Raw genomic sequence first — 112407 nt, forward strand, 5'->3', positions numbered from 1 at the left:
ACGAATATCAAACTGACATCCATGAATTGATCCAAAAAGACCCCCACCAACCAGAAAACTGGTCGACAGAGAAAAAATTGGCATTTGACAAGTGCACGCTGTTGAGTTCTCAAAGATCGGACGCACCCACGCTCCGGCATCTCAACCATCACCGTGGGGCAACTTCACTATCTTACACATCCGTCTCACGCTGTCAACCCAGCACAGTCAGGCACGACGCCAGACCACAGCCGAGGAATCAGCAATCACAGAAGTGGAAGAAACCCATCCTAAACCGGAACCCGGCCCACTCGCCAGGAGCAGATCAGATGGGACGGTCCGCTACTTGAGGGGAGCCAGACCCAGAGGCCTTCCGCTCTACCCTTTGGGGCGAACAACAAGAACATTACGCCGCATCCACCCCACCGTCGAATCCAGCACGCACCCCGGGCGTGTCGCTGTGCGTTCCGCGCGGAAACACGCGGGAACCGGCCCGGGCCGTCCGCGCTAGCGTTGTTCGCATGACCGAAGAACGATGGGTGTGGGGCGTCGGCCTCGCGACGACCGCCGAAGACGGAACCGTGCTCGACACGTGGTTCCCCTCCCCCGCTGCCGGACGCATCCCGCTCGGCTACGACCCTCAGATGCCGCCCGACGAGCTCGACCGCCTCGCAGTCGCCGATGCGCGCCGAGCAGTGACCGTCGATGTCGTCGCGATCGAGGCCGACCTCGATGGCGCCCCCACCTCGACGCCGGACGCCTATCTGCGCCTGCACGCCCTGTCGCACCTGCTCGTGCGCCCCAACGAGGTGAACCTCGACGGGATCTTCGCGCATCTGCCGAACGTGGCCTGGACCAACGCCGGCCCCATCCACCCCGACGCACTCACGCGCCTGCGCCCGTTCCTCGCCCGCGAAGGCATCCAGGTGCAGGGGCTCGACAAGTTCCCGCGCCTGCTCGACTACGTCACCCCCGCAGGCGTGCGCATCGCCGACGCGTCCCGCGTGCGGCTCGGCGCATACCTGTCGCCCGGTACGACGGTCATGCATGAGGGCTTCGTGAACTTCAACGCCGGCACCCTGGGCCAGAGCATGGTCGAAGGCCGCATCTCGCAAGGCGTGGTCGTGGGCGACGGCAGCGACATCGGCGGCGGCGCCTCGATCATGGGCACGCTTTCCGGCGGCGGTACCCACAAGGTGTCCGTCGGCGCCCGCACCTTGCTCGGGGCGAACGCCGGCATCGGCATCTCGCTCGGCGACGACTGCGTCGTCGAAGCCGGACTCTACGTCACCGCCGGCACCAAGGTCGTCCTCGCGGACCAGCCTCGTCGAGCCGACGGATCACTTCCGACAGCCAAGGGCGCAGACCTCTCCGGCAGTGCCGGCCTGCTCTTCCGCCGGAACTCTCTCACCGGTGCGGTCGAGGCCGTGCGCCGTGCCGGAGTGGGCGTCACGCTCAACGACGCGCTCCACGCCTGAGCCCGGCTCGCACTGAGACCGCTCCGTCAACCGTGACGGGGCGGTCTCGTCTTTTCGCCCGCAGACTCTCGATCGTCCGATGCCGCCTGCTCAGCGGCGGATGGCGTTGATCGCCAGGTTGAGCACACGCTGTCGCTGCGCTTCGTCGTCGAACGAGGCGACGGCGGCCACTCCCGACACCAGCTTCACCACGTCGCCGATCGAGATGTCGGGGTCCACGTCGCCTGCAGCCTGGGCTCGTTCGAGCAGCGGCTCACCCGCGGAGAGCATGATCGTCCGGCACTCCGCCAGCACCGGGGAGCGACGGTTCAGCCCGTCGAGCAGCGCGTGCTTCGTCCCCACGTACGCGACGAACCGGTCCAGCCATGCGCGCAGCGCCTCCCAGGGCTCGAGGTCGGCGACCTCGTCTGCCGCGCGCGCGAGCGCGTCGACCTCCCCCAGGTACAGCGTCTCGATGAGGTCGTCGCGCGTGGGGAAGTTGCGGTAGAGCGTCCCGATCCCGACGCCGGCACGGCGGGCGATGTCCTCGAGAGAAGCGCTCGATCCGTCCTCCGCGAACGCTGCGCGGCCTGCGGCGACGAGCGCGTCGAAGTTCCGCGCGGCATCAGCCCGCTGCGGGCGACGCGCGTCCAGTGCGGATGTCCGCTCGACGACCGCCATGACCGCCCCTCCCATATGACCCGAGCCGAGCCCTCCGGCATCGGCGAAACCTGTGCTTGCGAAACGGAGGCACCCTCCGCTAATCTCAAAGCGGAGGCATCCTCCGTTCGGAGTATCCCCTCCACTTTATCCCGCATTCACCGGATCCGCACCCATCGGAAGGCCCGTCGATGCCCACTGTCCCGTTCACACCCCGCGCTGCGTTCGTGGCGATCGCTCTCAGCGTCGCCTCGCTCGCACTGCTTCAGAACCTCGTCATCCCCGTCATCCCCCTCATCGCCGCGGACTTCGGGGTCACGGCGGACGCGGCATCCTGGACCAACACGTCGTGGCTGATCGCCGCGGCCGTCGCGACCCCCCTGCTCGGTCGGATCGGCGACCTCCGCGGCCGCCGCAACACGTTCCTCGCCGTGCTCGCCGTCGTTGCGATCGGCGACGTCGTCGCATCGTTCGCGCCGAACCTCGAGGTGCTCATCCTCGCCCGCGTACTGCAGGGCGTCGGCGGCGCGCTCTTCCCGCTGGCGTTCGGTCTGCTCCGCGACGTCATGCCCCGCCACCAGCTCACCGGGGCGATCGGCGCCACCAGCGCCATCATCGGCATCGGCGGCGCCGCGGGCAGCGTGCTCGCAGGTCCCCTCGCTGAGCTCCTCGGCTGGCACGGGATCTTCGCCGTGCCGTTCGTTGCCGCCGTCGCGGGCATCGTGCTCACGATGATGCTCGTGCCGCCGGCCGGCCTGCGGGCAATCGGGCACGTGAACGTGCTCTCGGCCGTGCTCCTGTCCGGCTGGCTCATCGCGCTGCTCGTTCCGCTCAGCTCCGGTGCGCGCTGGGGCTGGGCATCGCCCCTCACCCTCACGCTGTTCGCCGCCGCGGTGCTCCTCATGATCGCGTGGGTCGTCTCCGAACTCCGCTCGCCCGAGCCGCTCGTGGACCTCCGCCTGATGGCATCCCGGGCGATCTGGCCGGTGAATGCGGCTGCGCTGCTCATCGGAGCCGCCGCGTTCGGGTTCTGGGGATACCTCCCGCAGTTCCTCGAGACACCGGTAACGTCGGGGTGGGGTCTCGGCCTCGGCGTCCAGGCGGCCGGGCTGGCGCTGCTCCCCCTCCTCATCGGGATGTCGAGTGTCGGCTTCGCGACCGGCGCGATCGCCCGGGTCATCCCGCTGCGGCTCATGATGGCACTGGGCGCGCTGCTCATGGCGGGCGGTGTCGTGTTCGCGGTGCTCGACCACGAGACGATCGTCACCCTGGCGATCGCGGGCGGCGTGTTCGGACTCGGCATCGGCCTCGCGTACGCGTCGACGGCGAGCATCATCGTGGAGAGCGTGCCGGCCGACCGCACCGGCATCGCCACCGGAGTCAACGCCAACCTGCGCACGATCGGGTCGGCGGTCGGCTCGGCGTTCACGACGGCCGTCGTCTTCGGCGTCGTCGAGCCCGGCGGCACCCCCGCGCTCGACGGCTACGCCGTCGCGTGGCTGACGCTCGCGGCGGGGGCGGTCATCGCCGCGATCCTCGTGCTCACCGTGCGGCCACGCGGACGGACGGATGCTGCATCCCCGGCCGCACTCGAGAACGCCGACGAAGCGACGCTGGCCGAGGTGGGCTGACACCGCGACAGCGACCCGTTCGACGACGATGCCGCGCTCCCACTCGGGGGCGCGGCATCCGTCATCCGTTCCGGATCAGGACAGACCGGGGTAGCTGCGCTCCTCAGCGCCGATGTACAGCTGCTGCGGGCGGCCGATCTTGGTCTGCGGGTCGCTCGCAGCCTCGCGCCACTGCGCGAGCCAGCCGGGAAGCCGCCCGATGGCGAACAGCACCGTGAACATGCGGGTCGGGAAGCCCATCGCCTTGTAGATCACGCCCGTGTAGAAGTCGACGTTCGGGTAGAGGCGGCGGTCCTGGAAGTACGCGTCGTTGAGCGCGATCTCTTCGAGCTCCTTGGCGAGATCGAGCAGCGGGTCGCTCACTCCGAGGGCCGACAGCACCTCGTCGGCCGACTCCTTCACCAGCTTCGCGCGCGGGTCGTAGTTCTTGTAGACACGGTGCCCGAAGCCCATGAGCTTCACGCCGTCTTCCTTGTTCTTGACCCGCTCGACGAAACGCTGCACGCTCTCGCCGGAGTCGCGGATGCGCGCCAGCATGTCGAGCACGGCCTCGTTCGCGCCGCCGTGCAGCGGGCCGTAGAGCGCATTGATGCCGGCCGAGATCGACGAGAACTGGTTCGCGCCGGTCGAGCCCACGAGGCGGACGGTCGAGGTGGACGCGTTCTGCTCGTGATCCTCGTGGAGGATGAGCAGCCGCTCGAGGGCCCGCGACATGACGGGATCCACCTGATAGACCTCCGACAGCACGCCGAAGTTGAGCTTGAGGAAGTTGTCGACGAACCCGAGCGAGTTGTCGGGGTACAGGAATGCCTGGCCGATGCTCTTCTTGTGCGCGTAGGCCGCGATCACCGGGAGCTTCGCGAGCATGCGGATGGTGTTGAGCTCGACGTGCTCGGGATTGTTGGGATCGGACTGGTGCTCGTAATACGTCGAGAGCGCCGACACGGCCGACGACAGCACCGACATCGGGTGCGCGGTGTGCGGCAGGGCGGAGAAGAAGCGCTTGAGGTCCTCGTGCAGCAGCGTGTGCCGACGGATCTTCTCATCGAACTCCGCCAGCTCGTCTGCGCTCGGCAGCTCGCCGTAGATGAGCAGCCACGCGACCTCGAGGTACGTGCTGTTCTTCGCGAGCTGCTCGATCGGGTAGCCGCGGTAGCGCAGCACGCCCTGGTCGCCGTCGATGTAGGTGATCGCGGACTTGGTCGCCGCGGTGTTCACGAAGCCGTAGTCGAGAGCCGTGTAGCCGGTCTGGCGGGTGAGGGTGGAGAGGTCCACGCTCGGTGTGCCATCGGTGCCCCGCAGAAGCGGGAACTCGGCGGTGCTGTCACCGATCGTGAGGGTGGCCTTCTCGTGCTGGGTGCCCGCGTCGCTCACGGCGCCTCCTCGCGATTTCTGGTCGTACCGGGGGTGTCGTCCAGTCCTGTACGGCACCGGGAACGGGCTGCATCAGGATGGAGGGGCGGGACGAGGGATGCCGCGTCGCCGCGCTTTTTACAGCCTAGTGCGCCGCCACGCCTACTGTTGACACGGCCAAAGGCCCGCAGCATCCGATAGAGGAATCCTCAGATCGCGATGTCTGATTCCTCGCGCAGGCGAGCGGCGGCCGCAGCGATGCGCTCGTCCGTCGCGGTGAGCGACAGCCGGACGTGCTGCGGGAAGTGGGTGCCGTAGAAGTGGCCGGGGCCGGCGAGGATGCCGAGATCAGCGAGACGGCCGAGGCTCTCCCAGGCGTCTCGCCCCTCGGTCGCCCACAGGTAGAGGCCCGCCTCGCTGGCATCGATGCGGAATCCCGCGGCCTCGACGGCCGGGCGCAGCACGTCGCGCCGGCGGCGGTAGAGCTCCTTCTGGGCGGCGACGTGCGCGTCGTCCTCGAGTGCTGCGGTCATCGCCGCCTGGACCGGAAGCGGGAGCATGAGTCCGAGGTGCTTTCGCGCAGTCAGCAGGCGGGCGATCACGGCAGGATCGCCGGCGAGGAACGCGGCGCGGTAGCCGGCCAGGTTGGACTGCTTGCTCAGCGAGTAGACCGAGAGGACGCCGCGCAGGTCGCCTCCGGTCACGCGGGGATCGAGCGCCGAGGGCACCGGCTCGGTGTCCCACGGGGCATCCCATCCCAGTTCGGCGTAGCACTCGTCGGACGCCAGCACGGCGCCGAGCTCACGGGCGCGTCCGACGGCGCCGCGCAGGGCTCGGACGTCGAGCACGCGGCCGTCGGGGTTGCCCGGCGAGTTCACCCAGACGAGGCGCGTCCTGTCAGGCCACTCGGCGGGATCGTCGGCGGCGATGGGTGTCGCGCCGACCAGGCGAGCCCCGACCTCGTACGTCGGATACGCGGCACGGGGATGGACCACGACATCGCCGGGGCCGAGGCCCAGCAGCAGCGGGAGGAGTGCGACCAGCTCCTTCGACCCGACGGTCGGGAGCACGTTCTCGGCATTCAGCCCCGGAACGCCACGGCGCCGGTCGTACCAGCGCGCGATGGCCGCGCGCAGGCTGGCGGTGCCGACGGTCTGCGGGTACGCGTGCGCGTCGGTCGCGGCGCGGAGCGCATCGGCGACGACGGCCGGCGTGGCGTCCACGGGCGAGCCGATCGACAGATCGACGAGGCCGTCGGGGTGGGAGCGTGCGCGTGCGGCGTACGGCGCGACGGCGTCCCAGGGGTAGTCGGCGAGGTCGGCGACCCCCACGTCAGTGTTCCTGCGGCGGGAGCGCCTCGATGATCGGGTGATCCTTGTGGATGACGCCGACCTTGGCGGCACCGCCGGGAGAGCCGATGTCGTCGAAGAACTCGACGTTGGCCTTGTAGTAGTCCTGCCACTCGTCGGGCAGGTCGTCTTCGTAGTAGATCGCCTCGACCGGGCAGACCGGCTCGCAGGCGCCGCAGTCGACGCACTCGTCGGGGTGGATGTACAGCGACCGATCGCCCTCGTAGATGCAGTCCACGGGACACTCGTCGATGCAGGCGCGGTCCTTGACGTCCACGCAGGGAAGGGCGATCACGTACGTCACCCGGCCAGTCTAGCCGCGACCTCCGATGGCGATCCGCAGTCCGACGCGCTCAGTCCATCCGCGGGAGGCGATCCGGCCAGGCGACTGCCAGTGCCACGAGGATCGGCACGGCGATGGTCCACACCACCCCGAGCTCGGACTGGGGCACGACGACCGAGCCTCCCGGGCCGCTGCCCGAGAACACGAGGGTCGACACCATCATCCCGACGCCTGTCGCGAGGGTCGCCCAGCGATCGGAGGTGAGCAGTCGCACGGCCAGGAGCAGGGCGGCGGAGCCCATCACGGCGAGGATCAAGCCCAGCGGGAACCAGCCGATCGCGTAGGCGTGGGCCACCGTTCCGGCGACGCCGTACACGAGTCCCACCAGCAGGGCGATGATCCAGCTGCCGATGCGGGCGGGGACGGATGGGCGCATGCCTCGATCGTACCGAGGGGAGCTCTGCGCTCGTTCCGCGCCCCTCTGTGCGGATGCGCGGGCGGGTTACGCCGCCCACCCCCACAGCCGAAGGAGCGCGGCCACGAGCGCCGCCGCGACGACCACGACGAGGAACGGGGCGCGCAGCATCAGCAGACCCGCCGCGACGAGCACGGCGGGTACCCGTGCGTCTACCACCACGGCCTGGCCGGCGCCGAGGGTCTGCACGGCGACGAGGGCGGCCAGCAGCGCCACGGTGAGGAGGTCCGCGATGCGCATCGGCGTGGGCGCCTCGACCCACTTGCCGGGGATGAGATATCCGACCGTCTTCAGCGCGACGCACACGATCGAGGCCACGAGGATGGCCGTCCACATGGTCACGGCAGCCCCTCCCTCTCGGCGATGTCATCGGGCTCGGGGTGTATCCGCTCGTCCTCGCCGAGCCAGTTCACCCAGCCGACCACGATCGCGACGAGCGCGGCGATGATGACGGGAAGACCGGGCATGAGGACCGGCGTCAGGGCGGTCGCGACGACGGCCGCGGCCACGCCGACCACGATGGGCTGCCGCGCACGCAGGCGCGGCCACAGCAGCGCGAGGAATGCGGCAGCGGCCGCGGCGTCGAGCCCGTATGCTCGGACATCGCCGAGGACGTCGCCGAGCAGCGCACCCGCGAGCGTCGACAGGTTCCAGCCGACGTAGATCCCGATGCCGGTCACCCAGAAGCCCAGCGCCCGCGCGTGCGGTGAGCGCTGAGCGAGCGCCACAGCGGTGGACTCGTCGATCGTGAACTGCGCCGCAGCCGCGCGACGCCAGAAGCCGGCGCCGACGACGGGAGACATGCGGATGCCGTAGGCCACGTTGCGCACCCCCAAGAGCGCCGCCGACGCGATCGCGGCCGGCACCGCGGCCAGTCCCCCGGCGCCGACGATTCCGACGAAGGCGAACTGCGAGCCGCCGGTGAACATCACGAGGCTCAGCACGCAGGTCTGCCAGACGTCGAGCCCCGCTGCGACCGCGAGAGCGCCGAACGAGATGCCGTACGCGCTGGTCGCCAGGGCGACGCCGAGGCCCTCGCGCACGGCCCTGCCGCCTTCGCCGGCGCTGTGCGCATCGTCGAAGTGCGGGTCGAGGGTCACCTCGTCATGCTACCGACGGGCCCGACACCGGGCGCCGGGCCGCGCGTCGACCGGTGGCCTCTTCTGAGACGACGGATGCCGCGACTCCGTGCCCGTTCGCAGGGCGCAGGGTCGCGGCATCCGTTCGAGGATTACGCGTTGGCGTCCTGGCGCTTGAGGCGCGACGCCGCGCGACCGCGCTCGGTGGCGTCGAGGATCACCTTGCGGATGCGCACCTTCTCGGGCGTCACCTCGACGCATTCGTCGTCGCGGGCGAACTCGAGGCTCTCTTCGAGGGAGAGCTGCCGGGGCGGAGTGAGACGCTCGAGCTCGTCGGCGGTCGACGAGCGCATGTTGGTGAGCTTCTTCTCCTTGGTGATGTTGACGTCCATGTCGTCGGCGCGCGTGTTCTCGCCGACGACCATGCCCTCGTACACCTCTTCGGTCGGCTGCACGAAGAAGCTCATGCGCTCCTGCAGCGCCATCATGGCGAACGGGGTGACGACGCCGGCACGGTCGGCCACGATGGAGCCGTTCTGACGGGCCTGGATGTGGCCGGCCCAGTCGTCGTAGCCGTGCGAGATCGCGTTGGCGATGCCGGTGCCGCGGGTGATCGAGAGGAACTCGGTGCGGAACCCGATGAGGCCGCGCGAGGGCACGACGAACTCCATGCGCACCCACCCGGTGCCGTGGTTGACCATCGTCTCCATGCGGCCCTTGCGCGCCGCCATAAGCTGCGTGATCGCGCCGAGGTACTCCTCCGGCGCGTCGATGGTGAGGTGCTCGAACGGCTCCTTGACCTTGCCGTCCTCGCCCTTGCGCGTGACCACCTGGGGCTTGCCGACCGTGAGCTCGAAGCCCTCGCGGCGCATGTTCTCGACGAGGATCGCGAGCGCGAGCTCGCCGCGGCCCTGCACCTCCCACGCGTCGGGGCGGCCGATGTCGACGACCTTGAGCGAGACGTTGCCGATGAGCTCGCGGTCGAGGCGGTCCTTCACCATGCGGGCGGTGACCTTGTGCCCCTTCACCTTGCCGACGAGCGGCGAGGTGTTCGTGCCGATGGTCATCGAGATCGCGGGGTCGTCGACGGTGATCGCGGGCAGCGGCCGGACGTCCTCCGGGTCGGCGATCGTCTCGCCGATCGTGATCTCCTCGATGCCGGCGATGGCGACGATGTCGCCGGGACCGGCCTCCTCGGCCGGGTAACGCTCGAGGGCGCGGGTCTTCAGCAGCTCGGTGATGCGGGCGTTGGAATGCGAGCCGTCGTGGCGCACCCAGGCGACGGTCTGGCCCTTCTTGAGCGTGCCGTTGAAGACGCGCAGCAGGGCCAGGCGACCGAGGAACGGGCTGGAGTCGAGGTTCGTGACCCAGGCCTGCAGCGGCGCCTCGTCGTCGTATGCCGGGGCGGGCACGTGCTCGAGGATCGCCTCGAACAGCGGCTCGAGGTCGGCGTTGTCGGGCAGCTCGCCGTTGGCGGGACGGTTGCGGGATGCTGCGCCCGCGCGTCCTGACGCGTAGACCACCGGCACGTCGAGGAGGGCGTCGACATCGAGGTCGGGCACGTCCTCGTGGAGGTCGGACGCGAGGCCCAGGAGCAGGTCGTGCGCCTCTTCCTCGACCTCGGCGATGCGCGCGTCCGGGCGGTCGGTCTTGTTGACGAGGAGGATGACGGGCAGCTTCGCCTCGAGCGCCTTGCGCAGGACGAAGCGGGTCTGCGGGAGCGGACCTTCGCTCGCGTCGACGAGCAGCACCACGCCGTCGACCATCGAGAGGCCGCGTTCGACCTCGCCGCCGAAGTCGGCGTGACCCGGGGTGTCGATGACGTTGATCGTGACCGGGACGTCGGTGTGGGCGCCGTTGTAGGTGATCGCGGTGTTCTTCGCGAGGATCGTGATGCCCTTTTCGCGCTCGAGGTCGTTCGAGTCCATCGCGCGCTCTTCGACGTGAGCGTGCTCACCGAACGAGCCGGTCTGGCGGAGCATCGCGTCGACGAGGGTGGTCTTGCCGTGGTCGACGTGAGCGACGATAGCCACGTTGCGGAGGTCCGGACGGAGGGCGCGCGCCATGAGGGAATCCTTGAAAGAGAATGGGGATGCCGGAATGCCGGCATCCCCATTCTATTGGGCACTGCTGTGTGTCGCCTTTCGGCGGTGGATCAGCCCTCCAGGCCTGCTTCGAGCAGGGCCGCACGCGCTTCACGCCGCACGCGCTGCTCCTCGGGGTCGGGCACCGGGATGGCGGCGATCAGGCGCCGCGTGTAGTCCTCCTGCGGCGCGCGCAGGATCTGGCCCGTCGCCCCCTGCTCCACGATCTTCCCGTGGTGCATCACGATGATGCGGTCGGCGAGCGAGTCGACGACGGCGAGGTCGTGGCTGATGAAGAGGCACGCGAAGCCCATGTCCGCCTGCAGCTGACGCAGCAGCTGAAGGACGGTAGCCTGCACCGACACGTCGAGCGCGGACGTCGGCTCGTCCGCGATGAGCAGCTTGGGCTGCAGCGACAGGGCCCGGGCGATGCCGACGCGCTGCTTCTGACCGCCCGAGAGCTCGTGCGGGTAGCGGTTGCGGTACGAGCGGGGCAGCTCCACGGCATCCAGCAGCTCCTGCACCTTCACGTCCAGCTCGCGGCCCTTCGCGATGTTCGCCAGGAGCATCGGCTCGCCGATCGACTGACCGATCGGCAGACGGGGGTTCAGCGACGACGACGGGTCCTGGAAGACGATGCCGACGTCCTTGTGCACCTTGTGCAGAAGGCGTCGGTCCGCCTTCGAGATGTCGTGGCCCACCACCTCGGCCTTGCCGTCCGCGATCGGAAGGAGACCGATGGCGGCGCGACCCACCGTGGTCTTGCCCGAGCCGGACTCGCCCACGAGCCCGGTGACCTCGCCCGGGTAGATGGTGAAGTTGGCGTGCTCGACCGCACGGAACGCGGGCACGCGCCCCTTCTTCGGGTAGTCGATCGCGACGTCCGTGAAATCGAGCACCGGTGCGCCCAAACCCTTCCGGCGCTCCTCGTCCTCACGAGCGGCGACGTCGGCCAGGCGGATCACGGAGGTGTCACCGGCGAGGGCCGCCGTGGTGTCGATCGACTCGCCCTGCGCGTCGCCGATGCGCGGGACCGCGGCGAGGAGCTGCTGCGTGTACGGGTGCGTCGGCCGGTTGAACACCGCGTCGACACTGCCGCGCTCGACGATCTCGCCCTTTCGCATCACCACGATGTCGTCGGCGATGTCGGCCACCACGCCCATGTCGTGCGTGATGATGAGGATCGCCGAGTCGAGGCGGTGGCGGAGGTCGCGCATGAGGTCGAGGATCTCGGCCTGCACCGTCACGTCGAGCGCGGTGGTCGGCTCGTCGGCGATGAGCAGCTGCGGGTCGCACGAGATGGACTGCGCGATCATGGCGCGCTGGCGCTGGCCGCCCGACAGCTGGTGCGGGTACGAGTTGAACGCCTTGAGCGGATCGGGAAGCTCCACCATCTCGAGCAGCTCGAGGGCGCGCGTGCGCGCCGCGCTCGGCGTCATGCCCTGGTGGATGCGCAGCGTCTCGATGATCTGGAAGCCGACCGTGAACACCGGGTTCAGGGCGGTCATCGGCTCCTGGAAGATCACCGCGATCTCGCGGCCCCGCACGCGCCGCAGATCGTCCTTGCGGAGGCCGAGGATCTCGCGGCCACCGAGCTTGACGCTGCCGGTGACGCGGGCGTTGGACGGAAGGAGTCCGAGCATCGCCATGGAGCTCGCACTCTTGCCCGAGCCGGACTCGCCGACGATCGCGAGGGCCTTGCCCGACTCGACGGAGTAGTTCAGCTTCTTCGCTGCCGGCACCCAGAAGTTGTCGACAGCGAAGTCCACGGACAGACCGCTCACTTCCAGCAGCGGACTGCCGGTGGAGACGGGGGTGGGGGACGCGTTCATTTCATGGTCCTTGTGGGATCGATTGAGAGAATGAGGGGGTGACCGACCGTGCGATCCGCATCGACTCCCGCTTCAACCGCATTGCTGCCGTCATCGTCTGGAGTCTTGCGGCGCTCGCAGTGATCACCGCCGTATGGAGCGCGGATCCGAGGCTGGCGTGGGTCTACGCCGCAGCCCCGCTGGCCGCCCTCCTGGGCTGGATGGCGCTGTGGCGCGCCAGCGTCGTCGTGTCGGATCGCGGTGTGCGCATCGAGAACGTGAGCCACGACGTCGAGGTGCCCTGGGAGGCCCTCGTGCACGTCGACACGGCCCGCGCGCTGACGCTGCACACGCCGTCCGGCAGCTTCACGGCCTGGTCGGCGCCGGCGCCGGGCTTCTTCACGACGATGATGGGCAACGCGAAGGCCCGCCGCGAGGCGAGCGCCGCCGGTGGCGACGCCCGCCCGAGCGACCGTATGGGCACCGATTCGGGCAACGCGGCCCTTGTGGTGCGAGAGACGTGGCGCCGCCGTCTCGATGCCGGTCAGGTCGAGCTCGGCGTGGCGGACGAGACGCCCGTCACGCGCCACTGGCACGTGACGTTCCTCATCGCGTCCGTCGTGCTCGCTGCGGCGTCGATCGCGCTGATCATCGCCACCGGCTGAGACCCTCGGGCGCATCATCCGCGACGATCCGGGTCGGGCGCGATCTCGTCGTCCAGGACGTCGTCCGGACGATCGCTCGTGACGCCCTCCACGACCGCTGCACCGCCCGCCGTGACGAGCGCACCCTCGGGCACGTCCGCCGTGGTGCCGGCCACGACGACCGCGTCCTCGGGCAGCTCCTTGACCTTGCGGAAGACGATGCGCTTCTGACGCGGGTCGAAGGCATCGCGCAGACCGTCGCCGACGAAGTTGACGAGCAACGACAGGATGACGATGAAGGCTGCGGGCCACCAGAACAGCCACGGACGGGTCTGGAACGCCGACTCGTTCGCCGAGATCAAGAGACCCAGCGACACGTCAGGCGCACGCACGCCGTAGCCCAGGAACGACAGCGAGGTCTCCAGGATGATCGCTGCGGCGATGAGCAGGGTCGTGGCCACGATCACCACGCCGATCGCGTTCGGCAGGATGTGCTTGAAGATGATGCGGGCATCCGACGCACCGGCCACTCGCGCCGCCTCGACGAACTCGCGCTCGCGAAGCGAGAGGAACTCGGCACGCACCAGGCGCGCGATGCCGGTCCAGACGAAGAAGCCGAGGAAGAGTGCCAGCAGCAGCGGACCGAGGTTTCCGACCGCCGATCCGACGACCGCGCCGATCACGATGACCGGGATGACGATCACGATGTCGGTCAGGCGCATCAGCACCGAGTCCACCCACCCGCGGTAGTACCCCGCGAGAGCGCCGACGATGACTCCGAGGAAGGCACCGATGAGGCCGATGATGAACATCATGTAGGACGAATTCACAAGGCCGCGCATGACCATCGCGAAGTAGTCCTTGCCCACCGTGTTCTGGCCGAACGGGTGCTCGCCGAGCGAGAAGGGCCAGAGCGTCAGGGTCGGCTTGCCCCCGTTCGTGATGGGGAGGAGCTGCTCGTAGTTCCAGATCCACCATCCGGGGATCGGACCGATGCCCGTCGCCGAGACCGCGAAGCCCACGATCAGGATGAACAGGACCGCGCTGACCACCGCGGGCTTGTGGGCGAGGAAGCGTCGGAGCGTGAGACGCCCCTGGCTGATGCCGCGCTCATCGGCGGTCTGGACGTGCGCCCCGCCGTCGGAAGGTGCGGTGGGGGGCTCGAGGGCCGGATCGATGGGGATCGACATTACTTGACCCTCACTCTCGGGTCGATCGCCGAGTACGCGAGGTCGGCGAGGAAGTTGAACGTGATGGCGAACACCGCGATGACCACGAAGTAGGCCATGACCGGGTTCGGGTCGGCGTGCTGCAGACCCTGGTTGAAGAGGGCGCCCATACCGCTGAACGCGAAGATGCGCTCGGTGATGATGGCGCCACCGATGAGGGCGCCCACGTCCGCCGCCACGATCGTCGTGATCGGGATGAGCGAGTTGCGGAACGCGTGACGCACCACGACCGTGCGCTCGGGAAGACCCTTCGCGCGGGCGGTGCGGATGTAGTCCTGGTTCAGCGTCTCGAGCATGCCGCCGCGCGCGTAGCGCGTGTACGCCGCGAACGAGATCAGCATGAGGCTGATGGTCGGCAGCAGCAGGTGGGTGAAGGTGTCGATGCTCTGGATCCACCAGTCGCCCTGCAGGTTGGGCGTCTCCGAGCCGATGGTCGCGATCGGGCGTCCGTTCACCTTCGGGTTGTTGACATAGGAGTTCCAGTTCTGCATGAACTGATCGAGGACGATCACGCCCATGCCCAGCACACCCGTGAGCACGCCGATGCGGATCGCCTGCCCCTTGTCGTACTCGCCGAGGAACCATCCCGCCACGGCGCCGACCAGCCCGGCTGCGACGAAGAGGGCGAACACACCCCAGCCGTTGAACGACTTGAGGAACGGCTGCAGTACGAAGTAGGCGGCGACGAGGACGATCACCGTCACTCCGGCGGTGCGCCACGCATAGCGTGCGCGCGCGCCGGCGATGATGAGCACCATGCCCGCGCCGAACGCGGCGATGAGCAGCGGGGTCAGGATCGGGCCGAGCGACGGGTTGAGGAACCACGCCGTCACGCTCATGCCGTACAGCATCGCTCCGGTGGTCACCACGGAGGCGGCGAAGACGATCAGGCGACGCTGCCTGGGCCCGCCGATGATCGCCTGCCAGAAGATGCCGGAGACCAGACTCAGCACGATGATCCACGGCCATGTGAACACCGGGCTGTCGAGCCAGTCGTTGAAGCCGAGGGCGAAGAAGACCTTGAGCAGAACACCCATCACGAACGACGGCAGCGAGTAGAAGAGGAAGCTGGCGAACGTGAAGGAGTAGTCGATCGCGCTGTACTGACGCAGGGCCGAGACGATGCCGACCAGGACGCCGAGGACGATGGCGAGGATCGTCGATGCCGTGACGAGCTGGAGCGTCGCCCCCATGGCACGAGCCAGGACGATCGTCACCGGCTGGTTCTGGATGGTGACACCGAGGTCGCAGCCGCCGAACGGGATGACGCAGCGCGCGGCACCGAGGAGCCAGTTGAACCAGCGGACGGGAATGGGCTGGTCGAGGTTGAGCCACGCGATGCGCTGTGCGATCAGCGCGTCGCGGTTCGGGCTGTTGGAGGCGTACAGGTCCTCGAGCGGGTCTCTTGCCAGAGCGACGAGGGTGTACATCAGGAAGGATGCGGCGATGAGGATCAGGATCGAGACCCCGATGCGCCGCAGAACGAAGCTAAGCACTGGGCTGGCCCTTCATGCAGAAAAGGTAGCAGGCGGGCGACGGCGGCAGCAGAGGCCGGGCGTCGGGTTCGCCGGCTGTGGACGGGAAGACACACGCACGGGGCGCCGGGCTGCAAGCACCCGACGCCCCATGGCGTGGTGTTTCAGTGAGTCACCGAATTACTCGGCGACCGTCCACTCCCAGAAGTTCCAGAACACACCGGTCTGGTTGCCCATGAAGGTGATGCCCTCGATGTTGTCGGCGTGCGCCTCGAGGCCGGGGCCCTGGAAGAGCGGCAGACCGTAGGCGTCCGCGAACAGCTCGCCGTCCGCCTCGATCGTCAGCTCGTCGATCGTGTCGAGGTCGAGCGTCGTCGGGATCTCCCGAGCGATCTCGTCGACACGCTCGTTGGCGTACTTGTTGAAGTTGCTGCCACCGAAGCTCGCGAAGATCTGCGGGATGGTGCCGTTGCCGACACCGGGCGAGATCCACCCGAAGATGACTGCGTCGTAGATGTCGGAACCGAGCTGGGCGCTCCAGTCCTCGCGGCCCACATCCTCGATCACGAAGCCGGCCTCAGCAGCCGAGGCCTGGATGGCCTCGAACGCGGCGACGCGGTTCGGGTTGTTGATGTTGTACATCAGGCGGATGGTCGGCGTCGCACCGGCCAGGAGCTCCTTGGCGCCCTCGATGTCGACCTCGGCGTATGCGTCGGAGCCGTTGCTGGCGACGGCGTCCTCGTACGGAGCCTGAGCCGGGATGAATAGCTGCGAGTTGAGGACCTCGGCCTCGGGGTTGACCGGCTTGATCAGCGTGTCGACGAGCTGCTGACGCGGGATCGTCTTGAGGAACGCCTCACGGACGTTCTGCTCGGCGAACGGGCCGGCGAACGTCAGGTCGAGGTGGTCGTAGTTCAGCGCGTCGCCCTGGAGGACCTCGACGCCGTCGATCGCCTGCAGCGCGGTGAGCGTGTCGCCGCTCGCCTGCGGGGCGATGATGTCCACTTCGCCGTTCTGGAGGGCCGTCACCTGCGCCTGAGCGTCACCGATGAAGCGGATGACCAGCTCGGAGAACTGCGGCTTGAGGTCACCGGTGTACTTGTCGTTGAGCTTCAGCGTCATCGACTGGGTCGGCTCGTACGAGTCGATGATCCACGGGCCGCTCGAGAGGTACAGCGACGGGTCGTCCGGCAGCGACGTCATGTCGAAGCCCGAGTTCCAGAAGTCGGCGGCAGCCTTGAGCGTCTCGTTGACCGGAGCCGGGGCCGCAACGTCGCCGCGGGGGCTGGTCAGGATGGTGTCGATGAGCTCGGCCTGGTCGACGCCGGCCTTCTCAGCGACGACGTGGACCGGCTGGTCCATGAGGTCCTGGATGTTCCAGTCGACGAAGGGCTCGTCGTACTCGAGGACGAGAGAGAGCTTGTCTTCGGCGACCTCGGTGATCGTCGAGGTCTTGAGGCCCTCGGTGCTGCCCGCGTACGCGAAGTACTTGGTGCCGCTGGTGGGCTCGCCCGTCTCGGGGTCGAGGGTCGCGTCGTCGAAGACGCCGGAGGTGGCGGCCCAGCCGAACACCAGGTCGTCGGTCGTGATGGGCTCGCCGTCAGACCACACCAGCCCGTCGTTGAGCGTGTACTTGACCTGGAGGGGGTCTTCGCTGACGACCTCCATCGTGCCGAACGACTCGTCGGGAACGACCTCGTAGCTGTCGCTGACGTAGTAGAACGTCGACTTGGTGAGGTAGTCGATCTTGCCGTTGATGTCGAGGTTGCCGTTGTCGCTGTTCGAGTTCGTGCCCGTGAACTCGTTCGTTTCGGCAACCGTCACCGCGGTGTCGGTGGCCGTCGGCTCCTCCGCCTCCGGCGGGGTCGTCGAGCAGCCGGCGAGGACCAATGCGGTCACGCCGACGCCCGCCGCGACTCCGAGTGCGCGCATGCGCCACGTCGTCTTGTCAGACACTTGTGTCTCCTCTGTGCAGGGTAATGCGCGCGAATCCGGCCGGAAGCCGGACCTGCGCGCGGATGGGAAAACGATAAGCACCGGTTGTGAGATGGTCAAAACGATCGGCGAAAACGTTACAGAGCCTTAACTCAATCGACGCGGAGTGTGACAATCTGACAAGATGACGCCGCCGAACCGGCCCACGGGGCAGAGGGATTCCACTAGTCTTTCACCCCTCACGCCGTATGATCGCGGACGCCTCACGTGGGAGATCTGGATCGTGCTCGCGATCACCGTCGGGCAGTCGGCTGTCTACTCGGTTCTGTCGCTCGTCCGCAAGCTCCTCGCACCCGTTCCGCTCGGCCAGCAGCAGACCCAGGTGAATCCACCGCGGGATGCGCAGGCGCTATGGGACGTCGTGTACCAGCTCCTCGCCATCTTCTTCGCCCTCGCCCTCGTCGCGCTCGTGGTCTACCTGCTCTGGAAGCCGGGGAGCAGCGCGCTGCGACGCATCGGACTCGACTTCTCGAGGTTCGGCGGAGACCTCGGCCGCGGCATCCTTCTCGCCGCCGTCATCGGAGTGCCGGGCCTGGCGCTCTATGCCGCCGGCCGCGCTCTCGGGGTCACCGTCGTGGTGGTCGCGTCTCCGCTCGATGCGGCGTGGTGGACCGTGCCGCTGCTGGTGCTGTCTGCGCTGCGGGCGGGGTTGACCGAGGAGGTCATCTTCATCGGCTACCTGTTCGACCGGCTGCGCCGGTTCGGCTGGAACGAATGGGCCATCATCCTGACCTCTGCCGGTCTGCGCGGCGCCTACCACGCGTATCAGGGCATCGGCGCGATCGTCGGCAACGTCGTCATGGGTGTGGTGTTCGGCTGGTGCTACCGGCGCTGGGGTCGCGTCATGCCGCTGGTCATCGCCCACACGCTCCTCGACGTCGTCGCGTTCGTCGGATATCCCCTCGCCGCCGCGCTGTGGCCCGGCGTCTTCGCCCCCATCCCCACCCCGACGCCCTCCCCCACACCGACGCCGTCCGCCTGACTCGCGCCGCAGCATCCGTCGCCCTCGTCCGTCGTTCCCCCGTGCCCGATTCCGCGAGACTGCGCCGGGCGGACGAGACAGCGACGGGATGCTGCGGGGGCGCAGCATCCCGTCGCTCAGGGTTCGTCAGGCGAAGGCCTCGATGGGCGGGCAGGCGCATACGAGGTTGCGGTCGCCGTAGGCCTGGTCGATGCGGCGGACCGGGGGCCAGTACTTGGTGCGGACCAGCGTGTGCACCGGATACACCGCCGTCTCGCGCGAGTAGGGGTGCTCCCACGAACCCGACACCACGGACTCGGCGGTGTGCGGGGCGTTCACGAGCGGGTTGTCGGCGGCCGGCCACTCCCCCGCGGCGACGCGATCGGCCTCAGCCTTGATCGCGATCATCGCCTCGATGAAGCGCTCGATCTCGGCGAGGTCTTCTGACTCCGTCGGCTCGACCATGAGCGTTCCCGCGACCGGGAACGACATCGTCGGGGCGTGGAAGCCGTAGTCGATGAGGCGCTTGGCGACGTCGTCGACCGAGACGCCCGTCGCCTCTTTCAGCGGACGCAGGTCGAGGATGCACTCGTGGGCGACCAGTCCGTCCTCGCCGGTGTACAGCACCGGGTAGTGGTCGCGCAGGCGCACTGCGATGTAGTTGGCCGCGAGCACGGCGGCAGCAGTCGCGCTGCGCAGGCCCTCGGCCCCCATCATGCGCACGTACGCCCACGAGATCGGCAGGATGCCGGCCGATCCGTGCGGTGCGGCAGAGACGGGTCCGCCGTCGAAGACTCCGCCGGCGTGGTCCCTGCGCTGCGACAGCGGATGCGAAGGCAGGTACGGCGCCAGGTGCGCCTTCGCCGCCACCGGTCCGACGCCCGGGCCTCCGCCGCCGTGCGGGATCGCGAACGTCTTGTGGAGGTTCAGGTGCGAGACGTCGCCGCCCAGGTCGCCGAAGCGCGCGTAGCCGAGGAGCGCGTTGAGGTTCGCGCCGTCGACGTAGACCTGGCCGCCCGCGTCGTGCACGGCCTGTGTGATGTCGAGCACGTCGTGCTCGTAGACGCCGTGCGTCGACGGGTAGGTGATCATGAGCGCGGCGAGCTCGTCGGCGTGCGCCGCGATCTTCGCGCGCAGGTCGTCGAGGTCGACGTTGCCGGCCTCGTCACACGCCACCACCACGACCCGCATGCCGGCCAGCACCGCCGAGGCGGCGTTCGTGCCGTGCGCGGACGACGGGATGAGGCATACGGTGCGGCCGTGGTCGTCGTTGGCCCGGTGGTAGCCGCGGATCGCCATGAGGCCCGCGAGCTCGCCCTGGGAGCCCGCGTTGGGCTGCAGCGACACCGCGTCGTACCCGGTCACCTCGGCGAGCCACACCTCGAGCTGCTCGATCATGGCGAGGTAGCCGTGCACGTCGTCCTCGGGAGCGAACGGGTGCACGCGCGAGAACTCGGGCCACGATACGGCGGCCATCTCGGTCGCCGCGTTCAGCTTCATCGTGCACGAGCCCAGCGGGATCATGCCGCGGTCCAGCGCGTAGTCCCGGTCGGACAGCTGCTTGAGGTAGCGCATCATCGCCGTCTCGGACCGGTGCGTGTTGAACACCGGGTGCGTGAGGAACTCCTCGACCCGCTGCAGCGCAGACGGCACGCCGGACAGGGGTGCGGCATCCGTGAAGCTGAGCACCCGCTCGCCCTGCTCCCCCGCGCCGAGGAACTCGTTCTCGGGCAGCCCGAACGCCCATGCGACGGCGGCGAGGTCGTCCTGGGTCGTCGTCTCGTCGACCGAGACGCCGACCGTGGCGTCGTCGGCCCAGAACAGCTGGTAGCCGCGCTCCCGCGCACGCTCGATCACACGCCGCGACGCGCCCGGCGTCGCCACGCGGATGGTGTCGAAGAACGAGTCCGAGCGCAGCGACAGGCCGTACGAGCGCAGGCGGGCCGCGAGCGCCTCGGCCTTCTTCGCGACGTCCGTCGCGATCGCGCGCAACCCGTCGGGACCGTGGTAGACCGCGTACATCGACGCCATGACGGCGAGCAGCACCTGCGAGGTGCAGATGTTGGATGTCGCCTTCTCACGCCGGATGTGCTGCTCACGGGTCTGCAGCGCAAGGCGGTAGGCGGGGTGGCCGGCGGCGTCCTGCGAGACGCCGACGAGGCGTCCCGGCAGCTGCCGTTCGAGACCCTGACGCACCGCCATGTAGCCGGCGTGCGGGCCGCCGAAGCCGAGCGGCACGCCGAAGCGCTGCGTCGTGCCCACCGCCACATCGGCGCCGAGCGAGCCGGGCGAGCGCAGCAGCGTCAGCGCGAGCAGGTCGGCCGCGACGACGACCAGGGCCCCCGCCACGTGCGCCGCGTCGACGACGCCTGACGGATCCCACACGTTGCCCGACGCGCCGGGGTATTGCACGAGCACGCCGAACAGCTCGTCCGGCAGAGTCGCGCCCCGGCCGAGGTCCAGCTCCACGAGCTCGATCCCCACGGCCGCCGCGCGGTGAGCCAGCAGCGCCTTCGTCTGCGGGAGCGCGTCGGCGTCGACCACGAACACGTTCGACCCCGCCTTCGAAGCGCGGCGGGCCACCAGCATGCCCTCCACGACGGCGGTGGACTCGTCGAGCATCGAGGCGTTCGCCGTCGCGAGCCCGGTGAGGTCGGTCACCATGGTCTGGAAGTTGATCAGCGCCTCGAGGCGCCCCTGCGAGATCTCCGGCTGGTACGGCGTGTACGCCGTGTACCAGGAGGGGTTCTCGAGCACGTTACGGGCGATCACCGACGGCGTCAGCGTGTCGTAGTACCCCAGCCCGATCATCGGCCGCGCGGTGCGGTTCTGCGATGCCAGCACGCGCAGCTCCGCCAGTGCCTCAGCCTCGGTCGCCGCGGGCGGGATGTCGCTCGTGGCCCGGGGCTTGACATGGATGGATGCCGGGACCGCCGCCTCGACGATCGCGTCGACGCTGTCGTATCCCAGCGCGTCGAGCATGGTGCGCTGGGCCGCGGCATCCGTTCCGATGTGACGGTCGGCGAAGAGGCCCGTCATTCGGCGCCGCCCGTGAGCGAGACGTACGCGTCGCGGTCGAGGAGATCCGCGACCGCTGCGGGGTCGACCGTGATCTTGACGAGCCAGCCGGCGCCGAACGGATCGGCGTTGACGAGCGACGGGTCGTCGACCACGGCCTCGTTGACCTCGACGACCTCGCCACTGAGCGGGGCGTAGAGTTCGCCGACCGACTTCGTGGACTCGATCTCGCCGACGACAGTCGCCGCGGCCACCTGGCTTCCGACGGCGGGCAGCTCGACGAACACGACGTCACCGAGCTTGTCGGCGGCGTAGGAGGTGATGCCGACGGTCGCGAGGTCGCCGTCGAGGGCGACCCACTCGTGCTCGGCGGTGTACTTGAGGGCGGTGAGGTCGGTCATTTGTTCCTCCGGTAGAAGGGCAGGTCGGTCACGGTCGCGGGGATGCGGGTGCCCCGCACGTCGATGAAGAGCTCGGTTCCGGGCGCGCTCGCGGCCGGCGAGACGAACGCCATGGCGATGGGATGCCCCAGGGTCGGGCTGAGCGCACCGCTCGTGACCTCGCCGACCGGCAACGCGGCGTCGGCGGCGTCGAACACGGCGTAGCCGGCACGGCCGGCGCGGCGGCCCTCGCCCGAGAGGCCCACCAGCACCGGGGCGTCGGACGCGACCACCGCGCCGAGCCCCGCCTTGCCGACGAAGTCGTCCTTGTCGCCCGCGACGACACGGCCGAGGCCGGCCTGCGCGGGGACGATGTCGAGCGACAGCTCGTGGCCGTAGAGGGGCATGCCGGCCTCCAGGCGCAGCGTGTCGCGCGCGGCGAGACCCGCGGGCACCAGCCCGAGCGGCGCGCCCGCCGCCAGCAGGGCGTCCCACAGGGCTGTCGCGGCGCGGTTCGGCACGAGCAGCTCGAAGCCGTCCTCGCCGGTATAGCCCGTGCGGGCGATGAACAGAGGCTCCCCGTTGAACGTTCCGGCCGACCACGCGTAGTAGCCGAGTTCGGCGAGCTCAGGCGCGACGTCGGTGATTCCCGTGGCCGCCTCGACGATCTCGCGGGCGGCAGGGCCCTGCACGGCGATCAGCGACATGGCGTCGGTCTGGTCCTCGAGCTCGGTCTCGAAGCCGCCGATGCGCTGGGCGAACGCCGCGGCGACAGCATCCCGATTCCCGGCATTCGCGATCACGAGGAAGCGGTCGTCCGCGAGGCGATAGACGATGACGTCGTCGATGATGCCGCCGGACTCGGCGAGCACCAGCGAGTACTTCGCCTTGCCGACGCGCATCGGCGAGATCGCGCCGGCGAGCGCGTAGTCGAGGAACGCCGCCGCGCCTACCCCTGTAACGAGGAACTCGGCCATGTGCGAGATGTCGAACAGACCGGCGCCGGAGCGTACGGCGTGGTGCTCGGCGAGGTCGGAGCTGTAGCGCACCGGCATGAGCCAGCCGCCGAAGTCGGTGAAGGAGGCGCCGAGCGCCTCGTGGCGGTCGTGCAGGGCAGTCGTACGGAGTTCTGTCATGAGTTCTCCCGGTCGCGGACGGGCAGACGCCGGAAGGCGCCTGTGAACTCCCCCTCTGTCATGGGCCTGAGAGTTTCGCCCGCGAGGAGCGGGTTTTCACCGTCGGCGGATTGCGAGCTGCGCTCGAATCGCTTTCCAGAGTCGGCCTGCCCGGACGGTACGCGTACCTGAGAGATTGGCGGGGAGGCTTGCTCCTTCGGTGCTCGGCGATAACGCTGCCGAGGCTCTCCCGCCCGGGTGATGGGCCGTTATTGACTTGCGCAGCAAGCATACCGGTCGGTGCCGTCAGCCGACGCAGGAGCCTGTCGACACGGGGTCGGTGAGGGAAGGCGCGCGATCGGCCACCGGGGTGAGCTCTGCCATCGTCATCGCGTAGCCGACGTTCTCGTCGTTCTCGGCGCGCGCGAACACCACGCCCGCGACCTCGCCGTCGCCGGTCAGGAGCGGTCCGCCCGAGTTGCCCGGGCGCACGACGGCTTGCAGCGAGTAGATCTCGCGCGGACTCCACGAGCCGTCGTACACGTCGGGCACGTTGGCCGTGCCCACCGACTGCACGCTCGCCGGCACCATCGTGAACGGGCCCCCATAGGGGTAGCCCTGCACGGCCGCTGCGGCGCCGGCCTCGAGCGTCGGCGAGAACGGCAGTGCGCTCGCACCCAGGTCGTCGACGGCGATCACCGCGAGGTCGTCGATCGGATCGAAGTAGACGATGCGGCCCTCGCGCGCCGCCACGCCGGGCAGCTCGACGATGGGCGTGTCGACGCCGGCGACGACGTGCGCGTTCGTGACGACCCGGTCCTCCGCCACGACGAACCCGGTGCCCGACGATCCGCGCCCGCAGGCGTATGCATTGCCGGAGACACGGGCGACGGATGCTGCGGCCTGCTGCAGTTCGGGATCGTCCAGTGCGACCGGGGGCTCGGGGTCGGCTGTCCCCGGTCCGAGCAGGATCCCGAGCCCGGGCAGCCCGTCGTCGAGCACAGCGCCGCGCAGCTGCGCGAGCGCGGTGGCGACGGGGTCGGGCGTCGCAGCCTCGATGCCTCGCAGGATGGCCGAGGAAGCGACGGCCGATGAGATGACCGGGATGCCGGCGACGGCGATGGCCGGCGCGACGAGCGCCAGTGCGAGGATGGCCGCGACGACCGAGGCGATGCCGCCGAGGAAGCGCTCGATCGCCCGGAGCCTCAGCCGGTCTGCGCCGGAGCGCAGGGCCGAGCCGATCGCGGAGCCGACCGCCGCACCGGCGAACACGAGCCCGAGCGCGGTGAGCAGCACCGCGGGCCCGCGCCAGACCGGCGACGGCACCCACGCGCTCACCAGCGGAGTCAGCCAGAAGGCCGCGAAGGCACCTGCCGCGAGCCCCGCGAGCGTGCCGATGCTCGCGAAGAAGCCGCGCTGGACGCCCGCGACACAGGCGGCGACGAGCAGGAGGACGACGATCACATCGACGACGATCATCTCGCCCCTCCCCGCCCGTCGGACCCCGTCTCGTCAGGCTACGCATCGAGGCTGGGAGACGACCTCCATCGGGCGCCCGGGCGTGTCGGGCCGAGGCCCGGGCGGGGATCGGTCACGTGCGCTCGGCGGCCGGCTCCCTCTGTTACAGCATCCGTTTGGCTTCTGGTCAAAGTGACACTATGATCGTCTCGACAGTTAGAGTCACCATGACCAGAACAGCTCCTGAAACCCGCTCCCCCGGCGCTCCCGCCGACACCGACGCGATCCGCGTGGCGGTGTCGACGGTGATCTTCACGCTTCGGCGCCTTCCCGGAAGCGATGCCCTCCAGGTCGTGCTCCCGCTCGTGCGCCGCACGCGGGATCCGCACGAAGGCCAGTGGGCCCTTCCCGGCGGATGGCTGGACGTGACGGAGGGACTGGATACCGCGGCATCCCGCACCCTCGCCGAGACGACCGGGCTGGCACCGAGCTATCTCGAGCAGCTGTACGCGTTCGGGGCCGTCGACCGCTCCCCCACCCGTGTCGTCTCGATCGTGTACTGGGCGCTCCTGCGCGCCGACGAGATCACCGACGCCACGGTGGAGAACGTCCAGTGGTTCGATGCGGCCGCCCTCCCCGCGCTCGCCTTCGACCACAATGAGATCGTCGGCTATGCGCTGTGGCGCCTGCGCAACAAGGTCGGCTACAGCCGCATCGCCCACGGGCTGCTCGCCGACGAATTCACCCTCGCCGATCTGCGCGAGGTGTACGAGGCGATCCTCGCGCGACGCCTGGACCCGGCGAACTTCCGCCGTCAGGTCGAGAACTCCGGCACCCTCATCCCCACCGACCGCTTCCGCACCGGAAGCCACCGCCCCGCGCGGCTCTACCGCTACAACCAGGACGTCGAGCTGGCCGATCGCGGCCCGCTCGACGCCGGCCACTGACCCCCGAACGGAGCACCCGACATGCCTGCCGTGAACCTCACCCTCCAGCCCCGCCCCCAACTCGATGCCTCGGTCGACCACGCCATCCAGGCCATCGTCGCCGGCGCCACGGTCGGCGAGACGTGCAACACCGACCTTGCCGCAGGACCGTGGGATTTCGACTCGCGCCCGGGCTACGGGCCGGGCTCATCGATGGGTGACGTGATCCCCACCGGGTCGCCGCGCCAGGGCGAGCTCCCCCGCGAGTACCGAGAGGCCTCCGAAGCCGAGCTCGACCAGCGCATCCGGGCCGCGAAGGCGACCCTGGGCGACCGGGTGGTCGTCCTCGGGCACTTCTACCAGCGCGAAGAGGTGGTGGTCCACGCGGATTACGTGGGCGACTCGTTCCAGTTGGCGAACGCGGCGCTCGAGCACCCCGACGCCGAGGCCATCGTGTTCTGCGGCGTCCACTTCATGGCCGAGACCGCCGACCTGCTGTCGCGCCCCGAGCAGGCCGTGATCCTCCCCAATCTGGCGGCCGGATGCTCGATGGCCGACATGGCCGACATCGACCAGGTCGAGGAGTGCTGGGAGCAGCTGGCCGAGGTCTACGGAGACATGGACGAGACGGATGCCGACGGCCTCGTGCCTGTGATCCCCGTGACCTACATGAACTCCTCCGCCGCGATCAAGGGATTCGTCGGACGCCACGGCGGCATCGTGTGCACCTCCTCCAACGCGCGGACGGTGCTCGAATGGGCGTTCCAGCGCGGACGCCGCGTGCTGTTCTTCCCCGACCAGCACCTCGGTCGCAACACCGCGAAGGCGATGGGGGTGCCGCTCGAGCAGATGCCGATGTGGAATCCGCGCAAGCCCCTGGGCGGAGCATCCGTCGGCCAGCTCGCCGATGCGCGCGTCATCCTGTGGCACGGCTTCTGCTCGGTGCACCGCCGCTTCACGGTCGATCAGATCGAAAAGGCCCGCGCCGAGCACCCGGGCGTGCGGGTGATCGTGCACCCCGAATGCCCGATGGAGGTCGTCGACGCCGCGGACGAGGCGGGCTCGACCGACTACATCCGCAAGGCGATCGAGGCCGCGTCCGAGCCGACGACATTCGCGATCGGCACCGAGGTGAACCTCGTGCAGCGGCTCGCGGCCGACCACCCGCAGCACACGATCTTCTGCCTGGACCCGGTCGTCTGCCCGTGCTCGACGATGTACCGCATCCACCCGGGCTATCTCGCGTGGGTGCTCGAGGGGCTCGTCGCGGGCGAGGTGCGAAACCGCATCACGGTGCCGGACGCGGTCGCGGAGCCGGCACGCGCGGCGCTGGAACGCATGCTCGCGGCCAAGCCCCCGGCAGCGCCCGCGGCCGCGTGGGAGAACGCCTCATGACCAGCGCCATCGTGGTCGGCTCCGGCATCGCGGGCCTGCTCACGGCGCTGCACGCCGTCGAGCACGGCTGCCGTGTCACCCTGGTGACGAAGGACGTGCTGGAGCACGCCAACACCCGTTTCGCGCAGGGCGGCATCGCCGGCGTGATGTTCGACGACGACCGCGCCGACGACCACGTGCGCGACACGCTGGTCGCCGGCTCCGGCCTCAATGACCCGGACGCGGTGCGCGTTCTGGTCCACGAGGGGCCAGAACGCATCCGCGAGCTCATCGCACTCGGTGTCGCGTTCGACCGCGACGACGCCGGCGGCTTCGTGAAGGGCCTCGAGGCCGCGCACTCGTACCCGCGCATCCTGCACGCCGGCGGCGACGCCACCGGCACGGCGATCGAGAAGGCCCTCGTCGCGCGTCTTCGCGCGAGCGATGTCGCGGTCGTCGAGCACGCGTTCCTCGTCGACCTGCTCCTCACGGACGGTCGCGTCACGGGCGTCGAGCTGATCGTCGGGGAGACGGATGCTGCCGCCGGCCGCCGCGAGAGCCTCGAGGCCGACGCGGTGGTGCTCGCGACCGGGGGCGCGGGTGAACTGTATGCGCACTCGACCAACCCCGAGGTGGCCACCGGCGACGGGATCGCCGCGGCGATCCGCGCGGGCGCCGCGGTCGCCGACCTCGAGTTCTTCCAGTTCCATCCGACCGTGCTCGCGGTGGGCGACTCGTTCCTCGTCTCTGAGGCCGTGCGCGGCGAGGGCGCCGCCCTGATCGACGAGCACGGCCGCCGGTTCGCGTTCGATGCGCACCCCGACGGCGAGCTCGCCCCCCGCGATGTGGTCGCCCGTGCGATCGCACGGCAGATGGAGGCGCAGGGCGGCCGTCCGGTCCAGCTGGACGCGACGCGCATCCACTCCGAGGACGCCGAGGAACGCGCGGCATTCCTCGCGCGCCGCTTCCCCACCATCGACCGTGCCGTGCGCGAGCGCGGCCTGGACTGGGCGCGCGAGCCCATCCCGGTGACGCCGGCCGCGCATTACCTGATGGGCGGCGTGAGCACCGACCTCTTCGGCCGCACGACCCTGCCCGGGCTGTACGCCGTCGGCGAGGTCGCGCGCACCGGAGTGCACGGCGCCAACCGCCTCGCGTCGAACTCGCTGCTCGAGGGCGCCGTGTTCGGCGCACGTGCCGGCGACGTCATCGCCGAGGACGCGGCATCCGGTTCCTGGCCGACCTCCGCCTCCCCCGCGTCGCCTGCGCCCGAGCAGCGCTCACCCGTCACGAAGCGCGGTTCCGCCCGCCAGATCGCGACGGGCGAGCGGGCGAACCCGGGCGAGGTGCCGGCGTTCTCGCGCGCCGCGCTGCAGGACCTGCTCTGGGATGACGCCGCACTCGTGCGGGACGACGCGGGCCTCGGGCACGCGGCATCCGTCATCGCCGGCTGGCGCGCCCAGGAGCGCACGCGGGACTCCGAGCACGACTTCGAGGACGAGAACCTCCTTCTCGTCGCCGAGCACCTCGTCGCCGCGGCGCTCGCTCGACGGGAGTCGGTGGGCGCACACTTCCGCTCCGATGACACCGCCGAGAGCGCCGAGACTCCGCGGAGTCGCGATGCGATCGCGCTTCACGCCGCGCCCGCTGCGGCGTCGGCTCCGGATCCCTGGAGTGCGGCCGCCGACCCCTCCAAGGAGCCCGTCGCATGCTGACCCGCGCCGTGATCGACCGCGCCGTCGCCGCCGCCCTCGAGGAGGACGCGCCGTGGGGCGACCTCACGAGCGAGGCGCTGATCCCCGAGAACGCCATCGCCCGGGCCGATCTCGTCGCGCGCGAGCGGGGAGTCTTCTCGGGCGGCGAGGTGTTCGAGGCAGCGTTCCGGCTCACCGACCCGCGCATCGACGTCGAGCTCGTCGTGGAGGACGCCGAGTGGTTCGAGCCCGGTGCGGTGCTCGCGGTCGTCACCGGCCCGGCGCGCGGCGTGCTCACGGCCGAGCGCATCGGCCTCAACTTCGTGCAGCGGATGTCGGGGATCGCGACGCTCACCGGGACCTACGTGGCGGAGGTCGCGCATACTGGCGCCCGCATCGCCGACACCCGCAAGACGACCCCCGGACTCCGGGCCTTCGAGCGCAAGGCCGTGCGCGACGGCGGCGGCCGCAATCACCGCCACTCGCTGTCGGACGCCGTGATGGCCAAGGACAACCACCTCGCGGTGCTCGCGCAGAAGGGCGTCTCGCCCACGGCCGCGCTCGTGGCCGCCAAGGACCTTCTCCCCCACACGACCCACATCGAGGTCGAGGTCGACCGGCTCGACCAGATCGAGCCGGTGCTCGCGGCCGGCATCGGAACGATCATGCTCGACAACTTCTCGCTCGACGACCTTCGCGCCGGTGTCGCCCAGGTCGCGGGGCGGGCGACGGTCGAGGCGTCCGGCGGCGTCTCGCTCGAGACCGTGCGGGCGATCGCCGAGACGGGCGTCGACGTCATCTCGGTAGGCGCCCTCACCCACTCCGCACGCGCTCTCGACCTCGGCCTCGACGTGCGGATCGACGCGGCCTGAGCCGCCCGGAGGCCCCGATGAGCATGCTGTACCTCGACAACGCGGCGACCACCCGGGTCCGGCCGGAGGTCCTCGATGCGATGATGCCGTACCTGACCCGCTGGTACGGCAACCCGTCGAGCCACCACACCGTGGGCGAGGCGGCGGCCGACGCGCTCGCCGACGCGCGCCGGCGCGTGGCCCGCGTGCTCGCCCTGCGCGCCGGCGACATCGTCTTCACGTCGGGGGGCACCGAGGCCGACAACCTCGCCATCAAAGGCATCGCGATCGCCGCGGCGATGCGCCGCGAAGACCGTCGTGCGCATGTCGTGACCACGCCGATCGAGCACGAGTCGGTGCTCGAGTCCGTCGATTACCTCGAGCGCGTTCACGGGTTCGCCGCGACGCGGGTGCCCGTCGACGAGCACGCCCGGGTGACGACGGATGCTGTCGCCCTGAGCCTCCGCGACGACACGGCGCTCGTGAGCATCGGCTACGCGAACAACGAGGTCGGAACGGTTCAGGATGCTGCGGCACTTGCCGCCGTCGTCCGTGATCGGCGCATCCCGTTCCACCTCGACGCGGTGCAGGCCGCCGGCTGGCTCACGCTGTCGGCCGACGAGCTCGGATATGACGCGATCTCGCTCGCGGGACACAAGCTGGGCGCGCCGAAGGGCACGGGCGTGCTCGGCGTCCGGGGCCGGATCCCCCTCGAGCCCCTGCTGCACGGCGGCGGTCAGGAGCGCGGCCGACGAAGCGGCACCGAGGACGTCGCGGGCGCCGTCGGCTTCGCCACCGCACTGGAGTTGGCCGAGGCGGAGCGGGACGAGGCATCCGCTCGCGTGTCGGTCATCCGCGATCGCTTCATCGCCCGCGTGCTCGAGCGCGTGCCCTCGGCGCGCCTCACCGGCGACCCTGTGCACCGACTCGCGGGCACGGCCAGCTTCACGTTCGCCGGCACCAGCGGCGAGGCCGTGCTCCTCGAGCTCGAGCGCCGCGGCATCGTGTCGTCGAGCGGTTCGGCGTGCGCCGCAGGCAGCGACGAGCCTTCGCACGTGCTGGTCGCCATGGGCATCACGCCGGAGGTCGCGCAGACCGCGGTGCGCTTCACCTTCCCGCGCCGGCTGGACGCACCGCTGGACGCGGTCGCCGACGCGGTCGAGGCATCCGTCGCGGCCGTATGCGAGCCGGGCCGCTGAACCTCGCGGCGTGACCGTGCGTCACGCGAGCCATCTGGGAAGCCGTGCGCCAGCGGGCGACCGTAGGATCAGGACGTGCCCCCCGCCGTCACCGTCATCGTCCCTGGCTACGACGTGGCCCTCTACGCGGCTGAGGCGCTCGACTCGCTGCGCGCGCAGACCCGCGGCGACTGGGTCGCGATCCTGGTCGACGACGCCTCGACGGATGAGACCGGCGCGCTGTTCGATGCCGCCGCCTCCGCCGACGAGCGGTTCCAGGTCGTGCATCACCGGGAGCAGAGCGGGCTCGGCGCGGCGCGCAACACGGCCCTCGAGCTGGTCCGCACCCCGTTCGTCGGGTTCCTCGACGCCGACGACCGGCTGACCCCGACGGCGCTCGAGCGACTCGTCGGCACCGTGGCCGCCAGCGGCAGCGACTTCGCCGTCGGCGCGTACGTGCGGCTGCGCCCCGACAGCGCCGGCGGGTACGAGGCCGGCAGCGTTCAGCCCTGGGTCGCCGCCGCGACCGATCCCGCGCGGGTCGGCACCACCCTCGAGCAGCACCCGGATGCATCAGGCAACATCGTCGCGTGGTCGAAGGTGAGTCGCGCCGACCTGTGGCGGCGCACCGGACTTCGGTTCCCGGTCGGCAAGGCGTACGAGGACCAGATCGTCGCGCAGCAGATGTACACCCGCGCCCGGGCTTTCGACGTCATCCCCGACGTCGTCGTCCAGTGGCGCGAGCGCGCCGACGGCTCCTCCATCACACAGCACAAGGGGGAGCTCCCTGTGCTCCGCGACTACCTCGAGGCTCTCGCCGGAGGCATCGAGGTGCTGGATGCCGCGGGCCAGCCGCGGGCCGCGGCATCCCGCGTCCGTCTCATCCTCGCGATGGACCTGCCGCCGCTCGTCGACCTCGCCCGCGACCACGTCGACGACGCCTACCGGCGGGAGCTCGGCGCATTCGCGCGCACGCTGTGGTCGCGCAGCGACGGGCTCCGTCTGTCGGACCCTGCCGCCACGGCTCTCGCCGCCGCACGCCTCTGGTGACGACAGCACGAGGCGGTGCAGGCCTCAGTCCGCGCGCCACTTCGGATCGCCGACACTGCCGCGGCCCGCGGCGAGCACCTCTTCAGGGGTGACGACGGGGGTGTCGGGGGGTGTGTCGGCGCGGCGATCGGGGTGATCGGCGGGCGGCTCTGCGTCCTCCGCCTCCAGGATCCTGGTGGTCGCGAGCTGCTGCGCGGCGAGTTCGGAGTAGAGCCCGCCCGCCGCCAGGAGAGAGGCGTGCGTGCCGGATTCGACGATGCGCCCCGCCTCGACGACGTGGATGACATCCGCCGCGATCACCGTGGACAGGCGGTGCGCGATCGACAGCGTCGTGCGGCCCCGCGCCGCGGCGTCGAGCGCCTCCTGCACGACGCGCTCCGACACGGTGTCGAGAGCCGACGTCGCCTCGTCGAGCAGCAGCACGGGAGGGTCCTTGAGGAGCACCCGGGCGATCGCGATGCGCTGCTTCTCGCCGCCGGACAGCCGGTACCCGCGTTCGCCGACGACCGTGTCGTAGCCCTTCTCGAACCGCTCGATCACGTGATGGATGTTCGCGGCGCGGCAGGCTGCCTCGACCTCGGCGTCGGTCGCGTCCGGCTTCGCGTAGCGCAGGTTCTCGCGGATCGTGGCGTGGAAGAGATAGGTCTCCTGCGAGACGATGCCCACGTTGTCGACGATCGACTCCTGGGTCAGGCGGCGCACGTCCTCGCCGGCGAAGAGGACCGAGCCGCCGGATGCCTCGTACAGACGCGGCGTCAGGTAGAGGACGGTCGTCTTGCCGGCGCCGGAGGGCCCGACGAACGCGACGTGCTGGCCGGGCTCGGCCGTGAACGAGACGCCCTGAAGCGTCGCGCGCGCGTCGGCGGCGGCATCCGGGTACCGGAACCGGACATCGCGGAACTCGATGCGCCCGAGCGGGCCCGGGGCGTCGGCGACGTCGATGGCGTCGGGGGCGTCGCGGATGGCCGGCACAAGATCGAGGTACTCGAAGATGCGGGCGAACAGCGCCGACGACGTCTGCAGGTCGAGCGAGACGCGCATGAGGCCCATGAGCGGCATCAAGAGGCGCGCCTGCACCGTCGTGAAGGCGACGATCGTGCCCGCCGTGATGGCGTCGGTGCCGCCGCCGATGAGGTAGCCCGACACGAGGTAGATGATCGCGGGGACGCTCGCCATGATCACCTGGACCACGGCGAAGAAGCCCTGACCGCTCATCGCGCGCCGCACCTGCAGGCGCACCTGGTTGATGTTCTCGTCGGCGTAGCGCGCCGACTCGGTGCGCTGACGGTTGAACGACTTCGACAGCAGGATGCCCGAGACGCTCAGGGTCTCCTGCGTGATGGCGGTTAGCTCCGAGAGCGATTCCTGCGTCTCGCCCGCGATGCGCGCGCGCACCTGGCCGACCCGGCGCTGCACCAGGATCAGGAACGGCATGAGCACGACCGCGATGATCGTGAGCCGCCAGTCGATGAGGATCATCGCCACGAGCGAGGCCACGACGGTGACCGTGTTGCCGAGGATGCTCGTCACCGTGTTCGTCAGCACGCCCGAGACGCCGCCCACGTCGTTCTGGAGACGCGATTGGATGACGCCGGTCTTGGTGCGCGTGAAGAAGCCGAGCTCCATCGACTGCAGGTGGTCGAACAGCTTCACCCGCAGGTCGCCGGTGACCCGGTTCCCGACGGTCGACGTGAGCCACGTCTGCACGACGCCGACGGCCGCCGACAGCAGGAAGAGCGCGATCATCGCGAGCACGAGCTTCCACAGCAGAGAGAGGTCGGGCGCCGAGCCGTCGACGGGGAACAGCGCGTCGTCGAACACGCGCTGCACCAGCAGCGGGGGGATGACGGCGATGCCCGCGCCGGCGACGACGAGCACGCCCGTGATGAGGATCGACCACTTGTAGGGCCGGAAGAGAGCGACCACGCGTCGCCCGAGGTTCGGGATCTCGGGCGCCTCGGCGTTGGCGCGCCGCTGCGCCTCGGTGTCGACCGGACGGAAGCCGGGGTGCCCTCCCCCGCCGCCACCGCCGCGCATGCTCACGTGGCCAGCCTAATGAGCCCCGCCGACGCTAGGCTCGTGCCATGACCTCGACGCCCGACCTCCCCGAACACGACGGCAGCGATCTCGCGGAACTGCGCGAAGAGATCGACGCCCTCAAGGCCATCCCGCACGAGGAGATCGTGAACCCCCTGCCGAAGAACCTCGAGGACCGCGAGCCCGAGGCCGAGCCGACCGACGCGATCGGCTCCGAGAAGTGGGACGACGCGGAGCCCGGCCGCTCGGACAGCTGACCCGGCGCGTCGCCTGATCGCCGACATCCCATCCCCCGGAGCGGGAATGGGATGTCGGAACCTGTGGTTATCCTGAGGGCTTGCCATCCTCGGGTGGCATATCGCTGTCCATCCGAGCCTCGAGGAGACCCATGGCCGCCATCGAAACGACACCCGGAACCGGCAGCATCCCCGCTGCTCCGAGCAGCGCCGCCGGCGGGGCGCCGAAGCTACGCCCCGAAGAGAGCCGCGTCATCTGGCTGCTGCTCGCCGCGGCGTTCGTCGCCATCCTCAACGAGACGACGATGGGCGTCGCGATCCCGCACCTCATCACCGACCTCGGGATCACGGCGCTCTCCGCGCAGTGGCTGACGACCGCGTTCATGCTCACGATGGCCGTGATCATCCCGATCACGGGCTTCCTGCTGCGCCGCTTCACGACGCGCACCATGTTCGTCGCCGCGATGAGCCTGTTCTCGACAGGAACGCTCATCGCCTTCCTGGCGCCCGGCTTCCCCGTGCTCCTGATCGCGCGTGTGGTGCAGGCGTCCGGCACCGCCATCATGATGCCGCTGCTCATGACGACTCTCATGACCGTGGTCCCGGCCGCAATCCGCGGGCGCATGATGGGCCGCGTCAGCATCGTGATCTCGCTCGCCCCCGCCATCGGTCCGACCCTCGCGGGAGCGATCCTCAACAACTTCGAGTGGCGCTGGATCTTCGGCATCGTGCTGCCGATCGCGATCGTCGCGCTCGTCGTCGGCGCCCGCTGGATCCACAATCTCGGCGAGACGACCCACGCCCCGATCGATGTGCTCTCGGTGATCCTGTCCGCGCTCGGCTTCGGCGGTCTGGTCTTCGGCCTCAGCCAGCTGGGCGCCGGCGGGCACGGCGGCGGGGCCGATGCCGCGGCTGCGGCCGCCGCGTCGACCACGACGCTCATCGTGTCGCTCGCCGTCGGTGTCGTGGCGCTCGGCCTGTTCGGCTGGCGTCAGGTCGTTCTGCAGCGCAAGGACGACGCGCTGCTCGACCTGCGCGTGTTCCGCAGCGCCAACTTCTCGCTGTCGATGGGACAGATGGTGATCATGTCGATGGCGTTCTTCGGCGCGATCACGGTCGTCCCGCTCTACCTGCAGGACGTCCTCGGCGTCGACCCGCTCACGACCGGTCTCGTCGTGCTGCCCGGCGCCCTCGCGATGGGTCTCGCCGGTCCGATCATCGGCCGCATCTACGACCGCTGGGGCACGACCGTGCTGCTCGTCCCCGGCGCCGTGATCACCAGCGCGATGCTGTGGTTCTACACGACGTTCGGCATCGAGACGCCGGTGTGGCTCGTCGCTGTCACGCAGACGGTCCTGTCCCTCGGTCTCGCGCTGTCCTTCACGCCCCTGTTCACCGCTTCTCTCGCGTCTCTCCAGCCGAAGTTCTACTCGTACGGCTCGGCGGTCGTGGGCACCGCGCAGCAAGTCGCGGGCGCCGCCGGCATCGCGCTCATGTTCGGCGTGATGGCTTCGGCGTCGGCCGGCGCCACGGCGGCGGGCGCCGACGACGTCGCGGCGGGCGCCGCCGGGACGCACGCCGCGTTCCTCACCGCCGCTTTCCTCTCGCTGCCGCTGCTGGTCGGGGCGTTCCTCATCCGCAAGCCTGCTGACGCGCCGATGGGAGCGCCGGCCGCTCACTGACCCGGCTATCACGCGGATGCCCTACCCCTCGACAAGGGGTGGGGCATCCGCGATTCTGGATGCGCCCGAAGCCCGAGGGGAAGGCAGCACCATGATCGTGACCACTCCGGACCTCGACGGGGCCACCGGCCACGTCGCCGAGATGTACGACGGCGACCTCAGCGGAGACGGCTTCGTCTTCGGTCACACGCGCGCGATGGCGGTCAACCCCGAGGCTCACCAGGCCTTCGAGGCGCTCATCCGGGCCATCGTGCCGTCGATCGGCCTGCGCAACTACGAGCTCGCGACGCTCGGCGCCGCACGCGCCATCGGGTCGGATCACTGCCTCCTCGCCCACGGCCGCAAGAGCCTGCGGGCAGGCATCCTCGATGAGGACCAGCTCGTCCGCCTCGCCCGCGAGGGCGCGGCAGCCGATCTCGACGAGAAGGACATGGCGGTGATCGCGTACTCCGAGAGGCTCTCGACGGATGCCGCCACCATGACCGACGCCGACACCCGGCGCCTGCGCGACCTCGGCTTCACGGACCGGCAGATCGTCGACCTCACCCTCGCCGCGGCCGTGCGCAACTACTTCAGCCGCGCGCTTCTGGCCCTGGCGGTGCCGGTCGACGATGTGCCGGGGCTCAGCCCGGCGGTGGTCGCGGCGCTGCTCGCGCCGGCGCAGGCCGCGCGCCGCGACGTCAGTGGTGGATGACGGCTTTCAGCAGGATGAGCACGCCACCGAAAGCGGCGGTGATGAGCGCGCTCAGAATGCGTGGAAGCCAGTGCGTGCTCCAGCGTGCGACCGCGATCCAGCCGAGTGCGCCGAGCATGACCGTGTTGGCGATGAGCGCCACCCAGAGGGCGGTGGTGTCTTCGATGACCCGCGTCGCACCGAGCAGCAGGATGATCATGGGCGGCACCGACGCGAGGAGCATGCCCCCGGATTGGTGCGCCGAGGCCCGCAGGCTCGCCCGCAGCCCAGCGTGGCCGTCCGTGGCAGCCAAGCGACCCAGTGTGCCGGCGAACACGTGGGCGGCGAAGAACACGATCACGGTGACGGCGACGGTGACGAGCGCCTCCAACGACGTGCCGTGCGCCGAGACGACGATCATGCCCGAAACGAGGATGAGGCCGTAGATCGCCTCCTCCGACATGAGGATGCGCGCGACTCGCGGGGTGATGTGAAGCTGCTCGTCGGTCATCGCCGGCGGATCGTGGTGTTGACGAGAGGAGGCGTCAGTCGATGCTGCAGCTGCCGCCGCCGCAGCACGAACCGGCGGACTCGACCACGGTGAGGAGGTTCTTCTCGTCCGAGACCGGGGCGAGGGTGATCGGGGCAGACTGCGGCGAAGTCGTCATAACGACCATGCTACCCACGGGAACGCCGACCTCGGTCGCCTGGGCACGGGGACGGACCGTCGCTCAGAGCGGGACTCCGCCGTTCTGACAGGTCGGGCAGTACTGCGCCGACGTTCCCGAGAACGTCAAGTCGCGGATCGTGTCACCGCACACCGGGCAGGCTTCGCCCGCGCGTCCGTGCACGCGCATCGAAGCCACCTTGCGGGCCTTCAGCTGGTCGATGGGCACCCCGAGCTGGGCATCGATCGCCCCGCGCACCGTCGTCAGCATGGCGTGGAACACTCGGTCCGCCTCCCCCTCGTCCAGCGCGGACGCGTGGGTCACGGGAGAGACCCGGGCGAGGTGCAGGATCTCGTCGGAGTAGGCGTTGCCGATGCCGGCGAGCGATTCCTGCTCCTGCAGGATCGCCTTGATCTGTTTGCGTCGCCTGCCCAGCGCGGCATCGAACTGGTCGCGTGTGAAAGCCGGGTCGGCGGGATCCGGTCCGAGCTTCGCGATCGCAGGCACCTCACCCGCGTCGCCGACCACGAACAGCCCCAGTGAGACCCAACCGCCGGCGTCCGTCACCTCGAGGTCGCGGTTCCCCGACAACTCGAAGGTCGCCAGCGCCGGCGCGGCGTCCTCGGCGGGCGCGGCAGGCCCGGAGTCAGGCTCGGCGGCGAGCCATCGCATCCATCCGTGGCGACCGAGCGACACCACGAGGCTCGCCTCGTCGAGCACGAGCTCCACGTGCTTGCCGTGGCGTCGCGCGCCCGCGATCGTGCGGCCGGTGATGCTCGCCGGCGGTGTGGAACGCGTCTTGACGGTGCGGAATTCGAGCACATCGACTCCGCGGATCTCTCGGCCGGATGCCTCGTCAGCGAGGAACCGCGCGAGAGCCTCGACCTCCGGCGACTCAGGCATGGCCCCATCCTGCCACCGGGCCCCGACACGCGGTCGGGCTCAGGCGTGGGCCGGCGGGCGGTGAGGGATCGGCGCCGGCTTGAGCGCGCCAAGGCTGCGCGACTGATCGAGCTTCTCGACCGCGGCACGGAACAGTCCCTCCAGCGTCGGGAACCGTGCGGAGCCCAGCCCGACGGCCACCCAGACCGCCTCGTACGCACCCGAGTCGAGCAGTTCGACGTAGGCGATGACGCTCGCCACCTCGTTGCGTGCGACGTCACGGTCACACAGGCGCCACGCGCGGTCCGCGAGGGGCGTCAGGACCAGTTGGCGGATGTCATCGTGTTCCATGCCTGCGAGGGTGAGGCATGCGGCCGGACCCGCGAAGGGGCTTGACACCGCCACGCCGAACGCTCCCGCAGGCGCCCGGCCACAACGAAGCCGACCTGGCTGGGGTTCCTTCGCCAGGAGTGTCAACCCCCTCGGTCGCGCCCGCTCCCCCGCGTACCGTCGCCCGCGACCGGAACGCCGGACGAAATCACCGGCGACCGGCACACCGGAAGGAGAGGAACGATGACCACTGCCAGAGACATCATGACCACCGCCCCGCGGTGCGTCGGCGAGAACGAGACCCTCGTCGACGCCGCTCGTCTCATGGCGTCGCTCGACGTCGGAGCCCTGCCGATCTGCGGCGACGACAAGAAGCTCAAGGGCATGCTCACCGATCGCGACATCGTGGTGAAGTGCCTCGCCGAGGGAGGAGATCCCGCATCGGCCACCGCGGGCAGCCTCGGTCAGGGCAAGCCCGTGACCGTGAGTGTCGACGATGACATCGAGGACGTGCTCGAGGTGATGAAGCGTCATCAGATCCGCCGCGTACCCGTCATCGAGGATCACGAGCTGGTGGGGATCATCAGCCAGGCCGACGTCGCGCTCTCTCTCGCCCCCGAGGAAGCCGGCGAGACGGTCGCCGAGATCTCGTCCTGAGTCTCGCCCGCGCCGCCGAGTTCGCCCTCGTGCGGGCGGGTCATGCTCGCCTCCTCACCGCGGCGAGCAGTCCGTCCCGCGCGCGGGCGAGGAACTCGCCCTGATCCTTACCGACCCCGTGGAGGAACAGCTCGTCGGCACCGGCAGCGGCCAGTGCCGCGAGGTGCTCCGCGGTCTTCTCCTGGTCGGACGAGATGAGCACGCCGCGTTCGAGCGCGTCGACATCGCCGGGATCGGCGAGGCGGTCGAAGTCCTCCGGCTGCATGAGATCCCACATGAGCTCAGCAGGCACGGTCGCCTGGCGCCACTGGTCGGCAGCGATGCGCCGGGCCTCTGCGTCCGAGTCGGCCAGGCTGACATGCACCTGCACGGCGCACGGGCCGCGCCCGCCGGCATCCCGATACGCGGCGATGATCGTTCGGATCTCGTCAGGGTCGTGCCCCACGGTGATGAGCCCGTCGGCCCATGCAGCGGCCCACGCGGCCGTACGCTCGGACGCCGCCGCGGCGCGCAGGCGCGGCGGATCGGCGGGACGCGACCACACCCGGGCGTCGTGCACCCTCACGAGCCCGTCATGGTCGACCCGCTCACCCGCGTGCAGACGGCGGATGACGCCGACGACCTCCTCGAGGCGTTCCTCGCGTTCCCGCTTCGGCGGCCATGCGTCGCCCGTCACGTGCTCATTCAGTGCCTCCCCGCTGCCGAGCGCGCACCAGAACCGGCCCGGAAACATCTCGGCGAGGCTCGCCATGGCCTGCGCCGAGATCGCCGGGTGATACCGCTGGCCGGGCGCCGTCACCACGCCCATCGGAAGCGCTGTGGTCGCCATCGCGGCGCCGAGCCACGTCCAGGCGTGAGCCGACTCGCCTTGGGCCAGGCCCCACGGCGCGAAGTGGTCGGAGCACATCGCACCGTCGAAGCCGGAGCGTTCGGCCTCCTGCACCGCGGCCAGCAGGCGCGACGGCGGGAGCTGTTCGTGTGAGGCGTGATAACCGAGGAAGACCATGCACTCCAGCCTGGGCGGCGGCCGGCGAACCGCCCACGTCGTTGCGGGTGCAGGATCGACGTGGTAACGGATGCTGCTCCTGGGCCGGTTCGATTCGCCGGCGTCCTCACGCGGCGGGTTGAGCCCCTTGCTTCACGGACTTCTGGGGTGCACGGGACGGAGTCACCGCCGGCGCCAGGAGGTGGATCTCATCGAGGTCGAGGATGAGACCGGCGTTGGAGTTCGCCCCGGCGGCCAGTCGAGCCAGGAGCGCACGGTCCATGCGCGGTTCGTCGACGTTCTCGAAGACGAAGCGGAGCGGGATGGACGGTTCCAGCCACACCGACGAGCATCCTGAGCCGTCGGCGTGGTGCCACGACAACATGAAGCTCTCGTGGCGGCGCAGCTTCGTCGTGACGACCAGCTTCACGTGCGCGAGGAGGTGCTCCGGTATGCGGATGGGGGTGCCCTCGGCACCGTAGACGAGTTCGCCCATGGGAACTGCTCCTTCCGGAGGCATGTGCTCATGGTAGTTCGAGTTCGCACTTTTCGATAGTGAGAATCACATCATCTAATGTTCTGGACATGAACTTTCTCTTACTGAAGGTTTCATGTCCGAGAGATTTGTGGTCGAATGAAACGGATCCCCTCCCATCGACGGAGAGGGGCAGACGAGGGAGGGTACTCGTGGCCAAGAGCACGATGCCGCCCACGGCGCCGGCCGATGGGCATCGGCCCGACGTGGCAGGCCTTCTCGAGCGCCTGCGGCTCGCCGAGGCGAAGCTCGCCCGTCGTCGCGAGCAGCAGACCGGTATGAACGAGACGGACCGCGCAGCGATGCGCTACCTGCTCGAGCGTGTCGATTCGGAGGAGATCACGCCTTCCATGATCGTCAGGGCGCTGCACCTGTCGCCCGCCTCCGGCACCGCCCTCATCGACCGCCTCGTGGCACGAGGACTCGTGGTCGTCGGGGGGCATCCGCACGACCGGCGCAAGAAGATCATCCGTCCCTTCGACCGGAACATCGACCCGGATCATCTCGACCCGCTCACCATGCAGCTGCGTGGCCTCGCGTCGGAACTGCCCGCGAGCGACGCCCGCGTGGTCGCCAGCTTCCTCGAGGATGTCCTCGCGATGGTGTCGAAGACCGCTGTCCCCGTAGGCTGACGCTGGTCAGAGCGCGACGGGCGCGAGTCGTTGCGCGATCCGGTCGAGGGCGTCGCGGATCGATCCGAACTCGCACACGCCGGCGGATCCGGTGACCCACAGGACGTAGACGCGATCGTCCTTGCATTCGAGGTACGCCACCACGCGTCGCGGATCCGTGGCATCGAGCGACGGGTCGCAGGCGACCCAGCCTCCCGATCCCACCCACAGCAGCTCGGGGCGACGGGGCTGGACGGCGGGCATCGATGTCTCGAGCATGGCGACCTCCGAAGTAGCTGCTGTTCGCGGCATCGCGCGTCAGCATCAAAGATCCTCGGCGAAGGGTGCCGTGCAGAGGGGCTTGACGGCCGCCCGGCCATCTGCGTGTGCGATCCGGCGGCGGGGGCGCCTTAGGCTGACTCGGATGCGGGAGTTCATCGGAGGAGTCGGTCTGCTGGGCCGCGGCTTCGCGCAGTGGCGACGCCGGCCGGCTCTCATGGCGCTCGGCCTCGTCCCCGCCGCGATCGTCGGCCTGCTGTTCCTGGGCGGGCTCGTCGCGCTCAGCGCCTCGCTGCCCACGCTCACGGAGGCGATGACACCGTTCGCCGACGGCTGGCCGGGCGTGTGGGCGACCGTCTTCCGCGTTGCGGTCGGTACCGCGCTGCTCGGCGCCGCCCTCGTGCTGGTGGCGGTCTCGTTCACGGCGCTCACACTGCTGGTGGGCGACCCGTTCTACGAGCGGATCTGGCGAGCGGTCGAAAAGGATGCGGGCACTTCGCAGTTCGACGCCGCATACGGGTTCTGGCGCTCCGTCGCGGATGCGCTCTCGCTGATCGTGCGCGGCGTCGGCATCGCGCTCGCTGCGGCGCTGATGGGACTCATCCCGGTCGTCGGCGGGGTGGCGAGCACCCTCTTCGCGGTGCTGTTCACCGGGTGGCTGATCGCCGACGAGCTCAGCTCGCGCGCCTTCACCGCTCGGGGGCTCGACAGGCGGGCGCGAAAAGAGCTGCTGCGCCGCGGGCACGGGCGAGTGCTGGGTTTCGGCGTCGCGACTCAGCTGTGCTTCCTGGTGCCGCTCGGCGCGGTCGCCACGATGCCGGCGGCCGTGGCCGGAGCCACGCTGCTCGCGCGCTCGCTGCTCGAGCCGGTCCCACCGGCCCCGCAGGCGCGGGCGTGACCTGAGAGATTGCGCCGCCGCCGTCTCATCGCGGCGGGTCGCGGTGCGCGGCGACCTCGACGAGATGCGGGATCGCGCGGTCGATCATCGTCATGGTCGCCGTGAGGGAGATCCGGAACTGGTGCGGCTGGTCGAACAGCGAGCCCGGCATGACGTAGACGCCGCGATCCTCGAGAGCCGCGCAGAACGCCTCCGCGTCACCCCCCGGCGCCTTGCCCCACAGGTAGAACGTGCCTTCCGGCCGGGTGAGCTCGTAACCCGCGTCCGTGAGCGCGCCGTACATGCGATCCCGCTTGCGCGTCAGCTCGGCCATGTCGATCGAGAGGGTCTCGAGCTCCGGCAGCGAGTACTGCATCACCGCGTCGGGGAATCCCCAGCCGATCGCCAGCCCGAGCGGGAAGAGCGCGGCGCGCAGCTCCTGCCGGTCGGAGATGGGGATGAGCGGCGACAGCGCGAGGTAGCCGAGCCGCGCGCCCGGCGCGAGCAGCACCTTTCCGTAGCTGTAATCGATGACCGTCCACGGGTAGAACGCGGCCGGGCTCGTGAACTCGACGCCGTCGAAGCGGATGCGGCGATACGGCTCGTCCGACATGAGCCAGATGCGGCGTCCGTGGGCGCGCGACGCCTCTTCGAGCGCTGCGGCGAGCGCCTCCCACGTCGACGGCGGATACACGCGGCCGGTCGGGTTGGCCGGTGAGTTGACGACCACGATCCTCGTGCGCGGCGTGATGGCGCGCGCGATGGCGTCGACGTCCAGGTCGAACGTCACGGGGGCCAGTTCCACGCCGACCGGGACCAGGTCAGCGGCGCGCAGCATCGGCGGGTAGCAGAACCACCCGGGCACCGGGATCACGACCTCGTCGCCCGCGTCGGCCAGCAGCGCGAACGCGAGCGACATCGCACCGAAGGCGCCCTGCGTCATGGCGATGTCGTCCGGCTCGAAATCGAGTCCCAGCTCGCCGGAGAGCGCCCCCGCCACGACCTCCTGCGCGGACCGCTCGCTGCTCTTGTACGCATACCAGTCGACGGAGCGCGGCTCGGCGTGAGCGCGGATGGCGGCCGGGAGCCCCGGCAGAGCCATCTCGTGGGGGTTTCCGAACGCGAAGACCAGGGCGTCGGGGTCGGAGGCGACGACCTGCATGCGCGAGAAGTAGGTCGCGACCACGTCCACCGCCGCCTTCGCCGCCGTCGCCCGCGTCGACATCGCCATCGCAGTCACCTCTCGCCCCCAGTGCCGATCCGTGATCCGCCCAGGATCCCAACTGGCGCGGGACGCGTCAATCTCTGCTCGCATCGAGCTCGCGCACAGTTGTTCCCCACCCGCCGGATGCTACCTTCGCCCGAGCGTCACGAGCGGAGGACCCATGATCGACGACCGGGAGCTGGGGCTCGTACTCGGCGGCGGTGGCGCATTCGGCGCCGCCCATGTCGGCGTGCTGCAGGTGCTGGCCGAGCGAGGCATCCGTCCCGGCATCGCGACCGGCACGAGCTCGGGAGCTCTCGTCGCAGCCGCCTACGCGGCGGGTCTGGAGCCGCATGCCATCGACCGCGCCGCCCGCACCTTCCGCTGGAGCGCGATCGCCCGATGGTCGCTGACCCCGAGGTGGGGTCTGCTCGACACCACCGCCATCGTCGACGCCGTCCCTCGAGCTCTCGGCGAGGACCCGCACATCGAGCACCTCCCCCGCCGCTTCGCGGCATACGCCACAGACCTGCGCACGCGGCGCGGCGTGATCCTCGACCACGGTCCGCTGAGCGCGGCGCTGCGGGCGACGGTCGCGGTGCCGGGGCTTCTGCCCCCGATCCGTCGGGGCGACGCGCTCCTCGCGGACGGCGGCATGATCGACAACGTACCGGTCGTCGCAGCGCGCGCCCTCGGCGCCTCGCGCGTGATCGTCGTGCGGCTGCACGCGAGGTGGGAGAACGTGCGGATGATGCGCACAGTCACCCGAACCGCCGAGCTCGCGGCCGACCCGTCGGTCGTGCTGATCCAGCCCGAGATGGAGGGGATGGCGCAGTGGCGGATGACGGACGTGCCGCGTCTGATCGAGGAGGGGCGCCGCGCGGCGACGGCGGCGTTGGATGCTGCGGCCATGCGCGACCTCGCCACGGGAGCCGTCAACACGAACTGACGAAGGCGTGACACGGTCGAGCGTCCGCGACCCTCACATGCGCGCGTAGCGGGCGCGCGCGAAGCAGAAGACCCCGTAGATGATCAGTCCCGCCGCCACCACCCACAGGATCACGGGTCCGAACGGCAGGCCCGCGAGCGTGTGGAGCGCAGCATCCAGTCCTCCGGCCGTCTGCGGATCGTGAGTGACGGCCGCGATCACGAACAGTGCGCCCGCCACCGCCACGGCGACGCCCTTCGCGACGTAGCCCACCACGCCGAACGTCACGATCCCCTTGCGGGCGACCCCCGCCGGCAGGTCGAGATGCTTCTCGAACCCCCGCGTGATTCCCCGGACGACGAAGGCCGCGCCGATGGCGAAGATGATCAGGCCGACGAGCACGAGCAGGAAGACCCCGCCGGGGGTGCTCATGAGCTGCGCGCTGAAGGTCTGCGACGACTGGGAGGAGTCGGAACTGCCGCCGAGGGCGTAGACGAGGGCGGTGCCGGCGATCGCGAGGTAGACCACGGCCGTGCCGACGTACTTGACGCGGTAGCCCCACTTCTTCTTCGTGTCGGGGTTTCGCTCCAGGAATGCCTGCGCGACCTGCCAGACGGCGAGCGCCGCGAGCCCGATGGCGATGGCCCAGAGCAGGAAGATCCCGATGGGGGTGTCGCGGATGGTCTGCATGGCACCGCCCTGGTCGGCTTCGCCGCCTCCGCCCATCGCGACCGAGATCGCGATGAACCCGATGACGATGTGCACGATGCCCAGCACGACGTAGCCGATGCGGGCGATGGTCCGGAATGCGGGCGACTCCGTCGCTGCCCGCGCCGCGTTCTTCGCAGTGGTCATTCGCGAAGCGTATCGCCGGGGATCGTCGCAGGATTGGGGCTTGAAATCCGCATGAGAACCGTGCTCAGGCGTCCGGCTGCGGGGACGACTGCGAGGCCATCGCCCTCCGGATGCGGTAGGCCTGCATGCCGCTCCAGACCAGGCAGGCCACGGCGATGCCCTCCAGCAGCCCCGCGAGCACGTCGCTCGCCCAGTGGGCGTGGAGATAGGTGCGGCTCCACATCATGTACACGACCCAGACCACACCGAGTGTCCAGACGTACCAGCGGCGCAGCAGCAGTCCCAGGGTGACGGCGATGGTCGTCGCGACGGCGGTGTGGCCCGACGGGAACGAGGTGGGGACGCTCTCGGCGAGCGACTCCGACGGCCGTACCCGCGCGATGACCGCGGCCATCGGAGCCCCGATCGCCGTCACCGTGACGATGGCTACCGCGAGGGTCGCGGCATCCCATCGTCGTCGCCGCCAGAGGAAGAGGACGATGATGAGGATCCCGACCACCGGGGCCCCGATCACGCCGCCGACGATCGAAGGCACCCAGGCGATCACCAGACCCGCGTCGCTCATCCCCGCGAGCATGGCATCGTCCCACCAGACGTCGGCGGGAAGAGGTTCGTGTCCGCCCAGCGCCACGGCGAAGCGAAGCACCACGAACAGCACCGTTGCGATCACGCCGATCACCAGTACGGTCGCGCGGTGCGGGTCGGGATGCGGAAGGGGCTCGTCAGGCGCCGCAGCAAGCGGCGAGCGACTCCCCTGAGGTTCTTCGTTGTCGCCCACGTCACCATTGTGGCGGCGGACGGGGCCCGCGCGACTCCTCTTGCCGTCGAGGGTCTCGGTGTCGTAGGGGGCATTGACGGGCGGCACCGGCACTGCTCTGATGAGCGCATGGAGGCGATCGTCGACGTCGACTACGTGGTCGTCGGGGCGGGGGCGATGGGGATGGCGTTCGTGGACGCCCTCACCGCTGCCGCCGACGACGTGTCCGTCGCGATCGTCGAGCGCCGCCATGGCGCCGGGGGCCACTGGCTCGACGCGTACGGGTTCGTGCGGCTGCACCAGGCCTCGGCGTTCTACGGCGTCGCCTCGACGCTGCTGGGCGGCGGCCGTCTGCAGGCCGAGGGCCCCGAGCGAGGGCTTCACGAGCGCGCGAGCGCTGCCGAGGTGTCGGAATACTATGCCCGCGTGCTTGCTCGGCTCGTGCGTTCGGGTCGTGTTGTCTTCCACGGCCGCACCGAGTATCTGGGTGAGCGCCGGTTCGTGTCGCTGCTGAGCGGCGCCCGCTTCCACGCTCCGCGAGCGCGCGTCGTCGACGCGCGCTACCTGTCGCCCGACATCCCGCTGCTCACTCCCCCGCCGTTCGCCGTCGAGGACGGAGCCCACGTCGTGGCCGTCAACGACCTCGTCCGCATCGCGGAGGCCCCCGGACACTACGTCATCGTGGGAGCCGGCAAGACGGCGACCGACACGTGCGTATGGCTGCTGCAGAACGGCGTCGCCCCGGACGCGATCACCTGGGTACGGCCTCGCGACCCGTGGCTGCTGAACCGCGCAGTCGTGCAGCCCGACCCCGCGATCTTCCTCGGCATGGCCGCCGATACGATGGCTGCCGCGGCCGCCGCGTCCGATGCCGACGACGTCTTCCTCCGCATGGAGGAGGCCGGGATCATGCTGCGTTTCGATCGGTCGGTCACGCCGACGATGGCCAAGACCCCCACCCTCGCCACGTGGGAGCTCGATCTCGTGCGCACGATCGACGACGTGATCCGCCGCGGCCACGTGCAGTCCGTGGGTCGTGGACGCGTGACGTTCGCCGACGGCGACGTGCACGTGCCCGCCGATTCCCTCGTGGTGCACTGCGCCGCCGAAGGACTGAAGTACCCGGGCCTGAGGCCGATCTGGACCCCGGAGGCGATCACGCCGCAGCCCGTGCGGGTGGGCTTCCCCTGCTACGGCGCGGCGCTCACGGGCTACGTCGAGGCGACGCGCGACGACGACGCCGAGAAGAACCGTGTGTGCCGCCCGTCACCGTACTCGGACACCCCCGCCGACTGGGCGACGATGCAGACGATCGGCGGTGATGCGTCGCTCGCGATGTCGAGAGAAGCCGACCTGCGTGCCTGGTCGAACACCACATCGCTGAACCCCGCGCGCGTCCCGCCGGATCGGACGGACGACCCCGCCGTCCTCGCCGCCGCGGCCCGTTTCAAGGAGAACATCGGCGCGGGACGCGCGCGGCTGGCGGAATTCGCAGGGATCGCATAGCCGGTGGGACCGATCCGGCCCCGGATCAGTCCCAGTCGAGGTACTCCTCGACGATCACCGCCGTCTCGACCGGGTGCGTGAGCGGGAAGAGATGACCGGCTCCGTCGAGGGTCTTTACGCTCGCGCGCTCGGGCGCTGTCGCCCGTAGGCGCTCGCCGGCTGCGGGCGGGGTCACCTCGTCGTCGGCGCCCTGCACGATCAGCACCGGGATCACCGGCGCGAGCGCGATGTCTTCGTCCTCCACCCCCAGCAGCAGCAGTCCGTTCACGCGCTCCGGGTGGCGGGCGACGAGCGCGCGCGCGACCGTGCCACCGCGGCCGTGTCCGCCCACCCACGTGCGCTCGAGGCCCAGCTCGTCGATGACCGCGACGACGTCGTCGGCCTGATCGCCGGTCGAAGCCGCGTCGACGCTCGCACGGTAGCCGACGCGGATGATGTGGAATCCCGCCTCCTCGGCCAGGTAGTGCCCGACGACACCCAGGGCGTCCTGCCCGGGTTCCGCGATGAGCACGAGGCCGATCGGCCCGTCACCTTCCACGATGTAGGGGATCGCTCGTCCGTCGGGCTCGAAGATCTGCGTGGTGTCGGTCATGGGAAGCCTTTCAGGGAAGCGATCGTCAGACGTTGAAGCGGAACTCGACGACGTCGCCGTCCTGCATGACGTAGTCCTTGCCCTCGAGGCGGGCCTTGCCCTTCGAACGGGCCTCCACCACCGAGCCGGTCTCGACGAGGTCCTCGAAGGAGATGACCTCCGCCTTGATGAAGCCCTTCTCGAAGTCGGTGTGGATGACTCCCGCCGCCTGCGGAGCCTTCCAGCCCTTGCCGATCGTCCAGGCGCGGGCCTCCTTGGGACCCGCCGTGAGGTAGGTCTGCAGGCCCAGGGTGTCGAATCCGATGCGTGCCAGCTGGTCGAGCCCCGACTCGTCCTGGCCCGTCGACGCGAGCAGCTCCGCCGCGTCCTCCGGGTCGAGGTCGATGAGCTCGGACTCGATCTTGGCGTCGAGGAACACCGCCTTTGCCGGAGCGACCAGAGCTTCGAGCGAGGCCTTCTTCGCAGCATCCGTCAAGACCGCCTCATCGACGTTGAAGACGAAGATGAAGGGCTTGGCGGTCAGAAGGCCCAGCTCCTTGATCGGCGTGAGGTCGATGCCCGAGGCCGACAGCAGCACGCCCCGCTCGAGGGCGTCCTTCGCCTCGAGCGCCGCGGCGAGCACGGAGGGGTCGAGCTTCTTGCCCTTGACCTCCTTCTCATACCGCGTGATCGCCTTCTCGAGGGTCTCGAGGTCGGCGAGCTGCAGCTCGGCGTTGATGGTCTCCATGTCGCTCTGCGGGTCCACAGCGCCGTCGACGTGCACGACGTCGTCGTCGGCGAAGCCACGCACGACCTGGGCGATCGCATCGGCCTCGCGGATGTTGGCGAGGAACTTGTTGCCGAGTCCCTCCCCCTCGCTCGCGCCGCGGACGATGCCGGCGATGTCGACGAACGACACGGCGGCCGGCAGGATCCGCTCGGAGTGGAAGATCTCAGCGAGCTTGTCCAGTCGCGGGTCGGGCAGGTTGACCACGCCGATGTTGGGCTCGATCGTCGCGAACGGGTAGTTCGCGGCGAGCACCTGGTTCTTGGTCAGGGCGTTGAAGAGGGTCGACTTGCCGACGTTCGGGAGACCGACGATTCCGATGGTGAGAGCCACGGGCATCCAGTCTAGATGGCGGCGTTGCCCGCACCGTCGCCCGGCGCGATACTGAGCGCGTGGACGAGTGCTGTGCACCGCACGCGCCGCAGGGCTACGACCGGGAGTTCAACGCCCGGTTCGCCCGCAGACTCGCGCGGCAGTATCGACGCGACGGCCTCACGCCGAGCGCGGCGCTGGTGCTCGACTTCGCGAGCTCGATCGGCCTGGCGGGCGCCTCCGTGCTCGAGATCGGCGGCGGGATCGGCGACATCCAGCTCGAGGCGCTCAAGCGGGGCGCCGCTCACACCACCAATGTCGAGCTCTCCGCCGCGTATGAGCCCGAGGCCGCCCGGCTTCTCGACGAGGCGGGCCTGCGTGATCGCGTGACGCGGATGCTGGGGGTCGACCTCGCAGGAACGCCCGAGGCGGTCGAGCGTGCCGACATCGTCGTGCTGCACCGGGTGGTCTGCTGTTACCCCGACTACGAGCGCCTGCTGGGCGCCGCAGCCGGCCGCGCGAAGCGCGCCGTCGTGTTCAGCCACCCGCCGCGCACGCTCTTCGCCCGGTTCTCGGCGCGCGCGATCAACACGGTGTACGCGCTGACGGGCAACCCGTATCGCGCGTACGCGCACACGCCGGAAGCGATGATCGCGGTGCTCAGTGGGCGCGGTCTCGAGCCTCGGTACCGCGAGGCCAGCGGCCCCTGGCGCGTCGTGGGCGCCGTCCGCACCTGACCGACGGCCGGTTCGGGACTCTTCAGGGGCGGATGACGCGATACGCGTGCGTCACGTACGGGAGGTCGACGACCTCGGTCCCGTTGAGCTCGGTGATGCGGCGCTCGTCGAACAGGGCGCCGACGGCAGTCAGGATTCCCGCGCGGTCGGCCTCGGGTGCGGTGATGACATAGCTGCGAGAGGCCACCATGTCGAGCAGGGCCCCCCGCGTGAGGGAGCGGGTCCACGTCCACGACCGCTGTTCGAGCACGTCGAAGGGATCCGCCACCCGCGGCCCGTCGCCGACCAGCATCTCCTCCGCGTGGCTGCCGTGCATCGCCGCGGTGAGGCGCGCCACCCATGGATCGGATTCGTCGCGGATGTTCCAGACGAGCCCGAGGACGCCGCCCCGACGGAGCGCTCGCCCGACCTCGGCGGAGGCGGCGACCGGGTCGACCCAGTGCCACGCCTGACCGAGCAGCACCGCGTCGACGGAAGCGTCGGGAAGAGGCATCCGTTCCGCCGTCCCCACGAAGGTGGGAACGCCGTGGACGTGCTCGCGGAGTGCGGCGAGCATGTCGGCGTCGGGGTCGATCGCGACGACCTCGGCTCCCGCCTCGACGATGGTGCGGGTGAGCTTGCCCGTTCCCGCTCCCACGTCGGCGACGCGGACCGCGCGCCCGGGCTCGCGCACCGGAGCGAGCATCCAGTCCACGGCCTCGCGCGGATAGTCGGGCCGGCCCGACTCGTACGCGGCCGCGGCGGCCCCGAACGACAGCGACATCTCTTCGCGACTGGCCATGCTCCGACCCTACGACGACCCTGCGCCCTCGGCGCGCCTTCCGTCCGCACCGGCGGCCGGGGGTGAGTCTGGGACTGTGCCTCTGGACTTCACCGCGATCGACTTCGAAACGGCGAACTCCAGCAACGCCTCGGCCTGCGCGGTCGGACTCGTGCGGGTGCGGGACGGCCGGATCGTCGACAGGACGGGCTGGCTGATCCGGCCGCCCGCCGGGCACGACGTGTTCTTCGAGATCAACGTGCGCATCCACGGAATCCGGCCGGAAGACGTGGTCGATGCGGCCCCGTGGAGTCGCCAGCTCGCCGACATCGTCGCCTTCGCGGGCTCCGACGTCCTCGTCGCCCACAACGCCGGATTCGACATGGCCGTGCTCAAGCGCGCGTGCGACGCGACCGGCGACGAGTGCCCGCCCTACCGCTACGCCTGCAGCCTGCAGGTCGCGCGCAGGGTGTACAAGCTCGAGTCGTACCGGCTTCCGTTCGTCGCCGCGGAGGCCGGCTTCGCCGATTTCCCGCACCACAACGCCACCGCCGATGCGATGGCGTGCGCGCACGTCATGATCGATGCCGCGCGGCGCGTCGGCGCGGACGACATCGAGGCGCTCACCGACGCGGTGGGCGTCCGGGTGTCGCAGATCGCGGTGACCGAGACTCCCGCGGTGTCGTTCGCCGTCGCATAGCGCGGAACCGGATGCCGCGGCCCGCCGCCGCGGGGATGTCCGAGGCATCCGGCACCCTGGAGCCATGGACGCAGTCGTGATCAGTGTGGTGGTGATCGCCTGCGTGCTCGTGGGCGCGGTGGCGGGCTGGGCGGCGGGTCTGGCGCGCGGTGCGGCGCGCTCCGCGCGCGCGCACGCCGACCTCACCGCGCGACTCGCCGGTTCGGAGGCCGCGCGGCAGGGCGTGCAGGCGCAGCTCGAACACCAGCAGCTGCTCTACCGTGAGCTCGCGAATCAGGCACGCCACGACCAGGCGGCGCGAGAGGAGCGCGAGCGCCGGGAGCAATCGGTGCTGCGCGCACTCGCCCCCGTGCAGGAGACCCTGGCGGCGATGCATACGAAGGTGGACGACCTCGAGCGCGACCGCCATCTGCAGTTCGGCACGCTCGCCGAGCAGCTGCGACGCGCACACGAGTCCGACGAGGCGCTCCGCGCGACCACCGAGTCGCTGGCGAGCGCCCTGCGCTCGGGCAGCACGCGGGGCGTGTGGGGCGAGACCCAGCTGCGACGCGTCGTCGAGGCCGCGGGACTCACGCGCCACGTCGACTTCGACCTGCAGGCCTCGATCACGTCGGACGCCGGCGCCGGGCGCCCCGACATGGTCATCCGCCTTCCCGGCGACAAGGCGATCGCGGTCGACGCCAAAGTGCCCCTCGACGCGTTCCTCGAGGCGAGCGCGATCCCGGTGACCGCCCAGGGCGCCGAGGCGGCGCGGCGGCGGGGCCTGCTCGACAAGCACGTCAGGGCGGTGCGGGCGCATGTGGACGCACTCGCACGCAAGACGTACTGGGCCGGGCTGTCAGCGAGTCCCGAGTTCGTGGTCTGCTTCGTGCCGAGTGAGTCTCTGCTCGCGGCTGCGCTCGAAGAGGACCCCTCCTTGCTCGACTACGCCTTCGGCAAGCGCGTGGCGCTCGCCTCGCCGGTGAACCTCTGGGCGGTGCTCAAGACCGTCGCGTACACATGGACCCAGCAGGACGTCTCGCAAGAGGCCCGCGCCCTCTTCGACCTCGGCAACCAGCTCTACGAGCGGCTCGGCTCGCTGGCGTCTCACGCCGACGACCTCCGCCGGGCGATCGAGCGCACGGTCGACAGCTACAACCGGTTCGCGGGCTCGCTCGAGACACGCGTGCTGGTGAGCGCCCGCAAGTTCCCCGGCATCGACGCGACCAAGCTCGACGCGGTGAACCAGCCGGCCGCGATCGAGAAGAGCCCGCGCCGCCTCACAGCGCCGGAGCTGCTCGAGGAGACGCTGCCCGGCCTGGAAGAGTCGCCCGCTCCCGGTGCCCTGAGCGACGCGGGGACCCTCACCGCGGCCGCGGAGCTCGGCGAAGTGCGCGCGCGTGTCGCGTCGCGAGACGAGTAAGGCTCAGGCGCCGCCGGGGACGAAGCTCAGCAGCACGATGACCGCGGCGGAGACACCGACGAATGCGCCGATCATCCACCACGCGCTGACCTCGTGACCCTCGTCACGGCGCACGCGCAGCAGCACGTCGGGCCGGCGGGCCGGATCGATCGCGTTGGCGACCACCGCATGCGCGCCCGTCTGGGGCGACGACGGATCGGCTGAGTGCGCAGACATCGTCAACTCCTCGAGTAGGAAACACGAACGTGTCTCCATCGACACCACAGAAGATTCTGCCAGAGTTCCCTCCGGGGCCGGTCACGAAACGGTCACGGCCGCGTCACGTGTCGCACCTGCCCCGCGCCCGCACGCGTGCCGGTCAGAGCCACTTCGACACGAGGTGCTCCGACGAGATCCGGCGCAGCGTGCCCGATGCACCCCGCAGCACGACGCTCTCCGTGTACACATACCCGCCCTCGCGGCGGACGCCCGCGACGAGCGCGCCGTCGGTGACTCCCGTGGCGACGAAGATCGTGTTGTTTCCCTTCACGAGGTCGTCGGCCTCGTACACGAAGCCGTCGAGCTTAAGGCCCGCGTCGATGCCGCGCTGCTTCTCGTCGTCGTCGCGCGGCCACAGGCGACCCTGGATGTGGCCGCCGAGAGCCTTGATCGCGCACGCGGTCACGATCCCCTCGGGGCTGCCGCCGACCCCGACGCACATGTCGGTGCGGGCGTTGTGGCGCGCGGCGTTGATGCCGCCGGCGACATCGCCGTCGCTCATCAGACGCGTCCCGGCGCCCGCCTCGCGGATCTCCTCGATGAGACGCTCGTGGCGCGGGCGGTGCAGCACCGAGACGACGAGTTCGTCGACGGGCTTGTCCAGCGCCTTAGCGAGGCGGCGGATGTTCTCGCCGATCGGCAGGCGGATGTCGACCACGCCGACGCCGGCAGGACCGGTGACGAGCTTGTCCATGTAGAAGACGCTGGAGGCGTCGAGCATCGTGCCGTGGTCGGAGACGGCGATCACCGACAGGGCGTTGTTGCGGCCGGCTGCGGTCAGCGACGTCCCGTCGATCGGGTCGACCGCGACGTCGGCCTGCGGTCCGCGTCCGTTGCCGACACGCTCGCCGTTGTAGAGCATGGGGGCTTCGTCCTTCTCGCCCTCGCCGATGACGATGGTCCCGTCGAAGTTGACCGTGGTGAAGAATGCGCGCATCGCGTCGACCGCGGCCCCGTCCGCCGCTTCCTTGGCGCCGCGGCCGATGAACGGCACCGCGCGGATCGCCGCGGCTTCGGTGGCCCGCACGAGTTCGAGTGCGAGGTTGCGGTCGGGATGGAGGGGACTCATGTCCGCGGTCAGGCTCACCATGCGGTCAGCCTATGCCAGCATGGCGCCCGATTCACGGGAATTTCACGCTGTGGGAACCGAAGGAATCGCGTTTCTTTCCGATGGTGCAGGGACGTGGGTTTCCCGAACGGCGCCTGGCCGCGGCATCCGTTCCCCCATCCGGCGCTTGGGTAGAGTTTGCGGTGAAGCCCACTCGATCAAAGGGAGCACTCATGCCCGTCGCCACCCCGGAGCAGTACGCCGACATGCTGGACCGCGCGAAGGCCGGTGGCTTCGCGTATCCCGCCATCAACGTCGCCAGCTCGCAGTCGATCAACGCCGTGCTGCAGGGACTCACCGAGGCCGGTTCCGACGGCATCATCCAGGTGACGACGGGTGGCGCCGACTACTTCGCCGGTCACACCGTCAAGGCTCGCGCGGCCGGTGCCCTCGCGTTCGCGAAGTTCGCCACCGAGGTCGCCAAGAGCTACCCGATCACCGTCGCCCTCCACACGGACCACTGCCCCAAGCCCGCACTCGCCGACTTCGTGCTGCCGCTCATCGAGGCGTCGGAGGAAGAGGTCAAGGCCGGCCGCAACCCGATCTTCCAGTCCCACATGTGGGACGGCTCGGCGGTGCCCCTCGACGAGAACATCGAGATCGCGAAGGATCTCCTGCCCCGGCTCAAGAACATCAACGCGATCCTCGAGGTCGAGATCGGCGTCGTCGGCGGCGAAGAGGACGGCGTCCAGCACGAGGGCTCCAACGAGGCGCTCTACACGACGGTCGCCGACGTGACGAAGGCCGTCGAGGCGCTCGGCCTGGGCGAGAACGGTCGCTACATCTCGGCCCTCACCTTCGGCAACGTGCACGGCGTCTACAAGCCCGGCAACGTCAAGCTCCGCCCCGAGCTGCTCGGCGAGATCCAGGAGGGGATCGCGGCGAAGTTCGGCACGGGTCCCAAGCCTCTCGACCTGGTCTTCCACGGCGGGAGCGGCTCGACCGACGAGGAGATCGCCCTCGCCGTCGCGAACGGCGTCGTGAAGATGAACATCGACACCGACACGCAGTACGCCTTCACCCGCTCGGTCGCCGGTTTCATGTTCCAGAACTACGACGGCGTGCTGAAGGTCGACGGCGAGGTCGGCAACAAGAAGGCCTACGACCCGCGCGCATGGGGCAAGATCGCCGAGTCGGCGATGGCCGCCCGTGTGGTCGAGGCCACGCAACAGCTCGGCTCCGCCGGCAAGAGCCTCGCCGCGTAAGCAGCGCATTCGACGGATGCCCCGACGCCGGCCTCGCGGTTGGCGCCGGGGCATCGGCGCGTACGGAGCTCGCCCGATCCTGTGCCCCACCGGGCCGGCCGGCCGCGGCGATGTCAGGCTGCCCGCACCGCCCCCAACGGTCCGACATCGACCAACCATCGACCGTGGCTTACGACGGCGACGCCCCTTCTGATGACGGTCAGGGTCCGCCGGGCCCGTGGCCGGCACCGCGCGGATGGAACCCACGAGCGGGGCGCTACTCGGGGTCGGTATAGCGGTCGAGCAGCCCCGGCGCGCCCTCCGGACGATGCACGACGACGATCTCATCGCCGGCTTGCACGTGGCCGCCCCGCACGACGCGCAGGTAGGGACCGAGGCGCCGCTCGTTCGAGAATCGCTTCACCCAGCCGCGCGCGTCGGATCCGCCGACCCAGCGCGCGAACGTCTGGCAGGGCGTGCGGGGCATCGTCACCTCGACCTCGACGCGGTCTCCGATCCGCCACCGCTCGCCGATGCGCGCAGAGTTCACGTCGAGGCCTTCCACGCGCAGGTTCTCACCGAACCAGCCGGGCGGCAACTCGCGGCTTAGCTCCGCCTCCCAGAATGCGGCGTCCTCCTCCGAGTACGCGTAGAGCGCCTTGTCGAGTCCGCCGTGATGCTTGCGGTCCGCCTGCACATCGGCGCGCACACCGTACGGACCGATGCGCACCGGCCCGTCGAGCGGGCCCTTGTCGATTGCTGTCACACCGACCGAGCCGGCATCGGGACGCAGTTGTCGGACGGCGCAGACGGCGACCAGGCGGGGCATCCGCTCATCCTAGCCACGGGCTCCGCTGCTGCGCTCACTCCCCCGGCGACGCTCCCGGCTCGCCGCGCAGCAGTACGCGGCCGTCCGAGACGGCACGCACCTCGATCGATGCGATGTCGCCCCGGTCGAGGGCGGTGCCGGCGTCGAGGTGCGCCGTCGTCCCCGGACCCGCGCGCCACGACGACAGCTCGCTGCTCGTGCCGTCGGTCGAGGTGACGACGAGTACGTACGGCCACTCCTGGTCCGTCGTGTACGGGTCGCGGCTGGGCGGATAGCGGCAGGTCATCGCGATGCGGGTGCCCCAGGCCACGTCGGTCAGCTCGACCTTCGCGGTCAGCGGCACATCCGTCACGGCGTCCAGCGCAACCACCTCTTCGGGGCCTCCCGCCGGCGGGACCGCAGTCGTCACCGCGAACGCGACCACGAGGGCGACTGCCGCCGCAGCGGCGACGCCGCTGCCCCAGGCGATCACACGTCGCCTACGTGCGTCGCGCGTGCCGCGGACGATCATGCGTCTGCGGGCAGCCGGATCGGGGCTGCCCTGATCCGACGGCTCGAGCAGCGCCTCGGCGCGCTCGGGCCGGACACGCGCGAGCAGGCCCATCGTCGGGGCCAGGTCGGCGATCGCGTCGCGGCACACGGGACAGCTCTCGAGGTGAGCCTCGTAGCGGCGGCGGTCGTCGACGCTCAGCGCGCGCACGACGTACGCGGCGTCCCAGTCGGCGAAGCGGGGGTGATCCGTGGTCATCGCGTCACCCCCTTCTCCTGCAGGGTGAGCCGGAGGGCGCGCAGCCCGTAATGGAGCCGAGACTTGACGGTGCCTTCGGGGATGTCGAGTTCGTCGGCCATCTCCGCCACGGAGAGGCCGCGGTAGTACGCACGCACGACAACGGCGCGGTGGTCGGTGGTGAGCGTCGCCAGCGCCTCCTCCACGAGGATCGCCTCGAACAGCGCTTCGGTGCCATCCGGAGCCGTGCGCTCGGGGACCTCCGCGACGTCGATCTCGCGCCGGCGTCGCGCGCTGCGCGCCTCGTCGATGACGAGGTGGCGCGCCACGGTGAACATCCACGAGCGCGTGGTCGAGGGATCCTGCTCGAGGATCCTGGGCGTTCGCCACGCCCGCAGCAGCGTCTCCTGCACGATGTCGTCGGCACCGGCGCGATCGCCGGTGAGATGCACGACGTAGCGCCACACCGGCGCCGCATGTGCGTCGTACAAGGCGCCCAGACGCGCGGCATCGCGTCCGGCGGCGCTGTCTCGGCGCTCCACGCTGTCGTGCGGCATCCATCACCTCCCGCAGGAGACACGAGACGCACACCCCGGGGGTTCACGTAAATGCGCGTGCGTCCGCGCCGTCACCTGCGAGTATGGACCCGCCGCACCGGGACTGCACGGTACGGGAGCCGCGTGCCCCGAAAGCTCAGAGCCGAGCGCTGTCGAGGAGTCCCTGCCAGACGGCGGGATCGTTCATCAGCGGCGCGACCATCAGCAGGCCGGCGGTCAGCGAGAAGACGATGCCGCCCACCAGCGGGATCCACCAGGAGATCCGGGAGCGGCGCATGCTCCAGACCGACAGCGCCGCGGTGAGGCACCAGCCGATCGCGAGGACGAGGACCGCGGCGACCGCCCACGGTCTGCCGGCGGCAGGATCCGAGAGCTCGGCGTCGACGCCCATCAGCCCCAGCATCGTCTCGGCGTAGGTGCCGTAGTCGAGGAAGGCGGGAATCGATGTGATGACATTGACCAGGCCGTACGCGAGCAGTGCGAACGTGATGATGCGGTCGACCGGGCGGTGACGCTTCTCGGCGACGACAGGGGCGGATGGGATGCTGCCTGCCGGCGCGTCCGTCATGACCGGCGCGGCCGGCGGCACATGCCAGGGTGCCGGCTCCTGGATGCGCGCGCGCTGCTCCTCGGGTGTCGCGTACTCGCCGTACTGGGGACGTGGACGCGAGCGCGGATCGGGCCCGGCGTCCGCGGCCCCGCTCACGGACGGCTCCGCCCGCCCAGGGCGCGGTCGTCGCGCTTGCCGGCGGCATCCTGTCGCAGCTCCTTCGGGAGCGAGAACATCAGGTCCTCCTCCGCGGTGCGCACCTCTTCGACGTCGCGGTAGCCGGCGGCGGCGAGGTCATCGAGCACCTGCTGGACGAGCACCTCCGGCACGGAGGCGCCGCTGGTGACACCCACGGTCTCGACCCCCTCGAGCCAGGCCTGCTCGACCTCGTCGGCGTAGTCGACGCGGTAGGCGGCCTTGGCGCCGTGCTCGAGCGCGACCTCGACGAGCCGCACGCTGTTGGACGAGTTCGCCGAGCCGACGACGATCACGAGGTCGGCGTCCTTGGCGACCTTCTTGATCGCAACCTGGCGGTTCTGCGTCGCGTAGCAGATGTCGTCCGAGGGCGGATCCTGCAGCTCGGGGAAGCGCGCCCTGAGCCGGCGGACGGTCTCCATCGTCTCGTCGACCGAGAGCGTGGTCTGCGACAGCCACACGACCTTCGACGGGTCGCGCACCTCGATCGTGTCGGCCTCGTCGGGCGAGTTGACGATCGTGACGTGGTCGGGCGCCTCGCCCGCCGTGCCCTCGACCTCTTCGTGGCCGACGTGGCCGATCAAGAGGATCTCGTAGTCGTCGCGCGCGAAGCGCACGGCCTCGCGGTGGACCTTCGTCACGAGGGGGCACGTCGCGTCGATGGCGCGGAGGCCCCGATCGGATGCCGCGTTCACGACCGCGGGCGACACCCCGTGCGCGCTGAACACGACGTGGGCGCCGGCGGGCACCTCGTCGACCTCCTCGACGAAGATGGCGCCCTGCTTCTCGAGCTCCGTCACGACGTGGATGTTGTGCACGATCTGCTTGCGCACGTACACGGGCGCACCGAAGCGCTCGAGCGCCTTCTCGACGGCGATGACGGCGCGGTCCACGCCCGCGCAGTAGCCGCGCGGCGATGCCAGGAGCACCCGCTTCTGTCCGACCCCGGCGGTATCCTTGAGCGGTTCGCGCCGCCGCGGGATCCGCGGGAGGGGCATGCTCACGGGGGCCTGACTCGGTCGGGTCTGTCCCGGGGTGCTGATGCTCACCCCTCGATTCTACGGGCGGGCTCCTGAGCGAGGCCTCCGACCGGAAGCCGGCGCGCGAGCACGAAAGGACCTCATGACGAGTTTCCAGCCTGCCGTCGTCCCCGGCGAGCCACCCCCGCCCGACTCGGTGCCACCGCGCGACTCGACGGCTCAGGCCCCGACGTCTGTGGCGCGTCTGAACGACACCATCCGCGGGTTCGTGCAGACGTGGGGATCGGTGTGGGTCGAGGGCGAGATCACCGGGTGGAACCAGCGGGGCGGCAACGTGTTCGGCCGCCTCAAGGACCTGGTGACCGATGCCACGATCTCCTTCCGCATCTGGTCGTCCACGCGCGACCGCCTGCCCGGCGATCTCAAGGTCGGCGACCACGTCGTCGCATGCGTCAAGGCCGACTACTTCGTGAAGAACGGCGACTTCAGCTTCGGCGTCTCCGCGATGCGCCACGTGGGACTCGGGGACCAGCTGGAGAAGCTCGAGCGACTGCGCGTGCAGCTGCGTTCCGAGGGGCTCTTCGATCCGTCCCGCAAGAAGCCGCTCCCCTTCCTTCCGCACCTCATCGGCCTCATCACGGGTGAGAACTCGGACGCCGAGAAGGACGTCCACCGCAACGCGGAGCTTCGCTGGCCGCAGGTGCGCTTCCAGACGAAGTACGCCGCGGTGCAGGGCGACCGGTGCGTCCCCGAGACGATCGCGGCGCTGAAGGCGCTGGATGCCGCGCCCGAGGTCGACGTCATCATCATCGCCCGCGGCGGCGGCGACCCCCAGACGCTGCTGGGATTCAGCGACGAGCGTCTGATCCGCGCCGTGGCCGCGGCATCCACTCCCGTCGTCAGTGCCATCGGCCACGAGAACGACCACCCGCTCCTCGACGACGTCGCCGACCTGCGGGCATCGACCCCGACCGACGCGGCGAAACGCGTCGTGCCGGATGTCGCCGAGCAGCGCGCGCTCGTCGGACAGTTGCGCGCCCGCATGAACACGCGGCTCACGCAGCGCATCTCGCACGACATCGCCCAGCTCGAGCAGCTGCGCTCGCGCCCGGTGCTGCGCGCCCCCGAGACGCTGCTCACGACCCGCTCGCACGAGGTCGAGCTGCTCGCCGCCCGCGGCCGGGACCGGGTAGACCGGGCGCTGCGCGTCCAGGAGCAGCGCACGGCCGAGCTGCGCGCCACGCTCCGCGCACTCTCCCCCGCGTCGACGCTCGCCCGCGGCTACGCCATCGCGCACCTCGCCGACGGGGTGATCGTGCGCGACGCATCCCAGGCTCCGGCGTCCACCCCCGTCGTCGTCACCGTGGGGCGCGGATCGTTCGCCGCCCACTCCGACGGGGAGCTCGCCGAGGGTCCTGACCGAGGCGCCACCGCGGCCGGCGGCGTCGCCCAGCAGAACCCGGCACGGCGCGGGGCGACCCTCGCACCCGAATAGACTGTGTTCCATGACTGAGACGAGCGGCGCCCTCTCGGACGTCGCCACCCTCTCGTTCGAGCAGGCGCGCGACGAGCTCGTCCGTGTCGTCGCCGAACTCGAACAGGGCGCCCCGACCCTCGAGCACTCCCTCGCCCTGTGGGAGCGTGGCGAAGCCCTAGCCGCCCGCTGCGAGGAGTGGCTGCTGGGCGCCAAGCGCCGGCTCGAGGCCGCTCGGGCGTCCGCCGATCGCACACAGGGCGAGGTGCTCTGATGGCACGCGGCCCCCGCATCGTCGCCGAGCTCGGTCGTCCCGAGACGCCTCAGGAGACCGCCGACCGCAAAGCCGAGTCGTCGCGGATCTACCGCTCGAGCCAGAACGTCCGCAACCTCATCGCGGCGCTGCTCGCGACTCTCGCGGTCGTCATCGTGATCATCGCCGCCGTGCCCCGCGGCACGCCGCCGCCGCGCGAGGCGATCGACGTCGCCTCGGTCGCCGAGGCCGTCGCGGCGTCCGAGGGACGCACCGTCATCACCCCCGAGATGTCGGAGGCGTGGGTCGTCAACAGCGCCGGAGTGGAGGGCGACGGCGGGGTCCGCGCGTTCACCGTCGTCTACGCCCCCACCGACGAGAACACGCGCGGATTCCTGCGCGTCGCCCAGGGGTTCGACGCCGACGAGGCGTGGGAGGCCCGCGTCCTGTCGGGCTCCGCTCCCCAGGACACCGTCACGATCGACGGCCTCACGTGGGAGCGCTACGAGCTCGATCCCGACAGCACCGGCAACATCTCGGTCGCGCTGGCCACCGATGCGGGCACCGACACGGTGCTCATCTACGGCGCGGCGGGCGAGGACGCCCTGGAAGAGACAGCCCGCTCCGTCACCGATCAGATCACCGCTCTACGCGAGGAGGCCGAGTGACCGAACAGCCCACGCCCGCAAAGGCCTGGCGGGAGATGCAGCGTGGCAACGCGCGCTTCGTCGCCGGCGAACCCCGCCATCCCCGGCAGGACGTCGACACCCGGCATGAGCTCGCGGGAGGGCAGCGACCCCGTGCGGCCCTGTTCGGCTGCGCGGACTCGCGCCTGGCGGCGGAGATCATCTTCGACAAGGGCCTCGGCGACCTCTTCGTCGTGCGCAACGCCGGACAGGTCGTCTCGGACTCGGTGGTCGGCAGCCTCGAGTACGCCGTCGCGGTGCTCGAGGTACCCCTCATCGTCGTGCTGGGCCACGACGCGTGCGGCGCCGTGCGTGCGGCGATCGACAGCACCAGCCCCGACGCAGATCCACTGCCTCCGCACATCTGGCGCCTGATCTCGCCCATCGTTCCCGCGGTTCGCCGCGTTCAGCGCGCGTCGGCCGTGGACGGCGTCTACCCCGCCGAGATCGACGCCGAAGAGGTCGGCCGCGAACACCTTCGCGACACCGTCGGCGAGCTGCTGCACTCGTCAGAGCTGATCAGCACCGCCGTCGCGGAAGGGCGCCTCGCGATCGTCGGCGCCAACTACCGCCTCGGCGAAGGCACCGCCGTGCCCGACGTCGTGGTCGGGATCACCGACGACGCCTGAGCATCACCACTTTCCCAGACACCCCTGTACCGACACGTGAGGAACAACGACGTGACCGACATCGAGTACCGCATCGAGCACGACACCATGGGAGAGGTGCGCGTGCCCAAGAACGCGCTGTACGCCGCACAGACGCAGCGTGCGGTGGAGAACTTCCCCATCTCGGGCGACCGGCTGGAGCCCGCCCAGATCGTCGCGCTCGCCCGCATCAAGAAGGCCGCGGCCCTGGCGAACAAGGAGCTCGGCACGCTCGACGGGGCGATCGCCGACGCCATCGCGGGCGCGGCGGACCGCATCATCGCGGGCGAGTTCGCCGACCAGTTCCCGATCGACGTGTACCAGACCGGCAGCGGCACGTCGTCGAACATGAACATGAACGAGGTGCTCGCGACGCTCGCCACGCAGGCGCTCGGCGCCACCGTGCACCCGAACGACCACGTCAACGCCTCGCAGTCGTCGAACGACGTGTTTCCGACCTCCGTGCACATCGCGGTGACGCAGGAGCTCATCGACGACCTGATCCCGGCGCTGGACCACCTCGCCGTCGCGCTCGAGGCGAAGGCGGACCTCTGGAAGAGCGTCGTGAAGTCGGGACGCACGCACCTCATGGACGCGACGCCCGTGACCCTCGGCCAGGAATTCGGCGGCTACGCGCGCCAGATCCGGCTCGGCATCGAGCGCGTGCAGGCCGTCCTCCCCCGCGTCGCGGAGGTCCCCCTCGGCGGAACCGCCGTGGGCACCGGTATCAACACTCCGCTCGGCTTCCCGCAGCGTGTCATCGAGCTCATCGTGGCCGACACCGAACTGCCGATCACCGAGGCCAAGGATCACTTCGAAGCCCAGGCCAACCGTGACGGTCTGGTCGAGGCATCCGGAGCCCTGCGCACCATCGCGGTCTCGCTGACCAAGATCAACAACGACCTCCGCTGGATGGGCTCCGGACCCAACACCGGTCTCGGCGAGCTGCACATCCCCGACCTGCAGCCGGGATCGTCGATCATGCCCGGCAAGGTCAACCCGGTGATCCCCGAGGCCACGCTCATGGTGTGCGCCCGCGTCATCGGCAACGATGCGACGGTCGCGTGGGCGGGCGCCTCCGGCGCCTTCGAGCTCAACGTCGCCATCCCGATCATGGGCAGCGCCGTGCTCGAGTCGATCGAGCTGCTGGCGAACACGTCGCGGGTGCTCGCCGACAAGACCATCGACGGCCTCGAGGCGAACGTCGAGCGCGCCGCCGCGTACGCCGGCATGTCGCCGTCGATCGTCACGCCCCTCAACAAGCTCATCGGCTACGAGGCGGCCGCCAAGATCGCCAAGCACTCCGTGGCGAAGGGCATCACGGTGCGCGAGGCCGTGATCGACCTCGGCTACGTGGATCGTGGCGAGCTCACGCTCGAGCAGCTCGACGAGAAGCTCGACCTGCTCTCGATGACGCATCCGGGCTGATCCGCAGTCGCCCATGCCGCAAGCCGTGCGTCGGCGGGATAATCGGGTCATGGCACGCACGCCTCGCCCGGTTCCCGCGCGCGTCAGGATCCTCGCCGCGATCCTCGCTGTCGCGTGCGTCGGCCTCGCGATCGTGGGCAGCGTGACGTTCCTCGTGCAGCGCGAGCAGGCCCTCACCGGCGTCAATCAGCGTCTCCGGGATCAGGTGAGTGTGCTCGAAGAGGTGGCCACGGGTGAGACGTTCGACCCGACCGACGGCGCCTCGGCGGCCACCGAGGAACTCGACAAGAACGAGTTCCAGGACGTCGACGACTACCTGAACGCGGTGGTGGCGCGTCTGGTCCCCGCGAGCAACGAGGGCTCCCTCGCGCTCATCGACGGCGTGCCGCGCTGGATGCCGTCGACGTTCTCGGGGATCGACATCTCGAAGAACCAGCAGCTCATCGACCGCGTCGTACAGGAGACCGCCGGGGGCGAGACGAAGCGGGGCACCGCTGTCACCCCTCAGGGATCGCTGCGCTACATCGCGATCCCGGTGCAGATGGACGGCGACCCCCGGCAGGGTCTGTACGTCCGCGCGGTCGACCTCGGCGAGGAGCTGAAGCCGGTGACCTTCGCGATGACGACCTATGTCATCGCGGCGGTCGCCGTGCTGTTCGCGATCGGCATCGTCGGATGGTTCGTCACCGGCCGGCTGCTGTCGCCGATCCGTCGGCTCCGCGAGACGGCCGACGCCATCTCGATCACCGACCTCTCCCACCGCCTCGAGCCCCAGGGCAACGACGACATCGCCGACCTGTCGCGCACCCTCAACTCCATGCTGGATCGCCTGGAAGACTCCGTCGACGGGCAGCGGCAGCTTCTCGACGATGTACGTCACGAGCTGAAGACGCCGATCACGATCGTGCGGGGTCATCTCGAGCTCATGAACCCGCAGGATGCCGCGGATGTGGCGTCCGCGCGCGACATCGGCATCGCCGAGCTCGACCGGCTCGCCCGGCTCGTCGAAGACATCGACCTGCTCGCCACGGCGGAGGCGGAGTCGTACAGCCTCGACACCGTCGACCTCGCCGCGCTCACCGAGCGGGTCGCGGAGCTCGTCGCCGTCATCCCGGGTCACCGGTGGACCATCGAGGCCCGTGCCGAGGGCGCCACCGTGGGCGATCAGGATCGCCTGCTGCAGGCATGGCTCCAGCTCGCCGACAACGCCGCCAAGTACACGCCCGAGGGCAGCCCCATCGAGATCGGCAGCGCCCACTCCGACGACGGCTCCCTGCTCTGGGTGCGCGACCACGGTCCCGGTATCCCGCCCGGTGCGCGCGCCCGGATCTTCCGCCGATTCGACCGGGCCCATGTGAAGCGCTCGGTCGGCGGCTCCGGGCTGGGCCTGGCCATCGTCGACGCGATCGCCAAGGGTCACGGCGGGCACTGCGTCGTCACCGACACGCCGGGCGGCGGGGCCACATTCACGATCCACCTGCCTCCGACGGAGGCTGAACTGCCGGCACCGGTTCGCGCCGGAGACGTGCTGCAACGGGAGGCTGCCGGATGACCAGGATCCTCATCGTCGAGGACGAACCGCGGATCGCCGCGTTCGTGAGCCGAGGCCTCGAGGCGGCGGGTTACGAGACACTTGTCGTCGAGGACGGGCCCGAGGGGCTCGAATCCGCTCTGCGCGGCGACGCCGACCTCGTGCTGCTCGACGTCGGTCTTCCCACGATGGACGGCTTCGAGGTGCTGCGGGAACTCCGAGCCCGCGGCTCCGCGATGCCCGTGATCATGCTCACCGCGCGGTCCAGCACGCGAGACACGGTGACCGGGCTGGACGCCGGAGCCAACGACTACGTGCCCAAGCCGTTCACCTTCGAGGAGCTTCTGGCGCGCGTGCGCTCCCGCCTGCGCGAGAGCGTGCCACAGGCGGGCGTCTCGATCTCGCACGGCGACGTCGTGCTCGACATCCTCGCGCGCCGGGCGACGGTCGGTGGGCGCGAGATCGACCTCTCGGCGCGCGAGTTCTCCCTCGCCGAGCAGTTCCTGCGCAACCCCGGCCGCGTGCTCAGCCGCGAGCAGCTCCTGAGCCGCGTGTGGGGGCTCGACTTCGATCCCGGTTCGAACGTGGTCGATGTGTACGTGCGGTATCTGCGCGGAAAACTCGGCGCCGACCACATCGTCACGGTGCGCGGCGCCGGGTATCGCTGGGAGTGAGTCGACCGGGCACCCGTCCGGGGTGCCCGCGGAGAGGAAGAAGCCCCCGGTGCTGGGGGACACCGGGGGCTGTGAAAGGCCGGACTGGGGGATCCGACCGTTGTCAGTCGCGCTTGTCTGGGGAATTGCGCGACTGGTCTTTCTTCTCGCCGTTGCCGGCGCCGTTGCCGTTTCCGACGTTCGATCCCGCGTGAGCGGGAGGTTGTGAACCGGTCGACTGCTGACCGGACTGCTTGTGATGCTGGGCGGAGGGTTCCTGCTCCGAGAGCTGCTGCTCCGGGGCCGGAGCCTGGAGCAGGCTCTGCCGCTGGGCGATGGAGCCGCTGGGCTCGCTCGACACGTCGTCGGAGCCGCTCGATTCGCGCTGCGCGTCCTGGGCGGCGTTCTCGCGCTCGAGACGGGCGATCAGGGCGTCCAGCCGGCCGCTCGACCAGCCTTCGGAGGCCGCCCAGTCACGCAGCGGGCCCCAGCTTCCCGCCGCCCGGGCCGCGGCGATCGCGGCGTCGACGTCGGCGGGCGCGGCCGGAGCAGGGGGCGCGGCGATCCCGGGCGCAGCGGGTGCCGCCTGAGCACGTGCGCCTGTCGAGGCGGACGGCGCCACGTCGACGGGTGCGGGCGCTTCGACCACCTCAGGCTCGGCGGACGGAATGAGGGCGTCGGATGTCGGCGCCGGCGCGGGCCGCGGGGTCGTCGACGCGGATGCCGGGGCGGGGACGACGACGCGCCCGGAGGCGACGCTCGTGCCCTTCGATTCCGCCAGGGCGGCGGTGTTCGCGAGGGCGACGGCGGTCACGACAGCGATGCTCGCGGCGACGGCGGTCAAGCCACCGATCACGAGCCCCGTGCGTGCTTCCACCTCTCGCCTGCCCTCCGTGCGCGGAATCGTTTCCCGTCATCCATGGTGACAGAACGATCGCCTGGTATTCGCCACCGGCGATGAGACTTTCCTCATCGTGACGCGGCGCAGCGGGCCGGGATCCGGCATCCCGACCCGCTGCGTCACCGGTTGATCGCGGCGCGGCTCAGGCGAGCTCTCCGGCCTCCAAGAGGTCGGTCACGAGGGCGGCGATGGCCGACCGCTCGGACCGCACGAGTGTCACGTGGCCGAACAGCGAGTGACCCTTGAGCGTCTCGATGACCGACGCGACGCCGTCGTGGCGACCGACCCGCAGGTTGTCGCGCTGGCCGACGTCGTGGGTGAGCACGACCCGCGAGTTCTGCCCGATGCGGCTGAGCACCGTCAGCAGCACGTTACGCTCGAGCGACTGCGCCTCGTCGACGATCACGAACGCGTCGTGCAGCGACCGGCCGCGGATGTGCGTGAGCGGCAGCACCTCGAGCAGCCCCCGTTCGACCACCTCGTCGAGGACGTTGGCCGAGACCACCGAGCCGAGGGTGTCGAATACCGCCTGACCCCAGGGGTTCATCTTCTCCTGCTGGTCCCCCGGCAGGTACCCCAGTTCCTGCCCGCCCACGGCGAACAGGGGTCGGAACACGATGATCTTGCGCTGCTGCTGCCGTTCGAGAACCGCCTCCAGCGCGGCGCACAGAGCCAGCGCCGACTTTCCGGTGCCGGCGCGGCCGCCGAGCGAGATGATGCCTACCTCGGGGTCGAGCAGCAGGTCGATGGCGATGCGCTGCTCGGCCGAACGCCCGTGGAGGCCGAACACCTCGCGGTCGCCGCGGACCAGGCGGTACTCGCCGTCGCCGACGACCCGCCCGAGGGCCGACCCGCGCTCGGAGTGGATGATCAGCCCGGTGTTCACCGGGAGTCCCTGCACGTCTTCGCTCGAAGCGACCTCGCTCTCGTACAGGTCGCTGATGTCGTCTCCCGAGACGTCGATCTCCGAGATGCCCGTCCACCCGGAGTCGACCGCCTGCTCGGCGAGGTACTCCTCCGCCGTGATGCCGAGCGACGCCGCCTTGACCCGCATCGGCAGATCCTTCGAGACGACGGTGACCTCCTGCCCGTCCCGCGCGAGGTTCATCGCGATGGCGAGGATGCGGCTGTCGTTGTCGCCGAGTCGCATGCCCGACGGCAGCACCGTCGCATCGGTGTTGTTGAGCTCGACGCGGAGCGTGCCGCCCTCGCCGACCGGAACGGGGAAATCGAGGCGTCCGTGCTCGACGCGCAGTTCGTCGAGGTGGCGCAGCGCCTGCCGGGCGAAGTAGCCGATCTCAGGATCGTGCCGCTTGCCTTCGAGCTCCGTGATCACCACGACGGGGATCACGACGCTGTGCTCGGCGAAGCGGAAGAACGCCCGCGGATCGCTGAGCAGCACTGAAGTGTCGAGAACATAGGTGCGCAGATCCTGATCGGATGCTGCGACCTGCTCGAGGTCCTGACTGCGCTGCTCGTGTGGTGCTCGTGTGGTCACAACCCACTCCCGCCCCGGGTGTTCACCCGGCAGTCACGAGTCGACCGGAGTCACGAGTCGCGATCCTGAGGCCGACTCGACCGGGCTCCTTGCCCGATGCGCTCACGCTACGGCCGCCCGCAGACATCCGAGGCGCTCGACACGCAAGAACGTGTGACATGTTGATTAACGGATGCTGCACGCGCAGCATCCGCTCTCACCAGACCCGCGACGACGAGAAGGCGGCGAGCGCGTCTCCGAACAGACGCAGCGTGTCGGCCCCGGTGCCGACGTGGGGTGAGACCCGGATGCGTCCGGCTCTCGCGGTCACGGTGAGGCCGTGATTCGCGAGCGACGCGGCGAGCGGTGCGGCGTCCTGCGCGGCGGGCTCGAGAGTCACGATCCCGGCGCGGCGCTCGGGCTGACGCGGCGTGACCACCGGCACCTCGTAGCGGTCCGCGAAGAACATGACGTCGGCCGCGCGCTCGGACAGCACCGACTCGATGTCGGCGACGCCCACATCCACCACTTCCCGCAGCGCCGTCGCGAGACGCGCGGCGGCGAGGGTGTCGATCCCCGATACCGAGAACGCCTGGGCCGAGGCGGCCGGCGGCGGAACCGCGTCGACCGGAAGGTCGCCGTCGACGCCGGTGAAGCCCGACAGCACGGGGGCGATACGCTCGAGCGCACGCTCGCCGAACCACGAGAATCCGGTACCCCGGCCGGCGCGCAGCCACTTGTAGCCGTGCCCGCACACGACATCGGCGGCGAGGTAGTCGGCCTCGACCATGCCGAAGCCCTGGATGGCGTCGACGATGAGCAGGCGATCGCCGATCACCTCGCGGATCGCCGACAGATCGGCTCGGTACCCGGTGCGGAAGTCGACGAGGCTCACCGCGACGGCGCGGGTGTCGTCGGAGAGCGCCGAGCGGATCGCGTCGGGGGTCATGAAGCCGTCGGCCGGCTCCACCCACTGCAGCTGCACCGAGCCGAACGCCTCCGACGCGCGGGTGGCCGCGACGGTGAGGCTCGGGAACTCGCCGCGGCCGAGCATCAGCCCGCCGGCGAGACCGTAGATGGCGTGCATCAGTCCGTACGTGGTGGACGGCTGCAGCGCCACGTGCGAGGCATCCGTGCCGATCAGCTCGGCCACGAGCTCGCGGGCCTCGCGCACGTGGTCTGCGACGAGATCGATGCTCGTGCGCCGGCCCGAACCGAGCAGCTCGGTGTCGCCCTGCGCCTCGCTGCGGACCGCAGGCGAGAGCGGCCCGAATGCCGCCCAATCCAGATACCCCGGTTCCCCATCGAACGACGCCAGATATGAGTCCAGATCCGTCACGCGGATCATTCTGGCAGAGGTGCGAACAGCGGTGTGGAAGCGCCGACTACCCGCCGTATCGGCGGTCCCGCGAGGCGAAGTCGCGGATCGCGCGGAGGAAGTCCACCTCACGCAGATCCGGACCGAGCGCCTCGACGAAGTAGAACTCCGAGTGCGCCGACTGCCACAGGAGGAAATCGCTCAGCCGCTGCTCCCCCGATGTGCGGATGACGAGGTCCGGGTCGGGCTGCCCTCCCGTATACAGGTGCTCGCCGATCTGCTCGGGTGTGAGGCTCGCTGCGAGCTCCTCGAGCGAGCCGCCGCGCTCGTCATGCTGAGCGATGATGCTGCGGACCGCGTCCACGATCTCGCCGCGGCCACCGTATCCCACGGCGAGATTGACGTGCATCCCCGCGTTGTCCTTCGTACGGGCCTCGACGTCGGCGAGCACGCGCCGGAGGTCCTCCGGCAGCGCGTCGGCCCGGCCGACGTGCTTCACGCGCCAGTCGCGCTCGTGCGAGAGCTCCTCGGCGAGCTCCGCGATGATCTCGATGAGATCAGACAGCTCGCGGGAATCGCGCTTGCGCAGGTTGTCGTTCGACAGCAGGTACAGCGACACGACCCGGATGCCCACGTCGTCGCACCAGCGGAGGAACTCCTTCATCTTCGCCGCGCCGGCGCGGTGGCCGTGCGCGGCGGAGTCGTAACCCAGCTGCTTCGCCCAGCGACGGTTGCCGTCGATCATCATGGCGAGGTGTCGCGGAACGGATGCGGGATCCAGGCGACGGCGGAGGCGGTTGATGTAGAGCCGATAGAGGGGCCCCCTGCCCTCGTTCGTCTCGCCGCGCGCCACACGCCTACGCTACCTCGCGCACGACGCCGACCGTAGCGTGGGACTCAGTCCCCCGATCGGTGACACGAGCATGTTCCCGTCCCGGCATGAGCCTCCCTCTACGCTTAGGACATGAGCCGCCGTCGCAGTCTCCCCCGGGCGCCCGAGGTCCCCGTGCTGCCACTGATGGACGCCGCGGCGGTCGACGCCGCGACGCCCGACCTCAAGCCGAGCTGGCGCGGCTGGATCCACGCGGCGACCTTCCCCATCGCGATCGCCGCGGGCGTCGTGCTCATCGCGCTCGCGCAGGGAGCGCCGGCGAAGTGGGCCTCAGCGGTGTTCATGGCCACGTCGCTCCTGCTGTTCGGCAACTCCGCGCTGTACCACCGGTTCAACTGGCAGCCGAAGACCAAGGCGATCCTCAAGCGCATAGACCACGCCAACATCCTGCTGCTGATCGCCGGCACCTACACGCCGATCGCCGTGCTCGCGCTGCCGCCGCAGCAGGGGACGCTCCTCTTGATCCTCGTCTGGAGCGGCGCGCTTCTCGGCATCCTGTTCCGCGTCTTCTGGATCAACGCCCCGCGCTGGCTCTACGTCGCGCTCTATCTCCTGCTGGGATGGGCGGCCGTCATGTACATCGTGCCGCTGTTCCAGGCCAGCGCGGCCATGATGGTCCTGGTCGCCGTGGGCGGCATCCTCTATACGATCGGCGCGGTCGTCTACGCGCTGAAGCGCCCGAACCCGTGGCCCGGCCACTTCGGCTTCCACGAGATCTTCCACGTCTGCACGGTGCTCGCGTTCCTCTGCCACTGGACGGCGTGCCTGCTCATCGCCCTGGATCCGTACTCCCCGTCGCTGGGGCTGCCGGGCTGAGGACGATGACGGATGCTGCGGCCCGCGGCATCCGTCTCACCTCGAGGCTCTCGGGTCTTCAGGGCCTGGGCGCCTCGCCGCGATCGTCGTCGGCCGCCGGATCGATGCCCTGGTCGTCGACCTCGGTAGCCTCCACGGCCCGCGCGGCCTGCTCCTCGGCGTCCAGCTGCTCCTGGATGTCGGCGCGCACGCGGCCCCGGCGGATGCGGCGCATCATGTCCCACACCAGGAAGATCACCGCGATCGCGATGAGCGCGGTGAAGAGGAATCCCACGACTCCGGGGCTCACGAGGTTGGGGTCGACCGCGGGCGTGGGAGTCGGCGTCGGAGTCGTCGCGGTGGGAAGGATCCCGGCGATCGCGTGCTGCATGGGTTCCTCGCTCTGCCCGCGAGGCGGGCGATGTCGTCGGGGGTGCGCGCGAGCGCATAGCCTGGAGTTCCAGCCTAATATTCCGATCCGACCCGACGAGCCCGAAGGAGCGGCGTGACCACGCAGGAGATGCTCGACGAGCGCTACGGGCGTCGCCGTTCGCCCCTGCGCGGGTGGATCATCGGTGCCGGCATCGTCGTCGCGGTCGGTCTCCTGGGATTGTTCGGCTGGTTCACCGTGCGGGGGTCGCTCAACGCCGTCGACTCCGACACGACCTCGTTCGAGGTCGTCGACGAGCACTCCGTGATGCTCGGATTCCAGATCAGCAGTCCGCCCGGCGCCGCGGTCGCCTGCGCGATCGAGGCGCAGGACGAGGAGCACGGCGTGGTCGGCTGGCGCGTCGTCGAGCTGCCCGCATCCGACCTGCATGCACGCGCGTTCCGCGAGCCGATCCCGACGACAGCTCTCGCCACCACCGGCTTCGTGAACTCGTGCTGGGTGCTGCCTGAGTGAGTTTGTCCGAACAGACGCGGTGACGTAGTCTGGCGGGACATCAGCAGAATCGCGCCCTGGCCGTGAGCCAGGGCGTTCGGTTTATGCCCGCACGGCTCCGGCCGGCAGCGGGCCCAACGAAGGAGTCAGCCGTGTCCACCGACGCCCCCGTGACCTTCCTCACCCAGGACGCCTACGATCGCCTGGCCGCCGAGCTCGAGCACCTCTCGACCACCGGCCGCGAGGAGATCGCCAAGCGCATCGAGGCCGCGCGCGAGGAAGGCGATCTCAAGGAGAACGGCGGCTACCACGCCGCCAAGGACGAGCAGGGCAAGCAGGAGGCGCGCATCCGCACGCTTCAGCACCTGCTCAAGACCGCCACGGTCAGCGAGGCGCCCGAGAGCAACGGGGTCGTCGAGCCCGGCACCGTCATCACCGCGATCGTGGCGGGCGGCGAAGAGGTGTTCCTCCTCGGCAACCGCGAGATCGCCGTCGGCTCCGAGCTCGACGTGTACAGCGAGGCGTCGCCCCTGGGTGTCGCGATCCTCGGCCGCAAGGAAGGCGAGAAGACCTCCTACACGGCGCCCAACGGCCGCGAGATCGCCGTGGAGATCGTCAAGGTAGAGACCTACAACGGTCAGTGAGCCCGCTCGGCCTCAGGGGATCCCCTGAGGCCCCTTGCGGCCCGCTAGTCCGGAACGACCGTGGGCTCGTAGCCCGCATCCTCGAGCACCGAGATGACGTGCGCGCGGTGCTCCTCGCCGCGCGTCTCGACGCTGAGCTGCAGGATCACCTCGCTGATCTGGATCCCCTGCCCGTGGCGGGTGTGCAGCACCTCGATGACGTTCGCGCCGGCGATCGCCAGCAGCTCCGACACACGCGCGAGCTGGCCGGGACGATCCGGCAGCGGGATGCGCAGCGTCATGTAGCGACCGGACGCCGCGAGCCCGTGTGCGACGACGCGCTGCAGCAGCAGCGGATCGATGTTGCCGCCCGAGAGCACCGTCACCGTCGGACCGGTCGCAACGACCTTGCCCGCCAGGATCGCCGCCACGCCGACGGCGCCCGCCGGCTCCACGACCTGCTTGGCACGCTCGAGCAGCACGAGCAGGGCCCGGGCGATGTCGTCTTCACTCACGGTCACGACCTCGTCGACGAGCTCGCGGATCATCTCGAAGGGCAGGTCCCCCGGCCGCGCCACCGCGATGCCGTCGGCGATCGTCGGCGACGTCGGGACCTCGAGCGGATGCCCCGCCGCCAGCGACGCCGGATACGCGGCGGAGTTCTCCGCCTGCACGCCGATCACCCGCACCGTGCGGCCCTCTGCAGCAGCACGCGCCTTGACCGCCGCGGCGACGCCGGCGACGAGCCCGCCCCCGCCGATGCCGAGGACCACCGTGTCGAGGTCGGGGAGCTCGTCCATGAGCTCCAGGCCCAGGGTGCCCTGACCCGCGATGACGTCGTGGTGGTCGAACGGGTGGATGAACACGGCGCCCGTGCGCTCGGCGAACTCCGCCGCCAGGCGCAGCGGCGTCTCGACCGTGGCGCCCTCCAGGACGACGTCGGCGCCGTACCCGCGGGTCGCGAGGAGCTTGGGCACCGGCACGCCGAGCGGCATGAAGATCGTCGCGTGGATGCCGAGAGCCTTGGCCGCGAGCGCCACCCCCTGGGCGTGGTTGCCGGCAGAGGCCGCCACGACACCGCGCGCGCGTTCGTCGGCGGTGAGCCGTGAGAGGCGGTAGGTCGCGCCGCGGATCTTGAACGAGCCGGTGCGCTGCAGGTTCTCGAGCTTGAGGTGCACCGGCACGCCGAGGACGTCCGACAGGTGCTGCGAGGCGTCGAGCGGCGTGTGGGAGATGACGCCCTCGAGGGTGGCGGCCGCATCCTCGAAGTCGGCGAGCGTCGGCACGGCGGACGCGTGCGGCGCCCGGGCGGGAGCGGTCTCGGAGATCTGGTCGGCGGATGACATGGCGGTGGTCACGAACGGACTCTCCTCGGCCGGGGAACGGTGCTCCAGATGAGGTCCCCGGTGGGTCTGGCGCCGGTCTCCCACGCGCGTTCGGCAAGGTAGACCGCGACGACGTTGACGAACGCGGCGAGCGGCACGGCGAAGAGGGCGCCCGGGATGCCGGCGATCATGGCGCCGCCGGCGACGACGAGCACGACGGCGAGCGGGTGGACCTTGACGGCTGAGCCCATGAGGAGCGGCTGGAGCACGTGCCCTTCCAGCTGCTGCACCCCGAGGACCACCACGAGCATCCACAGCGCGATCCACGGACCGTTGTAGACGAGCGCGAGGAACACGGCGACGGCTCCGGTGACGACGGCGCCGACGATCGGCACGAACGCGCCGAGGAAGACGAGCACGGCGACGGGGATCGCAAGGGGCACCCCGAGCAGCGCAGCGCCGAGACCGATGCCGACGGCGTCGATCGTCGCGACCAGCAGCTGGGTGCGCGCGTAGTTGACGACGGTGACCCACCCGGCGCGGCCGGCGCCGTCCGCGGCGGGACGCCCCTTCTTGGGGAACAGCCGCAGGGTCCAGCGCCAGATGCCCGCGCCGTCGGCGAGCAGGCACAGCAGGATGAAGAACGCGAGCACGGCGCCGGTGATGACGTGCCCGATGGTGGAGCCGATGGCGAGCGCCCCCGACCAGAGCAGCTCGGCCTGCTCCTGCAGGAACGTGAACCCCTGCGCGAGGAGGTCGTCGATCTGGTCCTCGCTGAGGTGCAGCGGACCGTCGATGAGGTACTGCCGGAACTGCTCGATCGCGGCGACCGTGCTCGCCTGGACGGAGTCCCACTGCCGCATGATCTGCCACACCACGAGCCACAGCAGCCCTGTGACGATCGCGATGGTTCCCACGACAGAGATGACGATCGCCAGCCAGCGGGGCACGCGACGGCGCAGCATCCATGCGAATGCGGGCCACAGCAGTGCGGTCAGCAGGATCGCGATCAGGAGCGGGATGACGAGCAGCTTCAGCTGGATCACCAGCCACACGCCGACGCCGATCGCGGCCGCGACGACGATCAGGCGCCATGAGTAGGCGGTCGCGACGCGGAGGCCGCGCGGCACCGCCGCCGACGTCTCGGTGGAGACGACCCTGCTGCGGTCGCGGACGGCGTCGAGGAGGGAGCCGCGGGGCTTTTCGTCGGAGCCGCTCATTGGGCCAGTCTAGGCGCGTCGCATTCCGCGCCGGTCATGGACGGGCGCCCCGGTGGGATGTCGGGGGCTCGGGCTACGCTGGCGCGCGTGAAGTCCTCTCTGAGCGCCGCAGAGGCGCGTCGCGTGGCCCTCGCCGCGCAGGGTTTCGGGCGGTCCCGCCCCTCCGCCGCCGGCACCCGGCAGCTGAACGGTGCCCTGGCGCGCATGGCGACGCTGCAGATCGATTCGGTCAACGTCTTCGCCCGGTCCCACTACATGCCGTTGTTCTCGCGCGTCGGCGCCTACGACACTGCTGCGCTCGACCGCCTGCTGTTCGCCCGCCGCCCCCCGTACGTCGAATACTGGGCGCACGTGGCCGCCTTCATCCCCGCCGACGACTGGGGGCTCTTCGACTTCCGCATGCAGGCGCTGCGTGCCAAATACGGCAGCGAGCCCGGCGGCTGGTTCGACGCCAACCGCGACATCGTCGACTGGGTGCGCGCCGAGCTCGCCGACCGCGGTCCGCTGCGCCCGGCGCAGATCGAGCACGACGCGAAAGAGAGCGCTCGCGGGCCGTGGTGGGACTGGGACGTCGTCAAGCGGGCCCTCGAGTATCTGTGGATGTTCGGCGAAGTGGCGATCGCGGGTCGCCGCGGCTTCGAGCGGCGGTACGGACTCGCCGAGCAGGTGATCCCGCGCCACGTCCTGGACGCGCCGGTTCCCCGAGACAAAGCCGTGCACGAGCTCGTTCGGCGCGCGGCCCGGGCTTACGGCGTCGCGACCGCCGCCGACATCGCCGACTACTGGCGCATCGCCGACCGCAAGGCGGTGACGACCGCGGTCGGCGACCTCGTCGACGCCGGCGAGCTGCACCCGGTGACGGTCGAGGGGTGGACCACGGCGGGGCGCCCCGCCAAGGCGTGGCTGCACGCCGATGCTGCCGTCCCGCGCAAGGTCGACGCCGCCGCGATCCTGACGCCGTTCGACCCGGTCGTGTGGTTCCGCGACCGCGCCGAACGGCTCTTCGACTTCGAATACCGCATCGAGATCTACACGCCGGCGCCGCGGCGGCGGTTCGGCTACTACTCGCTGCCCGTCCTCATCGGCGACGACATCGTCGGTCGTGTCGACCTCAAGGCCGACCGCGCGGCCTCGACACTGCTGGTCCAGTCCGCGTGGTGGGAGCACGGCCGGCCCACCGACGCTGCGCCCCGCCTCGCCGATGAGCTTCGGCTCGCCGCCGCCTGGCAGGGTCTCGAGTCGATCTCGATCTCCCGCTGGGGCGACGCCACCGATGACCTCGCGCGCGCGATGCCCGAGGCGTCGCGTCACGACGCCGGCCCGGCGGAGCCGGTGGCTCTTGCCGCGCAGGAGCCCGGAGCGGACCCGCGCGATATCGACGTCGACGCGCTGGCGGGATGATCCCGCGCACGGGGCGCCCCGTGGTCAGGCGCCCGGGCCGACCACCTCGAGCCCGAGCCAGCGGGCGAGATCCTCGACCTGGGCGTCCACCGACTCCCGTACCTCGTCGGTGAAAGGTTCGTCCTCATGCACGGCATGCACGCGGAGCACGCCGGCCCTGCGATCGGCTTTCGCGTCGAGCTTGCCGACGAATCGGTCCCCGTGGAGGATCGGCAACGCGAAGTATCCCCACCGGCGCTTCGCCGCGGGCTTGTACATCTCGAGCACGTATTCGTAGCCGAAGATCTCCTCCAGCCGACGCCGATCGAACACGACGCGATCGAAGGGCGACAGCAGCGCGGTGCGCGCGACGAATTCATCGGCGGCGACGAGCGCGCCGGGATCGACGCGCCACACACCGTCGACTCCGTCGACCAATGCCTCCTCGCCGATCTCACCGACATCGATCGGCTCGAAGGGCTGGGCGACGCCCTTCGCGCGAGCGATTCCGAGCGATGCGAGCCGGCGCTCCGCACGCTCGCGCCCGGCCTCCTCGGCGCTCGGGTGGGCGACGTCCGCGGGGTAGACGCGTTCGGCGAGGTCGAACCGGCGGCCCCCGGCATCCCGTGAGGACACCGCCACATCGCCGCAGAGCACGAGCATCTCGAGGAGCTGCATCGAGTTGCGGTTGTTCGTCCATCCCGACGAACGCCACGACACCTGCGCGGCGTCGGGGACCTCTGCGGCCCGAAGCGGACCCTCGGCCCTCAGCCGAGCGAGCACCTCGCGGCGGAACACCTCGTTGGCGGCCAGCCACTCCCGCGCCTGCGCCGACTCGGGGCGTCGCCGCATCTCGGGGATGAGCAGGGCGAGGTCGGTCATCGCCCGATAGAAGCCGCCCCACTCGAACACCGCACGATCCTCCTCGAAGAGTCGTACGAGGTCGGCAGGCTGATACGGCCACCCGAGCCGGCTCCACAGGATCAGGTCGGCGCTCGGGGCGACCGCCGCGGTCGGCTCGATGTTGACCACAGTGAGTGCGTCGATCGTCTCGACGATGCCTGCGGGCCTGTCAGCCGTCAGCAGCTGGCCATGCAGCGCGACGCGCCGCGCCTGCTCACGAGTCAGACGATGCACCATGCCTGGACGCTATCGCCGGCGTCCGACGTGCGTCACGGCATCTCGACGCACTCCGCTCGCTCGACCTGGAGAGGCGAACCGTGCACCGCTGGTTCGTCGCATCTACCCGGCCCGACTCAGAACTGGACGCGCGGCGGCTCCGAGATCGCGGCGCCGTCGATCACCTCGAAGAACTCCCGTTCGTGGAAGCCGAGGTTGCGCGCGAACATGTTGTTCGGGAACACCTTGATCTTCGTGTTGAGCTCGCGGACCCCACCGTTGTAGAACCGGCGCGAGGCCTGGATCTTGTCTTCGGTGTCGACGATTGACTGCTGCAGCTGCAGGAAGTTCTGGCTCGCCTGGAGCTGCGGATACGCCTCCGCGACCGCGAACAGCGACTTCAGCGCCTGCTGCAGGTGCCCCTCGGCGACCCCGGCCTCGGCCGGCCCCGACGCCGACAGCGTCTCGGCCCGCGCCCTCGTCACGTTCTCGAACACGGCCTTCTCGTGCGCGGCGTAGCCCTTCACGGCTTCGATCAGGTTCGGGAGCAGATCAGCGCGGCGTTTGAGCTGCACCGTGATGTCGCTCCACGCCTCATCCACCCGGACATTCAGCTGCACGAGCGAGTTGTAGGTCGCCCAGAGATAGATGCCGACGATGACGACGAGCGCCACCACGATGAGGACCGGGATCAGCCATTCCATTGCCGAGGCTCCGTTCGATAGACACCTCATCCTACCGACGCGAAACCCCCTGGCATGTGGGGTATTCCCCGACTCTCAGCCGTTACCCACCGAGTACGCGATCGAGGTACGGATTGCGGAACAGCCGCTCCGGGTCGAGGCGGTCGCGCAACGCGAGGAAGTCGTCGAACCGGGGGTAGCGCACCCTCAGCTCCTCGGCGCCGAGGGTGTGCATCTTGCCCCAGTGCGGACGCCCGTCGAAACCGAGCATGATCTCCTCGACGGCCTCGAAGTACTCCGTCGGGTCCTCGCGCCAGTACCGGTGCACCGCGATGTAACCCGAGTCGCGGCCGTAAGCCGTCGACAGCCATCTATCGTCAGCGGCCGCGACCCGCACTTCGATCGGGAAGCCGATCCGCCAGCCGCGCTGCCCGATGAGGGTGCGCATCGCCTCGAAGGCGGGGCGCAGGTTCTCGACCGGCACCGCGTACTCCATCTCGCGGAACCGCACCGATCGGCTGGTCGCGAAGACGCGGGCCGAGGCATCCGTGAACTCCCGATTGCCCCAGATCCGCGCCGACAGCCGGTTGATCGGCGGCACGAGCGCCGGGATGGTCGCGCCGGCTGCACACGCGAGCTGATGGGCCCCGGTGCCGACGAGCGTATCGTCGATCCACTTGCCGACGGCGGGGAGCGGGTGCCGCGGCGCGCTCTCGGGCAGCCGCGTGTTGGTCTTCGTCATCGCTCGGTCGGTGTGCGGGAACCAGTAGAACTCGAAGTGATCGGCCGCCGCCGCGCGTTCGTCGAGTGCGCCGAGGACCTCCTCGAGATCTTCCGACTGCTCGACGGCGTGCAGCACGAACGCCGGCACGCACTGCAGCGTGACCTCGACGAGGATGCCGAGAGCGCCGAGCCCGAGAGCGACCGCCGGCACCAGCTCGGGGTTCTCGTTCTCGCTCACGGTGAACAGGTCACCCGTTGCCGTCACCAGCGTCGCGCCGACGACCTGGCCCGCGATACCCGTGAACCGCTCCCCTGTGCCATGCGTACCGGTGGAGATCGCGCCGGCGATCGACTGACGGTCGATGTCGCCGAGGTTCTCCATCGCGAGGCCGAACGGTGCGAGAAGCGCCGGGATCTCGTGCAAGCGCGTGCCCGCGAGGAGTGTCACCCGTGCGCGGTCGACATCGACCGAGACGAGCCCGCTCAGATCGCGCAGCTCCAGCAGCGCGCCGGGCGCCACCGCGACGCCGCTGAAGCTGTGACCGGCACCGACCGCCTTGATCGGCATGTGCTGCGCCGCCGCGGCGACGACGGCTCGCTGCACGGCCGCAACCGTCCGGGGGACCTCGAAGCGCAGCGGCCTCACCGACTCCGTGCGGCCCCAGTTGCGCCACACCGCCCCGGGGCGGGTCACAGGAACGCCTTGCCTTCGCCGCGGTAGGTCGCCACCTCCCCCACGCGGGTGGCGCCGTCGACGAGGTGATAGCGGTCCACGCGCTCGGCGAGCTCGCCGCTCTTGGAGTGGCGGAACCACACACGGTCTCCCACATGCAGGTCGCGCGCCGCGTCGCCTCGGAGGGGCGTCTGCACCTCGCCGGCTCCCTCCCGGGGCGCCATGCGCAGGCCGGCGGGCCACACCGCACGGGGCTGGCGGGACTCGAGCGCGGGGCCGGAGGCGATCCACCCGCCGCCGAGCACCGTCGCGACCTCGGGAGCCGGCTTGCGCACGACCTCCAGCGCGAAAGCGGCGGCCGGCGCCGGATGGAAGGCGCGGTAGCCATCGAACAGGTGGCCGGCGAGCAGCCCGCTGCCGGCGGTGACCTCGGTGACGGATTGATCGGATGCCGTGAGCTCGAGGGACCCGGTTCCGCCGCCGTTGACGAACTCGAGCGGCGCGATGTCGCGCAGCGATGCCACGATGGCGCTGCGGCGATCGAGAAGCTCGGCCGCGGAGCGACGCTGCATCCAGCGGATCACGGCGTCGCCGGAGCCGGTCGCGTCTCCCTGCCCCGCGATCTGCGCCTCGTACATCATGAGGCCTACGAGGCGGAAGCCCGGGCGGGCGGCGATCGAGCGCGCGAGCGCGGCCACCTCGGCGGCCTCGTGCACCGGCGAGCGGAGCACGCCGATGTGGCCGAGCGCGGGTGCCCGCCACGAGGCATCGGCGTCGATGGCCACGCGGATCTCGGGGCGCGCACCGGGTGCGGCGACGGCGTCCACGAGGTCGAGCTGCGCCAGGTCGTCGACCATCAGCGTGATGCGCGATGCGGCGGCCTCGTCGGCCGCGAGCGCCGCGATCGCGGCACGGTCGGCCGTCGGGTAGCCGAGGACGATGTCGTCCATCGTCTCGGCCAGCCACAGCGCCTCAGGAAGCGTGAACGCCAGGACGCCCTGGTAGCCGGGCAGTGCCAGGACGGCGTCGAGAACCTCACGCACGCGGACCGACTTGCTGGCGACGCGGATCGGCACACCGCCGGCCCGCACGACGAGGTCGAGGGCGTTGTACCGCAGCGCTTCCGCGTTTATCGCGGCGATCGGGCCGCTCGCGTCGGCCAGGGCGTGACTCATGGCGTCCCAGTAGGACGCGGGGTGGTCCCACGGCTTCGTCGCCGCGGACGTGGACAGCAGATCGAGACTCATACGGCTCGCTCCGGGTGCGTGCGCATCGCCCCAGCCTAGAGCGCTGGGAGCGGTACCGATGACCGGCTGTGGACGGCGATTCGCACCCTGCTGCGCCGAGACGATCCTGCGCTCGGTCCCTCGCCCTGGCGGCGCGTTCCTGCTCGACTTCTTCGTCGGCACGTCGACGGAGCACAGGGTGCGGCCGAGTACCCCCGGTGGGATTCGAACCCACACTTGAGCGAGTTTAAGTCGCCTGCCTCTGCCGTTGGGCTACGGGGGCGGATCGCATGCCGCCGGGAACGCGAATGCCGCAGGCTCATCTTCTCAGAAGAGCCTGCGGCATTCGTTCGACGTCAGTTCGCGGCGACCTTGTCGGCGTCGGCCGCGGCCTTCGCCGGCGCCTTGCGGGCCGGAGCCTTCTTGGCCGGCGCGGCTGCCGGAGCAGCCTTCTCGGCGGGCGCCTCGACCGGCTGCGGCGGGCGCGGGCGGGCGGCGAATTCTTCGAAGACGTAGCGCGGGTTCTGCACGGTCGACAGGTTCACCATGTCGCGGCCGAGCCAGAAGTTGTTCCACCAGCCCCACAGCACACGCCACTTGCGCTCCCACGACGGCATAGCCAGGCCGTGGTAGCCGCGATGGGCGAGCCACGCGATCCAGCCCTTGAGGGCGATGTTGCCCGACTGGAACACGCCGACCCAGAGCCCCAGACCCGCGACTGCGCCGAGGTTCTTGTGGTAGTACTCACGGGGCACCTCGCCGCGCAGCACGGCGACGAGGTTCTTCGCGAGGAGCTTCGCCTGACGCACGGCGTGCTGCGCGTTGGGAACGCAGTAGCCGCCTACGCCGCCACCGGTGAGGTCGGGCACGGCCGACACGTCGCCGGCGGCCCAGGCGCCTTCGACGACCTCGTCCTCGGTGCCCACCCGCAGGTCTGCGCGGGTGCGGATGCGGCCGCGCTCCTCGACGGGAAGATCGCCACCGCGCACGACCGTGGGGTTCGCCATGACGCCGGCGGTCCAGATGATGAGGTCGCTCGGGATCGTCTCGCCGGTCGACAGCTCGATGTTGCCGCCGACGGCGCCGGTGACCTGCGTGTCGAGGTGCACCGAGGCGCCGCGCTTGGCGAGGTTCTTCAGCACCCACTCGCTGGTCTTCAGCGACACCTCGGGCATGATGCGGCCCATCGCCTCGATGAGGTGGAAGTGCGTGTCGTCGAAGGTGAGCTGCGGGTAGCTCTTGACCAGCGACGAGGCGAGCGAGCGCAGCTCGGCGAACACCTCGATGCCGGCGAAGCCGCCGCCGACCACGACGACGGTGAGCAGGCGGTCGCGCTCGGGACCCGCGGGCAGCGTCGACGCCTTGTCGAAGTTCGACATCAGCTTGTCGCGGATCGCGACCGCCTCTTCGATCGTCTTCAGGCCGATGGCGTTGTCGGCGATGCCGGGGATCGGGAAGGTGCGCGAGACCGCGCCCGCGGTGACGACGATCTGGTCGTAGGCGAGCTCATACGGCTCGCCGGCGATCGGAGTGATCGTGGCGACCTTGTTCGCGTGATTGATGCCGGTGACCTTGGCGGCCACGACGTTCGTCTTCTTGAGGTGGCGACGCAGCGCGACGACCGAATGGCGGGCCTCGATCGAGCCGGCGGCGACCTCCGGGAGGAACGGCTGGTACGTCATGTAGGGCAGCGGGTCGACGATCGTCACGTCCGCCTCGCCCTTGCGCAGATGCTTCTCGAGCTTCCAGGCCGTGTAGAAGCCTGCGTATCCGCCACCGACGATGAGGATCTTGGGCACGGTGTTGGTCACGGTTTGGAGTACTCCTCCTGTGTCAGCGGCTCGGCGCGCGGGACGCCAATCGGATGCGTCGGACAGCAGCGGTGACGCCGAGCGCCACCAGTATAGCCGTCGCCGTGACCAGCAGGAGCGGGAGCGTGCCGTAGATGACGGTGTCGCGATCGGGCAGGAGGGGCGATACGGCGCGCGTCATCGGTTCGGCCTCCGGCAGCGGCGGAACCTTCACCGGCGCGGCCGAGTCTTCGGGAAGCGGGTCGACCGGCGCCCGGCGGTACAGGCGGACCCAGTCCTCGAGGCTGCCCATCGGGTTCGCGGTGACGCTCGGGATGCTCGCCGAGACGGCGGCTGCGGCATCCACCAATCCGTAGCCGTAGAGCACGTCCGGCACGTCCGTCGCACCCGCCGCCGGCCGGGCGGTCTTGATGATGCGGTTGATGACGTTGTTCGCGTCGAGCTCGGGGTGCGCGGCGCGCACGAGGGCCGCGATGCCGGCGACGATGGGTGCGGCGCCGCTCGTGCCGTCCCACGAGACCAGCGTCGAGTCGGCCGAGACGCCGATGAGCTCCTCGCTCGGCGCCGAGACGCCGATCGTGATCCCCTGCGTCGACGCCTCGACACTGGCCTTGCCGGAGCGATCGACGCCACCGACCGTCAGTACTCCCGGGATCGTCGCGGGAGCGCCCACCCGCGTCGTCCCGCTTCCCCGGTTGCCCGCCGCCACGACGACGACGACGTCGTGCTCGAAGGCGTAGAGGAAGGCCTCGTCCCAGCTCTCGGGCCAGTCCGGCACGTTCGTCGTCAGCGACATGTTGATGACGTCGGCGCCGTTGTCGACCGACCATCGGATCGCGTCGGCGATCTGGTCCGAGAACGGGCGCCGGGCGGATGAGCCGAACGCGACCGACACCGACAGCAGCTGTGCCTCGGGTGCCACGCCGATCATCCCGGTGTCGGGGCCGGTGCCCCGGCCCGCGGCGAGGGAGGCGACCCAGCTGCCGTGGTCTCTGTCGACGGCGCCGACGGGCGTGCGCCCGTCGGACGACCCGCCGCCCGAGACATCCGTGCCTGCGGCGACCGCGCCGTCGAACTCGACGGGTCCCCGACCGATCCCGGTGTCGATGACCGCGATCTTCACCCCGGCCCCGCGCGTGGTCCCCCACGCCTTGTCGATGCCGTAATCGCTCAGCCAGTACTCGGCCTCGCGCACCGGGTCGCCGGCGGGCGCGGCCTGTGCCGCCGCAGGCGCGGCCGCGACGAGGGTCATCGCGACGGCGGCCGCGGCGATGCCCGCCACGAGGCGCCGGATCATCCGCCGGATCCCGGCTGCGCGCACACGCAGCGCGCCGGCGACCACGATGACATGGCCAGTGCCCGGTCGCCGATCGGGTTGACCCCCGGACCCGCGGCGAGCGCGTGACCGGCCAGCGCGTGCAGGCACTTCACCCGCGTCGGCATGCCGCCCGCGGAGATGCCGGCGATCTCGTCGACGTCGCCGAACTGGGCGCGGTCGCGCAGATAGGACTCGTGCGCGCGCTGGTACGCGGCGGCGACGTCCTCGTCGGCGGCCAGCTCCTCCGAGAGCTCCCGCATCACGTGGTCGGCTTCGAGCATCGACATCGCGGCGGTCGCGGCAGGGTGCGTGAGGTAGTAGAACGTCGGGAACGGCGTGCCGTCGGGGAGCCTCGGCGACGTCGCGACGACGGTGGGGTTGCCGCAGACGCAGCGGGCTGCGATGCCGACGACGCCGCGCGCAGGACGACCGAGCTGCTCGCGGAGCACGGCCAGATCGGCGTCGCTGACAGGGGGATACGGCGGGGTCGTCACAGAGGTGCTCCTTGGTCGGGCCCAGATTACCGGCGCCACCTGGGATGGTCCTGGACCGCGCAAGGCGGACGCGCCGCCGGCTTCGCAGCCGGCATCCTCATGGCGTGGGCGTGGTCGAGGGTTCGGGGTCGGGTACGCCCACGGTCAGCGGAGCGACAGTCTGCGCGAGTCCGGCCTCGGTGACCGATCGCACGAGCTTCGACATCCAGTCCGCGTCGGCAGCCTGGAGCTCGTCGCTCACCGGGTCCTGCTCCTGCGGCGCGAGCTCGGGGGGAAGATCGTCGTCGACGAGGTACACGACCTCGCCGGGCTTCACGTAGTACAGACGCTCGCGCGCCTGCGTCGTGATGTAGGCGGGGTCTTGCCAGCGGTCCCGCTGCGACTCGAGCTCGGCGACCTCGTCGCGGCTGAGCTGCACCGCCGCCTCGAGCGCGGCGACCTGCTGACGCTGGTCGACATAGGTGCCGATGGTGGGCACGAGCACGAAGGCCGCCAGCACGACCAGGCCCATCATGATCACCATGAAGCCGGACAGGCGGATGCCGCCGAGCCATGCCCGCACGTCGACCGGGCGCCGTGCGCTCACGGGGCGGCGACGGGCTCCGGCGGCTCCGGGGGTACGAGAAGGGGGAGCCGTCGTCTTGGCCACGGCTCCCCCTCTGGTCGAGATCACGCTGTCAGCGCATCAGCCCTTGAAGCGGGGGAAGGCTCCGCGGCCCGCGAACACCGCGGCCTCGCCGAGCTCCTCTTCGATGCGCAGAAGCTGATTGTATTTCGCCACGCGCTCGCTGCGGGCGGGCGCGCCGGTCTTGATCTGACCCGCGTTCACGGCGACCGCGAGGTCGGCGATCGTGGTGTCCTCGGTCTCGCCCGACCGGTGCGACAGCATGGAGCGGTAGCCGTTCTGGGTCGCCAGCGCGATCGCGTCGAGCGTCTCCGACAGCGTGCCGATCTGGTTCACCTTGACCAGCAGGGCGTTGCCGACGCCGAGGTCGATGCCGCGCTGCAGGCGCTCCGGGTTGGTGACGAACAGGTCGTCGCCCACCAGCTGCACCTTCTTGCCGATCTTGTCGGTGAGCGCCTTCCAGGCGTCCCAGTCGTCCTCGGCGAGCGCGTCCTCGATCGTGACGATCGGGTAGTTCTCGACGAGGTCGGCGAAGTAGTCGGTGAGCTGCTCGGCCGACCACGGCTTCCCCTCGACGGTGTACACGCCGTCCTTGAAGAACTCGGTCGCGGCGACGTCAAGGCCGACGGCGATGTCCTTGCCCGGGGTGAAGCCGGCCTTCTCGATCGCCCGGATCAGGAAGTCGAGGCCCTCGCGGTTGCTGGGGAGGTCGGGGGCGAAGCCGCCCTCGTCGCCGAGACCGGTCGCGAAGCCGGCGGCCTTCAGCTCGCCCTTGAGGACGTGGTAGACCTCCGTGCCCCAGCGCAGCGACTCGGCGTACGTGTCGGCGCCGATGGGGGCGAGGAAGAACTCCTGGAAGTCGATGCCGTTGTCGGCGTGCTCGCCGCCGTTGATGACGTTGAACAGCGGCACGGGCAGGACGTGCGCGTTCGGGCCGCCCAGGTAGCGGAACAGCGGCAGGTCGGCCGAGTCCGCGGCGGCCTTGGCGACCGCGAGCGAGACGCCCAGGATGGCGTTCGCGCCGGTGCGGGACTTGTTCTCGGTGCCGTCCGTGGCGATGAGGATCTCGTCGACGAGACGCTGCTCGCTCGCCTCGACGCCCTCGATCGCGGGTCCGAGCTCGTCGATGACGGCCGCGACCGCCTTCAGCACGCCCTTGCCGCCGTAGCGGCCCTTGTCGCCGTCGCGCAGCTCGTACGCCTCGAAAGCGCCGGTCGACGCGCCCGAGGGGACGGCCGCGCGCTGGACGATCCCGTCGTCGAGCAGCACCTCCACCTCGACGGTCGGGTTTCCGCGCGAGTCGAGGATCTCACGGGCGCCTACAGCCTCGATCTGTGCCACAGGGGGTCTCCTTGCTTGGTGGAGGGTGGTTCGTCGGAGCGTCGTCGGTCCGCCCAAGAGTCTAGTGATGACGGATGCCGAGGCCAGCGGCAGCCGTCATACGACGATCGCGATCGCGATCCCGTCGTAGCCCTTCGCGTCGAGCGTCTGGATGGCGGTCGCGTCGAACCGCGGGTCACGGCCGAGCATCTCGAGGCCGCGCTGGACGCCGATGATCTGGGGATTCTCGGTCGCGGGGTTCGCGACCTCACCGCCGCGGACGGTGTTGTCGACCATGACCACGGTGCCGGGGCGGCCGAGCCTGGCCGCCCAGTCGAGGTAGATCGTGTTCGACTCCTTGTCGGCATCGATGAAGACCAGGTCGAAGGGCTCGCCGCCCTCGAGGGTCGGCAGCACGTCGGCTCCGCGACCGAGCCGGATCTCGACCTTCTCGCCGACTCCGGCACGGTCGAGGTTCGCCCGGGCGAGCTCGGCGTTGCGGGGCTCCGCCTCGATCGTCACCACCCGGCCGCCGTCGGGAATTCCGCGCGCCAGCCAGATCGTCGAGTACGCGCCCAGGGTGCCGATCTCGAGCACGCGCCTCGCGCCGGACATGCGGGCGATCAGATGCAGCAGCTTGCCGTTGACCGGCGCGACCTCGATGGCCGGGAGCCCTGCGTCGTTCTGCTCGGCGACCGCCTGATCGAGTCCCGGATCATGCCCGACGAGCAGTTCGGTGAGGTACGCGTCGACGCGCTGCCACTTCTCGGGAGTGGGCCAGGTGTCGCCAGTGGGATCGGCCATGCCCTCAGCCAATCCTCGACGACCGCCGGGCGTCAAGACCTGGCGGCGGCACGCTCCACGAGCGCCTCGAGGAGCGCGGCCCCCGTGCCGGCGTCGTCGACGGTCACGACGAACCGCTTGCCGCTGTGACGAACCACCTCGATCGCCTCACCGGTGCGCAGCACGACCCCGAACCGGCGCCCCGCGCCCAGGCGAATGCCCCAGCCGCCGAACTCCCCCATCGGGTTCGCCTCCACACGAGCCGCCGAGACGACATCGACGAGCGGAACGTGGAACCTCGGGACGCCGAGCACGGAGTCGACGTGCAGGCCGGTGTCGTCCACCCGCACGTGGAAGGCGAGCGTCGTCGCGGCGAACGCCAGGAGCAGCAGCGCGATCGCGGTGAGGAGCCACGCCAGGAGCGGCTCGACGCCGGTCGCCCAGGCGACGACGGCGGAGGCGGCGACGAGGATGACCGCGGCGACGATGGCGATCGCACCGCCGGTGTTCATCGCGGTGGCCCGCACCCACACGGCACGCTCGCCGGCGGCGAGCAGGAGCGGCGTCGCCGGCGCCGGGATGTCGTGTGCGGACCGCTGGTGGGGCTGCAGGTACCACGCGCCCACGCCGACCGACGCGGCCGCCGCGAGCGCGGCCGCGAGCGCGACCCAGACGGTGGGCGCGTCGGCGGCGCTGTCCAGGCCCGCCTGCAGTGCGAACGTCACGGTGAAAGCGACCGTCGTCAGCGCCGATGTCGCCGCCGCCGCCGCACCGAGCAGCCGGTACGTCGCTCCGCGCTCTCCGCGGCGCAGTCCCGGCAGGGTGGTCATCGCGATGAGGAACGGGATGCCGAGACCGAACGCGACGGTCATCAGCGGCTGCGTCCACGCCGGGGCGAATCCGTCGGCCTCCCCCGCCGCGTTCCAGTGCACCGCGACCGTCGGCGGAACCTGCGGCAGCAGCAGGAGTTGCACGGCGACAGCCAGGGCCACGAGGGCGATGGGCAGCCACACCGCGACGAGCACGAAGCGGCGGACGACCGGGCCGGGGTGGTCAGCGGGCGTTGCGTTCGTCATGGGTGGCGATCTCCTTCACGAGGGCGGCGAGTGCGTCGGGTGCGAGACCTGCCGCGCGCGCCCGCGCGACGAGGTGGTGGATGTCGTGGTGAAGGCTCGCGAGCGTCGAGGCCTGCTCGGTGACGACCGCGCCGCGGCCCCGACGGAGTTCGACGAGCCCTTCGTCGCGGAGGTCCTGGTACGCGTGCAGCACGGTGTGCACGTTGACCCGGAGCGCCGCGGCGATGTCGCGTGCCGCGGGAAGCCGGTCGCCCGGCTTCACACGCCCGGCCGCAGCATCCGCTCTCACGGATGCGGAGATCTGGGCGAACAGCGGCGCATCGCTTTCGGGATTGATTCTCACCAGCACGATCTAATTCTAGTACCACTAGAACAACTGAGGTAAACAATTGTCGGAATCCGCCAAGCGAGTACGTCGCCGCCCCGGCTGTCGGCCATGCTGAGGCCCATGCGCATGACCCCTCGACGCCTCGCGGTCGGCATGAGCCTGTGGATCCCGAACCTCTTCAGCGGCATCCGGGTGCGGCGGTTCGCCGACGACTGGACCAGCGCCACGGTCGAGCTGCACGTCAACGTCTTCACCCGCAACTACGTGAAGACGGCCTTCGGCGGCTCCATGTCGGCCATGACCGACCCGTACTACTTCATGCTCGTGATGCACCAGCTCGGCCGCGACTACGTGGTCTGGGACACGCGCGGCGAGATCGAGTTCGTGAAGCCGGGTCGCGGCGTGCTGACCGCGCACTTCGCGGTTCCGCGCGAGAAGGCCGCGGAGCTTCGCGAGCGCGCACGCGGCGGCGCGAAGGTGCTCGAATGGTTCGAGACCGACATCACGGATGCCTCCGGAGACGTCGTGGCGCGCGTGCGCCGCGAGGTGTACGTGCGTGAGAAGAAGCGGGTGACGGCTGCGTCGGCGAACGGCGCGCAGGTGTCGGCGTCACCGGTCGGTGATAGCCCGTCGCGGTGAACCCGAGTACCGCGCGGATGTCGTTCACGAGGTGGACCTCCCTCCGCCTTCGTGTCGGGCGACCGCTACGCGAGCGCGCGACCCCCTTCCGCGTGCGGTGGTCGATCATGACGCGGGTCGAGGACCTGTCCGAGGACGAGAGCGCCGCGCGCGTCGCGGGATGGGCCGCCTCGGTCAGCGCGGGGTGACCGCGTCCTCGCGCGCGGAGGCGAGCCCGGCGATGAGGGCGGGAAGCAGCGCCTCCGCGGTGCGACGGTAGCCCAGCGCGCTGGGGTGGAACCGGTCGAGGCTGAACATCTCGTCGGGCTGGGTCACGAAGAACGGCCCGACGGCCCTGCCGAGCGACACCGCGCGAGCGCCGCTGCGGGCGGCGACGACGGTTTGAGCGTCGGCGAGCTGGCGCGACAGGCGCGAACCGAGGGCGCGCAGGGGCTGCGGGACCGGGCGCAGCGCCCCGAGGTCGGGGCATGTGCCGACCACGACGACGGCATCCCGCGCGCGCAGCCGCACGATCGCCTCCTCGAGGTGGCCGATCGACATCGCCACCGGCACCCGGTGGGTGATGTCGTTGCCCCCCACGACGATCACGGCGGCATCGGGGCGATAATCGGCCGGCAGAGCGTCCACCTGGGCGGCGAGCACCGACGACTCCGAGCCCACGATCGCGGCCGTGCGCAGGCGCACAGGCCGGCGCTCGGCGCGCGCGAGGCCCTTCGCGAGGCGCGCGCCGAGGGTGTCCTTGCGGCGCTCGGCACCGAGCCCGGCCGCGATCGAGTCGCCGAGTACGACGAGCTCGAGCGGCGGGCCGTCGAAGCGCCGCGCCCACACGCGGTCGGCGTCGAGCGCCTCCTCGCCGTGCGGCTTGCCGATGCGCCGCCGTGCGACCGCCGCCTGACGCCGGAGCACTGCGCGTCCGCCGAGCAGCACGAGTCCCGCGCACAGCGCGATGCCCGCCGCACCGATCACGACGGACCAGGGCGCGATCTCACGCGGACGAGCCATGCCCCCATGCGACAGCAGCCGGGTGAACGGATGCCGTCACCCGGGTGACGACCCGGTGGTGCGAAATCCGGACCGCGGCGGGGACGTCTAAGACGTGGAGAGCTCATCCACGGCCGCGGCGACGCGGCGCTCGCGCGTATCGGGGCGCTTCGCCTCCGACACACCGCGGGCGAGCTCCTTGCGGCGGGTGAAGGTCAGGGCTTCGAACGCGGCGCGGACCCCCGCCGCGTCGAGGGCTGCGGCGAGGTCGTCGGGCACCTCGACCTCGCGTTCGGCGGTGTCGAGGTCGATCGTGGCGTCGACCTCGTCGCCGATCTCGACGCCGAGCTCGGCACGCACGGCCTTCGAGAACCCGATGAGGTTGCGGCCGCCCATCACGCCGAGGCGCACGCGCGCGGTGCGGCCGCCGATGCCGACGACGACGGCGGCGCGCTTGCCTCCGCCGAGCTCGGCGACCTGCTCGTCGGTGAGTTCGATGGCGGTGGCCGGGCCCATCGGCGCGAGCACGGTGTGGATCTGCAGGGTCATCGCCCCATCCTCTCGGGAGCGCGGCCCATCCGTGAAGCCCCGGAATCCCCCGTTCCGGTGCGCAGGCTAGAGTTCGCCCGTGACATCCTCCGCGCTCCAGCGTCGCCTCGGGCTCGGCGACGCCGTGTTCATCGGACTCGGCTCGATGATCGGCGCGGGCGTCTTCGCGGTGTGGGCGCCGGCAGCGGATGCCGCGGGCACGGGCCTGCTCATCGGTCTCGCGATCGCGGCCGTCGTGGCGTTCGGCAACGCGACCTCGTCGGCGCAGCTGGCCGCCGCGTATCCGACATCGGGCGGAACGTACGCCTATGGACGCGCGGAGCTCGGCCCGTGGTGGGGCTTCGTCGCAGGCTGGGGCTTCGTCATCGGCAAGACCGCGAGCTGCGCGGCCATGGCGCTCACCTTCGCCGCATACGCCGCCCCCGCGGGGTGGGAGCGTCCGGTCGCGATTGCGGGCGTCGTCGTGCTGACCGCGGTCAACTGGTTCGGCGTCACCCGGACGGCCGGTGCCGCACGGGTGATCGTCGTGATCTCGGTCGGCGCCCTCGCCGCTGCCGTCACCGCCGCCTTCTCAGCGGGTGCGGACCCCCGGTGGCTCACCGCCGACACGCTGTGGGCGGGCGGCGGCTACGGAATCCTCCAGTCCGCCGGCCTCCTGTTCTTCGCGTTCGCCGGGTACGCGCGCATCGCCACCATGGGTGAGGAGGTGCGTGACCCGCGCCGCGTGATCCCGCGGGCGATCGTCATCGCGTTCGCCGTCGCGCTCGCCGTCTACGCCGTCGTCGCGGTCGCCGTGCTGAGCGCGCTCGGCCCCGACGCCGTCGCCTCCTCGACCGAGCCCGTCGCCGACGCGGCCGCGAAGTCGGGCTGGGCGTGGATCGACGTGGTCGTCCGGATCGGCGCCGCTGCGGCCTCGCTCGGCGCGCTGCTCGCGCTGATCGCGGGGGTGAGCCGCACCGCCTTCGCGATGTCACGCGAGGACGACCTTCCCCGCTTCCTCGACGCCGTTCACCCGCGCTGGCACGTGCCCCACCGGGCCGAGCTCTCCGCGGCCGTGATCGTCGTGCTGCTCGTGGCCCTCGTCGACCTGCGCGGGGCGATCGGCTTCTCGTCGTTCGGCGTACTGCTGTACTACTTCGTCGCGAACGTCGCCGCGTTCCGCCAGCGCGGCGATGCGCGCAGGTACCCGGTCGCGCTGCAGATCATCGGCGGGATCGGATGCCTCGTCCTCGCCGTCACCCTGCCGTGGCAGTCCGTCGCGGCAGGCGTCGTGGTCGTCGCGATCGGCGTCGCGTACCGCGCGGTGCGTCTGCGCCGCGCCGCCCCGCGCTGATCCCCCGCTCCGTTCGCCCCGTGATCCCCACGTGCCACGCGCGAAAGAGGGTGCCGGGGTCAGGACAGGGGTTTGACCTCGAGAGCGTCCGCGGTCGTGCCCGCGCCGACCGTCGCGAAGGCCGTGTAGCCGTCGGACGCTGCGCGCTCGAGGAGCGCCTTGAGGTTCTTGGTCCGCTGCTCCAGGCGCACGCGGGAGCCCCGGCCCACGAGGGAGGCCTTGAGAGCGAGCAGCTCGCCCTCGGCCACGTCGCGGTCGTGGACGAGGACGACGGCCGGGGCCGCAGCATCCTTCCGCTCCTGGACCAGGTCGACGATGCGCTCGAAGCCGATCGAGAATCCGACGGCGGGCACCTCCTGCCCGAGGAAGCGGCCGATCATGCCGTCGTAACGACCGCCGCCGCCGAGCGAGTAGTCGACCGACGGGTGTGCCAGCTCGAAGATCGTGCCGGTGTAGTAGCCCATGCCGCGCACCAGGAAGGGGTCGAACACGAGCGGGATATCGCCCTCGATGCCCGACGCGCGCGCGGCCGCGACGGCCGAGCCGATACCCGCCAGGTGCGCGACGATGTCGTCCGGCGCGCCGTCGGGAAGTGCCTTGCGGATCTGACGCTCGCCGTACGGGTTGTACTCGAGAGTCGTGGGGCGGCGCAGGAACGCCGCGAACGCGTCCACCGCGCCGGGGGTCGCGCCGCGCTCGCGCAGCTCGGCGACGATGCCGTCGGGGCCGAGTTTGTCGAGCTTGTCGATCGTGATGAGGACGCCCGGGCGCTCGTCGGCGGCGAAGCCGAAGCTGTCGAGCATCCAGTCGAGGACGCGCCGGTCGTTGATGCGGATGCTGCCGCCCTCGAGCCCGAGCGCATCGAGGGTGTCGAGCGTCGCGACGGCGAGCTCGGCCTCCGCGCGCGCGGATGCGTCGCCGATGATGTCGATGTCGCACTGGACGAACTGCCGGTACCGGCCCTTCTGGGGGCGCTCGGCACGCCATACCGGCGCGATCTGGATCGAGCGGAAGACCGACGGCAGCTGCCCGCGATTGGTCGCGTAGAACCGTGCAAGGGGCACGGTGAGGTCGTAGCGCAGGCCGAGGTCGGTGAGACCGGCCGGGTCGTCGGCGGCCGCGCGGACGGCGTCGGCGTCCAGGCCCCGCTTGAGCACGTTGTAGGCGAGCTTCTCGTTGTCGCCGCCGATGCCCGCGTGCAGCCGCGAGTACTCCTCCATGACCGGCGTCTCGATCTCGTCGAACCCGTGCGCGCGGTAGCGCTCGCGGATGACGGCGAGCACGCTCTCGCGACGGGCCTTTTCAGCGGGGAGGAAGTCGCGCATGCCGCGCGGCGGATTGACGGATGCCACGCACCTATCTTTCCAGGTCCTCCGGGGTCCCTCGGCCGCACGGATGTCGCCCTCGAGCCGGCGCAGCCGCTCGCGGAGCGCCCGTTCGGCGTCCCACCCGTTCGCCCGGGCCGCGGCGACGAGGCCGAGCAGCATGTCGCCGAGCTCGGCCTCCGAGGCGGGCTCCCTCCTGGAAGCTCGCCGAGACAGGGGGTCCGCGTCGAGCCCCAGGACCTCACCATCGGTCTCGGCGGAGATGCTCTGTCTCGACGAAGCGGTCGCCACGGGCGCGCGCGATGCGCCCGCCTGGGATGCCTTCGACAGGAGCTTCTGGGCGAGGGCGAGGCTCGGCATCCGCTCGCTCACCCCGTCGAGGACCGAGCGGCGCTGGTGCTTCTCGGCGGCCTTGGCGGCGTTCCAGTGAACGAGCACCTCCTCGGGCGTGGTGGCGACCGCGTCGCCGAAGACGTGCGGATGCCGGCGCACCATCTTGTCGATCAGCCCGCGGGCGACGTCGTCGATGTCGAAGGGGTCGTCCTCGTCGCGTGATGCGATCTCGGAGTGGAAGAGCACCTGCCACAGCAGGTCCCCGAGCTCTTCGCGCAGCTCCGCGCGGGAGCCGTCCTCGACGGCGTCGATCAGCTCGGCGCTCTCCTCGACGAGGTACGGGACGAGGGCGCGGTGGTCGATCTGCTGCGTCCAGACGCACCGGTCGCGCACCGCGTGCATGACGTCGGCCGCCTCGCGGAGCGGGTCGGGCCCACCCGGCGCGCGGGGTTCGGTCACGCCGTCACGGATGCTGTCGCCGCCTGGCGTCGATAGTGCCATGCCCGCCACGATACGAGCCCTGCGGCCAGGAGGAGCGAAATGACGGAACCGGCGAGCACGCCGAGCGTCGCCTGGTCGCGCAGCGCCGCCGCATCGGAGAACGCGAGCTCGGACAGCAGCAGCGACACGGTGAACCCGATGCCGCCGAGCGCGCCGGCGGCCAGCAGGTCGGCGAACGCGAGCGGCGGCGCACTCCCCCGGCGCCCGACGCGGAGCGACACCCACCCGAACAGGGAGATGCCGACGACCTTGCCGACCGGGAGTGCCACGAGCACGCCCCAGAACGCCGGCGACAGCTGCGACAACGGCACCGACGGGACCGGGACGAGCGCCGCCGAGAAGGCGAACACCGGGAGCACGATCCCGTTCACCCACGGCTCGAGCTCGTGGCGCGCCCGCAGCGCCGGGCGCTGCGCCATCGCGAGCCCGAGTGCGACACCGGCGATGGTGGCGTGCACGCCCGAGAGGTAGACGAGCACCCACGTCGCGATCGCAAGCAGCACCAGCACGACGGCGATCGGAACCCGGGCGCGCGTGTCGAGCTGCCGGCTCAGGACCCCGAAGGCGACGATCGCGACCGCCGCGCCGCCGAGCGCCGCGAAGTTCACCCCGGTCGTGAAGAGCACCGCGATGAAGACGATGCCCACGATGTCGTCGAGGATCGCGAGGGCGAGCAGGAACACCCGGAGCGCCGGAGGGAGCCCGCGGCCGAACACCGCGAGCACGCCGAGTGCGAACGCGATGTCGGTCGCGGTCGGGATCGGCCAGCCCGCGGTGGCGTCCGATCCCCACGCCATCACGGCGTAGACGGCGATCGGCACCAGCACGCCACCGGCTGCCGCGATGGCGGGCTGCAGTGCTTTGCGCCCCGTGTTGAGCTGACCGGAGGTGAGCTCGTACTGCAGTTCGACGGCGACCACGAAGAAGAAGACGGCGAGCAGGCCGTCCTTGATCCAGTGCGACAGGCTGAGCTCGAACACCCCGGGGATGCCGAGGTATGTGTGCATAGCGTGGTCGACGGCAGGGCCCCAGGCCGAGTTGGCGACGAGCAGTCCCAGTGCCGCCGCGATGAGCAGGATGATCGCGGGGAAGCGGGCAGAGCGGAGAAGCGACATCTGGCCTCCGTGGGGGATCGCGGGTCGACGAGGACGTGCCGACCAGACTTCCCGGCGCTCCACAGGCCAGTGTAGCGATCAGGTTCCCGGCATCGCCGCGCGACTGCGTCGGCCGATCGTCACACAGCGTCCACCGTCACTTCGCGGAAACGCCGCGCCGTTAGCCTGGACAGATGCGTGAACTCACCCACACCGAAGCGATCGACCTCGTCGGGCGGTACGAGGCGGAGCAGGCGATTCCGGAGCAGATGCGCGGCGACGTCCGCATGCTGGGGACGCTCCTCGGTCAGGTGCTGCGGGAGAGCGGATCCCCGGGACTGTACGAGGACGTCGAGCGACTGCGCACCGCCACGATCCAGGCGTACACCGACGAGACGCCGGAGGCCTTCGCCCGCGCCGCCGCGATCGCCGACTCGTTCACCATCGCCCGTGCCGACGAGGTGGCCCGGGCGTTCACCGCGTACTTCCACCTCGTGAACCTCGCCGAGGAGCACCAGCGGGTGCGCGTGCTCCGCGAGCGCGACGGGCGTCCCGACCGCGAGCAGGCGACCGACTCCGTCGCCGCCGCCTTCGTGCGCCTGGCCGCGGAGGTCGGCGACGACACGGCGCTGCAGCGCCTGCAGAGCATGCGGTTCCACCCCGTGTTCACCGCCCACCCGACCGAGGCGCGTCGTCGCGCCGTATCCACCAGCATCCGTCGCCTGGCGACGCTCCTGGAGGAGCACGACGCCTCGCTCCGCGGCGGTGCCGACGAGCGCCGCGCCGAGCGCCGCATGCTCGAGGAGATCGACACGCTCTGGCGCACCGCGCCGCTGCGGCCGGAGAAGCCCGCGCCGACCGACGAGGTGCGCGCCGTGATGGCCGTATTCGACGAGACGCTCTACACCGCCGTCCCCCACGTGTACCGGCGGGTCGACGACGCCCTGCAGGGTCCGGCCGCGGGCGGCCGTGCCCCTGTCGTGCGGCCGTTCGTGCGCGTCGGGTCGTGGGTCGGCGGCGACCGCGACGGCAACCCGTTCGTGACGGCGTCCGTCACCCGCAAGGCGTCCGCGATCGCCAGCGAGCATGTGCTCATCGGGCTGGAGCGCACCACCAGTCGCATCGGCCGCACGATGACGCTGGACGCGTCCACCACGCCGCCGAGCGACGCGCTGCTGGCCCTGTGGCGCCGTCTCAAGGCCGCCGACGAGGACGCCGCGAAGGACATCGCCAAGCGCTCCCCCGACGAGCCGCACCGGCGCATCCTGCTGCTGATCGCCCGCAAGATCGAGGCCACCCGCGCGCGCAACGCCGACCTCGCCTACCGCGACCCCGAGCATCTGCTCGCCGACCTGCGCGTGGTGCAGGACTCGCTCGTCCAGGCAGGCGCGCCGCGTCAGGCCTACGGGCACCTGCAGCAGCTGCTGTGGCAGGTCGAGACCTACGGGTTCCACCTCACCGAGCTCGAGGTCCGCCAGCACTCGGCCGTCCACGCCAAGGTGCTCGCCGAGCTCGAGTCGGGCGCCCCGCGCAGCGAGCTCGCCGAAGAGGTGCTCGACGTGGTGCGCACGGTCGGGTTCCTGCAGGAGCGGTACGGCCCTCGCGCCGCCGGCCGCTACATCGTGTCGTTCACGCAGTCCGCCGAGGACCTCGCGAACGTCCACAAGCTCGCCTCGTACGCTGTCGGGCCCGACGGCACCCCGCCGGTTCTCGACGTGATCCCGCTGTTCGAGACGTTCGCCGACCTGCAGGCCGCACCCGGCATCCTCGCCGAGATCGTCGAGCACCCCGCCTTCGCCGCGCGCCTGGAGGCCACCGGCCGGCGCCTCGAGGTCATGCTCGGCTACTCGGACTCCTCGAAGGACGTCGGCCCCGTCGCCGCCAACCTGGCGCTGTACGAGGCGCAGGCGAAGATCGCCGCCTGGGCCGACGAGAACGGCATCGAGCTCACGCTGTTCCACGGCCGCGGCGGCGCCCTCGGCCGCGGCGGCGGTCCTGCCAACTCGGCGATCATGGCGCAGCCTCCGCACTCGGTCGACGGCCGCTTCAAGCTCACCGAGCAGGGCGAGGTCATCTTCGCCCGCTACGGCGACCCCGCCATCGCGATGCGGCACATCGACCAGGTCGCCGCCGCGATCCTGCTCGCCTCGTCGCCCTCGAACGAGGAGCGCAACCGCGCCGCCGCGGAGCGGTACGCGGGCGTCGCGGCCACGATGGACGCGGCATCCCGTGAGCGCTTCTTCTCCCTCGTCAAGGCTCCCGGCTTCGCGCCCTGGTTCGCCCGCGTCACGCCCATGGAGGAGATCGGCCTCCTCGCCCTCGGCTCGCGCCCCGCCCGCCGCGGCCTGTCGGTCGAATCCCTCGAAGACCTCCGGGCGATCCCGTGGGTGTTCGCGTGGACGCAGGCGCGCATCAACCTGGCCGGGTGGTTCGGTCTCGGCACGGCGCTCGAGGCGGTCGGCGACGAGCCGCTGCTGCAGCGGGCGTACCACGAATGGCCGCTCTTCCGCACGCTCATCGACAACGTCGCCATGAGCCTGGCGAAGACCGACGACCGCATCGCCCTGCACTACCTCGAACTCGGCGACCGGGACGACCTCGCGAGCCTCGTCCGCGACGAGATGCGCCTCACGCGCGACTGGGTGATCCGCATCACCGGCGGCACGGAGCTGCTCGGCAACAAGCCGGTGCTGCAGCGGGCCGTCAAGATGCGCAGCCCCTACGTCGACGCGCTCTCGCTGCTCCAGCTGCGGGCGCTGCGAGCGCTGCGCGAGGCCCCGGAGGGCGCACCGGTCGACCCCGACCTGCAGCGCCTGCTGCTGCTGTCGGTGTCGGGCGTGGCCGCCGGTCTGCAGAACACGGGCTGACCCCGGCGGCGCCGCGCGTCGCAACCGGGATCACCACGACCCCGGCGTACCGTGGCGCCCATGGCACGGATCGTCGTCGCCGAAGTCTGCCCCTGGTGCGGGTCGCTCGATGTGAGGGCGGCCGAACCGCGGTGGTTCCGGATCGAGTGGGAGCGTCGGGGTCACCTCGACGACGGCTGGGTCGACCACCTCGAGTTCTGCTGCCGCGATTGCGGCCTCGCCTGGGACTGACGCCGGAGATTCACGGATGCTGCGGCCCGCAGCATCCGTTCCGCTGTCGCTGCCCGCGCGGGTCGATGCGCGTCACTCCACCCGACGGTCGTCCGCGTGGCGCGCGAGGCTGCGGCCGTACCGTTCGGTGAGCTGCACCATGAGGTCGGGCGTCTCCCGGTCGAGGCCGAACACGTAACCCGGGAAGTCGAGTTCGCGCTGCGCGGCCCAGATCTCTTCGTGGCGGTCGGGCGGGAGGATCTGCACGGGATCGCCCACCGCGACCCAGCCGATGGGCACGGTGGTCTCGGCGGGGAGCGTCGTGCGCAGGTGCACGACCGCGTTGATGCGCACCTCGCTGCGCGCGCCGATCCGCGCGCCGTTGAAGACGCGTGTGCCGGTGGCGAGGAACACCTCCTCCTCGATCACCGCGCCAGAGACGCTCGCCATCGGCCCGACGAGCACGTGGTCGGCGATGTGCACGGGGTTCGTCGCGGTGGCGCGGATGAGCGCGTTCTCCATGACGATCACGTTCGCCCCGAGGGTGATGGCGCCGCCCTCGGCGGTGATCACGGCGCCGTGCAGGACCTGGCAGTCCGCGCCGATCTCGACGTCGCCGCTGATCACCGCCGTCGCCGCCACGACCGCGTCGGGGTGGATCCGGGGCTGTGCCCCGAGGTGCTCGAATCGCATCTTTCGTGCCTCCCGCCTTCGTGGATGCGGCCAGCGTAGCGCCGTCTCGGGCGTGGCCTCGGCCCCGTCGGCGTCTCAGGCGCCTGCAGCTGCCTGGGTCGCAGCATCCGCCTTCTTCTCGGGCCACAGCTGCTCGATGAGCTGAGCGACCCACGCGATGAGCTCGTCGTCGCCGAGCGGCCCGCCGCCCGCCGACGGCAGGGGCACCACCATCGCCTCTCCCCCGGCGACGAGCTTCGCCTTGGGGTAGAGGCGCTGCAGGCGCACGCGCATCGAGTCGGGCAGGTTCGCGGGCGCGAGCCGCAGATTCGGCCCCATCGCGACGACGTCGGCGAGTCCGGCCTGCCCGGCCCGGCGCCGCAGCCGGGCGACGGCGAGCAGCCCCTCGACCTCCGAGGGCGGCTCCCCGTACCGGTCGGTCAGCTCCTCGATGACCAGGTCGATCGCATCGGGCTGCGCGGTGACGGATGCCGCGGCAGAGAGCTTCTGATACGCCTCCAGGCGAAGCCGCTCGCTGTCGATGTACGAATCGGGGATGCGGGCCTGCACGGGCAGCTCGAGCCGCAGCTCAGTCGGGCCCTCGGTCTCCTCACCGCGGAACGTGGCCACCGCCTCGCCGATCATGCGGAGGTACAGGTCGAACCCGACGCCGGCGATGTGGCCGGCCTGCTCGGCGCCGAGCAGGTTGCCGGCGCCGCGGATCTCGAGGTCCTTGAGGGCGACCTGCATGCCCGATCCCAGATCGTTGTTGACCGCGATCGTCTCGAGCCGGTCGGCTGCCGTCTCACTCAGCGGCTTCATGTCGTCGTAGAGGAAGTAGGCGTAGGCACGCTCACGCGCGCGGCCCACGCGACCGCGCAGCTGGTGCAGCTGGCTGAGGCCGTACTTGTCGGCGCGGTCGATGATGATCGTGTTCGCGTTGGAGATGTCGAGGCCGGTCTCGATGATCGTCGTCGACACGAGCACGTCGGCCTTGCGCTCCCAGAAGTCGTCGACGACCTGCTCGAGCTGATGCTCACCCATCTGACCGTGCGCGACGGCGATCCGCGCCTCGGGGACGAGCTCGGCGAGCTCGGACGCGACGCGCTGGATCGACTGCACGCGGTTGTGGACATAGAAGACCTGGCCCTCGCGCAGGAGTTCCCGGCGGATGGCCGCGGCGATCTGCTTGTCGTTGCGGGCGCCGACATACGACAGGATCGGATGCCGGTCTTCCGGGGGCGTCTGCAACGTCGACATCTCGCGGATGCCGGTGACAGCCATCTCGAGCGTGCGCGGGATGGGCGTCGCGCTCATCGCGAGGATGTCGACGTTGGTCTTCAGTTTCTTCAGCTGGTCCTTGTGTTCGACGCCGAAACGCTGCTCCTCGTCGATGATCATGAGGCCCAGGTCTTTGAACAGCACCTTCTCGGTGAGGATGCGGTGCGTGCCGATGACCATGTCGACGGTGCCGTCGGCGAGCCCGGCGATCGTGTCGCGCGCCTGCTTGTCGGTCTGGAAGCGCGACAGCGGGCGCACCTTCACCGGGAATCCGGCGAAGCGCTCGGTGAACGTCTCGAGGTGCTGCTTGACGAGGAGCGTCGTCGGCACGAGCATCGCGACCTGCTTGCCGTCCTGGATCGCCTTGAAGGCGGCACGCACGGCGACCTCGGTCTTGCCGAAGCCCACGTCGCCCGACAGCAGCCGGTCCATCGGGATCGGCTTCTCCATGTCGGCCTTGATCTCGTCGATCGTCTGCAGTTGGTCGGGCGTCTCGGCGAACGGGAACGCCTCCTCCAGCTCACGCTGCCACGGCGTGTCGGTGCCGAACGCGTGACCCTTGGCCGCCATGCGCGCGGAATACAGCTTGACGAGCTCGACCGCGATGTCGCGCACCGCCCGGCGCGCCTTGCTCTTGGCCTGCGCCCAGTCACTGCCGCCCATCTTCGACAGCGAGGGCGCCTCGCCGCCGACGTATCGCGAGAGCAGGTCGAGCTGGTCGGTCGGCACGAAGAGCTTGTCGCCGGGGTACCCGCGCTTGGAGGGGGCGTACTCGAGCACGAGGTACTCGCGCATGCTCTTGACGGCGTTGCGGCCGCCGCTGGACACCTCGCGCTGCGTGAGCTCCACGAACTTGCCGATGCCGTGCGTGGCATGCACGACGTAGTCGCCTGCGGTGAGCTTGAGCGGGTCGACGACCGCCTTGCGGCGAGAGGCGAGCTTCTTGACGACGCGGTTGTCGCCGCCGATCGTGCGGCCGTAGAACTCCGACTCGGTGAGCACGGCCAGCTTGGCGTCGGGGGCCTCGAAGCCGCGTTCGAGCACGCTCACGACGACATGTGCGACGCCCGGCTCGGGTGCGTGCAGCACCTCGTCGACCTTGCGCGCCGCGATGCCGCGCTCGGCCAGCACATCGCGTGCGCGCTCGACGAGTCCGGCCCCGGAGGCCGCCACCACGACCCGCCAGCCGCCTGCGAGCAGGGCGCCGACGTGGTCGGTGGCGCCCTCGACGTTGCCCTGGAACGAGGGCACGGCCGTGCCCGGCACGCGGATCGCCGCGGCTTGCTCGAGCGCGACGTCGATGTCGTCGTCGATCAGGCCCTCGGCCGCGGCATCCGCGTGTCCGGAGTCGAAGGCGCTCAGCGTCCACCAGACGCCGCTGCGATCGCGAGCGGCCTCGCGAAGCTCGGGCAGGGTCAGGAAGTCGCCCGCACCCAGGTCGATCGGCGTGCTCGCCCCGGCGGTCGCGGCGCTCCACGCCGCATCGAGGAACTCGCGGTTGGTCTCGCCCAGGGTGATCGCGCGGGTGACCGCGCGCTCGGGGTCGACCAGGGCGACCGCTGCGCTCTCGGGGAGGTAATCGACGAGCGTGACGAGGCGGTCCACGACAGCGGGCAGCAGCGACTCCATGCCCTCGACCGGGATGCCCTCGGACATCTTCTCGAGCATGCCCGCGAGACCGGGGAACTCGTCCTTGAGCTGGCGGGCGCGCCCGCGCACGGCATCCGTCAGCAGCAGCTCGCGGCTCGGAAGGAGGGTGACCTCGCGCACCTCTCCGGGCAGCGACCGCTGATCGGCGACCGAGAACGCCCTCATCTCGTCGACCTCGTCGCCGAAGAACTCGACCCGGTACGGGTGCGGTGCGGTGGGCGGGAAGACGTCGAGGATGCCGCCGCGCAGGGCGAACTCGCCACGCCGCGACACCATGTCGACGCGGTGGTACGCGAGCTCGACAAGACGCGCCGACACGTCGCCGAGGTCGTGACCGCGGCCGCCCACGACGAGCTCGATCGGGTCGACCTCGGTGAGGCCGGCAGCCAGCGGCTGGATGGCTCCGCGCACTGACGCGGTGATGACGAGCGGTGTCGCCGCGTCCCAGCGAGCGATCCGCGTGAGGACGTCCAGTCGCGCGCCGACGGTCTCGGCGCTCGGGCTCAGGCGTTCGTGCGGAAGCGTCTCCCACGCCGGGAAGTGCAGCACTTGGGCCCCCGGCAGCAGCGCGCCCAGAGCGGGGCCCAGGGACTCCGCCCGGCGACCGGTCGGCGCGACGAGCAGCACGACCGGCGGCTTGCCGGCGGCGCGGCGCCGCTCGAGCAGGGCCGCGACGAGCGGAGCGTCGAGTCCTTCGACGAGCGAGAAGTCGGCATCGACGGATGCCGCGGCCAACGCGTCCCGGAAAGGCTCAGCCTGTTCGAGGGCGCGCACGATCCCGGGAACTGTCACCGCACGAGTCTACGACGCAGGGCCGACATCGAGACCCGCCGCGGGCTCGGGCGGCTCCTAGGATGAGGCTGTGAGCCAGCCCGATGCGTCCCCCGCGCCCCAGGATCCGCCCGCTGTGCCCGCGGTGTGGGCACCGCCCTCGGCGGCGCCGTTCGGGACGCCGACGAGCGCAGCAGGCGCGCCGGCGCAGCCGCCGGGCGCCCCGCAGGGCTGGTCCGCTCCCCCGGCCGGCGTGTACGCGCCCCCGCCGGGGTACGCGCCTGCGGCGGGTTACCCGGTCGCGTCCGCCGGACCCGGTGCCCTCTACGGCCCGCCCGCACCCGCGAAGCGCGGCGGCGTGCTCGGGTTCACCGCCCTCGCCCTGGCGCTCGTGGCGACCGTCGGTGCGAGCCTCGTCGCCGCGATCGCGAGCTTCAACATCGGGCTGGGCGCCGGCCGCGAGGTGGTGTCACGACCTTTCACCGGCGACTTCGACTGGGGCGTGCTGACGCCCGTGCGCGACTGGGTGCTGCTGGGCGAGGTCTCTTTCTGGGTGGGGACGGCGCTCGGAGTGTGGGCGCTCATTCAGGGCATCGTCGCGATCGTCACGTCGCGCGGCCGCGGCGCGGGGATCGCGGCCGTCGTCATCGCCGCGCTCGGCCCGATCGCCTTCGGCGCGGTCGTCCAGGGTTTCCTCACCGCCGGCCTCGCCGCCGGGACCGGCATCGGCGGCTGAACCGGCGCGGCGGCCGGGTCGCAGCATCCGCCCCGCCTACTCCTCATTCCAGGACGTGAGCCGGGGTGCGGAGCAAGATCGCGTCATCGGTCCGCATCTCGGCTCTCGACCTCAGATGAGGATGCGAGACGACCCGAAGGACCGCGCCACAGGGGCCTCGGATGAGGATGCGAGAGGACCCGTATGGCCGAGCCGCAGGGAGCTCAGACGCGGGGGGCGTGGTGCTTCTGCTGCGTGGCAAGCAGGCCTTCGGCGACCAGCTGCTCGACCGCGTCGGCGGCGTCGCCGAGGAGGATCGGCAGGTTCTTGCGCTCGGTGGCGCCGAACGGGTCGAGCACCCAGTCGGCGGCGTCCTGGCGCCCGGGAGGACGCCCGATGCCGACGCGCACGCGCGGGAACTCGGGGGTGTCGAGGGCCTTCGCGACGTCGCGGACGCCGTTGTGTCCGCCGTGCCCCCCGCCGACCTTGAGCTTGATCGTGTCGAACGGGATGTCGAGCTCGTCGTGCACGACCACGACGTGGCCGGCGTCGATGCCGTAGAACTTCGCGAGCCCCACCACCGGACCTCCCGAGACGTTCATGAAGGTGTTGGGCTTGGCGAGGATGAGCTTCGGCCCGCCGGGGCGCAGCCACGTCTCCGCGACCCGCGCGTTCGCCTTGTGCGCCTTGAAGGACTCGCCGCGGCGGCCGGCGAGCTCGTCGACGACGAGCTGACCCACGTTGTGCCGCGTGAGCTCGTAGCGCGGGCCGGGGTTGCCGAGTCCCACGATCAGCCACGTGTCTGCCATGTCATCCATCCTGCCCGAGCCCGCGCCGCGGCGGCGGCGCAGGCCCCTCATGAGACGCGGCGAGGGGGCGCGGAATCCGCACCCCCTCGCCGGAAAGCGATCCGATCGCTCGGCGTCCGATTACTCGGCGGCAGCCTCCGCGGCGGCCTCCGAGGCCTCCGACTGCTCGGCGGCGGTCTCGGCGTCGGCCTCGGCGATCTCCTCCTCGGCGGCGAGGGCCGCGGCGGGGACGGCGACGGCCACGACGAGCAGGTCGGGCTCGGCGACCAGCGCCGCGCCCCTCGGGAGCTTCAGGTCACCGGCGGTGATGTGGGTGCCCTCTTCGAGGCCCTCGACATCGACCTCGATGTGCTCGGGGATGTGGGTGGCCTCGACCTCGAGCGACACGGTCTGCGCGTCGAGGTTGACGATCGTGCCAGCGACGGGCTCGCCCAGGACGACGACGGGGACCTCGACCTGGATCTTCTCGCCCTTCTTCACGACGAGGAGGTCGATGTGCTCGACGATCTGGTGCACCGGGTCCTTCTGGACGTCCTTCACCAGCGTCAGCTGCGACGTGCCGTCGAGGTCGAGCTCGAGCACCGCGTTGGCGCGACGGATGAGCAGCGAGACCTGGTGGCCCGGGAGCGCGACGTGCACCGGGTCGGTGCCGTGGCCGTAGATGACGGCGGGGATCTTGCCGGCGGCGCGGAGGCGGCGGGCGAAGCCCTTGCCGAAGTTCTCGCGGACCTCGGCCTGGACCTTGGTGTCGGGCTCGGTCGACATGGTGTTCTCCTTGCGGGCACGGGGCCCTTGTCTGCGGCGGCGCGAGGCCGTTCCGGATCGGCCTGCGCGGTGGCGGGCCCGGGTATTGGGGATGTCTTCGACTCGAACGCGCACGCGTGAGGAAAGCCCGGGGGCCGGCATCACCGCGTCGATCACGGATGCCGCAGCCCGCCGCGATCGACGGGCGCGAGGCATCCCTCGCCGAAGTTCGGACAAGAGTCTACCAGCGCCCCCGCTACGATGAGGAACGCACTGCTTCCCGCGCACACGGAGGACCCCATGGACTACGGCTTCGCAAGCCACGCTCTTCTCTGGCTCATCGGCGCCATGGCCGCCGTCGGCGCCCTGGGCACGGTGCTCGCGTTCTGGAGCCTCGGCCGACAGGGCTACCGCAAGGACTGAGAGCCACCGCCCGGGTCTTGAGCGCTACCGCTCCCCGGGCACCCCGGCGAGGTCGTCCCCCACGGCCTCGTCCATCGCGGCGTCGGATTCGCTGACGATCCGCGTCATCGCCTCGAACGCGGCATCCGCTTCCCCGCTCGCGACCGCGAACGCAACGTCGCGGTGCCAGCGCACCGCATCGGGGTTCGCCTCGCGCGGCATGAGCGCGTGACGCGTGCGGCCCTCGAGCACCGCCTGCACCACCGAGCCCAGCACCCCGAGCATCGGGTTCCCGGAGGCGCTGAGCAGCGTGCGGTGGAACCGCACATCGGCCTCGAGGTAGCCGGCCTCCGCCGCCTGCTGGTCGTGACGCGCCATGCTCAGGGCCGCGGCGACGAGCTCCTGACGCTGGGCGTCGGTCGCGTGGGCGGCCGCCAGACGGGCCGCGAGCGGCTCGACCGCGCCGCGCAGCTCGCTCAGCTCGTGCAGCTGCCGAGCGCGTCCGGGCCCGTCGAGCCGCCAGGCGATGATCTCGGGGGCGTAGACGTTCCACTGCTCCACCGGCAGCACCTCGATACCCGCCTTCCGGCGCACCTGGACGAGCCCCAGCGACTCGAGGACCCTGACCGCCTCCCGCGCCGCGGAGCGGGAGGCGCCCGACGACTCGGCCAGCTCCGTGGTCAGCAGCCGCGAGCCGGCGGGATGTTCGCCGTGGACGATCGCGGCGCCGAGCCGCTCGACGAGCGCGTCGTGTACCGGGCTGCCGTGAGGTGTTTCGGCCATGGTGCCGATTGTGCCGCACGGCGGTCGTCTTGTCGGGCATTCGGCCGGTATGGGATTTTTATGTCATACATATTGACAGAAATCGGCAATCACGTCAGACTAAACCGCAACCCCGGGTCAAAGACCGACCCTTTTCGATCAAGGACGCTCATGGATCTCTCCGGACTTCTCTCCTTGCCCACCGCCGTCGAGGTGACTCCCGTCGGCCCGCCGTGGCAGCTGCTCACCGCCGCCGTCATCGGCATCGCGATCATCGTGGTGCTGATCACCTGGCTGAAGGTGCACCCGTTCCTCGCCCTGATGCTGGGCGCCATCGCCACGGGGATCATCGCCGGGTTCGAGCCCGGCAAGACGATCGTGAGCTTCACGACGGGCTTCGGCACGACGATGGGCGGCGTCGGCATCCTCATCGCCCTCGGCGCCATCTACGGCAAGCTGCTGGCCGATTCCGGCGGCGCCGACCGCATCGTCGACACCCTCGTGGCACGCGCCACACCCCGGAGCCTCCCCTGGATCATGGGGTTCATCGGCGCGATCATCGGCCTGCCGATGTTCTTCGAGGTCGGCCTCGTCCTGCTCGTGCCGGTCATCATCCTCGTCGCACGTCGCTCGGGCCTGCCGCTGATGAAGATCGCGATCCCGACGCTCGCCGGCCTGTCCGCGATGCACGGTCTCGTGCCGCCTCACCCCGGGCCGCTCGCTGCGATCGACATCCTGGGCGCCAACCTCGGCCTCACCCTCGCCCTCGGCGTTCTGGTCGCCATCCCTGCCGTGATCGTCGCCGGCCCCCTGTTCTCGGGTCTCGCCGCGCGGTGGGTGCGCGTTCCCGTGCCCGACCTGTTCGTCACCGCCGAGGACGAGGGCGAGCAGCAGACCCGGCGCCCGTCGTTCGCCGCGACGCTCGCGAGCATCCTGCTGCCCGTCGTCCTCATGCTCGCCCGCGCGATCGCCGACATCGTCGCGCCGGGCTCGACCGCTCCCGCGAAGGCGGTCATCGATTTCCTCGGAACCCCCGCGGTCGCCCTGCTGATCGCCGTGATCGTGGGCTTCTTCGTGCTCGGCGGCGGAGCCGGGTTCGGCCGCGCCGAGATCGCGAAGTCGGTGGGCTCCTCGCTCGGCCCGATCGCCGGCATCCTGCTCATCGTCGGCGCCGGCGGCGGGTTCAAGCAGGTGCTCGTCGACACCGGGATCGGCGACGTGATCGCGAACCTCATCGCCGAGTCGGGGTTGTCGATCCTGTTCCTCGCGTGGCTCGTGGCCGCCGTGATCCGCGTCGCCACCGGATCAGCCACCGTCGCCACGATCACCGCGGCCGGCATCCTCCAGCCGCTCACCGAGGGCCTCGACCCGGCCATGTCGGCACTGCTGGTGCTCGCCATCGGCTCGGGATCGGTCTTCCTCTCACACGTCAACGACGCGGGCTTCTGGCTCATCAAGGAGTACTTCGGTCTCAGCATCCCGCAGACTCTCAAGAGCTGGACGGTTCTCGAGTGCCTCATCTCGGTCGTCGGCCTGTTGGGCGTGCTCGTCATCGGGGTGTTCGTATGAGCGAGCAGAAAGGAGCACGGATGCTGTCGACCCCGCCGGTCCTGGTGCTGATGGGCCCGTCCGGAACCGGCAAGTCGACCGTGGGGGCCATGCTCTCCGGCAGGCTGGGATGGCCGTTCCAGGAGGGCGACGACCTGCACCCCGCCGAGAACGTCGACAAGATGCGGCGCGGCCATGCGCTGACCGACGAGGACCGGATCCCGTGGCTCGAGCTCGTGGCCGCATGGATCGACGAGCGGCGCGCGGCGGGCGAACCCGGGATCATCACGTGCTCGGCCCTCAAGCGCAGCTACCGCGACATCCTCCGCCGCGACAACGTCACTTTCGTGAACTTCACAGGAGACGCCGCGGTCGTGCGCGATCGCATGATGCGACGGCAGGGGCATTTCATGCCCCCGGCCCTGCTCGACTCGCAGTTCGCGACGCTCGAGCCGCCCGGCTCCGACGAGCAGGCGATCGACGTCGACATCGCGCTCGCCCCCGAGGAGCAGGCGGCGCTCGTCGCATCGGCGCTCCGACTCGAAGGTTCGTGACGCTCTCGCGGAGACCGACAACCCTCCCGGGCTAGGCTCGTCACGTCAGCCACGAGCCGCGACACCCCGACCCGCTCACAACCGGCCCTGCCGCCGCGTGAGAACTCGGCCATGCCGTGTAACACGGACGCGCCAGACTTTAGGCTGAAAAGACGACTTAACCCCAGGAGTGCGTGTGTCTTCCAACGACCTTTCCGTCAACTCGAGCCGGACCGACATCTCGACGGATCAGGACCAGGCGCCCGACGAGGCGACGCAGGCGCACGAGGCCGCGCCGGCGCCCGAGGATGTCGCCCGGCCCACCCCGGAGCCCGAGGGACCGCGGGCGACGGCGGTCGCCACCGCGAACATCGGCGTGGTCGGCCTCGCGGTGATGGGGTCCAACCTCGCACGCAACCTGGCCAGCCGCGAGGGCAACACCGTCGCGGTGTACAACCGCAGCCGGTCCAAGACCGACGAGCTGACCGAGGCGCACCCCGAGGCCGAGTTCGTGCCGGCGTTCTCGTACGAGGAGTTCGCGGCGTCACTGCAGAAGCCGCGCGCCGCGATCATCATGGTCAAGGCCGGACGCCCCACCGACGCGGTCATCGACTCGCTGGTCGAGGTCTTCGAGCCCGGCGACATCATCGTCGACGGCGGCAACGCGCTGTTCACCGACACCATCCGCCGCGAGAAGGCGGTGCGTGAGACGGGCATCAACTTCGTCGGCGCCGGCATCTCCGGCGGCGAGGAGGGTGCGCTCAACGGCCCGTCGATCATGCCGGGCGGCTCGGACGAGTCGTGGGTGACCCTCGGCCCGATCCTCAAGTCGATCGCTGCGATCGCCGAGGGCGAGCCGTGCGTCACGCACGTCGGCCACGACGGCGCCGGTCACTTCGTGAAGATGGTGCACAACGGCATCGAGTACGCCGACATGCAGCTCATCGCCGAGGCCTACGACCTGATCCGCCGCGGCACCGGCAAGACCCCCGCCGAGATCGCCGAGGTCTTCGCCGAGTGGAACCGCGGCGAGCTCGAGTCGTACCTGATCGAGATCACCGCCGAGGTGCTGCGCCAGGTCGACGCCGAGACGGGCAAGCCGCTCGTCGACGTCATCCTCGACCAGGCGGGCGCCAAGGGCACCGGCGCCTGGACCGTGCAGACCGCGCTGTCGCTCGGCGTGCCCGTCTCCGGCATCGCCGAGGCCACCTTCGCCCGCTCGCTGTCCAGCCACCCCGAGCAGCGCGCGGTCTCCCGCGACCTGCCCGGCCCCGACGAGGGCCTCAAGGTCGACGACGCCGACGCGTTCATCGAGGACGTGCGCCTCGCACTGTACGCGTCGAAGATCGTCGCCTACTCGCAGGGCTTCGACGAGATCCGCGCCGGCGCGGCCGAGTACGACTGGACCATCGACCTCGGCGCCGTGTCGAAGATCTGGCGCGCCGGCTGCATCATCCGCGCGCAGTTCCTCAACCGCATCGCCGACGCCTATGACGCGCAGCCCGAGCTGCCCGTGCTGCTCACCGCGCCGTACTTCGTCGAGGCGCTCGGCCGCGCCCAGGGTGCGTGGCGCCGCATCGTGTCGGCCGCCGCAGGCGCGGGGATCCCCGCTCCGGCGTTCTCGTCGTCGCTGTCGTACTACGACGGCCTGCGCGCCGAACGCCTGCCCGCCGCCCTCATCCAGGGCCAGCGCGACTTCTTCGGCGCCCACACCTACAAGCGCATCGACAAGGAAGGCACCTTCCACACGCTGTGGTCGGGCGACCGCACCGAGATCGAAGCCGAAGACACGCACTGACGCATCGAGCCCACGCTCCGAGGGCGGATCCCCCTGGTGGGGATCCGCCCTCGGCGTCTGGCCCGGCCGCGGCCCCGGCGTCAGCCGGCCTGGCCGTTCGGGCCCGGCTTGACGTTGTGGTTTCGGCAGAACACGTTTCCGGGGTCCCACTCGCGCTTGACCGCCGCGAGACGGGCCATGGTCGCGGGCGGGTACATCCGATCGGCGAACGACGCCTCGGTCGACACGCTGAAGTTGCCGTACACGCCGGAGCCTTCCGCTTCGATGGCGTCCCATTCGGCGACGACCTGAGCCCGGGTCCGGTCGTCGAGCATGCCGGGCACGTCGAACGCGCCGGCCATGGCGAACCACGTCGCATCACGCGCCGGGAATGCCGAGTCGTCCTGCGCGACATCGCCATACGCGCCGCCCAGCGAGCGCAGGAAGGCGACGGATGCCGGATGCTGCTCGCGGAACGACACGAGGCGCTCGATGGTGTCGTCGTCGAGGACCGGCAGCAGCGTGTTGCCGCCGACGAACCCCGGCATCGGCTGCTCGGGGTCGAACTCAGGAGCTTCGAGGAGGACGTCGGGGTAGTCCTGCACCCCGAACTCGCGTTCCGTGACCCCGGGCGCATCCGCGAGCGGCGCCAGCGCGCGACGCGCGGCCTCCTCGTCGGTGCCGATCCACACCGCTGTGATGGAGGCGCCCGCCGGCGCGTTCGGGTCCATCGCGGGAACGTCCATGTAGGTGACCGTGAGTTCGCGGGGAGCATCGGCCATCACGTCTCGCAGCATGCGGATGATCGGGCGCGCGTCGCCGTCGATCCCGAACACCGCGTGCACGACCCCGTCGAGCGGGTGCGCCTCGAAGTCGAACCGGGTGACGACGCCGAAGTTGCCCCCGCCGCCGCGGAGCGCCCACAGCAGCTCGGGGTGCGAGGCATCCGTCGCCTCCACAACGTCGCCGCGGGCGGTGACCAACTGCGCGCCCACGAGCTGGTCGCAGGCGAGGCCCCAGGCTCGCACCATCCAGCCGATGCCGCCGCCGAGGGTGAGCCCGCCGACGCCGACCGACGCGGTGTCGCCCGAGCTGATGCCCAGGCCGCGTTCGGCCAGGACGCGTGCGACGGAGCCCCACTGCCCTCCGCCGCCGACGCGCACTCGGGTGCCGTCGATCTCGATGTCGTCGAGAGCGGAGATGTCGAGCGTGAGGCCGCCGGGCACCCCGCCCCAGGCGCTGTGGCCACCGCAGCGGATCATGATGTCGAGCCTCTCGGCCGAGGCGTAGCGGAGTGCGCCGCGCACGTCGTCGACGGTGGCGGCACGGATGACGGCGGCAGGCGAGCCGATGCCGGAGTGGAAGCGGCGGGCCGATTCCCATTCGGAATCGCCCGGACGGATGACGGTGCCGACGGAGCCGGCGCTGAAGTCGTCGTTGCTCATGACGGCCACGCTAGGGGGCATCGCCGACATCGACCAGGGTGTTCGCCCTCAGCGGGGCAGCCTCGCCGCGGTACGTCGCCGGACGGGCGTAGGCTCGCGAGGGTGACGAGCATCCTCTACATCGGCGGTACCGGAACCATCAGCGCGGCGTGCGTGCGCCGCTCGGTCGCCCTCGGGCACGACGTCGCGGTCCTGAACCGCGGCAGCGCCCGGCGGCCGCTCCCGCCGGAGGTGGAGCTCATCGAGGCCGACATCCGCAATCCTGCTGCCGTCGGCGCCGCCATCGGCGACCGTCGGTTCGATGTGGTCGCGGAGTTCCTCGCGTTCACTCCCGAGCACATCGCGAGCGACCTCGATCTCTTCGAGGGCCGCACCGGCCAGTACGTCTTCATCAGCTCGGCATCGGCGTACGAGAAGCCGCCGCGCCGCCTTCCGGTAACGGAGTCCACCCCCCTGCGCAACCCGTTCTGGCAGTACTCGCGCGACAAGATCGCCTGCGAAGACGTGCTGGTCGCGGCCCACCGCGAGCGCGGTCTGCCGGTCACGATCATCCGCCCCTCGCACACCTACGACGAACGGCTGCTGCCGACCATGGGCCACTGGAACGACATCGCCCGCATGCGCGCGGGGCGCCCGGTGATCGTCCACGGCGACGGCACGAGCCTGTGGACGATCACGCACGCCGACGACTTCGCAGTCGCCTTCACAGGCCTGCTGGGCAACCCGGCCGCGATCGGCGAGGCCTTCACCATCACCGGTACGCACGCACCCACGTGGAACCAGATCTACGGCTGGCTGGCCGACGCCGCGGGCGTCGCCTCCCCCGACCTGGTGCACGTTGCGTCCGACACCATCGCCGCGTTCGATCCCGAGCTCGGTCCGGGCCTGATCGGCGACAAGGCGCATTCGATGGTGTTCGACGTGTCGAAGGTG

The 112407-nt window shown here is 70.6% G+C and carries 109 protein-coding genes, 1 tRNA gene, 2 pseudogenes and 2 riboswitches (1 of these 114 only partly in view); of the genes and pseudogenes, 44 read left to right on the top strand and 68 right to left on the bottom strand.

The features are described 5' to 3' along the window. The first annotated feature begins 500 nt into the window (after positions 1-500). Entirely contained in the window at positions 501-1457 is a 957-nt protein-coding gene (gene dapD, locus JNB61_RS13375) for a 2,3,4,5-tetrahydropyridine-2,6-dicarboxylate N-succinyltransferase (protein ID WP_220339952.1), read from the top strand. A gap of 90 nt (positions 1458-1547) precedes the next feature. On the opposite strand, the gene JNB61_RS13380 is transcribed toward dapD, so the two are convergent. After that, a complete protein-coding gene (locus JNB61_RS13380) occupies positions 1548-2117 on the bottom strand; it encodes a TetR/AcrR family transcriptional regulator (RefSeq protein ID WP_159843382.1) in 570 nt (189 codons plus the stop codon). A 170-nt stretch (positions 2118-2287) separates the two neighbouring features. Here JNB61_RS13380 and JNB61_RS13385 point away from each other — a divergent pair, with 170 nt between their 5' ends. Beyond that, positions 2288-3727 (top strand): MFS transporter, encoded by a 1440-nt coding sequence (locus tag JNB61_RS13385; RefSeq protein ID WP_220292913.1) that lies wholly within the window; start codon positions 2288-2290, stop codon positions 3725-3727. 75 nt (positions 3728-3802) lie between these two features. On the opposite strand, the gene JNB61_RS13390 is transcribed toward JNB61_RS13385, so the two are convergent. From JNB61_RS13390 to JNB61_RS13425, 8 genes are all read right to left on the bottom strand, one after another. Beyond that, the gene (locus JNB61_RS13390; RefSeq protein WP_159843379.1) at positions 3803-5101 is read right to left on the bottom strand and encodes a citrate synthase; all 1299 of its coding nucleotides are present in this window, start codon (positions 5099-5101) and stop codon (positions 3803-3805) included. A 188-nt stretch (positions 5102-5289) separates the two neighbouring features. Then, positions 5290-6411, bottom strand: a complete 1122-nt coding sequence (dapC, locus tag JNB61_RS13395) for a succinyldiaminopimelate transaminase (protein ID WP_220339953.1) — start codon at positions 6409-6411, stop codon at positions 5290-5292. Position 6412: 1 nt separating this feature from the next. After that, entirely contained in the window at positions 6413-6733 is a 321-nt protein-coding gene (gene fdxA, locus JNB61_RS13400; protein WP_018170155.1) for a ferredoxin, read from the bottom strand. 49 nt (positions 6734-6782) lie between these two features. Beyond that, positions 6783-7148 (bottom strand): DUF6113 family protein, encoded by a 366-nt coding sequence (locus tag JNB61_RS13405; protein ID WP_220339954.1) that lies wholly within the window; start codon positions 7146-7148, stop codon positions 6783-6785. Positions 7149-7214: 66 nt separating this feature from the next. Beyond that, complete coding sequence (locus tag JNB61_RS13410) at positions 7215-7529, bottom strand: AzlD domain-containing protein (protein WP_159843373.1); 315 nt, start codon at positions 7527-7529, stop codon at positions 7215-7217. After that, positions 7526-8287: an AzlC family ABC transporter permease gene (locus JNB61_RS13415; protein ID WP_220339955.1), complete on the bottom strand. Its 762-nt coding sequence runs from the start codon at positions 8285-8287 to the stop codon at positions 7526-7528. The genes JNB61_RS13410 and JNB61_RS13415 overlap by 4 nt, the downstream gene beginning before the upstream one ends. Positions 8288-8418: 131 nt before the next feature. Continuing rightward, positions 8419-10332 (bottom strand): translational GTPase TypA, encoded by a 1914-nt coding sequence (gene typA, locus JNB61_RS13420; RefSeq protein WP_220339956.1) that lies wholly within the window; start codon positions 10330-10332, stop codon positions 8419-8421. Between the two features lie 89 nt (positions 10333-10421). Continuing rightward, positions 10422-12182 carry an ABC transporter ATP-binding protein gene (locus JNB61_RS13425; protein ID WP_220292908.1) on the bottom strand — a complete coding sequence of 587 codons (1761 nt, stop codon included), beginning with the start codon at positions 12180-12182 and terminating at the stop codon, positions 10422-10424. Between the two features lie 38 nt (positions 12183-12220). Here JNB61_RS13425 and JNB61_RS13430 point away from each other — a divergent pair, with 38 nt between their 5' ends. Further along, a complete protein-coding gene (locus JNB61_RS13430; RefSeq protein WP_220292906.1) occupies positions 12221-12826 on the top strand; it encodes a PH domain-containing protein in 606 nt (201 codons plus the stop codon). Positions 12827-12840: 14 nt separating this feature from the next. Here JNB61_RS13430 and JNB61_RS13435 read toward each other — a convergent pair whose 3' ends face one another. The 3 genes from JNB61_RS13435 to JNB61_RS13445 all read right to left on the bottom strand — a co-directional run bounded on the left by JNB61_RS13435 (position 12841) and on the right by JNB61_RS13445 (position 17465). Continuing rightward, complete coding sequence (locus tag JNB61_RS13435; RefSeq protein ID WP_220292904.1) at positions 12841-13995, bottom strand: ABC transporter permease; 1155 nt, start codon at positions 13993-13995, stop codon at positions 12841-12843. Then, entirely contained in the window at positions 13995-15530 is a 1536-nt protein-coding gene (locus JNB61_RS13440; protein WP_220292903.1) for an ABC transporter permease, read from the bottom strand. Before JNB61_RS13440 ends, JNB61_RS13435 begins: the two co-directional genes overlap by 1 nt. 159 nt (positions 15531-15689) lie before the next feature. After that, entirely contained in the window at positions 15690-17465 is a 1776-nt protein-coding gene (locus tag JNB61_RS13445; RefSeq protein WP_308291267.1) for an ABC transporter family substrate-binding protein, read from the bottom strand. Between the two features lie 163 nt (positions 17466-17628). On the opposite strand from JNB61_RS13445, the gene JNB61_RS13450 reads away from it, so the two are divergent. Continuing rightward, complete coding sequence (locus JNB61_RS13450) at positions 17629-18486, top strand: CPBP family intramembrane glutamic endopeptidase (protein ID WP_220339957.1); 858 nt, start codon at positions 17629-17631, stop codon at positions 18484-18486. A 126-nt stretch (positions 18487-18612) separates the two neighbouring features. Here the strand turns inward: JNB61_RS13450 and gcvP are convergent, their stop codons facing one another. The 4 genes from gcvP to JNB61_RS13470 form a co-directional block, all read right to left on the bottom strand. After that, complete coding sequence (gene gcvP, locus JNB61_RS13455; RefSeq protein ID WP_220339958.1) at positions 18613-21504, bottom strand: aminomethyl-transferring glycine dehydrogenase; 2892 nt, start codon at positions 21502-21504, stop codon at positions 18613-18615. Further along, positions 21501-21884: a glycine cleavage system protein GcvH gene (gcvH, locus tag JNB61_RS13460; RefSeq protein ID WP_220339959.1), complete on the bottom strand. Its 384-nt coding sequence runs from the start codon at positions 21882-21884 to the stop codon at positions 21501-21503. The genes gcvP and gcvH overlap by 4 nt, the downstream gene beginning before the upstream one ends. Then, positions 21881-22999: a glycine cleavage system aminomethyltransferase GcvT gene (gene gcvT, locus JNB61_RS13465; protein ID WP_220339960.1), complete on the bottom strand. Its 1119-nt coding sequence runs from the start codon at positions 22997-22999 to the stop codon at positions 21881-21883. Before gcvT ends, gcvH begins: the two co-directional genes overlap by 4 nt. A gap of 48 nt (positions 23000-23047) precedes the next feature. Further along, positions 23048-23143: riboswitch (glycine riboswitch) on the bottom strand. Position 23144: 1 nt separating this feature from the next. Then, a riboswitch (glycine riboswitch) is annotated at positions 23145-23241 on the bottom strand. 43 nt (positions 23242-23284) lie between these two features. Next, complete coding sequence (locus JNB61_RS13470) at positions 23285-24457, bottom strand: MarP family serine protease (protein ID WP_220339961.1); 1173 nt, start codon at positions 24455-24457, stop codon at positions 23285-23287. A 206-nt stretch (positions 24458-24663) separates the two neighbouring features. Between JNB61_RS13470 and JNB61_RS13475 the strand changes: the two genes are divergently transcribed. The 6 genes from JNB61_RS13475 (at position 24664) to JNB61_RS13500 (ending at position 31509) form a co-directional block, all read left to right on the top strand. Beyond that, positions 24664-25383 carry an NUDIX hydrolase gene (locus tag JNB61_RS13475; protein WP_220339962.1) on the top strand — a complete coding sequence of 240 codons (720 nt, stop codon included), beginning with the start codon at positions 24664-24666 and terminating at the stop codon, positions 25381-25383. A gap of 21 nt (positions 25384-25404) precedes the next feature. After that, on the top strand, positions 25405-26757 hold the full coding sequence (gene nadA, locus JNB61_RS13480) for a quinolinate synthase NadA (protein WP_220339963.1): 1353 nt from the start codon (positions 25405-25407) through the stop codon (positions 26755-26757). After that, positions 26754-28451 carry an L-aspartate oxidase gene (nadB, locus tag JNB61_RS13485; RefSeq protein WP_220339964.1) on the top strand — a complete coding sequence of 566 codons (1698 nt, stop codon included), beginning with the start codon at positions 26754-26756 and terminating at the stop codon, positions 28449-28451. Before nadA ends, nadB begins: the two co-directional genes overlap by 4 nt. Further along, the gene (nadC, locus tag JNB61_RS13490) at positions 28445-29302 is read left to right on the top strand and encodes a carboxylating nicotinate-nucleotide diphosphorylase (protein WP_220339965.1); all 858 of its coding nucleotides are present in this window, start codon (positions 28445-28447) and stop codon (positions 29300-29302) included. The genes nadB and nadC overlap by 7 nt, the downstream gene beginning before the upstream one ends. A gap of 23 nt (positions 29303-29325) precedes the next feature. Next, positions 29326-30480: a cysteine desulfurase family protein gene (locus JNB61_RS13495; protein WP_220340047.1), complete on the top strand. Its 1155-nt coding sequence runs from the start codon at positions 29326-29328 to the stop codon at positions 30478-30480. Between the two features lie 75 nt (positions 30481-30555). Continuing rightward, positions 30556-31509, top strand: coding sequence for a glycosyltransferase family 2 protein (locus JNB61_RS13500; RefSeq protein WP_220339966.1), 954 nt, complete (start codon positions 30556-30558; stop codon positions 31507-31509). Positions 31510-31533: 24 nt separating this feature from the next. On the opposite strand, the gene JNB61_RS13505 is transcribed toward JNB61_RS13500, so the two are convergent. Next, positions 31534-33546: an ABC transporter ATP-binding protein gene (locus JNB61_RS13505; RefSeq protein WP_223214843.1), complete on the bottom strand. Its 2013-nt coding sequence runs from the start codon at positions 33544-33546 to the stop codon at positions 31534-31536. A 47-nt stretch (positions 33547-33593) separates the two neighbouring features. Here JNB61_RS13505 and JNB61_RS13510 point away from each other — a divergent pair, with 47 nt between their 5' ends. The 3 genes from JNB61_RS13510 to JNB61_RS13520 all read left to right on the top strand — a co-directional run bounded on the left by JNB61_RS13510 (position 33594) and on the right by JNB61_RS13520 (position 36158). Continuing rightward, the gene (locus JNB61_RS13510; protein WP_159843327.1) at positions 33594-33803 is read left to right on the top strand and encodes a hypothetical protein; all 210 of its coding nucleotides are present in this window, start codon (positions 33594-33596) and stop codon (positions 33801-33803) included. A 131-nt stretch (positions 33804-33934) separates the two neighbouring features. Continuing rightward, entirely contained in the window at positions 33935-35464 is a 1530-nt protein-coding gene (locus JNB61_RS13515; RefSeq protein ID WP_220339967.1) for a DHA2 family efflux MFS transporter permease subunit, read from the top strand. A 91-nt stretch (positions 35465-35555) separates the two neighbouring features. Further along, positions 35556-36158, top strand: a complete 603-nt coding sequence (locus JNB61_RS13520; protein ID WP_220339968.1) for a carboxymuconolactone decarboxylase family protein — start codon at positions 35556-35558, stop codon at positions 36156-36158. Here the strand turns inward: JNB61_RS13520 and JNB61_RS13525 are convergent. From JNB61_RS13525 to JNB61_RS13535, 4 genes are all read right to left on the bottom strand, one after another. After that, entirely contained in the window at positions 36145-36648 is a 504-nt protein-coding gene (locus JNB61_RS13525) for a hypothetical protein (protein ID WP_220289792.1), read from the bottom strand. The genes JNB61_RS13520 and JNB61_RS13525 overlap by 14 nt on opposite strands. A 34-nt stretch (positions 36649-36682) precedes the next feature. Beyond that, positions 36683-36805 (bottom strand): hypothetical protein, encoded by a 123-nt coding sequence (locus JNB61_RS20310; RefSeq protein WP_262927522.1) that lies wholly within the window; start codon positions 36803-36805, stop codon positions 36683-36685. Positions 36806-36868: 63 nt separating this feature from the next. Further along, a complete protein-coding gene (locus JNB61_RS13530; RefSeq protein ID WP_220339969.1) occupies positions 36869-37708 on the bottom strand; it encodes a DNA-formamidopyrimidine glycosylase family protein in 840 nt (279 codons plus the stop codon). Between the two features lie 39 nt (positions 37709-37747). After that, positions 37748-38038, bottom strand: a complete 291-nt coding sequence (locus JNB61_RS13535; protein ID WP_220289795.1) for a hypothetical protein — start codon at positions 38036-38038, stop codon at positions 37748-37750. A 222-nt stretch (positions 38039-38260) separates the two neighbouring features. On the opposite strand from JNB61_RS13535, the gene JNB61_RS13540 reads away from it, so the two are divergent. Next, positions 38261-38674, top strand: a complete 414-nt coding sequence (locus JNB61_RS13540) for a CBS domain-containing protein (RefSeq protein ID WP_220289797.1) — start codon at positions 38261-38263, stop codon at positions 38672-38674. Between the two features lie 40 nt (positions 38675-38714). Here the strand turns inward: JNB61_RS13540 and JNB61_RS13545 are convergent, their stop codons facing one another. Both JNB61_RS13545 and JNB61_RS13550 read right to left on the bottom strand, forming a co-directional pair. Further along, positions 38715-39680: a TIGR03885 family FMN-dependent LLM class oxidoreductase gene (locus JNB61_RS13545; RefSeq protein ID WP_220339970.1), complete on the bottom strand. Its 966-nt coding sequence runs from the start codon at positions 39678-39680 to the stop codon at positions 38715-38717. Positions 39681-39786: 106 nt separating this feature from the next. Beyond that, on the bottom strand, positions 39787-40155 hold the full coding sequence (locus tag JNB61_RS13550) for a DUF7882 family protein (RefSeq protein WP_220339971.1): 369 nt from the start codon (positions 40153-40155) through the stop codon (positions 39787-39789). Between the two features lie 191 nt (positions 40156-40346). On the opposite strand from JNB61_RS13550, the gene JNB61_RS13555 reads away from it, so the two are divergent. Continuing rightward, a complete protein-coding gene (locus JNB61_RS13555; RefSeq protein WP_159843309.1) occupies positions 40347-40826 on the top strand; it encodes a MarR family winged helix-turn-helix transcriptional regulator in 480 nt (159 codons plus the stop codon). A 6-nt stretch (positions 40827-40832) separates the two neighbouring features. On the opposite strand, the gene JNB61_RS13560 is transcribed toward JNB61_RS13555, so the two are convergent. Then, positions 40833-41084, bottom strand: a complete 252-nt coding sequence (locus tag JNB61_RS13560) for a hypothetical protein (RefSeq protein WP_220339972.1) — start codon at positions 41082-41084, stop codon at positions 40833-40835. Positions 41085-41229: 145 nt separating this feature from the next. On the opposite strand from JNB61_RS13560, the gene JNB61_RS13565 reads away from it, so the two are divergent. Continuing rightward, positions 41230-41982 carry an EI24 domain-containing protein gene (locus tag JNB61_RS13565; RefSeq protein ID WP_220339973.1) on the top strand — a complete coding sequence of 251 codons (753 nt, stop codon included), beginning with the start codon at positions 41230-41232 and terminating at the stop codon, positions 41980-41982. Between the two features lie 25 nt (positions 41983-42007). Here JNB61_RS13565 and JNB61_RS13570 read toward each other — a convergent pair whose 3' ends face one another. Continuing rightward, positions 42008-43192, bottom strand: coding sequence for an aminotransferase class I/II-fold pyridoxal phosphate-dependent enzyme (locus tag JNB61_RS13570; RefSeq protein ID WP_220339974.1), 1185 nt, complete (start codon positions 43190-43192; stop codon positions 42008-42010). 154 nt (positions 43193-43346) lie between these two features. Here JNB61_RS13570 and JNB61_RS13575 point away from each other — a divergent pair, with 154 nt between their 5' ends. Beyond that, positions 43347-44114 carry a patatin-like phospholipase family protein gene (locus JNB61_RS13575; RefSeq protein ID WP_220339975.1) on the top strand — a complete coding sequence of 256 codons (768 nt, stop codon included), beginning with the start codon at positions 43347-43349 and terminating at the stop codon, positions 44112-44114. A 33-nt stretch (positions 44115-44147) separates the two neighbouring features. On the opposite strand, the gene JNB61_RS13580 is transcribed toward JNB61_RS13575, so the two are convergent. Together JNB61_RS13580 and JNB61_RS20525 are read right to left on the bottom strand one after the other, a co-directional pair. Then, positions 44148-44948, bottom strand: coding sequence for a DUF1206 domain-containing protein (locus tag JNB61_RS13580; RefSeq protein ID WP_220339976.1), 801 nt, complete (start codon positions 44946-44948; stop codon positions 44148-44150). 64 nt (positions 44949-45012) lie between these two features. Continuing rightward, the gene (locus tag JNB61_RS20525; RefSeq protein ID WP_220290079.1) at positions 45013-45726 is read right to left on the bottom strand and encodes a phosphatase PAP2 family protein; all 714 of its coding nucleotides are present in this window, start codon (positions 45724-45726) and stop codon (positions 45013-45015) included. Between the two features lie 108 nt (positions 45727-45834). On the opposite strand from JNB61_RS20525, the gene JNB61_RS13590 reads away from it, so the two are divergent. Next, positions 45835-47211: an NAD(P)-binding protein gene (locus JNB61_RS13590; RefSeq protein ID WP_159843297.1), complete on the top strand. Its 1377-nt coding sequence runs from the start codon at positions 45835-45837 to the stop codon at positions 47209-47211. A gap of 25 nt (positions 47212-47236) precedes the next feature. On the opposite strand, the gene JNB61_RS13595 is transcribed toward JNB61_RS13590, so the two are convergent. Both JNB61_RS13595 and ychF read right to left on the bottom strand, forming a co-directional pair. Next, on the bottom strand, positions 47237-47803 hold the full coding sequence (locus tag JNB61_RS13595; RefSeq protein ID WP_220289818.1) for an alpha/beta fold hydrolase: 567 nt from the start codon (positions 47801-47803) through the stop codon (positions 47237-47239). Positions 47804-47828: 25 nt separating this feature from the next. Further along, positions 47829-48902: a redox-regulated ATPase YchF gene (gene ychF, locus JNB61_RS13600; protein ID WP_220289820.1), complete on the bottom strand. Its 1074-nt coding sequence runs from the start codon at positions 48900-48902 to the stop codon at positions 47829-47831. Positions 48903-48961: 59 nt separating this feature from the next. On the opposite strand from ychF, the gene JNB61_RS13605 reads away from it, so the two are divergent. Further along, positions 48962-49618, top strand: a complete 657-nt coding sequence (locus JNB61_RS13605) for an SAM-dependent methyltransferase (RefSeq protein WP_220339977.1) — start codon at positions 48962-48964, stop codon at positions 49616-49618. 22 nt (positions 49619-49640) lie between these two features. Here JNB61_RS13605 and JNB61_RS13610 read toward each other — a convergent pair whose 3' ends face one another. Beyond that, positions 49641-50399, bottom strand: a complete 759-nt coding sequence (locus JNB61_RS13610) for a class I SAM-dependent methyltransferase (protein ID WP_220339978.1) — start codon at positions 50397-50399, stop codon at positions 49641-49643. A 76-nt stretch (positions 50400-50475) separates the two neighbouring features. On the opposite strand from JNB61_RS13610, the gene JNB61_RS13615 reads away from it, so the two are divergent. Together JNB61_RS13615 and JNB61_RS13620 are read left to right on the top strand one after the other, a co-directional pair. After that, positions 50476-51078 carry a 3'-5' exonuclease gene (locus JNB61_RS13615; protein ID WP_220339979.1) on the top strand — a complete coding sequence of 201 codons (603 nt, stop codon included), beginning with the start codon at positions 50476-50478 and terminating at the stop codon, positions 51076-51078. A 64-nt stretch (positions 51079-51142) separates the two neighbouring features. After that, positions 51143-52480, top strand: coding sequence for a DNA recombination protein RmuC (locus tag JNB61_RS13620; RefSeq protein ID WP_220289827.1), 1338 nt, complete (start codon positions 51143-51145; stop codon positions 52478-52480). A 3-nt stretch (positions 52481-52483) separates the two neighbouring features. On the opposite strand, the gene JNB61_RS13625 is transcribed toward JNB61_RS13620, so the two are convergent. Continuing rightward, complete coding sequence (locus JNB61_RS13625) at positions 52484-52696, bottom strand: UDP-N-acetylmuramyl pentapeptide phosphotransferase (RefSeq protein ID WP_159843283.1); 213 nt, start codon at positions 52694-52696, stop codon at positions 52484-52486. A 142-nt stretch (positions 52697-52838) separates the two neighbouring features. Continuing rightward, on the bottom strand, positions 52839-53828 hold the full coding sequence (glpX, locus tag JNB61_RS13630) for a class II fructose-bisphosphatase (protein WP_116196603.1): 990 nt from the start codon (positions 53826-53828) through the stop codon (positions 52839-52841). 191 nt (positions 53829-54019) lie between these two features. Between glpX and fbaA the strand changes: the two genes are divergently transcribed. After that, complete coding sequence (gene fbaA, locus JNB61_RS13635; RefSeq protein ID WP_220339980.1) at positions 54020-55051, top strand: class II fructose-bisphosphate aldolase; 1032 nt, start codon at positions 54020-54022, stop codon at positions 55049-55051. A gap of 256 nt (positions 55052-55307) precedes the next feature. Here fbaA and JNB61_RS13640 read toward each other — a convergent pair whose 3' ends face one another. The 5 genes from JNB61_RS13640 to JNB61_RS13660 all read right to left on the bottom strand — a co-directional run bounded on the left by JNB61_RS13640 (position 55308) and on the right by JNB61_RS13660 (position 58886). Continuing rightward, a complete protein-coding gene (locus JNB61_RS13640; protein ID WP_220339981.1) occupies positions 55308-55859 on the bottom strand; it encodes an MOSC domain-containing protein in 552 nt (183 codons plus the stop codon). A 34-nt stretch (positions 55860-55893) separates the two neighbouring features. Beyond that, positions 55894-56607, bottom strand: a complete 714-nt coding sequence (locus JNB61_RS13645) for a zf-HC2 domain-containing protein (RefSeq protein WP_220339982.1) — start codon at positions 56605-56607, stop codon at positions 55894-55896. Then, entirely contained in the window at positions 56604-57143 is a 540-nt protein-coding gene (locus tag JNB61_RS13650) for a sigma-70 family RNA polymerase sigma factor (protein ID WP_220339983.1), read from the bottom strand. The genes JNB61_RS13645 and JNB61_RS13650 overlap by 4 nt, the downstream gene beginning before the upstream one ends. Before the next feature lie 136 nt (positions 57144-57279). Further along, entirely contained in the window at positions 57280-57849 is a 570-nt protein-coding gene (locus JNB61_RS13655) for a DUF6264 family protein (protein WP_220339984.1), read from the bottom strand. Beyond that, on the bottom strand, positions 57846-58886 hold the full coding sequence (locus JNB61_RS13660) for a 4-hydroxy-3-methylbut-2-enyl diphosphate reductase (RefSeq protein WP_220340048.1): 1041 nt from the start codon (positions 58884-58886) through the stop codon (positions 57846-57848). Before JNB61_RS13660 ends, JNB61_RS13655 begins: the two co-directional genes overlap by 4 nt. Positions 58887-59010: 124 nt before the next feature. Here JNB61_RS13660 and xseA point away from each other — a divergent pair, with 124 nt between their 5' ends. The 7 genes from xseA to JNB61_RS13695 are packed head-to-tail and all read left to right on the top strand — an operon-like array spanning position 59011 to position 65561. Next, positions 59011-60363 (top strand): exodeoxyribonuclease VII large subunit, encoded by a 1353-nt coding sequence (gene xseA / locus JNB61_RS13665; protein ID WP_220339985.1) that lies wholly within the window; start codon positions 59011-59013, stop codon positions 60361-60363. A gap of 10 nt (positions 60364-60373) precedes the next feature. Continuing rightward, on the top strand, positions 60374-60616 hold the full coding sequence (locus JNB61_RS13670) for an exodeoxyribonuclease VII small subunit (protein ID WP_220289841.1): 243 nt from the start codon (positions 60374-60376) through the stop codon (positions 60614-60616). Then, complete coding sequence (locus JNB61_RS13675) at positions 60616-61263, top strand: DUF4245 family protein (protein WP_159843265.1); 648 nt, start codon at positions 60616-60618, stop codon at positions 61261-61263. Before JNB61_RS13670 ends, JNB61_RS13675 begins: the two co-directional genes overlap by 1 nt. 35 nt (positions 61264-61298) lie before the next feature. Further along, the gene (locus JNB61_RS13680; RefSeq protein ID WP_220290083.1) at positions 61299-61910 is read left to right on the top strand and encodes a carbonic anhydrase; all 612 of its coding nucleotides are present in this window, start codon (positions 61299-61301) and stop codon (positions 61908-61910) included. Between the two features lie 51 nt (positions 61911-61961). Continuing rightward, positions 61962-63356: a class II fumarate hydratase gene (locus tag JNB61_RS13685; RefSeq protein ID WP_220289845.1), complete on the top strand. Its 1395-nt coding sequence runs from the start codon at positions 61962-61964 to the stop codon at positions 63354-63356. A gap of 49 nt (positions 63357-63405) precedes the next feature. Next, on the top strand, positions 63406-64908 hold the full coding sequence (locus JNB61_RS13690) for a sensor histidine kinase (RefSeq protein WP_220289846.1): 1503 nt from the start codon (positions 63406-63408) through the stop codon (positions 64906-64908). Further along, a complete protein-coding gene (locus JNB61_RS13695; RefSeq protein WP_159843259.1) occupies positions 64905-65561 on the top strand; it encodes a response regulator transcription factor in 657 nt (218 codons plus the stop codon). Before JNB61_RS13690 ends, JNB61_RS13695 begins: the two co-directional genes overlap by 4 nt. A 103-nt stretch (positions 65562-65664) precedes the next feature. Here the strand turns inward: JNB61_RS13695 and JNB61_RS13700 are convergent, their stop codons facing one another. From JNB61_RS13700 to JNB61_RS13715, 4 genes are all read right to left on the bottom strand, one after another. After that, complete coding sequence (locus JNB61_RS13700; RefSeq protein WP_220339986.1) at positions 65665-66417, bottom strand: hypothetical protein; 753 nt, start codon at positions 66415-66417, stop codon at positions 65665-65667. Positions 66418-66583: 166 nt separating this feature from the next. After that, on the bottom strand, positions 66584-67939 hold the full coding sequence (locus tag JNB61_RS13705; protein WP_220289851.1) for a PhoH family protein: 1356 nt from the start codon (positions 67937-67939) through the stop codon (positions 66584-66586). A gap of 196 nt (positions 67940-68135) precedes the next feature. After that, complete coding sequence (locus tag JNB61_RS13710; RefSeq protein ID WP_220289854.1) at positions 68136-69266, bottom strand: aminotransferase class V-fold PLP-dependent enzyme; 1131 nt, start codon at positions 69264-69266, stop codon at positions 68136-68138. 37 nt (positions 69267-69303) lie between these two features. Then, positions 69304-70089 (bottom strand): isoprenyl transferase, encoded by a 786-nt coding sequence (locus tag JNB61_RS13715; RefSeq protein WP_159843251.1) that lies wholly within the window; start codon positions 70087-70089, stop codon positions 69304-69306. Between the two features lie 111 nt (positions 70090-70200). On the opposite strand from JNB61_RS13715, the gene trhA reads away from it, so the two are divergent. Then, positions 70201-70944, top strand: a complete 744-nt coding sequence (gene trhA, locus JNB61_RS13720; RefSeq protein ID WP_223214837.1) for a PAQR family membrane homeostasis protein TrhA — start codon at positions 70201-70203, stop codon at positions 70942-70944. Between the two features lie 58 nt (positions 70945-71002). Here trhA and JNB61_RS13725 read toward each other — a convergent pair whose 3' ends face one another. After that, entirely contained in the window at positions 71003-71314 is a 312-nt protein-coding gene (locus JNB61_RS13725) for a hypothetical protein (protein ID WP_220289863.1), read from the bottom strand. A 114-nt stretch (positions 71315-71428) separates the two neighbouring features. Here JNB61_RS13725 and JNB61_RS13730 point away from each other — a divergent pair, with 114 nt between their 5' ends. Both JNB61_RS13730 and greA read left to right on the top strand, forming a co-directional pair. Further along, the gene (locus JNB61_RS13730; protein WP_220339987.1) at positions 71429-71827 is read left to right on the top strand and encodes a DUF4307 domain-containing protein; all 399 of its coding nucleotides are present in this window, start codon (positions 71429-71431) and stop codon (positions 71825-71827) included. Positions 71828-71958: 131 nt separating this feature from the next. Next, on the top strand, positions 71959-72450 hold the full coding sequence (gene greA / locus JNB61_RS13735) for a transcription elongation factor GreA (RefSeq protein WP_045296735.1): 492 nt from the start codon (positions 71959-71961) through the stop codon (positions 72448-72450). 44 nt (positions 72451-72494) lie between these two features. On the opposite strand, the gene ilvA is transcribed toward greA, so the two are convergent. Beyond that, complete coding sequence (gene ilvA / locus JNB61_RS13740) at positions 72495-73775, bottom strand: threonine ammonia-lyase (RefSeq protein WP_220340050.1); 1281 nt, start codon at positions 73773-73775, stop codon at positions 72495-72497. Positions 73776-73783: 8 nt separating this feature from the next. Then, positions 73784-74974 carry an AI-2E family transporter gene (locus JNB61_RS13745; RefSeq protein ID WP_220339988.1) on the bottom strand — a complete coding sequence of 397 codons (1191 nt, stop codon included), beginning with the start codon at positions 74972-74974 and terminating at the stop codon, positions 73784-73786. An 87-nt stretch (positions 74975-75061) separates the two neighbouring features. Between JNB61_RS13745 and JNB61_RS13750 the strand changes: the two genes are divergently transcribed. After that, entirely contained in the window at positions 75062-76375 is a 1314-nt protein-coding gene (locus JNB61_RS13750; protein WP_308291268.1) for a winged helix-turn-helix domain-containing protein, read from the top strand. A 24-nt stretch (positions 76376-76399) separates the two neighbouring features. Here JNB61_RS13750 and JNB61_RS13755 read toward each other — a convergent pair whose 3' ends face one another. From JNB61_RS13755 to JNB61_RS13815, 13 genes are all read right to left on the bottom strand, one after another. Then, entirely contained in the window at positions 76400-77494 is a 1095-nt protein-coding gene (locus JNB61_RS13755; RefSeq protein ID WP_220339989.1) for a DNA glycosylase AlkZ-like family protein, read from the bottom strand. Between the two features lie 116 nt (positions 77495-77610). Beyond that, positions 77611-78177, bottom strand: coding sequence for a LemA family protein (locus tag JNB61_RS13760; protein WP_159843239.1), 567 nt, complete (start codon positions 78175-78177; stop codon positions 77611-77613). 82 nt (positions 78178-78259) lie between these two features. Then, positions 78260-79573, bottom strand: coding sequence for a D-arabinono-1,4-lactone oxidase (locus JNB61_RS13765; RefSeq protein WP_220339990.1), 1314 nt, complete (start codon positions 79571-79573; stop codon positions 78260-78262). Continuing rightward, positions 79570-80799 (bottom strand): alanine racemase, encoded by a 1230-nt coding sequence (locus tag JNB61_RS13770; RefSeq protein WP_220339991.1) that lies wholly within the window; start codon positions 80797-80799, stop codon positions 79570-79572. The genes JNB61_RS13765 and JNB61_RS13770 overlap by 4 nt, the downstream gene beginning before the upstream one ends. A gap of 189 nt (positions 80800-80988) precedes the next feature. Continuing rightward, a tRNA-Leu gene (locus JNB61_RS13775) sits at positions 80989-81061 on the bottom strand. 73 nt (positions 81062-81134) lie between these two features. Continuing rightward, on the bottom strand, positions 81135-82577 hold the full coding sequence (locus JNB61_RS13780) for an NAD(P)/FAD-dependent oxidoreductase (RefSeq protein WP_220290090.1): 1443 nt from the start codon (positions 82575-82577) through the stop codon (positions 81135-81137). A gap of 34 nt (positions 82578-82611) precedes the next feature. Continuing rightward, the gene (locus tag JNB61_RS13785; RefSeq protein WP_220289875.1) at positions 82612-83886 is read right to left on the bottom strand and encodes a S8 family serine peptidase; all 1275 of its coding nucleotides are present in this window, start codon (positions 83884-83886) and stop codon (positions 82612-82614) included. Beyond that, complete coding sequence (locus tag JNB61_RS13790; protein WP_159843232.1) at positions 83883-84401, bottom strand: DUF501 domain-containing protein; 519 nt, start codon at positions 84399-84401, stop codon at positions 83883-83885. Before JNB61_RS13790 ends, JNB61_RS13785 begins: the two co-directional genes overlap by 4 nt. A 97-nt stretch (positions 84402-84498) precedes the next feature. Further along, positions 84499-85050 (bottom strand): FtsB family cell division protein, encoded by a 552-nt coding sequence (locus JNB61_RS13795; RefSeq protein WP_308291269.1) that lies wholly within the window; start codon positions 85048-85050, stop codon positions 84499-84501. Between the two features lie 36 nt (positions 85051-85086). Next, positions 85087-86367, bottom strand: a complete 1281-nt coding sequence (gene eno / locus JNB61_RS13800) for a phosphopyruvate hydratase (RefSeq protein WP_220289879.1) — start codon at positions 86365-86367, stop codon at positions 85087-85089. A 96-nt stretch (positions 86368-86463) separates the two neighbouring features. Then, a complete protein-coding gene (locus JNB61_RS13805; protein WP_220289881.1) occupies positions 86464-87150 on the bottom strand; it encodes an O-methyltransferase in 687 nt (228 codons plus the stop codon). 32 nt (positions 87151-87182) lie between these two features. Beyond that, entirely contained in the window at positions 87183-88205 is a 1023-nt protein-coding gene (locus JNB61_RS13810; protein WP_220339992.1) for a DUF1648 domain-containing protein, read from the bottom strand. Then, positions 88183-88554 (bottom strand): GntR family transcriptional regulator, encoded by a 372-nt coding sequence (locus JNB61_RS13815; protein WP_220289885.1) that lies wholly within the window; start codon positions 88552-88554, stop codon positions 88183-88185. The genes JNB61_RS13810 and JNB61_RS13815 overlap by 23 nt, the downstream gene beginning before the upstream one ends. 105 nt (positions 88555-88659) lie before the next feature. On the opposite strand from JNB61_RS13815, the gene JNB61_RS13820 reads away from it, so the two are divergent. Both JNB61_RS13820 and JNB61_RS20115 read left to right on the top strand, forming a co-directional pair. Continuing rightward, entirely contained in the window at positions 88660-89172 is a 513-nt protein-coding gene (locus JNB61_RS13820) for a DUF4442 domain-containing protein (protein ID WP_223214838.1), read from the top strand. Between the two features lie 36 nt (positions 89173-89208). Next, a pseudogene (locus tag JNB61_RS20115) lies at positions 89209-89360 on the top strand (VOC family protein); the annotation flags it as partial. On the opposite strand, the gene JNB61_RS13825 reads toward JNB61_RS20115, so the two are convergent. Together JNB61_RS13825 and JNB61_RS13830 are read right to left on the bottom strand one after the other, a co-directional pair. Then, positions 89347-90174, bottom strand: coding sequence for an SGNH/GDSL hydrolase family protein (locus JNB61_RS13825; protein ID WP_220339994.1), 828 nt, complete (start codon positions 90172-90174; stop codon positions 89347-89349). The pseudogene JNB61_RS20115 and the gene JNB61_RS13825 sit on opposite strands and share 14 nt — an antisense overlap. A gap of 87 nt (positions 90175-90261) precedes the next feature. Then, the gene (locus JNB61_RS13830; RefSeq protein ID WP_159843220.1) at positions 90262-90702 is read right to left on the bottom strand and encodes a YdeI/OmpD-associated family protein; all 441 of its coding nucleotides are present in this window, start codon (positions 90700-90702) and stop codon (positions 90262-90264) included. A 79-nt stretch (positions 90703-90781) separates the two neighbouring features. Here JNB61_RS13830 and JNB61_RS13835 point away from each other — a divergent pair, with 79 nt between their 5' ends. Further along, on the top strand, positions 90782-92035 hold the full coding sequence (locus JNB61_RS13835) for an APC family permease (RefSeq protein WP_220289891.1): 1254 nt from the start codon (positions 90782-90784) through the stop codon (positions 92033-92035). Positions 92036-92094: 59 nt separating this feature from the next. On the opposite strand, the gene hisS is transcribed toward JNB61_RS13835, so the two are convergent. The 3 genes and pseudogenes from hisS to nhaA form a co-directional block, all read right to left on the bottom strand. Continuing rightward, positions 92095-93360, bottom strand: a complete 1266-nt coding sequence (gene hisS / locus JNB61_RS13840) for a histidine--tRNA ligase (protein WP_220290091.1) — start codon at positions 93358-93360, stop codon at positions 92095-92097. A 51-nt stretch (positions 93361-93411) separates the two neighbouring features. Then, a pseudogene (locus JNB61_RS20660) lies at positions 93412-94194 on the bottom strand (MazG family protein); the annotation flags it as partial. Then, positions 94149-95309, bottom strand: a complete 1161-nt coding sequence (gene nhaA, locus JNB61_RS13850) for a Na+/H+ antiporter NhaA (RefSeq protein ID WP_220339995.1) — start codon at positions 95307-95309, stop codon at positions 94149-94151. The pseudogene JNB61_RS20660 and the gene nhaA, both read right to left, overlap by 46 nt. 173 nt (positions 95310-95482) lie before the next feature. Between nhaA and JNB61_RS13855 the strand changes: the two genes are divergently transcribed. Both JNB61_RS13855 and JNB61_RS13860 read left to right on the top strand, forming a co-directional pair. Then, the gene (locus tag JNB61_RS13855) at positions 95483-98155 is read left to right on the top strand and encodes a phosphoenolpyruvate carboxylase (protein WP_220339996.1); all 2673 of its coding nucleotides are present in this window, start codon (positions 95483-95485) and stop codon (positions 98153-98155) included. A gap of 60 nt (positions 98156-98215) precedes the next feature. Further along, positions 98216-98386 (top strand): hypothetical protein, encoded by a 171-nt coding sequence (locus tag JNB61_RS13860; protein ID WP_159843209.1) that lies wholly within the window; start codon positions 98216-98218, stop codon positions 98384-98386. Positions 98387-98458: 72 nt separating this feature from the next. Here the strand turns inward: JNB61_RS13860 and JNB61_RS13865 are convergent, their stop codons facing one another. Together JNB61_RS13865 and mfd are read right to left on the bottom strand one after the other, a co-directional pair. Then, positions 98459-99058 (bottom strand): gamma carbonic anhydrase family protein, encoded by a 600-nt coding sequence (locus JNB61_RS13865; RefSeq protein ID WP_220339997.1) that lies wholly within the window; start codon positions 99056-99058, stop codon positions 98459-98461. A 75-nt stretch (positions 99059-99133) separates the two neighbouring features. Further along, complete coding sequence (gene mfd, locus JNB61_RS13870; protein WP_220339998.1) at positions 99134-102760, bottom strand: transcription-repair coupling factor; 3627 nt, start codon at positions 102758-102760, stop codon at positions 99134-99136. 70 nt (positions 102761-102830) lie between these two features. Here mfd and JNB61_RS13875 point away from each other — a divergent pair, with 70 nt between their 5' ends. Beyond that, positions 102831-103475 (top strand): hypothetical protein, encoded by a 645-nt coding sequence (locus JNB61_RS13875; RefSeq protein ID WP_220339999.1) that lies wholly within the window; start codon positions 102831-102833, stop codon positions 103473-103475. A gap of 203 nt (positions 103476-103678) precedes the next feature. Here the strand turns inward: JNB61_RS13875 and pth are convergent, their stop codons facing one another. Together pth and JNB61_RS13885 are read right to left on the bottom strand one after the other, a co-directional pair. Beyond that, positions 103679-104263 (bottom strand): aminoacyl-tRNA hydrolase, encoded by a 585-nt coding sequence (pth, locus tag JNB61_RS13880; RefSeq protein WP_220340000.1) that lies wholly within the window; start codon positions 104261-104263, stop codon positions 103679-103681. A 120-nt stretch (positions 104264-104383) separates the two neighbouring features. Beyond that, positions 104384-105028, bottom strand: a complete 645-nt coding sequence (locus JNB61_RS13885) for a 50S ribosomal protein L25/general stress protein Ctc (protein ID WP_220340001.1) — start codon at positions 105026-105028, stop codon at positions 104384-104386. Between the two features lie 279 nt (positions 105029-105307). Between JNB61_RS13885 and JNB61_RS20315 the strand changes: the two genes are divergently transcribed. Continuing rightward, positions 105308-105430, top strand: a complete 123-nt coding sequence (locus JNB61_RS20315) for a hypothetical protein (protein ID WP_262927523.1) — start codon at positions 105308-105310, stop codon at positions 105428-105430. A gap of 24 nt (positions 105431-105454) precedes the next feature. Here the strand turns inward: JNB61_RS20315 and JNB61_RS13890 are convergent, their stop codons facing one another. Then, positions 105455-106192, bottom strand: coding sequence for a FadR/GntR family transcriptional regulator (locus JNB61_RS13890; RefSeq protein ID WP_220289907.1), 738 nt, complete (start codon positions 106190-106192; stop codon positions 105455-105457). A gap of 150 nt (positions 106193-106342) precedes the next feature. Between JNB61_RS13890 and JNB61_RS13895 the strand changes: the two genes are divergently transcribed. From JNB61_RS13895 to gndA, 3 genes are all read left to right on the top strand, one after another. Further along, positions 106343-107740: a GntP family permease gene (locus tag JNB61_RS13895; RefSeq protein WP_220340002.1), complete on the top strand. Its 1398-nt coding sequence runs from the start codon at positions 106343-106345 to the stop codon at positions 107738-107740. 20 nt (positions 107741-107760) lie between these two features. Beyond that, on the top strand, positions 107761-108273 hold the full coding sequence (locus tag JNB61_RS13900; RefSeq protein ID WP_159843197.1) for a gluconokinase: 513 nt from the start codon (positions 107761-107763) through the stop codon (positions 108271-108273). Between the two features lie 349 nt (positions 108274-108622). Further along, positions 108623-110050 carry an NADP-dependent phosphogluconate dehydrogenase gene (gene gndA / locus JNB61_RS13905; RefSeq protein ID WP_374226642.1) on the top strand — a complete coding sequence of 476 codons (1428 nt, stop codon included), beginning with the start codon at positions 108623-108625 and terminating at the stop codon, positions 110048-110050. Positions 110051-110130: 80 nt separating this feature from the next. Here the strand turns inward: gndA and JNB61_RS13910 are convergent, their stop codons facing one another. After that, positions 110131-111474, bottom strand: coding sequence for an FAD-binding oxidoreductase (locus JNB61_RS13910; protein ID WP_220340004.1), 1344 nt, complete (start codon positions 111472-111474; stop codon positions 110131-110133). A 102-nt stretch (positions 111475-111576) separates the two neighbouring features. On the opposite strand from JNB61_RS13910, the gene JNB61_RS13915 reads away from it, so the two are divergent. Then, a protein-coding gene (locus tag JNB61_RS13915) for an SDR family oxidoreductase (protein ID WP_220289924.1) crosses the window boundary here: on the top strand, positions 111577-112407 show its 5' portion. It continues 159 nt past the right edge of the window; only the first 831 of its 990 coding nucleotides appear in the window; its start codon is at positions 111577-111579; its stop codon lies beyond the right edge, outside the window.

This window comes from Microbacterium ureisolvens (assembly GCF_019511645.1).
Classification (GTDB): Bacteria; Actinomycetota; Actinomycetes; order Actinomycetales; family Microbacteriaceae; genus Microbacterium; species Microbacterium ureisolvens_A.

Coding starts and splice junctions, on each gene's coding strand:
- dapD (WP_220339952.1), top strand. CDS start 501: ATGACCGAAGAACGATGGGTGTGGGGCGTCGGCCTCGCGACGACCGCC.
- JNB61_RS13380 (WP_159843382.1), bottom strand. CDS start 2,117: ATGGCGGTCGTCGAGCGGACATCCGCACTGGACGCGCGTCGCCCGCAG.
- JNB61_RS13385 (WP_220292913.1), top strand. CDS start 2,288: ATGCCCACTGTCCCGTTCACACCCCGCGCTGCGTTCGTGGCGATCGCT.
- JNB61_RS13405 (WP_220339954.1), bottom strand. CDS start 7,148: ATGCGCCCATCCGTCCCCGCCCGCATCGGCAGCTGGATCATCGCCCTG.
- typA (WP_220339956.1), bottom strand. CDS start 10,332: ATGGCGCGCGCCCTCCGTCCGGACCTCCGCAACGTGGCTATCGTCGCT.
- JNB61_RS13425 (WP_220292908.1), bottom strand. CDS start 12,182: ATGAACGCGTCCCCCACCCCCGTCTCCACCGGCAGTCCGCTGCTGGAA.
- JNB61_RS13435 (WP_220292904.1), bottom strand. CDS start 13,995: ATGTCGATCCCCATCGATCCGGCCCTCGAGCCCCCCACCGCACCTTCC.
- JNB61_RS13450 (WP_220339957.1), top strand. CDS start 17,629: ATGACGCCGCCGAACCGGCCCACGGGGCAGAGGGATTCCACTAGTCTT.
- gcvP (WP_220339958.1), bottom strand. CDS start 21,504: ATGACGGGCCTCTTCGCCGACCGTCACATCGGAACGGATGCCGCGGCC.
- gcvH (WP_220339959.1), bottom strand. CDS start 21,884: ATGACCGACCTCACCGCCCTCAAGTACACCGCCGAGCACGAGTGGGTC.
- gcvT (WP_220339960.1), bottom strand. CDS start 22,999: ATGACAGAACTCCGTACGACTGCCCTGCACGACCGCCACGAGGCGCTC.
- JNB61_RS13470 (WP_220339961.1), bottom strand. CDS start 24,457: ATGATCGTCGTCGATGTGATCGTCGTCCTCCTGCTCGTCGCCGCCTGT.
- JNB61_RS13475 (WP_220339962.1), top strand. CDS start 24,664: ATGACCAGAACAGCTCCTGAAACCCGCTCCCCCGGCGCTCCCGCCGAC.
- nadA (WP_220339963.1), top strand. CDS start 25,405: ATGCCTGCCGTGAACCTCACCCTCCAGCCCCGCCCCCAACTCGATGCC.
- nadB (WP_220339964.1), top strand. CDS start 26,754: ATGACCAGCGCCATCGTGGTCGGCTCCGGCATCGCGGGCCTGCTCACG.
- nadC (WP_220339965.1), top strand. CDS start 28,445: ATGCTGACCCGCGCCGTGATCGACCGCGCCGTCGCCGCCGCCCTCGAG.
- JNB61_RS13495 (WP_220340047.1), top strand. CDS start 29,326: ATGCTGTACCTCGACAACGCGGCGACCACCCGGGTCCGGCCGGAGGTC.
- JNB61_RS13505 (WP_223214843.1), bottom strand. CDS start 33,546: ATGCGCGGCGGTGGCGGCGGGGGAGGGCACCCCGGCTTCCGTCCGGTC.
- JNB61_RS13510 (WP_159843327.1), top strand. CDS start 33,594: ATGACCTCGACGCCCGACCTCCCCGAACACGACGGCAGCGATCTCGCG.
- JNB61_RS13515 (WP_220339967.1), top strand. CDS start 33,935: ATGGCCGCCATCGAAACGACACCCGGAACCGGCAGCATCCCCGCTGCT.
- JNB61_RS13520 (WP_220339968.1), top strand. CDS start 35,556: ATGATCGTGACCACTCCGGACCTCGACGGGGCCACCGGCCACGTCGCC.
- JNB61_RS13525 (WP_220289792.1), bottom strand. CDS start 36,648: ATGACCGACGAGCAGCTTCACATCACCCCGCGAGTCGCGCGCATCCTC.
- JNB61_RS20310 (WP_262927522.1), bottom strand. CDS start 36,805: ATGACGACTTCGCCGCAGTCTGCCCCGATCACCCTCGCCCCGGTCTCG.
- JNB61_RS13530 (WP_220339969.1), bottom strand. CDS start 37,708: ATGCCTGAGTCGCCGGAGGTCGAGGCTCTCGCGCGGTTCCTCGCTGAC.
- JNB61_RS13535 (WP_220289795.1), bottom strand. CDS start 38,038: ATGGAACACGATGACATCCGCCAACTGGTCCTGACGCCCCTCGCGGAC.
- JNB61_RS13540 (WP_220289797.1), top strand. CDS start 38,261: ATGACCACTGCCAGAGACATCATGACCACCGCCCCGCGGTGCGTCGGC.
- JNB61_RS13545 (WP_220339970.1), bottom strand. CDS start 39,680: ATGGTCTTCCTCGGTTATCACGCCTCACACGAACAGCTCCCGCCGTCG.
- JNB61_RS13550 (WP_220339971.1), bottom strand. CDS start 40,155: ATGGGCGAACTCGTCTACGGTGCCGAGGGCACCCCCATCCGCATACCG.
- JNB61_RS13560 (WP_220339972.1), bottom strand. CDS start 41,084: ATGCTCGAGACATCGATGCCCGCCGTCCAGCCCCGTCGCCCCGAGCTG.
- JNB61_RS13565 (WP_220339973.1), top strand. CDS start 41,230: ATGCGGGAGTTCATCGGAGGAGTCGGTCTGCTGGGCCGCGGCTTCGCG.
- JNB61_RS13570 (WP_220339974.1), bottom strand. CDS start 43,192: ATGGCGATGTCGACGCGGGCGACGGCGGCGAAGGCGGCGGTGGACGTG.
- JNB61_RS13575 (WP_220339975.1), top strand. CDS start 43,347: ATGATCGACGACCGGGAGCTGGGGCTCGTACTCGGCGGCGGTGGCGCA.
- JNB61_RS13580 (WP_220339976.1), bottom strand. CDS start 44,948: ATGACCACTGCGAAGAACGCGGCGCGGGCAGCGACGGAGTCGCCCGCA.
- JNB61_RS13590 (WP_159843297.1), top strand. CDS start 45,835: ATGGAGGCGATCGTCGACGTCGACTACGTGGTCGTCGGGGCGGGGGCG.
- JNB61_RS13595 (WP_220289818.1), bottom strand. CDS start 47,803: ATGACCGACACCACGCAGATCTTCGAGCCCGACGGACGAGCGATCCCC.
- JNB61_RS13610 (WP_220339978.1), bottom strand. CDS start 50,399: ATGGCCAGTCGCGAAGAGATGTCGCTGTCGTTCGGGGCCGCCGCGGCC.
- JNB61_RS13620 (WP_220289827.1), top strand. CDS start 51,143: ATGGACGCAGTCGTGATCAGTGTGGTGGTGATCGCCTGCGTGCTCGTG.
- JNB61_RS13625 (WP_159843283.1), bottom strand. CDS start 52,696: ATGTCTGCGCACTCAGCCGATCCGTCGTCGCCCCAGACGGGCGCGCAT.
- glpX (WP_116196603.1), bottom strand. CDS start 53,828: ATGGTGAGCCTGACCGCGGACATGAGTCCCCTCCATCCCGACCGCAAC.
- fbaA (WP_220339980.1), top strand. CDS start 54,020: ATGCCCGTCGCCACCCCGGAGCAGTACGCCGACATGCTGGACCGCGCG.
- JNB61_RS13640 (WP_220339981.1), bottom strand. CDS start 55,859: ATGCCCCGCCTGGTCGCCGTCTGCGCCGTCCGACAACTGCGTCCCGAT.
- JNB61_RS13645 (WP_220339982.1), bottom strand. CDS start 56,607: ATGACCACGGATCACCCCCGCTTCGCCGACTGGGACGCCGCGTACGTC.
- JNB61_RS13650 (WP_220339983.1), bottom strand. CDS start 57,143: ATGCCGCACGACAGCGTGGAGCGCCGAGACAGCGCCGCCGGACGCGAT.
- JNB61_RS13660 (WP_220340048.1), bottom strand. CDS start 58,886: ATGCCCCTCCCGCGGATCCCGCGGCGGCGCGAACCGCTCAAGGATACC.
- xseA (WP_220339985.1), top strand. CDS start 59,011: ATGACGAGTTTCCAGCCTGCCGTCGTCCCCGGCGAGCCACCCCCGCCC.
- JNB61_RS13670 (WP_220289841.1), top strand. CDS start 60,374: ATGACTGAGACGAGCGGCGCCCTCTCGGACGTCGCCACCCTCTCGTTC.
- JNB61_RS13675 (WP_159843265.1), top strand. CDS start 60,616: ATGGCACGCGGCCCCCGCATCGTCGCCGAGCTCGGTCGTCCCGAGACG.
- JNB61_RS13680 (WP_220290083.1), top strand. CDS start 61,299: ATGCAGCGTGGCAACGCGCGCTTCGTCGCCGGCGAACCCCGCCATCCC.
- JNB61_RS13690 (WP_220289846.1), top strand. CDS start 63,406: ATGGCACGCACGCCTCGCCCGGTTCCCGCGCGCGTCAGGATCCTCGCC.
- JNB61_RS13695 (WP_159843259.1), top strand. CDS start 64,905: ATGACCAGGATCCTCATCGTCGAGGACGAACCGCGGATCGCCGCGTTC.
- JNB61_RS13710 (WP_220289854.1), bottom strand. CDS start 69,266: ATGATCCGCGTGACGGATCTGGACTCATATCTGGCGTCGTTCGATGGG.
- trhA (WP_223214837.1), top strand. CDS start 70,201: ATGAGCCGCCGTCGCAGTCTCCCCCGGGCGCCCGAGGTCCCCGTGCTG.
- JNB61_RS13725 (WP_220289863.1), bottom strand. CDS start 71,314: ATGCAGCACGCGATCGCCGGGATCCTTCCCACCGCGACGACTCCGACG.
- ilvA (WP_220340050.1), bottom strand. CDS start 73,775: ATGTCATCCGCCGACCAGATCTCCGAGACCGCTCCCGCCCGGGCGCCG.
- JNB61_RS13745 (WP_220339988.1), bottom strand. CDS start 74,974: ATGAGCGGCTCCGACGAAAAGCCCCGCGGCTCCCTCCTCGACGCCGTC.
- JNB61_RS13755 (WP_220339989.1), bottom strand. CDS start 77,494: ATGGTGCATCGTCTGACTCGTGAGCAGGCGCGGCGCGTCGCGCTGCAT.
- JNB61_RS13760 (WP_159843239.1), bottom strand. CDS start 78,177: ATGGAATGGCTGATCCCGGTCCTCATCGTGGTGGCGCTCGTCGTCATC.
- JNB61_RS13770 (WP_220339991.1), bottom strand. CDS start 80,799: ATGAGTCTCGATCTGCTGTCCACGTCCGCGGCGACGAAGCCGTGGGAC.
- JNB61_RS13785 (WP_220289875.1), bottom strand. CDS start 83,886: ATGATCCGGCGCCTCGTGGCGGGCATCGCCGCGGCCGCCGTCGCGATG.
- JNB61_RS13805 (WP_220289881.1), bottom strand. CDS start 87,150: ATGGCCGATCCCACTGGCGACACCTGGCCCACTCCCGAGAAGTGGCAG.
- JNB61_RS13810 (WP_220339992.1), bottom strand. CDS start 88,205: ATGACGAACGCAACGCCCGCTGACCACCCCGGCCCGGTCGTCCGCCGC.
- JNB61_RS13820 (WP_223214838.1), top strand. CDS start 88,660: ATGACCCCTCGACGCCTCGCGGTCGGCATGAGCCTGTGGATCCCGAAC.
- JNB61_RS13825 (WP_220339994.1), bottom strand. CDS start 90,174: ATGGCTCGTCCGCGTGAGATCGCGCCCTGGTCCGTCGTGATCGGTGCG.
- JNB61_RS13830 (WP_159843220.1), bottom strand. CDS start 90,702: ATGACCCTGCAGATCCACACCGTGCTCGCGCCGATGGGCCCGGCCACC.
- hisS (WP_220290091.1), bottom strand. CDS start 93,360: ATGCGCGACTTCCTCCCCGCTGAAAAGGCCCGTCGCGAGAGCGTGCTC.
- nhaA (WP_220339995.1), bottom strand. CDS start 95,309: ATGTCGCTTCTCCGCTCTGCCCGCTTCCCCGCGATCATCCTGCTCATC.
- JNB61_RS13855 (WP_220339996.1), top strand. CDS start 95,483: ATGCGTGAACTCACCCACACCGAAGCGATCGACCTCGTCGGGCGGTAC.
- JNB61_RS13860 (WP_159843209.1), top strand. CDS start 98,216: ATGGCACGGATCGTCGTCGCCGAAGTCTGCCCCTGGTGCGGGTCGCTC.
- JNB61_RS13865 (WP_220339997.1), bottom strand. CDS start 99,058: ATGCGATTCGAGCACCTCGGGGCACAGCCCCGGATCCACCCCGACGCG.
- pth (WP_220340000.1), bottom strand. CDS start 104,263: ATGGCAGACACGTGGCTGATCGTGGGACTCGGCAACCCCGGCCCGCGC.
- JNB61_RS13885 (WP_220340001.1), bottom strand. CDS start 105,028: ATGTCGACCGAGCCCGACACCAAGGTCCAGGCCGAGGTCCGCGAGAAC.
- JNB61_RS20315 (WP_262927523.1), top strand. CDS start 105,308: ATGGACTACGGCTTCGCAAGCCACGCTCTTCTCTGGCTCATCGGCGCC.
- JNB61_RS13890 (WP_220289907.1), bottom strand. CDS start 106,192: ATGGCCGAAACACCTCACGGCAGCCCGGTACACGACGCGCTCGTCGAG.
- JNB61_RS13895 (WP_220340002.1), top strand. CDS start 106,343: ATGGATCTCTCCGGACTTCTCTCCTTGCCCACCGCCGTCGAGGTGACT.
- JNB61_RS13900 (WP_159843197.1), top strand. CDS start 107,761: ATGCTGTCGACCCCGCCGGTCCTGGTGCTGATGGGCCCGTCCGGAACC.
- JNB61_RS13910 (WP_220340004.1), bottom strand. CDS start 111,474: ATGAGCAACGACGACTTCAGCGCCGGCTCCGTCGGCACCGTCATCCGT.